We start from the raw sequence: 115,343 nt of genomic DNA, 5'->3' as shown, positions 1-115,343 counted from the left end.
GCGCCACCAGCAACAACGGGCTCTGTTCGGAGGCCAGCGTGTACACCCCGCCCGGCGGCAGCACCGACACAGAGGAGAACATCGTGTCGAGTTCGCGGGTGGCCTGATCGATGCGTCGCTGGGCGTGCAGGTCGGCGAGCGTGTCGTTGTCGGCCCTGCGGTCGGACAGGCTCAGCGCGCGCAGCAGGTCCTCGCGCGCCGGGGTCAGGAACGCGAGCGGGGTGAGCTCGGACTCGGGCAGTTCGACCAGTGCGCGCATCAGTTCGGTCACCCGGGCGCCTTGGGCGTGCACCGGTCCGATGAACTGTTCCGGCGCGGCGTCCTGGGCGGCGCGCGGCAGGTACTCCAGCGCGAACGGGCGCGGATCGGGCGCCTGGGCGACGAGGTCGGTGAAGCTGCGCGGACTCGCGAGGTTGTTGCGGGTGAGCAGCTCGACCTGCTTGAGCAGCGCCACGCCCTCCTCCCGGCTGGCGCCCCACTGCTGCGGCGGCATCAGCAGCTGCGAACGCGGCCGATCCGGCGCCGGATTGAGCGCGCTCCACGCCATCGCGCCGAGCGCGTCCTGCAATCGGGCCGCGCGCGAGTCGTTGGTGACGTCGAAACGCACCTTCGACGGCGTGAACGACGGTGTCGGAGGATTCGAACCCACCGCGGCCAGCGCGGTCGCCGACCAGATATCGAAGGTGGTCACGCGCAGCGCGGGATCGGTCCCCGCGGCGGAACCGGCGGGCGGGTCGACGCTCACATCCGGCACCCGGACCACATCGGGCGCGGGCTGTTCCCCACCGACCACGACATCGGGCGTGAGCGTGGTCGGCGCGGTGGTGAGCGCGTTGTCGGTATCTGCGGGCGACCCGTCACCCGAGACCGCCGAACCGGCCAGCACCGCCGTTCCGTATCCGTGCTCGCGCAACAACCGTCCGGCGGGATCGTCGATGCTGCCTGCATCGGGCAGGCTCACTCCGCGCAACGACTGCGTGCCGAGGATCGAGTCCACCACATCGGCGGGCGCGAGCAGAGCCCGCGCGGACAGTCCCGGATCGTTCACCGCGGCCAGCGCCGACAGGTCGACCTGCGCGAACGGCAACGCCACCGTGCACATCGAGCCGGCCAGCGAGCGCAACCGGTCGAGCCAGGCCAGCGCGCTCGTCGCCCCGGTCCCCTCCCTGGTCGCCCCGCTGGGATCCGACGGACTCGCCAGCACCCGATAGCCGCGCGTCATGGTCTGCACGGTCGAGACCAGGTCCGGATCGATGCCGATACACACCGATCCGGCCACGCCTTTGTCTTTGCCCGGCGCGGGCACCACCGATTCCAGCGCCGCGACGAGCTGTTCGAGGCGCCCGCCCTTGCTCACCGAGGCCGCCAGTTCGTCATCGAGCAGTTCGACCTGGCCGTTCACCGCGCCCGGCTTGCCCGCGACCATGCGCGGCCGGTCGGCCAGCGGCCAGATCATCGTGGTCGCGACAGGCGTGGCCTCCGGCGGCGTCGACACCGGTGGGTTGGTGTCGTCGGTGCCGGGCAGCCCGAGCACGGGCAGCAGGAAACGCGCGTCGTCGAGCCTGGCCTGGGTGCCGTAGGCGGGTTCGCCGTTGACATTGAGCAGCAGCGGATACACCCCGGGCTCGGTCAGTCCGAGCGAGGCCTCCGAGCCCGCGCGCAACGCGATGCTCACGGAGAACTGTTTGCGCTGACCGGGACTCAACTGCGGCGCCACATCCTGGAACGGGCCGGTCACCTCGTAGTTCACCTGATCCAGGCGCAGCGAACTGCGCAGCCCGCTCGGCGAATCCACCGCGGCCGCGCGCTGGATTCGCACGCTCACGTCGTCGACGACCCGGTCGCCGATATTGGTGACCGTGCCCGACACGGTCAGCTTCGGATCGCTGCCGGTGGTCACCGTGCCCGGCGCCACCGCGTCCAGGGTGAGCTTGAGAAACTTCGGCGTTCCCGACCCGTCGGTTTGAGCGTGCGCGTGCGCGGGCAGCAGCGTCATCGAACCCAAGATGGTCAGGACCGCCGTGATCAGCCGGATCAGTCCACCCGTCATCGCTTGCCGGTCTCCATCCGGTCGATCAATCGATTCGCCACTTCGGCCAGCCGCCGCTCGTCGGCGTAGGCCAATCGGGAATCCAACTCGCTCAACGGAACCCACGCAACCTGGGTGACTTCGACGTCGGCGTCGGACAGCTCACCGCCGAGACATCGCAGCAGGAAATGGTGCACGGTCTTGTGTACCCGTCTGCCCTCGGTCACGAACCAGTAATCGATACTGCCGAGTTCGGCGACCACTTCGCCGTCGATCCCGGTTTCCTCGGCGACTTCGCGGATCGCGGTCTGCTCGGAGGTCTCGCCCGCTTCGATATGGCCCTTGGGCAGCGACCACAGGAGACGGCCTCTTCTGTCGGTCCGTCCGATCAACGCGGCGGTGCGCTGCTCCTTCGGACCGTCGAGACCTTCTACGACCAGGCCGCCCGCGGAGGTTTCCCGGACGGTGCGCATGCGCGGTTTACCGGCAGTGTTCGCCGAACCGCGCCGCCGCGGCTGGCGGCGTCGACTGTTCGCGCGATCGGCCGGAGGAGACACTCGCCCAGCTTAGCTGTGCAGATTGAGTGCGGGCGCGAGTGAGGGGGCGAGGGCAGCAATTGTTGTTCGGTAGTCCGGGGAGGTTTGAGGATGTGTTTGCTGGAGCGCTGGCGCGCTCGAGTCGCGGCCCCCAGGGGCCGCGGACCGGCCACTTCGTAGCCGCCGCTCCCTAGGGGTCGGGGGGCTGTTGGTGCGGGTTATGGCGGGTTCGGGCGGGGTGTCGGGAGGCGGTGGTGGACTGGGGGGAATGGATTCGACGGGGTCGGTAAAGTGCCTATGTGGTTTCTCCCGATGTTGTCCCTGATGCTGTGGCGGATCGTCGTGCTCGCCTGCTGGCGGGGGCGGCGGTGACGTTGGGGCAGCTCAATGATGTTTTGGCGCCGTTGGGGGCGATGTTCGCCGAGCGGGGGCACACCCTCTATCTGGTCGGCGGCAGCGTGCGGGACGCGGTGCTCGGTCGGCTCGGCAACGACCTGGATTTCACCACCGATGCGCGGCCGGAGGTTGTGCAGGAGCTGATGCGGGGGTGGGCCGACCATCTGTGGGATACCGGCGGCCTCGCGTTCGGCACGGTCAGTGCGGCCAAGGACGATCAGCAGCTCGAGATCACCACGTTCCGCGCTGATACCTACGACCGGGTCTCGCGCAATCCCGAGGTCACCTTCGGCGACACCCTCGAGGGCGACCTGGTGCGCCGCGACTTCACGGTGAACGCGATGGCGGTCAAGATCGCCGCCGACGGGTCGCTGGAATTCGTCGATCCGCTCGACGGCATCGACGCGCTGCTCGACGGCGTACTGGACACTCCTGCGGCGCCGCAGGATTCGTTCGACGACGATCCGCTGCGGATGCTGCGGGCGGCGCGCTTCGTCGCCCAACTGGGATTCCAGGTGGCGCCGCGGGTGCGGTCGGCGATCGTCGAGATGGCCGATCAGATCGACCGGATCACCGCCGAGCGGGTGCGCGCCGAACTCGACAAGCTGATCGGCGCCGACCACCCGATCGACGGCATCAATCTCATGTGCGACACCGGTTTGGCGCAGCGGGTGCTGCCCGAGGTGCCCGCGATGAAGCTCGAGATCGACGAGCACCACCAGCACAAGGACGTGTACCAGCATTCGCTGACCGTGCTGCAGCAGGCGATCGACCAGGAGGAAGGCGACCCCGACCTGGTGTTGCGCTGGGCGGCGCTGCTGCACGACATCGGCAAGCCCGACACCAAGCGCAACGAGCCGGCGGGCGGCGTGAGCTTCCACCATCACGAGGTGGTCGGCGCGAAGATGGTGCGCAAGCGGATGCGGGCGCTGAAGTACCCGAAGGCGTTCACCGAAGAGGTTGCGCGCCTGGTGTTCCTGCACCTGCGCTTCCACGGCTACGGCAAGGGGCAATGGACGGATTCGGCGGTGCGCCGGTACGTCACCGACGCCGACGACCTGCTCGATCGGCTGCACAAGCTCGTGCGCGCCGACTGCACCACCCGTAACAAGCGCCGCGCCGCCGCGCTGAGCTCGACCTATGACGAGCTGGAAGAGCGGATCGCGGCCCTGCGGGAGCAGGAGGACCTGGCCCGGGTGCGACCCGACCTGGACGGCAACGCGATCATGGAACTGCTCGGGCTGCCGCCGGGTCCGCAGGTGGGCAAAGCCTGGAAGTACCTGAAGGATCTGCGCCTCGACCGCGGTCCGATGACGCGGGAAGAGGCCGAAGCGGCGCTGCGCGAGTGGTGGGCCCAGCAGAACTGAGCCCAGCAGAACTGATCAGAAGACGATCAGCGTCGTGCCCGCGATGATGGCGTCGCGGATCTGGGTCAGGTCGAACGAGCCGGTGATCTCCGGCAATTCGAGCCGGAACTTCACCACGTCGCCGCGACGGTGCGCATAGGAAATGCTCGCCCGGTTGGGTAGGTCGTCGAGCAACAGCGCGGGAGCGGGGATCACCCGTTTGGGCAGCCGGATCCCGTACCAACTGGCCCTGCGGATGTCGAGGGTGAGCAGGTTGTCGTAGACCTGCCCGTCGACGACCGCCCGCATCTTGCGCGTGCGATGCGTCGCGACGATGTGCCCGCGTTCGTCGAGCCGCACCCGCCAGTCCAGGTTCTGGGCGTCCACCCATTCGGCCATCGCGCCGATCCCGATGGTGCCCTCGATGTCGAGCTGCTGAACCCGAACCTTGGTCGGCACACCGGGAATCAGCCGCACGCCGTGCGCGACCACGGTGACCGTGTCGAAGGGGTGCGAGTCCCACACCAGGTTCGACAGCACCGTCTTGCTCTGGAAGTGAGCGCCGCGTCTGCGCAACTTGAACGAGTCGAGGGTGGCGGTGAGGTCGTGCTCGAGCAGCGTGGCGCTGATCTCCTGACCGCCGAAACGGCTGAAGATGCCCTCGCTGAGCACGGTCATCAACACATCGGGCATGAGCGCGGTGACGGTGCCGGAGCCGAGGTCGGCGACGGGATCGGCCCAGGACGTGGTGAAGCCGAGCCACTGGTCGATCCAAGACGGGTCGAGCAGGCGTTTGCCCATATCGACAGCGCCCGCCAGTGACCAGGACTTCGGATCGAAATACGTGGCCATGATGGCTATGAGCGTACTTGGCCGGATCGTCGGTGGCCATGAAGTGTGACCAGGCGGCCGCGCGTATGCCTGCCGAACCGCGCCCTCGGTGATAACGGTATGAATCTGTGCGTTCATGCTCGAAGTACCGGGGTACATACCCGGCGAGCGACCCGCGAAGACCGGAGGGCAGCACATGCCGCTGGACCTGAACAGTGATCTGGGCGAAGGCTTCGGCCCGTGGCGGATGGGTGACGACGCCGCCATGCTCGACATCGTGACCAGCGCGAACATCGCGTGTGGATTCCACGCCGGCGACCCGACGATCATGCGCCGCACATGCGAACTGGCGGTGGCCAAGGGCGTGCGGATCGGCGCGCATGTCGGCTATCGCGATCTGGTCGGTTTCGGCCGCCGCGATATCGCCATCGCCCCGGCCGATCTGCGCGATGAGGTGCTCTATCAAATCGGCGCCCTCGCCGCCTTCGCGCGGGCCGCGGGCGATCGGGTGCGCTATGTGAAACCGCATGGCGCCCTTTATCACGCGGCCGCGCGCGATCGTCTGCTCGCCGAGGCGCTGGTCGCCGCGGTGGCCGAGGCGGAACCGGGCCTCACGCTGCTCGGTCCGGCGGGCACCGAGCTGGAACGTGCCGCGCAGCGCGTGCGTTTCGTCGGTGAGGGATTCGCCGACCGGGCCTACACTGCAACAGGTTCGCTGGCCCCGCGCGGAGTTGCCGGGGCGGTGCTGTCGCCCGACGACGCCGTGGCGCAGGCGACAACTCTTGCGCTGTCGGGGACCGCGCGTACCGTAGACGGTCCCGGTACGGTCGCCGTGTCCGTGGCCAGCGTGTGCGTCCACGGCGACTCTCCGGCGGCCGTCGAGATGGCTCGCCGGATTCGGGGAGCGCTCGACGAAGCCGGAATACCGGTGGAGCCGTTCAGCTGAGGGGTGGGAGGCACGATGGACATCGATTGGAACGCGCGGATCCGACCCGCGGGTGACCGCGCCGTGCTCATCACCCTCGACGACCCGCGCCCGGTGCAGCGCCTTGCCTCGGCGCTGCGCGTGCACGCGATCGCCGGCGTCGAGGATGTGCTGCCCGCGGCGGAAACCGTGCTGGTCACCATGCATTCGGTGAGCTACGGCGTGCAGGTCCGCCGAGAACTCGTCGCGCTGCTCGACCGGCTCGATCACGAGCCACCGCAAACGGATTCGCCGGATGTTTCCCGTGGAACAGTGCCCGATACCGAGTCGGTCGTGGAGATTCCCGTTCGCTACGACGGCGCGGATCTGCCCGAGGTGGCCCGGCTGCTCGACCTGTCGATCCCGGCGGTGATCGCGGCGCACACCGGCACCGTCTGGCGGTGCGCGTTCGTGGGCTTCGCACCGGGTTTCGGCTACCTCACCTCGGCCGACGGCAGGCTCACGGTGCCGCGTCGCGTCAGTGCCCGTACGGCCATCCCGGCGGGCGCGGTGGCACTCGCGGGCGGATATTCGGCGGTGTATCCGCGCGGCACACCGGGCGGATGGCAATTGATCGGCACCACCGATCTGCGAATGTGGGCGGTGGACCGTGATCCACCCGCGCTGGTGCGGGCGGGTTCGGCGGTCAGGTTCGTCGCTTCCGAGGAATAGCTGCTTCGGCGGAAAATCAATGGCTGCTCAACGGTGCGCCGCCTCGACAGCGAATCGGGGAGAGATCGCATGCTGATCTTCATCGAGCGGGTGGGGCCGCTCGCGACGGTGCAGGACCTGGGCAGACAGGGCTGGTTCGATTCCGGCGTCGGTCAGGCGGGCGCGGCCGATCGCGGGTCGCTGCGGCTGGCGAACCGGCTGGTCGGCAATCCGGAGGGTTTCGCCGCTATCGAAGTGTTGCTCGGCGGCCTCGCCCTGCGCGCCGACGGTCACCTCACCGTCGCGGTCACCGGTGCGCCCGCCCCCGCCTTCGTCGACGGCACTCCGGTCGGACATGCCAGCGTGCTCGAACTCGACGAGGGCCAGGTGCTGCGATTGGGCTCGGCGAGCACCGGTCTGCGCAGCTATGTGGCGGTGCGCGGCGGCATCGATGTGGCCAAAGTGCTCGGCTCGCGTAGCCGCGACACGTTGTCCGGCATCGGCCCCGAACCGCTGGCGATCGGCACGCAGTTACCGGTCGGGCCCCCGCCGCGGACCTTCCCGACCGTGGAGTTCGCGCCGGTTGCGCTGCGCCCGGAACTACTCACGATCCGGGCGTGTCCGGGGCCGCGCGCCGACTGGTTCACCGATCCCGACCAGCTGTTTCGTGGTTCCTGGATCGTTTCCGCCGACACCGACCGGGTCGGCGCGCGCCTGGATCGCCTCGCCGGACCGCCGCTGGTGCGGTCGGTCACGCGCGAATTGCCCTCGGAGGGTGTCGCGTTGGGATCGGTGCAGGTGCCGCCGAGCGGTCAGCCTGTCGTGTTCCTGGCCGACCACCCGATCACGGGCGGCTACCCGGTGATCGCCGTCGTCCTCGATGCCGATGTCGACCGTGTCGCGCAGGCTCGCCCGGGCGAAAAACTGGTGTTCGTGGCGGCACCGGCGATCAGCGTGGCGGATTCAACCGTGCGTGCATGAGATACACGTTGTAGCTGTCCCACGCCGACATCGTGAAGTACAGATCCTGCGCGGTCGACCACGGATGGATGAAACCGCCGTACGCCTTCGGATACATCTCGGTGGACACCAGCGGCACCGTCGATGTCCACGCGCCCTGCGGCTGGCCCGCGGTCCGCAGCACGATCTGGCCCGCGACCGAATCGAGATAGACCATCTGCCACTGTCGGCTCTCCTCGTCGAACCGCACCGACAGCTCACTGGCGGTGCCCTGCACGAGCGCTGTCGCCGAGTTCTCGGCCGCCGGAGCCCAATTACCGTCTACCCAGTACTGATAGGCCGTCTTGTTGAGCACGTCGGCCTTGCGCACCCTGGCCAGGCCGATCGTCCCGATCCGGCCGTTGGGCGTGCCGAACATGTAGACGTACTCTCCGTGCGGCACCATCGCCGCCACCTGGAACTTCCCGAGCCCGAACATGTTCTCCCAGCGGGCATGCTGATCTTTGGTCCAGGTCGAGCCGCCGTCGTCGGAGTAGGCCAGTCCGCCGTAGTTCGTCATCCACATGCCGGGGATCTTCGACCAGTGGTTCACCGACATGTAGCTCATGAACTGCCGTTTGCCGAGCGCGAACCCCGAGGTCGGGATGGTGGTGGTCTCCCAGTTCCTGATCTTGCGGCTGCCGAGGAGTTCGGCGGCGTGACAGGGGCTGTCCTGCACCATCGAGTCGATGGTGATCCCGTCGCTCAGGTCCTTGTCGGTGCTGTAGGCGAGCACATTCGACCGCCAGTCGGCGGTGTCGGAGCCCGCGCCGCCGTAGGCCCAGCCCTCGCCGAAGGTGTCACCGAAAACCATGGCCACCTTGCCCGGTTCGGTCTCCCAGAACAGCCCGAGGTCGGTGCCGTCGACCTGCCAGCGCATATCGGTCCGGTTGGCCGAGCCGTGCCCGGTGACCTGGTCGACGAGCCGCACGGACTCCACCTTGGCCGGCAAGACCGGTGCTCCCAGCGGGCCCTTCTCGACCGGCCGGACCACCGGCGCGGGCGCTTCCTGGGCGGGCTCGCCCTCGCCACCGGGAACCGGGATCGGGATGGGCTCGATCTCCGGATTGATCCTGATCCGCGGCAAGGCAACGGCCGAACCGGTCGAGGTCGTCTCGTCTGTACTTTCCGGTTCGGGTTCCGGCGTGTCCCGTACCTCCGGGCACGGATTACGACACGGATCCGAAGGCAGCGGAACCTGCGCCACGCGCGTGTTGTCGTGCGGCGGGTCGGGAATCGGGACCGGCGTCAGCTGCGGCACCCAGATCGGGATATCGATGCTCGGTGGCAGGATCGGCGCGGGCGGCGCGGCCGGGTCGGGCAGCCGGTTGACGGGGTCGAATCCCGTTTCCCCGCAGACATTCACCGGCGGCGGCAGCCAGGGCAACGGTCCCGCCTGCGCGGGAACAGCGAGGATTGCGGACAGTGCCACACCTACGGCGGCAGTTCCGTGCGATACCGGTCTTGCGCGCATCTGGCTCCCTGGAATCGGTGTCGGCGAGGAACACCAGTGATCTTGTGAGAACTTACCGGAACCGATCGCTGTTGCCGTGCGTCCAAGCAGATGTGAGCGAAATCGAGTACGTCTTCGGAACCGGCGACGCGGTCGTGCACCACTGGTCGAGCCACGACGAACTGGCCGACACCAGCGTCGTCGACGCGCTATGGGTCGACTACGACTCCGGCATCGACCACGACGCTTTCCTCCCCGACATCCCGCTGTCCACCGTCGACCACCGCACGGTCCTCGCGCAGGAACCCGCGGGCGCCCTCGGCAACGGCGACGATGGCGTACTGCCCTAGGCGTGTTCGGCTATCCCCGGAGTTCAGCTGGGCCCACCGTGGCTCTACGGGAATTGAGCGCGATGGCCGCGATGCCCAGCACGTAGACCCCGGCGCCTGCCAGCACCACCCCGATGGAGCGTCCGTCGGCCGGAATCACCAGCGCGGTCACCGCGATCGCCAAGACGAAGCAGACGTTGAAAACCGTGTCCTGCAAGGCGAATACCTGCCCGCGCTGATCGTCGACGATGTCGATCTGCATGCTCGCGTCGCCGGTCAGCTTGATCGTCTGACCGGCGAGGCCGAGCCCGAACGCGCCGATCAGCAGCAGCCGGTGCGCATCGTCGACGGCCGGGCCGGTGGCCAGCGCGATCGGTGTCACCAGCGTGAGCTGCACGATCACCGCCGTGGTGAGCCCGAGCAGCACGGTGCGCGGTCGGCCGAGGCGTGGGATCAGGATCGGCGCGCCGATCGCGGCCACCAGCATGCCCGCCGCCGCGAAGCCGATCGCCACGCCGAAGCCGACCAACCCGCCGCTCATCTCGTCGTCGTCGGTCGGCTGGCGCAGTACCAGGACCATGATCAGCGTGTTCATCCCGAACACGATGCGATGCGCGCCGATTCCGATCATCGCCGTCGTCACCTGCGCCGAATGCCACACCGCCCGCGCGCCGGTGCGCAGACCGGTCGCGATGGCGTGCACGGCGGTCTCGGTCGCGGCCGAACCGCGATCCGGTCCGAGCACATGCAGGCGGAATCCGAAGGCCAGCACCACGCCGACCAGCGAGCCGATCCCACTGAGTGCCACCGCCGCCGCCGAGGCCGCGTCACCCGCGCCGATCAGCGCGATCACCGACACCGATGTCGCCGCGCCGACGCCGGCGCATACCGAGGCCACCGTCGCCAGCACCGAGTTCATCGGGACCAGGCAGCGCTGTTCGAGCACTCGCGGCAGCGCCGCCGACACACCGGCCAACACGAACCTGCTGATGCCCACCGTCGCCAAAGCCAGCACCAGCAGCGGCGTCTCCCCCACCCCGACGAACAAGGTGATCGCGGCAAAGGCGATCAACAGCGCCCGCGCCGCGCTCGCGACCAGCAGCACATTGCGCCGATCCCACCGATCCAGTAGGGCGCCCGCGTACGGCCCGAGCACCGAATACGGCAGCAGCAGCACCGCGAAACCCGCGGCGATGGCCAGCGGGTCGGTCTCGCGTTCCGGGTTGAACAGGATCGCGCCGGACAGGGCAGCCTGGAACATCCCGTCACCGAACTGCGCGGCCAGCCGCAACAGGGCCAGGCGCGGCATTCGCGGGTTACGACGGATCACCTCGCGGGTGTCGCGAAGCAGATGTCTCATCGAGATCGGCTGCTCATCCGCCGTATTCGAGCCGTCAGAGGGATGAGTCGACACGGCCATGACCCTAGTGCCATGGCAAACGGCCCGCGGACCACGCACACCGTGAGCGGTACATCGCCACGATTGGTGCCAGAATTGAACTGTGACGCCCCCATCGACGACACCCCCTCGGTTAGAACTACACCGCGGTGGCGACCGGATGAAGACGCGGATCCCGTGGCTCGACTCCAAGCATTCGTTCTCGTTCGGCGAGCACTACGACCCGGACAACACCCATCACGGGCTGTTGCTGGTGAACAACGAGGACGTGGTGCTGCCCGGCGAGGGCTTCGACACGCATCCGCATCGGGACATGGAAATCGTCACCTGGGTGCTCGGCGGCAGCCTGGTGCATCAGGATTCGCTCGGGCACAACGGCGTCATCTATCCGGGTCTGGCTCAGCGCATGAGCGCGGGCACCGGCATCCAACACTCCGAGAAGAACGATTCGTGGCGCCTCGACGGCAGATCCCACGACGAGCCGGTGCATTTCGTGCAGATGTGGGTGGTCCCCGACGAGCCCGGCGTCGACCCCGGCTACCAGCAGCTCGAGATCGATGACGAACTCGCGCGCGGCGACCTGGTGACGGTCGCGTCGGGCCTACCCCGCTATCGCGACCGCACCGCCATCGCGATCAATTCCTCGCATGCCGCCATGCACGTAGCGAGGATGAGCGCCGACAGCCCCGGAGTGACCCTCCCCGATGCGCCCTACCTGCATGTCTTCGTCGCGCGCGGCGAGATCGACGTCGAGGGACTCGGTGTTCTGTCCCAGGGCGACGCGATTCGGCTGACCCGCTCCGGCGGCCAGTCGATTCGTCCGCACGGCGATGCCGAGGTGCTCGTCTGGGAGATGCACGCGCGCCTCGGCGGCCAGTGAACTCAGGCCGAACCCGGCTGGCGCGCCAAGGTCGCCGACTTGGCGTTGCTCCGGGTCACGGCGACGATCTCCGCGAATTCCGGTCGGAAATCACCGTCGGGCGCCTGCATCCAGGTGCGATATCCGCTGCGCTCGTCGGCCGGCGACGGCAGCACGATGTCGCTGCCGGGTAGGGCGACCGAGGCGCACACCCGGAACAACTCGGCGAACAGCACGGTGTCGAGGTAGGAGTTGTCGACCGGCCCGGTGAGGAAGGTCCAGCGACCGGAGCGTGGGTGGGCGATGATCGGCCCGCAGCGCAGGCCACGCGTGACGAGCAACCCGCGGACCCGTTCGCCCAGCGTGGACGGCATCACCACCGCGCCGACCGCGCCGATCTCGAGCACGATCCGCCCCAGCGCGGCGTCGACGACGCCGTAGAGGCCATGGTGCTTGCGGTAGTGGCGACAGCGCGCCAAAGCGTCCTGGGTGGCCGAGTACTCCTCGGCCGCCGTATACCCGCCCTTGTCCTCATCAGTGTGCAACGTGCTCATCACGACCTCGTCTCTGTCGACGGTGGCTCGATGTAGCTGGGAGTTCGCTCGCTTCGAGCGAATCTCGGTAAGGGATGGACCATTGCGGCCCGGTGGCGCGGGAAACTTTTTCATAACGGCAGGACATGAGAGAAAAAGACCGTTCCGGACAGCCTATAGCCGCACAACCGCGCTGACAATAGTCAGTAGCTAGCGTGTCGATAAGCGTACGATATTCGCCCATGGCTCCCGTTTCGCCGACTGTCGCACGGTGGGAACTCGTTCTGCGCCTGCGCGAATTGCGCGAGCAGCGCGGGTTCGATTCGGCCGGATTCGCTCGCCGCGTCGGGTTCACTCCCGCCAATTGGTCCCATGTCGAGAAGGGCAGGCGGGTGCTCACCCGCACCACGATCGAGCCGGTCCTCGACGTCCTCGACGTCACGCCCGACGAACGCCGTGAACTGCTCGCCCTACTCGGGGCGAGCAAGCAACGCGGGTGGTGGGCGACGGCCTCCTCGGCCCTGATCGGTCCCGAGCTGCAGCGGCTGTACGGGATGGAGGCGGGCGCGGAGAGTATCCGCAGCTACGACAGCATGATCGTGCCGGGGCTGTTGCAGACCGAGGCTTACGCGCGGGCCCTGATCAGCGCCGATGTGATGATCCGGCCGGTACAAGTGGACCAATTAGTCGCCATACGACTACGTCGTCAGCGGCGGCTGCGCGAACCCGATCCGCTCGAACTCACCGCCGTGCTGGGCGAGGCCACGCTGCGTCAGCAGACCGGCGGTAGTGAGGTGTTGCGTGCGCAGTTGCGTCACCTGGTCGCGCTGGTGCGTGAGCTCGACACCGTCGACGTGCGCGTCATCCCGTTCAGCGCGCCCGAAGGGGCCGTGCTCGGCGGTTCCAGCTTCCATCTGCTCGACTTCGCAAGCGACCAGCTACCGACTTTCGCATGGGCCGAGAGCGCGGTGTTCGGTGGTCATGTCGACGATGCCGAACAGGTCCGCGATCTCGGCTTCGCCTACGTGCGTGCCCGCGAGCAATCGCTTTCTCGCACCGAATCTCTCGCCCTGATCAGGGAGTATGCAAGCGTGTAAGATTCGAGGTATGTCCACCACCGCTCGTCGCCGCCCGGCCGAACACGGCTGGTTCAGCTCGTCGCACTCCAATAACGGCAACCAATGTGTCGAGGTTCGTTTCGATGGAAACGCTGTCCAGGTACGAGACAGCAAATTCCGCCGCAACCCGATGAACACCGGCTCGGACGAGCCCATCATCACCGTCGACGCCCCCCTGTGGACAGCCTTCCTGCACTGCCTCCGGACCGCGCGCCGCCACCCCGACCTCGTCGCCCACACCTCCCCCGACGGCTCGGCCACCCTCCGCCACGAAGACGTCCTCCTCCATTTCACCGCCCCCGAATGGGAAGCCTTCGTAGCCGGCGTCCGCGACGACGAGTTCGCCTGCGTCTAGACGCCGGACGCCGGATCCGAGTCGAGTCGCCGTAGTCGCTGCGGCGCACTGGGTGTGGAGAGCCTCATGAAGCCACCCGCGGCCGCTCGGCTGCGGGCGCCGAGGTTGATCGTCATCTCGGTCAGCTCGCGACCCAGTACTTCCGTCATCCGGCGGTCGAGGTGATAAATCGTTCGTCGGCCGTAGACACAATGCGCCACGAGAATTCCGGTGAGACCGGTAATCAGGGCCAGGCCGGCCCAGTGCCAGCGCGTCATCCCAGGGAGGAGGTCCAGCCTCTCGACCAACTCGAGTGCTGCATACGGAACCACGACCATGACCACCACGGTGAGCAACAACCGGTACCGACCCGCCCACTGCAAGTCGAGGCTCACAATCGCTTCGGCGAGCGCGCCCTCTCGCTCGGGCTGTGAGAGCGAATCGAACCTCGGCCCGATGGTGACCATCGGCGGCTGTTGCGTCCTGAACCGCGGCTCCACACCATCGAGGCACCACTCCGATACCTTCCCGGCCTCGACACCCGGAGCGGTGACACCGAACCGTGTCGCGAGCTGCTCGACGTCGGTCCTGATTCGATCCATATCCACTCGTGGATCATCGTCCACTTCGCGAGGTATCGCCTGCGCAGAGATGATTTCCGGGCTGGGTATCCACGGTGCGGGCCGTCGAAGAGGCGATTTCGGCATACTGGGGAGCGTGACTTCTGATCTGAGCGCTCCCTCCGGTATCGATCTGTCCTTCCGCGATGAGGATGTGCGGGTGCAGGACGATCTGTTCACACATGTCAACGGGCAGTGGTTGGCCGGGTACGTGATTCCGGCCGATCGGGCTGTCGACGGTGCGTTCCGCACGCTCTACGACCAGGCCGAGCTCGATGTGCAGGCGATCATCACCGACAGCGCCTCCGGTGCCGCCGACGATGCCGATGCCCGCAAGATCGGGGATCTGTTCTCGAGCTTCATGGCCACCGATGTGGTCGCGGCGGCCGGGTTCTCCCCGATCGCCGACGAGCTGCGCGCGATCGCCGAGGTCGCCGACCCGAGCGCGTTCGCCGCGCTGCTCGGTCGTTTGCAGCGCACGGGAGTCCGTGGCGCGCTCGCCTACTACGTCGACACCGACGACAAGAACTCCACCCGGTACCTGGTGCACGCGACCCAGTCGGGCATCGGGCTGCCCGACGAGTCCTACTACCGCTCCGAGGAGTTCGCGCCGATCCGCGACGCCTACCTCGCGCACATCACCAAGATGTTCACCATCGCCGCCGCCGACGCGTCCTTGGACGGCCTGCTCCCGACGGACCCGGCCGATGCCGCCCGTCGCGTGATCGAGCTGGAACGCACACTCGCCGCGGGCCATTGGGACGTGGTGCGCCGCCGCGATGCCGAAAAGAGCTACAACCTCACGACCTTCGCCGACCTGGTCGCCGAGCACCCGGAATTCGACTGGGCCGCTTGGGTGGAAGGCGTCGCCACCGGTCTCGACCGTGACGGCGAGGACCTGTTCGCCGAGCTCGTCGTCCGTCAGCCCGACTACCTGGGCGCCTTCGCCACCGCGTGGGCCGAGGTGCCGCGAGCGGATTGGCAGGCGTGGGCGGCGTGGCAGGTGCTGCACGCGCGCGCCGGATTCCTCACTGACGAGATCGTCGAGGAGTACTTCGACTTCTACGGCCGCACCCTCACCGGCGCCGAGGAGAACCGCGAGCGCTGGAAGCGCGGCGTGTCGCTGGTGCAGGAACTGCTCGGCGAGGCGGTCGGCAAACTGTATGTGGCCCGGCACTTTCCGCCGCAGGCCAAGGCCCGCATGGTCGAGCTGGTGGCCAACCTCCAGGAGGCCTACCGGCGCAATATCGCCGACCTCGAGTGGATGGGCCCCGATACCCGCGCCGCCGCGCTCACCAAGCTGGAGAAGTTCACCCCCAAGATCGGCTACCCCGACACCTGGCGTGACTACTCGGCGGTCGAGATCGACGCAGGAGACCTCGTCGGCAACTACCGCCGTGGCCACGCCGCCGACCACGATCGCGACCTGGGCAAACTGGGTGGCGAGGTCGATCGCGGCGAGTGGTTCATGACCCCGCAGACGGTGAACGCCTACTACAACCCCGGCATGAACGAGATCGTGTTCCCCGCGGCGATCCTGCAGCCGCCGTTCTTCGACATGAACGCCGACGACGCCGCCAACTACGGCGGGATCGGCGCGGTGATCGGCCACGAGATCGGCCACGGTTTCGACGACCAAGGCGCCAAGTACGACGGCGACGGCAACATGCAGGACTGGTGGACCGACGAGGATCGCGCCGAGTTCGGCAAGCGCACAAAGGCTTTGATCGACCAGTACAACGTGCTCTCCCCCGCCGAACTCGACGACGAGCACACCGTGAACGGCGAGTTCACCATCGGCGAGAACATCGGCGACCTGGGCGGGCTGTCCATTGCCCTCGCCGCCTACAAGATCTCGCTCGACGGCAAGGAACCCCCGGTCATCGACGGCCTCACCGGGCTGCAGCGCGTCTTCTACGGCTGGGCGCAGGTCTGGCGCACCAAGGCTCGCACCGAGGAAGCCATCCGCCGTCTCGCCGTCGACCCGCACTCCCCGCCGGAGTTCCGCTGCAATGCGGTGATCCGCAATATCGACAGCTTCTACGAGGCCTTCGACGTGACCCCCGACGACAAGCTGTTCCTGAAGCCCGAGGAGCGCGTGACAATCTGGTGACGTAATCCATTGCTGTGGAGAGGGACCCATGCGTCACCAGCAGGTAGCCGACAATATCTTCACCATCGCGGGCACCCATGTGAACATGGTCCTGCTCCGCGACGGCCGCGATCTGACGCTCATCGACGCGGGCTGGCACGGCGACGCCGCCACCATCGAGAAGTCGATCCGAGCGCTGGGCCACCGCCCCGAAGACATCGAGGCGATCCTGCTGACCCATGCCCACCTGGACCATGTCGGCGCACTGAACCACCTGCACCGCCACTACGGGATCCCGGTCTACACCAGCGAAATCGAGGTCGCGCACGCCCGTGGCGAGGTCCACGAATCCGCCACTCCGCTCGATGTGATCAAACGCCTCACCGACCTCGACACGATCGGCTGGGCCGCCCGCATCACCGCCGCGGGCGGCCTTCGCAAGAACCCGGTCCCCCACATCCAGCCCTTCCCGGCCGAGGGCGCCCTCGACTTCCCCGGCAACCCGATCCCGATCCCCTCGCCTGGCCACACCTCCGGGCATAGCGCCTTCTATCTGCCGAACGCCGGCGCGGTAGCCACCGGCGACACGCTGGTTACCGCCCATCCCACGTCGAAAATCGAAGGCCCCCAACTACTCCCCGACTTCTTCAACCATTCGACCCCGGAAACCCTGGTAGCCCTCGAGGCCCTCGAATCGCTCGCCGCCGACCTGGTCCTCCCCGGGCACGGCGCGCCCTTCACCGAGGGCATCGGACAAGCCGTCAGCCGAGCCAGGACTCACGCGGCGACGGATCTCACCTGACGACACAAGCAGCGACTAGTCAGTTCGCTACTGTCGTTCCCTCCGAAAAACGCGAGTAGCTGACAAGTCAGTGGCGTTTTCGATAGCGAAAGTATAGTAAAAGCACATGAGTTGGCCGGCCCACCGTACGGAGCAGCGTCCCTGGACGGCGCGGGACGGACGCGGGCCACGGGTCGGTCCGATGCCGGAGCGCGTCGCGGTGTCGATCCCCCCGCGCATCGCCGAACTCGACTTCGCCTCCAGGCGAACAACATCGGCCAGCGAAGCCGCGGTGATCGCGGTGACGCATCTCGAAGCAGGACAGGGTCAGTACTCGCCACCGCTGCGCGAATTCCTGCTCCGCAGTGAGGCGGTGGCGTCCTCGCGAATCGAGCACATCGATGCGGGCTGGCGAGCATTCAGCAAAGCCTTCGGCGGCGCGACGACCCGCGCCGAGGCGGAGTCACAGGTCGGCGCGGTGCGATCACTCACGGGCCTGGTCGACACGGCGGCGACCGGCAGGATCACCGAAGCGAGTCTGCTCAGCGCCCACCGCGTGCTGATCGCCCCGGAGTGGGAGAAGGCCGGGCGTTTTCGCACAGTCCAAACCTGGATCGGCGGCAGCGATTACACGCCACTGCACGCCCTGTATGTACCGCCGCCCCCAGAACTCGTGCCCGAATTGATGGCCGACTTGCTGGCCTTCGTCGCGCGCGGCGATCTGCCGATCCTCGTCCAAGCCGCGATCGCGCACGCTCAGTTCGTGTCCATCCACCCCTTCGTCAGCGGCAACGGCCGGATCGGCCGGGCCCTGGTGAGCGCCATTCTGCGCAGACGCGGGCTGACCGACAGGGTGACCGTGCCCTTGGCGTCGGTCATGCTCGCCGACACCTCGCGCTACTTCGCCCAACTGGCGGCCTACCGAGCCGGCGCCGCCGACGAGTTCGTTCTCTACCTTTCGCTCGCGGCGGTGTATGCCAGCGAGGCGGCCATCGACTCGGCCCGCACCCTCACCGCGCTCCCCCAGCGATGGCGCGACCGCGCCCGCCCACGCGGCGGTTCGGCCGACGAGGCGCTACTGGCGAACCTGCTCGAGCACCCCATCCTCACCATCGCCGGCGCGAACGCCATCACGGCGACGACCGACTCGGCCACCTACCGAGCCCTCGAACGACTCGTCGACGTAGGCATTCTCGAAGTCGTCTCCGATTCCAAACGCAACCGGATCTGGGCCGCCACCGACATCCTCGCCGAACTCGACGCCCTCAACGCCGCGATCGGTCGCCGCACCGCGGCGGGCCTGTCCTGACACCCAGGTATCAGCGCAGGCGCAGTTCGGTGTCCGCGTCGAAGAAGAACACCTCTTCGGGCTTCGGCCGTAGGTGCAGAGTTTCGCCGAGGGTGGTCCGAAACCGCCGGTCCACCCGGACGACGATCTTGCCGGAGCGGGTGGACCAGTCGGTGCCCGCGCCGTGGGTGTAGACGAACGATTCGGCGCCCAGCTCCTCGAGTAGTTCTGCGACGACGGTGATTCCGGCGGGATCGGTGGTGACCTCCCAGGACTCGGGACGGATGCCGAGCACCATGCGAGCGCCGGAAACGCTGCGCGGCGTCGGGATTCGCAGTCCGTCGAGCACGGCTTCGCCGTCGACTACGGGTGCTTCGAGCAGGTTCATGCCGGGTGAACCGATGAATCCGGCGACGAAGGTGTTCACCGGATTGTCGTAGAGCTCGCGGGGCGAGGCGATCTGCTGCAACGTGCCCGCGCGGAGCACCGCCACACGGTGGCCCATCGTCATCGCCTCGACCTGGTCGTGCGTGACGTAGACCGTGGTGGTGCCGAGACGCTGCTGCAACGCGGCGATCTGGGAACGGGTGCTCACCCGCAACTTCGCGTCCAGGTTGGACAGCGGCTCGTCCATGCAGAACACCTGCGGGCGGCGCACGATGGCGCGGCCCATGGCGACGCGCTGTCGCTGGCCGCCCGAGAGCTTGGCCGGTTTGCGGTCGAGCAGCGGCTCGAGTTCGAGCATCGCCGCGGCCTCCTTCACCCGAACCAACGTGTCGGACTTCGACATTCCCGCATTGCGCAGCGCGAAGCCCATGTTCTGCGCGACGGTCATATTCGGGTAGAGCGCGTAGCTCTGGAACACCATCGCCACATCGCGGGCGCGCGGCGGCAGGTCGGTGACATCGCGTTCACCGATCCGAATCGTGCCCGCCTCCACGGATTCCAGTCCGGCCAGCATGCGCAGACTCGTCGACTTGCCGCAGCCGGAAGGACCGACCAGCACGAGGAACTCACCATCGGCGATGTCGATGTCGAGTGCGTCGACGGCGGGAGCGTCGGCGCCGGGATAGCGATGGGTCACACCGTCGAACTGCACTGTCGCCATGGCGAATTCTCCTAGCGGGGAAAGCGAGACGGGCCGGTGGTCACCAGGGACCACCGGCCCGCGGGGAACTACTTGGGCAGCTTGGGCGTGATCTGCCGGTCGATGATCGCCTGCACGTCGGCGGCCACCTTCGCGAGAACCGTTGCCGGATCGGCGTTCTGGAGGCCGATCTGCTCGTAGCCGGTGCCGATGATCTGGTCGGCGCCGGGCACGAACACGCGGGCGTAGTCCTGCGACTTCGCGACCGAGAGCTGGTCGATGGCGACCTTGGAGTTCGGGTTCTTCGCCAGGAAGTCGATCTCGCTCGGGTCGGTCACGGCCGACTTGCGCACCGGCATGTAGCCCGTGTTCTGCGTGAAGTACGCCGTGTTGGCCGCATTGGTGATGAACTCGATGAACTTGAGCGCGTTGAGCTTTCGCGCCTCCGAGATCCGCGACGGAATCGCCAGACCGGCGCCGCCGGTGGTGACGCCGGGACCGTTCGGATGCGGCAGGAACGCGGTGCCGACCTCGAACTTGCCGTCGGCGTTCTTCTTGATGCCCTTCAGATCGCCGGTGGAGGCGATGGTCGAGGCGGCCACGCCGGTGCCGAAGTCGACCGCGATCTGCGGACGGATCGCGGCGTACTTCTTGACGTTGATCGAGTCGCGCAGGTAGGTGGCCGCGGCGATCGAGCCCGGATCGGTGAACTTCAGCTTCCACTGATCGGAGTAGGCGCCGCCGAAGGTCCAGTTCGGGCCCTGGAAGGTCCAGCCCAGGTAGTTCTTGGCGTCACCCCAGGCATGCGCGAACTTGTCGGCGCCGACGAGCGACTGCAGCTTGGGGCCCCACTCGTCGAATTCCTGCCAGGAGTTCGGGCCGCGGTCGGGCAGTCCGGCCTTCGCCCAGACGTCCTTGTTGTAGTAGAACAGCGGCGTCGAACGGGCGTAGGGCAGCGCGTAGTGCTTGCCGTCGAACAGGTAGTCGGCGGCGAGTGAGTCGACGTAGTCGCCCAGTTGCACGCCCGCGGCGCCGAAGAGTCCGTCGAGCGGCTCGATGGCCTTGCTCAGCGCGTAGTTGAACCACCAGACATCCGACAGCACGACAACATCGGGCAGTTCACCGCCGGTGAGCGCGGCGTTGAACTTCTGCGCCACCTCCTCGTAGTTCTTGCCCGCGTCGACCAGGTTCACCTTCAGGTCGGGGTGCGCGGTCTGGAACCGGTTGATCAGCTCCAGCTCCAGCTCCTTGGAGGTGCCGGGGTGGTTGGACCAGAAGGTGATGGTGCCGGCGTCACCGGAATCGCCGGAGCCGCCGCCGGTGCCCGCGCACGCGGACAGCGCCGCGGCAGCGGCGACGCCGCCGGTCAGGCCGAGGAAGCCACGGCGACTCAACGCCGGGAATCGTGAGTTGGACACTGGCGAACTCCTGTTCGAGATCTATCCCTTGACCGCACCGGAGGTGAGGCCCTTGATCATGTGACGTTGCAGGGCGAGGAAGACGATGAGGATCGGCAACATGGTGAGCACGGTGCCCGCCATCACCGGCCCCCAGTTGGTGACGCTCGGGTTCTCGGTGTTCTGCAGCAGGGTCAGGCCCACCGGCAGCGTCGCGACCTCGGCGGAATCGGCCATCAGGAACGGCCAGAGGTACTCGTTCCACTCGTTGACCAGCGTCACCACCGCGAACGCCACCATCGTCGGCCCCGACATGGGCAGCACCACGCGGGTGAGCAGCCGCCACCAGTTCGCCCCGTCCATCCGCGCTGCTTCGATCACCTCGGCGGGCAGCGACAGGAAGTGGTTGCGCATCAGGAAGGTGCCGAAGGCGACGCCGCAGAGCGGAACGATGATGCCCTGGAAGGTGTTTCGCCAGCCCAGCTGCGCGATGAAGGCGTAGTTGGAGATGACGGTGATCTGGTTGGGCACCATCAGCGCCGCGATGATCACCAGGAACACGATGTTCTTACCGGGGAAGCGCAGGAACACCAGGCCGTAGGCGCTGAACACCCCGAGCGCGAACTTCACCACCGACACCACGCCGGTGACGATCAGGGAGTTCCGCAGGAACGTCCAGAACGGCACCGTGGTGGTGGCGTGGCTGTAGTTCTCCGGGTGCCAGCTGTGCGGCCAGTAGACCGCGGGCTGGGTGTAGATGTCGGAGCGGTCCTTGAGCGAGGTGATCAGGATCCAGAACAGCGGGACCCCGACGATGATCAACACGCACACCATGGCCGCGTAGCCGAGCAGGGTGACGGCGCGTTCGCGGCGTCGGTACGAAAGCGTTTGCGGACCCACATGTTTCATCGTTCGCCTCGGTCCATCACGCGCACTTGGATCAACGTGACCACCAGCAGCACCACGAACATGATCGTGGCCACGGTGGCGCCGTAGCCGGCCCGGAAATTGCGGAACGACTCCTCGTACACCTGGAACACCATCGTGGTCGTGCCGTTGCCGAGCGGTCCGCCGCGCGTCATCACATTGATGATGTCGAACACTTGGAGCGAGTTCAGCAATACGGTGATCGACAGGAAGAAGGTTGTCGGGCGTAGTTGTGGCAGAAGGACTTTCGTGAATCGAGTCCAGCTGTTCGCGCCATCCATTTCGGCAGCTTCGAGTAATTCGGCGCGCACGCCTTGCAGCGCGGCCAGATAGATCACGAAGGCGTAGCCGAGATTCTTCCAGATGTAGGTGAGCGTCACCATGAACAGAGCCCATTCCGGGTCCTGATAGAAATCCGGTACATTTTCCACGCCGAGTCGGTGCAGTACGTCTTGTACCAGACCGAAACTCGGATCGAAGATGAATTGAAAAGCTACCCCGATCGCCGCGCCCGAAATCACGAACGGGGCGAAAATGGCGGAGCGGACTACATTGCGCCCGAACAGTTTTCGATCGAGCAGCATCGCGAGCGCGAGACCGAGCGCCATACTCACCACGACGGCCGCCACGGTGAAGATCACCGTATTGCTGACGACCTTCCATGAGTCGTCGCGCTGCCACCATTCGATGTAGTTGTCGAACCCGACCGAATTCGCCACCGGATCAGCGATGTTCCAGTCGGTGAACGACAGCCGGATGTTGTCCGCAAGCGGCCGGTAAACGAACAGGGTGAGCAGCGCCAGGTTCGGCACCACGAGTACCGCGAAGAGCGCGTAGTCCTGCCACGGACGGTTTCTCCCGGGGAGCACCCGCTCCGGACTCTGTCGCACCGCGGCAGCTTTACGGCGCATGGCGAACCGTTGGTTAACCCTGCCCGCCGATTTCCTGAACATCGGGCACACAAGACTGATTACAGCAAAGGGCCGAACAACACGACCCGTTTGATCGTATTGTTCGGCCCTTCTTCAGCGAGTACATGGGTAACTCACCGGGAACCGGCTGACTCCGCACTCACCTGACTGTCGGCCGCGTAGCCGACGACCAACCCGCTCGAGTCTGGCTGGATTACGCGGAGAGGCGGATGAGCTCAGAACATCAGTTCCAGTCGCCGAGACCGTCTCCCGCACTGAGGGTTCCGCCCTGGGTGCCGGTGATGATCACGGCGTCACCGCGGCGCGAGTTCTCCAGGAACCACTTCGCGTCCGCTGTGCTCACATTGAGGCAGCCGTGGCTGGCGTTGGAATAGCCCTGCTGTGCGACCGACCACGGTGCGGCGTGGACGAAGATGCCGCTGTTGGAGATGCGGGTGGCGTATTCGACCTCGAGCTTGTAGCCCTCGGGATCGGTGACGGGCACGCCGTAGGTGGACGAGTCCATCGTCATCTTCTCGAGCCGCTCACCCACGATGTAGGTGCCGTTGGGGGTCTCGTGACCGGTCTTGCCGAGCGAGGTCGGCATCTCGCGCACGACCTCACCGTTGATCGTCACGACGATCATCTTGGTGGCGTCGTCGACGGTGGCGACGAACGCGTCACCGATGTGGAAAGCGCTGGTGGTGCCACCCGCGGCCACGGTCACGTTGGTGTTGGCGGGCCAGAACTCGGCGGGCTTCCAGCGAACCTGCTTGCTGGAGGTCCAGTAGAAGTAGCCCGGCGCGTTGGTGCTCGAGGTGACCTTGATGGCCCGCTCGGCGGCCGCGCGGTCTTCGACCGGCTCCTGGAAGGTGATGATGATCGGCTGCGCGACGCCGACGGTCTCGCCGTCGGCGATGTTGATGTTCGGCGGCGCGAACGGCGCCGGCTGCGCGGGCTCGTTCACCGCGGGCTGGCTCGAACCGGCGCCGAAGCCCGGCAGAGTCGGCTGAGCCTGCGCGGGCACGGCGATCAGCGCGCCGGTCGCCGCGATCGCTGCCGACAGCAGCAGACCCCGGCGAAGCCAGTGCGACTGCCGCATATTTGCCTCGTAGTGCATAGGTTTCTCGTCCATTCCATCTCTCGTTCCGCGTGCGGCGGCCCGAGATCTACTCATTGACGCTTTTTCTCATTGACGCAGAGCCCGCAACGGGTCTCTACCGGGTAACGACGTCCCCGACCCAGACCCTCCATTACTACCCGCACCAGGTGACCGGGTGCCAGCCACGTCGAGCGGTGATAACAGGGCGGCAACTATGTGCTGTGCGTCACATAACGTCCTGTTATTCATCGGCTTTCGTCAAACGCCGCGCTCACAGCGGCGAGTCGATGGCAGTGCGCGCGAACAGCCGGGAAGTACAGGGGTGTGAGTCTCAAACGTCACGTGAGGCAGATCACCCGGCGCGTGTGAAGTGGATCGCTCGATCCGGCGCGGTCGCGAGATTGCGGGGCACCGTGCGTGGCCGCCCGCCGAGCGCCAGCGACGGTTCGAGGGTCAACCTGACCTCGGTCAGCAGCGTCGCCAGCACGATCCGCAACTCGTAGTCGGCCAGCGTCGCGCCGATGCAACGCCGGTGGCCGCCGCCGAACGGCGCGAACTCGAACGGGGTCACCGCGCGGTCGAGGAATCGGTCGGGGTGGAACAGGTGCGGTGCCGGCCAGGTGGACGGCTGACTGTGCAGTACGCCGACGGCAAGGCCGATGGTGGCGCCCGCGGCGACGTCGACTCCGCGCCAGCGCAACGGCTCCTTCACCGTGCGCAGCACGATCGGTACCGGCGGGTGCAGGCGCAGGGTTTCCTGGCAGACGGCGTCGAGCAGCGGTAGTCGGGCGAGTTCGGCGGGGTCGTCGCCCGCGACCGGAAGCTCGGCGAGCACGCGATCGAGCAGACCGGGTTCGCGGTGCAGGTGGTAGAGCGCCCAGGTGAGCGTGGTCGCGGTGGTTTCGTGGCCCGCGACGAGCAGGGTGCGTAGCTGGTCGCACAGTTCGGAGTCGGTGGGCGCGGCGCCGTCGTCGTAGCGCAGGGCGAGGAGCAGATCGAGCAGGTCACCGTCGGACGGGCCGGTGCGGCGACGGTGGGTGATGTCGGCCGTGATCAGCTCGTCCAGTCGCTCCCGAGCCGCGGTGAACCGCTCCCACGGGCCGAAACCACCCATGCCGCGGCGCAATACGGGCGCCACCATCAGCGGGGTGGTGAACGCGGCGAGGAAATCGTTGACCGGCGGGCCGTATTCGGCCGCGCGATCGGAGTCGGAGCCGAACACCGCGGCGAGGATGACGCGCAGGGTGATGGCGCGCGCGGCCGTGAGCGCATCGATCCGAGTGCCGATTTGCCAGGGACCGCCTGCACCACACTGGATTTCGTGCAGCGCGGCATCTCGGATCACCTTCCCCAGCGACCGCATCCGAGCGCCGTGCAACGCCGGCGCCAACAGCGCGCGATCCGTGCGATGTCGTGTCCCGGAACTGAGAATCAGCGACGCGGCCCCGACCATCGGCTCGATCGGATTGGGTCGAGGAGGTTCGAGCAGTGCGACGGGCGCGCGGAACAATTCGCGCGCGCCCTCGGCCGTTCCGGTGAACAGCACCGGCGGAAACCCGGGAAACCCGACCGCGAACGGATCACTGCGCGCCCCGCGTCGTCGCAGGTAGCCCTCGAAATCCCGCCCCGCGGCAACGCCGTGCAGCAGCGAAAGGCGCGGCGCGGCGGGCGCGGGGCTCAGCGAACTCATGTCCTTTACTACGGGGGACTCCTCCCGGCGGTTCGATCAGCTACGTGCCGCGCGTACTGTCCCCTGCGCGATCGCCGCCAGCTTGGCCAGCCGCGAGTCACCGAGCGCCGTGACGGCCCCACCCAGCCGGTTGGTGACGAACGCGATCGACATCCCGAGATCAGGATCGGCGTAGGCCCCCGACCCGCCGACCCCGTAGTGGCCGAAGGCATTTCGCGGCTGATGTTTGGTCATCAGCACCGGTCGGTGGTAGCCGAGGGTGAACCGCAGCGGTAGTCCCAGGACATAGTCGCGGCTGCTGGTCTGCTGGGTCCGGTTGATCGTCTCGATCGTCTCCGGCCGCAGGAACCGCACGTCGCCCACCTGGCCGCCATTGGCGAGCGCCCCGTACATCCTGGCCAGCGCTCGTGCCGAGAACACACCGTTCCAGCCGGGCATCACCGCGTCGTGCACCCGCGGATCGCGGACGAGTTCGTCGAAACTCTCCGGCATGCCCGCCTCGGCCAGCCCGCGTGCGGGCCGCACCCACGACAGCACCGACGACGCGGTGTTCCAGCGGATCCCCGGCGGCGCCAGGTGCGGAAAGATCTTCGCGATCCGGTGCCGCTCGCCCGGCGGTACCTGGAACCAGAACTCGTCGATTCCCAACGGCTGGGCTACTTCTCGACGCAAGACCTCGGTGAAGGGATCACCGGTCACCCGCTGCACGATCTCGGCGACCAACCAGCCGAAGGTGATCGCGTGATAGCCCGAGGTGCGGATGCGGCGCGGGTCGGCCGGGCTCTCGGCGAGGGCGGTCACCACCGCGTCGTAGTCGAGAATGCCCTCGCGACCGGGGACCAGGCCGCGTACCCGATGCAGGCCAGCGCGATGGGACAGCACGTCACGCACGGTGATGTCGTCCTTGCCGTGTGCCCCGAACTCCGGCCAGTAGGTGGCCACCGGCTCCTCGTAGTCGATGAGCCCGCGCTCGGCCACCCGATGCAGCACGGTGGCGGCGACGCCCTTGCCGGTGGAGAAGGTGAGTGCGATGTTCTCGCCGGTCCAACGCAGATCCTTGGCCGCCCAGCCCGCCCAGATATCGACCACCGGGCGCCCGTCCAGATAGATGGCCAGCTCACCGCCACCACGACTGGGCTGGGAGAACATCCCGAAGAAATGATCGGCGAGGCGGATGAAGCGCGGATCGATCACCATCTGCCGTGGGGCTGCGAAATCCCCGACCGGCGCCGGGTTGCTACTCACGATGTGCGTGGACTGCTCGGACGACCTCGCCTCGGAAACACCATGGCTACCTCCTGATACGCGATCGGGGGCCCCGCGCCGCACTCGGCGACCGGAATCCCAAGGGTATCGCAGGCAGGACCCGCCGGGTTGGAGTCGACGGGGGTAGCTCCGGTGGTGTATTCACAGTAGGTGTTTGCAGATTTGCCAATCGGCCGGCTCGTCGGCGCGATCGCCATCACCGTGACCGCCTTCGTCTCGACCGGTTGCGGAGGCACCATCGACGGCCACGCACAGCCGGCGATCGACGTCGTCCCCGCGACGAGCAGTGCGACTCCGACCACCAAGCCGGGCAAGACCACCGGCAAACCCACCGCGAGCAAGCCGGCGCCCACGTCGAGCAAGGGCGGCAAGACCGACTTCCAGGCCAATATCGGCGATTGCGTGTCGCTCGGCGGCACCGTCAACGACGCGACCATCGAGAAGGCCGCGTGCGGTAGCCGCTCGTCGAACTACAAGGTGATCGGCAAGGCCAAGAACAGCAACGGCTGCGTCGGCGACCGCGACAACTTCTACGCCGAGACGCTCAACGGCATCGAGACCGGCGCGCTGTGCCTCGACATCGACTGGGTCATCGGCGGCTGCATCGACGTGGGCGGCGACGAACCCAAGCGCATCGACTGCAACGCGGGCGGGACCGAACCGGTCAAGGTGATCACGATCAACAAGAACTCCGACAGCGTCGACGATTGCCCCGACGCCGCCGATTCGGGCTTCAAGTACGCCGAGCGCCGCGTCGTGGTCTGCGTGGAGAGCCTGTAGTCCGACGAACAGCGTGCGTGGCGGCTAGTTTGGAGTCGTGCCACAGACGGTTCGGCTGAACTCGGCATCGGGTCGGTGGATTCTGCTCGCCACCATCCTCGGCTCGTCGATGGCGTCGCTGGACGCCACCGTGGTCTCCGTGGCGCTGCCACGCATCGGCGAATCGCTGGATACCGATGTCGCCGGGTTGCAGTGGACCGTCAACGGATACACCCTCACCCTCGCCTCGTTCATCCTGCTCGGCGGTTCGCTCGGTGACCGGCTCGGTCGCCGTCGCGTCTTCGTCTGGGGGATCGTCGGATTCGCGATCACCTCGCTGTTGTGTGCCGCCGCGGTGAATATCGAGATGCTCGTGGGCGCGCGGTTGCTGCAGGGCGTGGCGGGCGCGCTGCTCACTCCGGGCAGTCTGGCGCTGATCTCGGCGTCGATCGATCGGCGCGATCAGGGCAGCGCGATCGGACTGTGGTCCGGGCTCGGCGGGGTGGCCGGTGCGTTCGGGCCGCTGCTCGGTGGTGGATTGATCGATCTCGTCGGCTGGCGGGCGATCTTTCTGCTCAATGTGCCGCTCGCGCTGGTGGTCGCCGTCGTCACGCTCAAATACGTGCCGGAGAGTCGCGATCCACAGGCGTCCGCGCGGACCGACGTACCGGGAGCGGTGATCGTCGCGCTCGCGCTCGGTGCTCTCACTCTCGGACTCATCGATTCCCGGTTCGTGTTGATGGCGGTCGGGGTGGTCGCGTTGGCGTGTTTCGTGCTGGTGGAACTGCGCAGCCCGAATCCGCTGGTACCGCCGTCGCTGTTCCGTTCGCGGATGTTCACGGTGGCGAATCTGGTGACATTGCTCGTGTACGCCGCGCTCGGCGGCGTCTTCTTCCTGCTGGTCCTGCAATTGCAGCTGGTCGCCGGCTACTCGCCGATGGCGTCGGGCGCCGCGGGATTGCCTGTCACGCTGCTGATGCTGGTGCTCTCGGCGCCCGCGGGACGGTGGGCGCAGCGCCACGGGGCGCGGATTCCGATGACGATCGGTCCGCTGCTGGCCGCGGGCGGGGTGTTCGCGCTGCAACGGATCGGACCCGGCGCGGACTACGTCACCGACGTGCTGCCCGGCGTGTTCGTCTTCGGTCTGGGGCTTTCGGTGCTGGTGGCGCCGTTGACGGGCGCGGTGCTCGCGGCGGTGCGCGAGGGCGAGGCGGGTATCGCGTCCGGGGTGAACAACGCCGTCGCGCGCACGGCACAGCTGCTCGCCGTGGCGGCGTTGCCCGGTCTGGCCGGGTTGGCCGGTGCGTTCGACGACCCCGTCGCCTTCGCCGCGGGCTTCGACACCGCGATGCGCTGGTGCGCCCTGCTGCTGCTGATCGGCGCGGGCATCTCGGCGGTGCTGCTCCGGGTGCCGCGTCAGCCGCCGCAGCCCGAACGCGTCGACTGCCTGCCGCACTGCGCGGGCGCCGACGGCCCCGCGCTCGCACCGAAATCGCTTGCCGTACACGACGTATAGAAAAGGAGCGGGTCGCGTGGGCAACCACGCGACCCGCTCGACATCCGGGGAGTACAGGCGAGGGACTAGATCGGGCGGTAACCCGAACCCACGCCGCCGCGGGCGTTCATGTCGTCCATGATCGAGTTCATATTGGTGCCGACCTCGGGTCCGACGCAGGCCAGGGCCAGATAGGCGTTGACCATGCCGACCAGGGTCGAGCCGACGACGACCGGAGCGCCGGAATCGCCCTCGACCACGCACATCTGCGACCAGGTCTCGGTATTGGTCGCGAAGACGTCGCCCCAGGTGATGCCGCAGGTATTGCCGGTGGTCCGGCCTTCCTTACAGACGATCGTGGGGAACTGCGCGGGTCCGCCGACGCCGGTGATGGTGACGTTGCCGATCCGGTTGACCGGGGTGATCCGGCCCGGCGTGAACTGGATGACCGCGTAGTCGAGTTCGGAGTTGCTGTACACGAAACGGCCGATCTCGCCGTAGCCTCGATCCGCCTCGGCGCTGACCGTCGCGCCCGCGTCGCCGCAATGGCCCGCGGTCAGGCCGACCAGCCTGCCCGCGCCGTCGTAGCCGACCGTGGTGACTGTGCACTCGAACGCGTTGTCGATCACGATGCCGGAGCCGCCGCCGATCACCGGGGGGCCTGCTTGCGCGTTGGCCGCGCCGGTGCCGAGTAGTGCTGCACCGAGGGCAAGGGCGAAGGCGGTGTTGGCCACCTTGGCGAGTTTGCTGAACATGTCCCTCCAGATGTCGGAAGCTCGCACGATATCAATACGGTCTGTCTATCGTGCCTGTATTCGATCCCGGGCGCGCCCCCGGACCGGTGTGTTTGCCGCCGAGTCGGCCAAGCCTTCCCAAGTGGTTGTCATAGCGATTCCCTATTGGAATCGTGTCGCAGCGCGTCGTTCGTGTTTCTCGCGTGATGTGTTCGGATAATTCGGCGTGTAGTTCGTTATGAATGACAAACTTCCGCAATATTTCTTTACCGCGACCGCCGGTACTGGGAAACCATGTTGGAAAAGACCTCCGAGCGTAATCTCTGGAGCCCTGGAATTATGGGCTGTAGGGTCCGGCATGGCAGGTCTCATAGCCGTTTCGGACAGTGACCTCTATCTATGACAGCGCTCACATGTCGGTGATGTGTTCTGCGCTACTCCGTAGTAAGGTGCGTCAAGCAAACAAGTCGCCGGAGCGTTGAGGGTCCGGCGTCGAGAGGGGTTATGCAGTGCAGTCGACCGAGAGTCCGCCCACACGTTCACGAGTCAGCGAGGCTGTCGACTGGACGAAGGGCCTTTGGGACGACCACCCGAAGAAGTCGCTGGAAACCTTCGGTCGACAGATCACGATGGGTATCGAAGCGATCACGGAGTTGTTCGTCGCGATCTTCCGTCGGCGTTTTCCTTTCGATGAGTTCGTCCGGCAGTCCGCGTTCATGGCCAGCGTCGCCGCGGCGCCGACGCTGCTGGTGGCCATCCCCATCGCGGTGATCGTCTCGATCCAGGTCGGCGCGGTCGCGGGTCAGGTCGGTGCCACCTCGTTCATCGGTGCGGCCAACGGCCTCGGCATCATCCAGCAGGGCGCCCCACTGGTCACCGCGCTGATGATCGCGGGCGCCGTCGGTTCGGCCATCTGCGCCGACCTCGGCTCACGCACCATCCGTGAAGAGATCGACGCGATGAAGGTCATGGGCGTCGACCCGCTCCGTCGCCTGGTGGCTCCCCGCCTCGGCAGCGCGATGCTGGTCAGCTTCCTGCTCTGCGGCTTCGTCGTCTTCGTCGGCTTCCTCACCGGCTACATGTTCAACATCTTCGCCCAGGGTGGTACGCCCGGCTCCTACATGAGCACCTTCGCCTCGTTCGCGGTGACCCGCGACCTCGCGGTGGCGCTGTTGAAGTCGGTCCTGTTCGGTCTGATCGCCTCGATCATCGCCTGCGACTGCGGCCTCAATGCTCGCGGCGGCCCCGGTGGCGTCGCCAACGCGGTGAACTCCGCGGTGGTCAGCTCCACCGTCATGCTGCTCGGTGTCAACGTGGCGATCACCCAGATCTATGCCGCCGTCTTCCCCCCACAGGTGGTCTGAGCCATGTCATCTACATACGTACCTCCGCTGCTGCGGCCGATCCGGTCGCTACAGAAGGCCAGCAAGGCGCCCGGCGACCTGCTCGCCCGTCTCGGCCATCAGGTCTTCTTCTTCCTACGTTCGGTCGGTTCCATCCCGCTGGCCTTCAAGCAGTACCCGAAAGAGGTCTGGCGTCTGCTCTCCGACGTCACCTGGGGTAACGGCAATATCGTCGTCGGTGGCGGCACCATCGGCGTCATCCTGATCATCAGTGCCTTCGGCGGTATGACGGTGGCCATTCAGGGCCACACCTCGCTGAACCTGCTCGGGTTGAGCCCCATCACCGGCGCGATCTCGGCCTTCGCCACCACCCGCGAGCTCGGCCCGCTGCTGGCGGCATTGGCCTTCGCCGCCCAGGCGGGCTGTCGATTCACCGCACAGCTGGGCGCGATGCGCATCTCCGAAGAGATCGACGCACTCGAGTCGATCGCCATCCGCCCGCTGCCCTACCTGGTCAGTACCAGGATGATGGCCGCGGTGATGGCGATCGTGCCGCTGTACGCGGTCGGTCTGACGACGGCGTACCTGGCCTGTTCGGTCACCGTGCAGTTGATCGGAGGTACCGCGGCAGGCACCTACTCGCACTACTTCTTCCAATTCCTGGTGCCGACGGACGTGCTCTACTCGCTGCTCAAGGTGATCATCTTCGTCATGATCACGACGTTCATCCAGTGCTACTACGGCTTCTTCGCCTCGGGCGGTCCCGAAGGCGTAGGCGTCGCGGCCGGCCGCGCGATCAAGATGTGCATCATCCTGGTCGTGTTCGCCGACCTCGTCATGACATTGGCGATCTGGGGCATCAACCCCGGCATCAGGATCTCGGGGTAAGGGCGCGATGATCATCGATCCGAGTGGGCGCGGGCCCACCATGAAGCAGTTGTACGTGGCAGGTACCGCCGGTTTGATCGTCTTCGTGATCATCCTGGGGTTCCTCACCGCCAGGTACCAGGGCTACTTCGTACCCAAGGTCAACGTGGTCGCGAACCTGTCGACCACCGGCGACGGCTTGCCGTCGGACGCCGACGTGAAGTTCCGCGGCGTGCTCGTGGGCGTGGTGAAGAACGTCGACATCGGCGAGAGCGCCGAGCAGAAGGTGAACATCGAGCTCAAGCCCGAGTTCGCCGAGGGCATTCCGAACACCGTCACCGCACGCGTCGTGCCCTCCAACCTGTTCGCGGTCACCTCCGTGGAACTGGTCTACAACGGTGCGAACAGCCAGCACCTGAAGGAGGGGTCGCAGATTCCCGAGGACCGCAGCCAGGGCACGATCGCGCTGCAGGACACGCTCACCACGGTGCGCGACATCCTCGACGAGGTCGACCCGGTCCAGCTCGGTCGCGTGCTCGGCACGCTCACCCAGGCCCTCGACGGCAGCGGCCGGGTTCCCGGCTCGACCATCCAGCGCCTCGACCACTGGCTGACCACGGTCGCCGACGCGGGCCCGAACCTGGGCGGCATGCTGGACAACTTCTCCGACTCCGCGCACGCGCTGAACCAGTCGGCGCCGGAACTGCTCGATGTGCTCGGCTCCTCGGTGCAGACCGCGAACACCATCGCCACCAAGCGTGAACAGCTGATCGCGCTGCTGGCCGGTGCGAGCGCCACCACCGATCGGGTGAACGACCTGTTCGCGTCGAATCCCGACGTGGGCAAGGAAGTCACGGTCGGCATGAACGCCACCCTCGGTGCGCTGGCCGCCGACCCCGCGTCGATCACCAGGACCTTCCAGGTCTTCGGTCCCTCGCTGGCCCAGCTCAACACCACCTTCCACGGTGGCCCGAGCGGCAAGCAGATGGTGTGGAACGCCGGCATCACGCTGACGCCGTACCAGCCCAACACCGTCGCCGATTGCCCGCGCTACGGCGACCTGCTCGGACCGAGCTGCTTCACCGCACCGGCCGAGGTCTCCCTGCCGCCGATTCCGGACAACCTGCGTCCGCGCAGGCTCGACTCGGCCGCCGGCCTCCCGCCGTTGGTGTCGATCCCGGGCATGCCCGACATCCCGGGTCTGACCAGTCCCGGCGTCTCGCCGATGCACACGGCCAACGGCACCGAGATCAAGCCGTTCCAGGGCACGCCGCTCGAGGGACTCGTCCCGTCGATCCAGGTTCCGGGTCTGCCCGGTCTGCTCGGTGGTACGCCCGCTCCCGCGGCCGCTCCGGCCTCGGCGCCCGCTCCGGCGACGGTGCCTGCCGCCACACCGATCTCCTACTCCGGTGACGCGGCGATGACTCAGCTGCTCGGTCGCAAGCCGAACGCGTCCGAATATCTGCTGCTCGGTCCGATTTTGAAGGGCGGAACCCTGCAAGTGTCCGAAAACGGGGGTGGCGCATGAGTATCCGCAAGCCACTGATCGGGTTCAGTATCTTCGCGATCGTCTCACTGCTCGTCACCGTGGTCGTGTGGAACACACTGGCCCGCACGGTCGACGGTGACACCCGCAAGTACACCGCGATCTTCACCGATGTCCTCGGGCTGCGGCCCGGCGACGATGTCCGTATGGCCGGCGTGCGCGTCGGCAAGGTCGAGGCCATCGAGCTCGACGGCAAGAACGACGCGAAGGTGTCGTTCATCGTGCAGAGCGACCAGACACTGTTCAACGACACCAAGGCGCTGGTCAGGTACCAGAACCTGATCGGTCAGCGCTACGTGGCGCTGACCCCGGGCGCGACGCCGAGTCCGGAGCCGCTCAAGAGCGGTTCCACGATTCCGCTCGATCGCACCGAGCCCTCGTTCGATATCTCGGCCCTGCTCAACGGTTTCCAGCCGCTGTTCCAGGCGCTCGAGCCCGCCGAGGTCAACGCGATGTCGGAGACCCTGATCCAGGCGCTGCAGGGCGATGGTGTTTCGCTGTCGGCCTTCATCATCCAGGCTGCCCAGCTGGCCACCGATTTCCAGCGTCGTGACGCGATCCTGTCGGACGTGATCACCAACCTGTCCGGTGTGATGGCCGGGTTGGCAAAGCGAGGGGACGAATTGGAGACCCTGATTACCCAGACCAGGGCGCTGATCGGTGGGCTCTACGACCAGGGACAGTCGCTGCAGGCTTCCACGGTCACCCTCGCCGATTCGACGACCGCGCTGGTCGGGATGATGACCAAGATCCAGCCCAAGCTGGCCGCGACCCAGAACTCGACCACCGCGGCGCTGAATCTGTTGCTCGCCAACGGCGCCAAGCTCGACCGGGTCGCGATCGACATGCCTTCGATGCTCGCCGACCTCGGCCGGATGGCGTCGGAAGGCACTCACGCCAACGCCTACCTGTGTGGCCTGGACGTTTCGCTGTACGGGGTCCTCTTCCCGCGCGGTCTGTTCAGCCAGATCGGTGGCAACAGCCATTCCGAGGTGTGCAGATGAGCAAGATCAGGTCAGCCTTCGCCGGCAACCGCAACTTCTGGCTGGGTGTGATCGGTGCGCTGTGCATCGTGTTGCTGCTGGTCGGTTCGACCATCTACCAGTTCATCGGGCTCGGAAAGCAGTCCATCGACGCGGAGTTCGTGCAGGCCGCGGGCATCAAGACCGGCGACAAGGTCGCGGTCTCCGGTGTGCAGGTCGGCACGGTCTCCGGCGCCAAGATCGAGGGCGATCACGTGGTGGTAACCCTCGACGTGGACAGCTCGCTCAAGCTCGGTCCCGACGCGCACGCCGCGATCAAGATGGCGACCCTGCTCGGCGCGCGCTACGTCGACCTTCAGCCCGGCGACGGATCGGGTCTGAAGGACAAGACGATCCCGCGCAGCAACACCGACGTGCCGTACAACATCGCCGATGTGGTGCAGGTCGGTACGCCGAAGTTCGAGGCGCTCGACACCAAGAAGCTCGCCGCCTCGCTCAACACCATCAACTCCCAGCTCGGTGATTCGCCGGAGCTGGTGGCCCAGGCGCTCGACAGCGTCGGCGCGGTCGCCAAGGTGGTGGACCAGCGCAAGGGCGAGGTCGACAGCCTGATCAAGGACCTCAACCGGGTCACGCAGCTGCTCGCCGACAACCGCAACTCGATCCTGCTCGTCATCACCCAGGGTGAGGCCATCGCCAACCGGGTGATGGAGCGGCAGAGTCTGCTGCGCCAGCTGCTCGACAATGTCGCCACGCTGACCCGTCAGCTGGAGGAGATCGGCGCGCAGAACGGTGACCAGTTCGGCGGCACCATCGGCCAGCTCAACACCATGGCCGAGGGCCTGCAGAAGAACAAGGACAATCTCGACAAGCTGCTGCAGATCGGACAGCCGACGGCGCGTTACTTCAACAACGCCCTCGGCAACGGCAACTACGGCTCGGTCGGCCTGCCGTGGTTGTTCCCCGACAACTGGCTGTGCTTCGTTCAGGTGATCCAGGGGTGCCAAGGATGAAACTGACCAACAAACTCCGCATCGCGCGGACGATGATGATCGCCACCACCGCGCTGGCCCTCGGTAGCTGCTCGCTGCTGCCGAGCCAGTTCGACGACGCGCTCGGCCGCTCGACCAAGATCACCGCCGACTTCGAGAACATCGCGGGCATGTACGAGGGCAACGAGATCATGGTCCTCGGCCTCGCGGTGGGCAAGGTCGACAAGATCGTGCCCAAGGGCACCTACGTCGAGGTCCACATGACCATCGACTCGGGCGTCAAGATCCCGAAAGACGCGATCGCGGCGATCATCTCGCCCTCGATCGTCACCGACCGCCACATCGAGGTGAGCCCGCCCTTCACCGGCGGTGAGACCTTGAAGTCCGGCGATCACCTGCCCAAGGCGCGGACCAGGACGCCGGTCGAGCTGGACACGATGATCAAGACCATCGACCAGTTCGCCGCGGCCCTCAAGCCCGAACCCGGCCAGGAAGGTCTCGGCCCGCTGTCGGGCCGGGTGCTCTACCCGGTGCTCAACGGCAACGGCCAGAAGATCAGGGAAACCCTCGACGCGCTCTCGGGTGCGTTGAAGGTCGGCGTCGACAACAAGGACGCCATCTCCAACATCATCATCAAGCTCAACGAGCTCACGACGATGCTGGCCGACAACGATCAGTCGGTGCGCGACTTCAGCGACCGGGTGACCGCCATGTCGGGACTGCTCGCCGACCAGGCCCCCGGTCTGCAGGCCACCCTCGACCAGCTCAACCAGTTCCTGAGCAACACCTCGACGACCTTCGCCGGGCATCAGGAAGAACTGGCCGCCTCGCTGACGGGCCTGACCACGGTCACCAACCAGCTGCGTGCCAACTCCGGCGCGATGGTCGAGATCGTCGACGTGGTGCCGCTGCTCATGCAGAACATCGACGGCGCCATCAACAAGGAAAAGGGCTTCGTCCGCTTGCAAGGCCTGATCGGTACCGCGCTGTCGGGTGAGATCGTCAGCGTGTTCTGTGAGCGGATCCAGATGCGGGCCGATGGTTGCCGCACCGGAAACGTCCAGGACTTCGGCCCCGACTACGGGCTCACCGCCGCACTGCTCGGACTGACGAAATGAACCGACGAATGACGATGAAGGCCCGCCGCGCGCTGCTCTCCGCAGCCGCATTGGCCACGGTCGCGATCACGACCGGCTGTGGCTTCACCGTGGAGGATCTGCCGTTGCCCAAGCCGGGCACCGGCGGCGAGACCTACACGCTGCACGCGAAGTTCGAGAACGCCCTGAACCTGCCCGATCAGGCCAAGGTGAAGGTCGGTGGTTCCGATGTCGGCGTCGTGTCGTCGATCACGACCAAGAACTTCGAGGCCATGGTCGACATGGAGATCAACGTCGATTACAAGCTGCCGAAGGGCAGTACCGCGGAGTTGCGCCAGGCCACTCCCCTCGGTGACGTCTTCATCGCGCTGAGCAGCCCGAAGAACGCCACCGCGGGCGCGCCCGACATGGCCGCGGGTGACACCTTCACCCTGGAAGCCACGTCGGCGGGCGCCACGGTGGAAGAGCTGCTGGTCTCGGTGTCGATGCTGTTCAACGGCGGCGGCGTCGCCAGCCTGAGCAGGCTCGGAACCGAACTCGGCTCCATCCTGAACGGGCACGGCGGTGAACTCGGCCATCTGATCTACGAGATGACCGGCGTCATCGGCGAGTTGAACAACAACAGCACCAAGGTCGACTCGGTGCTGACGGAGTTCAACACCCTCGCCAACACCATCGAGGCCAACAAGGGTCAGCTCGGCCAGGTGGCCGACACCCTGCCCCAGGCCATCGGTGCGATCGCCGAGAACAACAAGGCGATCGGTGACCTGCTCACCAAGCTGGCCACGGCCACCGCCGCCATCGGCGACTACTCCAACACCACCGGTGATCAGCTCTCCGACCTGCTGACCAATCTCGACAACCTGATGAACGCGCTGGCCGCGACCGGCAACGACTTCGGCTATGTGATGGATCAGTTGATAGCGATCCGCCCCGGCGTCAACCAGACGTTCAAGGGTAAGGGCCTGGCGCCGTACGCGACGCTGACCAACCTCGATGTGGGCGCGCTGACCGACCCGGCGAACAGCAAGCTCTGGGACTTGAAAGATGTGAACGATTTCGTCGGCAGCTTCATCCAGGTGCTGCAGATCGTTCAGGGCCGAGTGGGAGGCCACCGATGAGCAGGCTGAAGAAGTTCGCCGGCAGCAAGATTCTGCTGGCCAACAGCGCGCTCGTACTCGTGCTGTTGATCGGCGGGACGTACCTGCTGGTCAACGTGATGCGAGTCAATCCGCTGCGATCCGAGTACGACGTCACCGTGAACCTGGATCGCTCCGGTGGTCTGCAGCCGGGCAACGACGTGACCATGCGTGGTTTCCGGATCGGCAAGGTCACCTCGATCGAACTGATCAACGACGGCGAGGCGATCGCCGCCAAGACGCAGATCGACAAGGATTTCAAGATCCCGGTCGACACCATGATCCAGGTGGCGGCGCTGTCGGCGGCGGGCGAGCAGTACATCGACTTCCGTCCGAAGAGCGATGTCGGCCCGTTCCTCGGTGACGGTGCGGTGATCAAGTACAGCCCGGAGCAGATCCAGACGCCGGTTCCGGTGTGGGCCGTGCTCGACGATACGAGCGCGCTGATCGCCCAGGTGAATCCGAAGCAGTTCGACGTGATCCTCGACGAGCTCGACATCGCGCTCGGTGCCGGTCCCGACCAGCTGCGCGGCCTGATCAACGGCGTCAGCCTGGTGGTCGCCGGTCTGGACAACCTGCTTCCGCAGACGGTGAACCTCATCGCCAACCTGCGGGTGATCGCCGAGACCACCTCGAACGCCCAGCCGGATCTGCAGACGCTCACCAGTAATTCGGGCGCTTTGCTCACCCAGTTCAACAACGCCAACGCCGAGCTGCAGGGAGTGCTCGACAACGCGCCCGCTCAGTTCGAATCCCTCGGCGCGGTGCTGGACGCGACGGCCGATCCGATCAGCTCGCTGGCGGCCAACTTCGTGGCCATCACCAAGGCGGCGCAGTTGCGTCAGCCCGCCCTGCGACTGCTGTTCCCGTCGCTGGCACTGGGCCTCGGGTCGATCGGCGCCCCGGCCCACGAAGGCGAATTCCACACCATCCTCGATATCTGGCCACGTCCGACGTGTTACTACGAGACCGAGTACCGGCGCAACGAAGAGGTTCAGGACGGCAGCATTCCGAAGTGGAATTACTGCACCAACCCGACCTCTGACCTGCAGATCCGTGGTTCGGCCAACGCCCCGCGCCCGAACGTGCCCAACAACGGCGCGCAGATGCCGCCCGGTGTCGACCCGAAGGAGCGGACACCTATTCCCGCCAAGTGAGATGGTGCCCGGCCAGGCTGTTCACAGCTTGACCGGGCATACTCGCGGGGAAGACGTGTGGCCCGGCTCACGGACCACAATCGGAAATCGGTGCGATCATGTGCGCCGGGAAAGAGCAGGATTGATTCGATGACCAGCGACGATGCCCAGAGCAAGTCCGATGCCGCCGCGGCAGACAAGCCCGATCTGGCGAAGACCGACGACACCGTGAAGGGTGCGGCGGCGACTCCCGAGGTCGATCAGCCGACTGTCAAGGCGCAGACCGTGAGCGAGGCGTCGGCTCCGGCCGCTGCCCCGAGCGCGACATCGAGCTCGACGGGCTGGATCGCCGCTGGTGTGGCCGGTGTGGTCGCGGTCGGCGCGATCACCGCGGGTGTGGTGTTCTTTCTGCAGAACAACAACAAGGCCGAAAAGCTCGACGCAATCGCCGAGTCCACCAAGGCAGCCTGCGATTACGGCGCCATCCTGGCCAACTACGACTACTCCAAGGATCTCGACGGCTATATCGCGTCGATGAAGGCGGGCGCCACCGGCGACTACCTCAAGGAGTTCAGCGATGCCAGCGAGGCGCTCAAGGGCGCCATGGTGCAGGCCCAGGTCAAGTCGACCGGCGAAGACGTGCAGTGCGCGTACATGTCGGGCAGCACCGACGACGTCAAGGCCATGGTCACCATGACCCAGTACCGCACCAACTTCACCCAGACCCAGCCCGATCGGATGATGTTCGCGATCGAGATGAGCCTCGAGCGCTCCGGCGACAAGTGGCTGGTCAGCAAGCTGGACTCGCCGCTGCTCAAGAACGGCGGCGGCGCCGCGGCCGGTGGCGGCACGGCTCCCGGTCAGGCAGTTCCGGCTCCGGCCCCCGCGCCGGCGCCCGCCCCGACACCCGGGAACTGAGCACGTCAGAGAACTGAGCCAACCGAAACGCCGCGGGCAGATTCATTGCCCGCGGCGTTTCGGTGTCCGGTCCCACTCCGGTCGCACCGCACCTAGAACAGGGTGAGAGTCCCTGCCACCGGCGCGTCAGCTGCGACCGACTTCCCTGTGGAGACCGTGTTCGTGGGGGCGGGCACCGTGGGTTCTCGGCGCCGAAGCCTCGGTTGTTCTCGCTCGACGGGCGCGGCCTCGCGTCCGAGAGCCGGGTTGTCGCGGACTGCCCGTGCGGCCTCGCCTGCCAGCTTGTCGGCCTGTTCGTTGAAGTAGTTGCCCACGTGCCCGCGCACCCAGCGGAAACGCACCGGCCCTTCGCGGCCGGTGATGGCCCGGTCGATCTGCTTGATGATCTCTACGTTCTTCACCGCGCCGCCGGTGGAGGTGCGCCAGCCGTTGCGTCGCCAGCTGGTGATCCACTCCGAGGCGCACTTGATGGCGTACTGGGAGTCGCTCTCGATGAGCATCGGTTCGGCGCCGGGGTGGGCGAGGATGGCTTCCAGCACGCCGCGGAGTTCGGCGATCTGGTTGGTGCCGCTGGCGGCACCGCCGCTGTTCGCGGGTCCGGAATGATTCACCCATGCCCAGCCGATGGCACCACCGGGATTGCGCAGGCAGGACCCGTCGGTGCTCACGATGATCATGACCGCCACCCTAGGCGATGCGGCCGACAAGATCGGTACCGTGGAATGCCTCTATCTCCCTTCGCAACCGCGATTCCGTTCGGCGCAGTGCCGATTTCGCGGCCGCGTCGACGAGGCCGTGGCACAGGCGGCCGAACATGCCGCGTGGTGGTGGATAGTCGGCTTCGGAGGTCAGTACGGACCGTTCGTAGCCGAGTGGATCGAAGCGTAGGGTAACGGTTCCGTATACCCGCCCACGCAGGGTATACCCGATGACGGCATTGCGCCGATATTCGGTGATCTCCACCGATGTTCGCAGTGGAATCACGCCGAACAACCGGACTTTTACCGTGAAAGCGGCACCGAGTCCCTGATCCGGTTCGCCGAGCGGCGTCACCTCGGTGACGCCGAACATCCACTGCTGCCCGTGGCGGAAATCCTCGGTATAGGCGAAGGCGGCGTCTACCGTCGCGCCGACGTCACTCGCAAACCTGATGTGGCCCATCGGCCCTCCCTGATCCGGATGGGTTTCCTCGCCCACGCGTACAGGAGCCAAAAGTACTACAAATCTCCGGTTTATTTAGCGGAATAGAGTTGTTCGACCAGGTATCGCGCGATCGGCATCGCCGACGTGGCGGCCGGGGAGGGCGCGTTGAGTACGTGGATCGAGCGGGGCGTGCGTTCGATGAGGAAGTCGTGCACCAGCGTTCCGTCGCGCAGCACCGCCTGGGCCCTGATGCCCGCGCGGTGCGGGAGCAGATCGTCGGTGGTGAGTTCGGGGCAGTACTTGCGGCATTCGGCGAGGTAGCCGCGCTTGAACACCGAATTGCGGAGCTCGCGCACCCCGGTGGCGAGATGGTCGCGGGCCACCCGGCGCACGCCGGCGAAGCTCAGCACGTCGAGGGCGTCGCGTCGGTTCACGCTGCCCTTGCGGTAGCCCTCCCGCGACAGGCCGAGAACCGCGTTCGGGCCGACGGTGAGTTCGCCGTCGATGGTGGGACTCAGGTGTACGCCGAGGAACGGCAGCGCGGGGTCGGGCACCGGATAGATCAGTGTGCGCACCAGATCAGCGCGCTCGGCGGGGAGTCGGTAGTACTCGCCGCGGAACGGCACGATCCGAAAATCGGTGTCAATCCCGGCCTTTCGCGCCATCCGGTCGGCTTGCAAGCCCGCGCAGACGATCAGCGTGCCCGCGGTGACCGAGCCACTCGGGCCCGAAATCGTGACAGCCGAGACGTTCTCGGTGATCGCGTCGACAGCGGTACCGAGCCGGATCTCCCCGCCCATCGCCTCGACCTCGGCGGCGAGCGCGGCGGTGATCTCGGTGTAGTCGATGATGCCGGTGGCCGGCACGAACAGCGCGCCGACACCGCTGATCCGTGGTTCGCGCCGCCTCAGCTCGGCCGCATCGATCGCCTCGACCTCCACACCGTTGGCGATCGAGCGCTCGTAGAGCGCGAGCATCCGCTCGTGTTCGGCGAAATCGGTGGCTACCAGCAACTTTCCGCATTCACGGAACGGAATGTCGTGGGCCGCGGCGAATTCCTTCGTCCACCGCGCACCGGCCCGGCACAGCCGTGCCTTCAAACTGTCCGGGGGGTAATAGATCCCGGAGTGGATGACGCCGCTGTTGTGCCCGGTCTGATGCGCGCCGAGTGAGGCTTCCTTCTCGATCAGGACCAGGCTCGCGTCGGGATACTCGGTCAGCAGCCGGTGCGCGGTGGCCACGCCGACGATGCCGCCGCCGATCACGCAGAAGTCGTACGCACCGCTCGAGGTGCCGTGAGGAGTCACACGCCGACGGTAGCCGGGGTGTCCTCGGTCGAGGACCGGGGTGCCTCGGCGTCGTTGTCGTCGTCGGCCGATTCCGTGGCAGTGCTGGTGGTCTCGGCCGGTTCGGTGCCGGTTCCCTCGACCCGCAGCGTGTGGCTGCCGAGGCCGGGGTCCGACAGCACGAACACCAATTCGCCACGGCGTGCGTCGAATTCGGTGTACAACGCGGTCACCGCGGCCGGATCGACGGTCAAGCCGAGGTATTTCGCCGCCACCGTCACGAGATTCGTGTCCACGGTGAACGACACGCTGTCGCTGCGCGGCGGTGCCACCTGCGCGCCGACATAGGTGCCGCCGATCCCCACCCGTCCGGTCAGCGGCGAATTGTCCGGTCGCGCACCGACTCCGGACTGCTGGGCAGTGATCGGAGTGCGCGTGGCGGCGGGTTCCGAGCGCTCGGTGGTCAGCGTCGGCGCCCGGAAGGACATGGCCAACTCGACGCCGGCGCGTGGTGCGGAGTCCTCGACCGAGAAGGGTCGAGGATGGCCGGGGTTCGGCGTCACGGCCGGTTCCGCCTGATCGTGCGCGGGTGCCGGGCCGAGTTCGGGCATGTGATTGACGATGTAGGCGCCCGCGGCGAAGGTGAGGCAGAGGCTGGCTGCGCCGGAGATCACGATCGCGGACAGGCGCACGATCTGAGCAGGCCGATGTGCGGTCACGATGCGGTTCCCTCCTGTGGCTGTGGGTATACCCGAGCTGAACGGGCCCGCATCGTTGAAAGCCACGTGCTGATTCCACGTTACGTGCTGGGTCGCACAGTAACCGCCCCGCCGCAGTGAGATCAGAGCCACATCCGAAACGTAGGCGTATCACTCCTAGTGGGGGCGGGTTTTCGTCTGGGCAAGTGTTTCTCACACCGCGTAGCGGGTATCTGATGGAAGCAGGCGAGCGTCATTCACGACTGCCACGGTGGTCACCCCCGGCCAATGAAGTCCGGGGCAGTCGGCACGAATGGCGCTCAGGGACTGGCGCTCGCCTGTGTTTATTGGCGCGCTGGCGCGCGCGGGTCCGCGGCCCCGAGGGGCCGCCGGTTAGACGCCGTTGCTTGCTCCTTCGTCGCGTACGCAACGGCGTCTAACCGGCGACCCGGCCGCGGACCGGCCACTTCGTGGCCGCCGCTCCCCAGGGGTCGCGGGTGGGGGCTGGGAGTGCGGTCATGGCGGTCTGGGGTGGACGGTGTTGTGGGTGGGTGTCGGCGCGGCGGTTGTTGGGGTGTGCGGTGTGGTTTGGGGTGTCAGGCGAACTGGCCTGCTTCGCGGCCTGGGCCGGGGGGGCCTGCGAAGGCTTGGGCGATGCCTAGCCAGTGGTCGGCGTCGGGGCCTTCGGTGATCAGGGCGGTGTCTTCGCGGTGGCGGCGTTGGGTTGCCACCAGGCAGAAGTCGAGGGCGGGGCCGGTGACGCGTTGGGGGGCGTCTTCGGGGCCCCAGGTCCAGGGGGTGCCGTCGGGGGCGGTGAGTTCTACGCGAAATTCTTCGGCGGGGCCGGATTCGCCGTTGACCAGGTAGGCGTAGTTCCTGGCGCGCACGCTGATGTGGGCGACGGTGCGCAGGCGGGCCGTGGGGACTCGGGTTACCTCGAGGGCGTCGGCGACGTCCTGGCCGTGGGCCCAGGTTTCCATGATGCGGGCCGAGATCATCGACGCGGCGCTCATCGGCGGGCCGAACCACGGCAGTTTGGTGCCGGGGGGCACGGCGGCCAGTGCGGCGACGAGTTGCTCGCGGCCCGCGCGCCAGCGGACCAACAGCTCGGCGGGTGGGGTCTGCGCGATTTCCTCGGCGCCTTCGTCGACGAGGGTGAATGCTCGCGACGCGGCCTCGGTGAGGAACGCGGTGAAGGCCTCGGCGTCGGTCGCGGCGAGTACCGACACCTCGTCGGTCCAGGTCAGATGGGCGATCTGGGTGGCGATGTCCCAGCGTGGCGCCGGCGTCGGCGTCTTCCACTGCTCGGGGGTCAGTGGTGCGACCAGGTTTTCCAGATCCGCGCATTCGGCGGCGAAATCGTCGAGCAGCGCTGCGAGGTCAGCCATGGAGTTCCCTTGCCGATCATGGCGCGACCCGGTAGCGGTGCGCCGTCGTCACCAAGAGTCGCAGCGACCGTCAAAAAATGCAAGCACGCGTGCTTGTTATTGGAACTACCAACCGAAGGTCACGAGGTGGAGGGCGCCGACACCGATGCCGAGCGCCCCACCGTGCAGATACAGCAACCACGCGTCCTGTTCGACCGACGCGTAGAACATCTCCATGAACTCGCCGGGCGTCAGAGTCCGCAGCTTGCGCGCCGCGAAGTCGTCGATCTTCTTCGCCTGTTCCAGCACGAACTGTTCGTCCTCGATCATCGTGCGCGCCGAGAGCACCCCGGCACCGGCGCCGGAGATCGCCAGATTCTCGAACTGCTTCTTACCGAGCGCGGCGCGCACCACGAACGCGGTCGCCCCGAGCTGCCGGTGGATCTCCTCCGAGACCACCCGTTCGATGAGCTGGCGGGTCTTGTCCCCGTTCGGCCCTTCCAAGAGCTCGACCGACAGGTTCTCCACGGTCAGCACCTGGTAGGCCAGGATGTGCGCGAGGTCGGTGGCGGCCTGGGGCTGGCGCTTGGCCAGCAGCGCCTGACGCCACAGGTACTTGTAGCGCGGCTGCGGATCGCCGGGTTCGAACACCATCTTGATCGCGATCACGTTCACCGTCACGCCGATCATGGCCGAGGCGAACAGCACGATCGCCCAGGCCGGGATCGCGCCGAAGTAGGGGATCTTCGAGTGCACGTGCAGGTACAGCGCCAGGATCAGGCCGAACGGCGCTCCGAGCAGACCGATCCGCGCCATGAACTTGAGCTCGGGCGCGGCGATGGTGGTGGTCAGGTCCTTGAGGATGGCCGGGTTCTTCTCCAGATACCGGATCACGAAGTTCTTCACGTCGAGCAGCTGGTCGATGTTGTCGCCGAGAGTCTCGAACGCGCGTCGGCACAGCGCGGGCAACTGGCGGTCGATCCGCTGGTAGATGGCCTGTTTCACCGGTCGTGGCAACGATCGCCACAGGTCGGGGTTCTCCCGGTTCATGATCTCGTCGACGATCGGCTGCACCTGATCGCGCGCCCGTTCGGCGAGATAGTCGCCGATCCCGTCGAGGTCGAGTTCGTGGATGAAGTCGCGCGGGCTACCGATCCGCAACAGCGCCGAGTCCACGCAGATGCTCGCCATCTTCTCCGCGCGTGCCGGGATGAAGCCCTGGAAGCCGAGCTGGCGCCCGTCACCGGAGAACGTGGGCAACACCTGCACGCGCCGGGGTAGGTAGGGATAGAGCACGTGCAGCAGCGGGACCCGGAAGCCTTTGAAGTACAGCGGCCAGAACAGCATCAGCACGCCGGTCCAGTTGGTGAGCCAGCCCGCGAGCGCGCTGAAGATCGGAAAACTGATCAGCTCGACGACGAACTTCGACTGCCCCGTCAGCTCTTCCCAATCGATGAACAGTCCGGAGGCCAGTGTGGTCATCGAAGAGCCCCCTAGTGCTGACGCGCGAAATACGTGAAGAACGTGAGGATAAGGCAACCACATTCTGCCCGGTGGCGACGGGGTGTCACGCAAGCGGGTGCGTCTGTCAGCCTGGTGATCGGCCGTCGGCGCTAGGCTGGCAAGGCTGTCGTATGCGTCACCGAGTTCATCCCCGTCGCCTGTGCAAAGGGAGTCGCTGTGAGCATTGTTCCGAAGAATCATTTCGCGCGTCCGGTCGCTGTGATCGGCGGTGGCACGCTGGGTAGACGGATCGCCCTGATGTTCGCCACCAGGGGCGGCGAGGTCCGCATCATCGATCCCGACGGCGAGGTCGGCAACGCGGCCGTGGCCTTCGTGGAGAAGCAGCTGCCCGAGGTGGCCGCCACCGTGCCCGACGGCAAGCCGGGCACCGCCGAGTACGTGCCGGATCAGGCCATCGGCGTGAAGGGCGCGTGGCTGGTGGTCGAGGCCGTGCCGGAGAACCTCGATCTGAAGAAGAAGGTCTTCGCCCAGCTCGACACCGATGCCGATGCCGATGCGATCGTCGCCTCGAACTCGTCGTCGTACGCGAGCCGGCTGTTCACCGAGGGCTTGAAGACCAACGACCGCATGCTCAACACCCACTTCTACATGCCGCCGCAGTCGACGGTGCTCGACGTGATGTCGGACGGAAAGACGTCCGAGGACATTCTCGACTTCGTCCTGGAGACCTTTCCGGAATACGGCGTGCACCCGTTCCTGGTGCACAAGGAGTCGACCGGCTTCATCTTCAACCGGATCTGGGCCGCCATCAAGCGCGAGTCGCTCGAGGTGGTCTACGAGGGTGTCTCGACGCCGCACGACGTCGACGAGATGTTCTCGCGCAACTTCGGCACGAAGGCGGGTCCGTTCCGGATGATGGACCAGGTGGGTCTGGATGTGGTGCTCGATATCGAGCAGCACTACGAGCAGGAGAATCCGAATCTGCCGAAGGGGCCGGTCGAGCTGCTGAAGAAATATGTCGACGCGGGCAAACTCGGCGTGAAAACCGGTGCGGGTTTCTACGACGATTACCCGAAGCCGAAGCAGAGCTGAGTCGATGACCGAAATAGTGGCGTTGGATCTCAAAGCCGGGGCGATGCACGCTATTTCGCTCGACGGTAAACAGGTGCGCACCGTGGTCGACGGCCTCGATCGGTTTCCTGACGGTGTTGTCGTCGACAAACTGCGTGGGCATATCTATTGGACCAATATGGGTACACCGGACGCGCGACCCGAGCGCGGTGTCGAGCCGGAGTTCTTCTCCCGCAACGGTTCCATCGAGCGGGTCGACCTCGACGGCGGCAACCGCACCACGATCGTTCCGATCGGCGCCTTCACCACCGGCAAGCAACTCACCGCCGATTTCGAAGCGGGACGGCTGTATTGGTGTGATCGCGAAGGGATGCAGGTCCTCACCTGCGACCTGCACGGTGACGACCTGCACGCCCTCGTGATCACCGGCAAGGGCGAGGTCGACGCCGACATCGCCCGCAACTGGTGCGTCGGCATCTGTCTCGACCTCGACCGCCGCCTGCTCTACTGGACCCAGAAGGGCGCGGCCAAAGCCGGCGACGGCCGGATCTTCCGCGCTCCCCTCGACCTGCCGCCCGGCGTGGATCCCGCCGCCCGCACCGATATCGAACTGCTCTGGGAGAACCTGCCGGAGCCGATCGATGTCGAACTCCACGGTGTCGGCGATCTCGTCTGGACCGACCGCGGCGCCGCACCCCACGGCAACGCGCTCTACACGGCCGAGGTCCAGCCCGAGGTGGGGACCCCGACGATCATCTCCACCGGCTACCACGAAGCGATCGGCGTGACCGGTTTCGATTCCCGCTTCTATGTGAGCGATCTCGCCGGCACGATCCGCCTGGTAGACCTCGGCGCCGGCGTCGATACCGACCTGGTCCGCATCGGCAGCCCGCTCACGGGCATCACGCTGGCCGACCTGTAGCGCAGGACGGTTTGCACGGCCAGGCCCACACACCGGCCGACCGGCATCCGGGCACCCAGCACGATCAGGTTCATGACATCGCCCCCTCGGCGTAGATGGCGGCGCGGTCGCGATGGGTGAGCACCGGGCAGATCTCCACCCGGTCGGGGCCGGGCAGCAAAGCGGGGTCCTCCCCCGGCAGCAGTTCGGTGGCCAGGATCGCCTCGCGCACCGCGTGCAGCGCCTGCTCGGTCTCGGCGACGCCGATCACCAGGCCGGAACCGTCGGCGCGGCGCAGTTCGTAGAAGTCGAGCAGGCCCGGCACGGTGGCGACGGCAGGCTCGATGCGGTGGGCATTGGCGAAGTCGACGGCGGCCAGTTCGGCGGCAGTGCGTGGCTGGTCGAACCAAATGAGGTGTGCGTACATGATTTCAGCTCCTGACCTGGTGAATCGGACACATCTAGCCTCGCGCCGATCGGCGGCGCGCGGATCAGTGCCGGTACGTATTCGCAGTACTGAACTCGTGCCGGCGCGCGATACTTAGGCGTGCAGACTCCGGCCGTCGGACGGCATGAGGAGATCGCCCGCCTGCGCGCCGCGGTGGTGGCCGCGGCCTCGGGTGCGGGCCGGTTCGTGCTGGTGAGCGGACCGGCGGGGATCGGCAAATCCTGGTTGGCCGAGTGTGTCGCCACGCTGGCGGTCGAGGCGGGCTTGCGGGTCGTGCGCGGCAACGCCCTCGACGACGCGGGGATGCCGCCGCTGTGGCCGTGGCGTCGCGCGGCCCGCGAACTCCCCGAACTGGCGGCCGCCCTCGACACCGTCACCGAACCGGGCGGTGGGCCCGCCGCCCAGCGGTTCCGCATGTTCACCGAGGTCGCCGATGTTCTCATCGCGGCCGCCGCGCCGTCGGGGCTGCTGCTGGTCCTCGAGGATCTGCACTGGTCCGACCCCACCTCGCTCGCCCTGCTCACCCACGTGGCCACGGAAACTCCGCGCACCAAGGTGCTCATCGTGGGCACCGCTCGCGAACCGATGGGCGAGACCCTGCTCGCCGACCAGCCCGATTGGCTGCGCCTGCCCCACTTCCAATCCCTGCCGGTACCAGGACTTTCCGAACACGAGGTCCGCTACTGGCTCGAACAACGCGGCCGCACGCCCGATCTCGCACAGCGTGTGCACGAGCGCACCGACGGCACTCCCCTGCTGGTTCGCCTCGTCATCGAATCCGGCACCGATATCGGAGACGACCCCTTGCTCTCGGTCCCCGGAATCCGCCGCCTGATCCTCGCGCGGCTCGACCGCATCGACCCCGCCGAGGTCGAGATCCTCGGTGCGGCCAGTGTTCTCGGCGAGCGCATCGATTCCGAGCTACTGGCGCAGGTCTACACCTCGGTGGAGCACGCCCCGAGCAGTGATGATCAGGTGTCGAAGGCGCTCGACACGGCGACCACGGCCGGCATTGTTCGGCGCTTCGCCGACGAGACAACGGGTTTCACGCATGCCTTGGTGCGCGATGCCGTGTACGCCGATCTCGTCCCCTCGCGGCGAGCCGCCTACCACCGCGCGGCGGCCGAGGCATTGGCCGCGCGCGGTGGGCCGGATTCGGCAGTGGCAGGCGCGATCGCGACCCACTGGCGCCACGCCTGCGCCCGCACCGACTCGCCGCAGGCCCGCCACTGGTCACGTCGAGCGGCGCGGTCGGCTCGTGCGAGCGCCGCCTATGCCGAGGCAATCCGTTTCGGCCAGTGGGCAATAGATGCCGCGGGTGCCGCCACGCCCGATGCCGAACGCGCGCAGTTGCTGATCGAACTGGCCCGCGACGAGTTCGCCGCGGGCTGGGTCGCCACCAGCCTCGACCACTGTGTCGAGGCGGGCGCCCTCGCCGAACAGGCCGATCGCCCTGACCTGCTCGCCGAAGCGGGACTCGTCGTCCAGGGCGTCACCACTCCGGCGGTGATGACGCAATTGGACCTGCTCTGCGGCAAGGCATTACGCCTGCTCGACCCCGACGAGTATCCCGACTCGATCGCCCGGATTCTCGCTCAGCGTGCCCTGTCCGCCGCCGACCGAGGCGCGGGCGCCCGGGCACGAGAACTCTCCGACCAGGCCATGCGTGCCGCCGAACGGTCCACCGACCCCGATGTCGTCCTCGACGCGATCCACGCCCGCCACCTCTCCCTCGCCGCCATCGAGTTCCTCGACGAGCGCAGGGAACTCGCGGCAAGAGCGATCGAGATCGCGGTCGACGCCGAACAGCCGCTCGCGCAACTCTGGGGATACGTGTGGACAACTGACGCGTCCCTGCAACGCGGCGACCTGTCCGCCTTCGACGGCGCCCTCGACCACATCGAGGTTCTCGCCGATCGCCGCCGCCTGCCGATCGCCCGCTGGCACCTGCTGCGCCTTCGCGCCACGCGCGCGGCGCTGATCGGCGACTTCCCCGCCGCCCTCGACTTCGACACCGCCGCCTACGAGCTGGCAGTCGGCATCGGTGACTACTCCCTCGCGGGTCTGCACCATGCCTTCCGCGGCATGCACGCCGTGATCGTCGGACACATCGACCGCGACGAGCTCACCGCGGCGCTGGCTTCGCTGGCCTTCGCCCCGAAGATCACGATCGCCCAGCTGTTCGCCCCGATGATGCACGCCTTGGCGGGCGATCTCGAGGAGGCGAGCGCGCTGTTTGCGCCGTTCCGCCTGCTGCCCGACACTCTCGAGATCGGCCCGCGCTGGTCCGGCACCCTGTATTCGGTGGGCATCGTGGCCGAACTCCTCGACGACGCGGAGACGGCCGACCGCGTCTACCGCGCCTTCGACGGCCGCGAACACCACTACGCCGCCGACGGCACCGGCGCTCTGTTCTGCGTCGGCTCGATCGCCCGCATCCGCGCCGACAGTGCCCGCGTGGCAGGCCACCTCGGGGCCGCGGTCGACCTCTACCGCCAGGGCCTGGCCATGGACACCGAGATCGGCGCCCGCCCCGCGATCGCCCTCGGCCACCTCGGTCTGGCCCGCACCCTCCTCGTCCGCGGCGATCTCGGCGCCGCCCGCGCCGCCGCCGAACAAGCCGCCACCGTCTTCCGCCGCCTCGACATGCCCTACCGCCTGCGATCCGCCGACGCCCTGCTCGCCGAAATCGCCACGGCCACCCGCACCGCCGACCCGCTCACCCGCCGCGAACGCGAAGTACACGACCTCGTCGCCACCGGCCTGACCAACCGAGAAATAGCGACTCAGCTGGTCCTATCCGAACGCACGGTGGAAACCCACGTCCGCAACATCCTCGCCAAACTCGCCATCACCAACCGCACCGAGATCACTCGAGGCCCCCGCTGACCCGAACCCCGTCGCTGTCTTTGCGCTGATCCTGATCAGCAGTCTCCGTGTTCTCGGCGCGCCTCCGCCGATGGACTGACCGAAGGGTGCGACGAAGGAGTACCCGTAGGGAGGGAAGAGGTGGAGTCAAGCGCCGAGAACCGCGGCGCCAGCCGCAAACAGACACAGAGAACTGCGGCGCCAGCCGCCGCAGATCCAGTTACAGTGACCCAGCAGAAGGTCAGCGTTGTGGGAGGGAACCCCGGTGGAGCAGGTATTTCAGGTCGACTTGCGGGGCATCGTCGACCTGCTCAGTCATCACCTGTACGGCAGTCCACGGGTCTACGTCCGCGAGTTGCTGCAGAACGCGGTCGACGCCATCACCGCCCGCCGCGCCATCGACCCGCACGCTCGCGCGCAGGTCAGGATCGAGACGCCCGCGAGTACCGGTGACGGCACCATCCGCGTCCACGACAGTGGCGTCGGCCTGACCGAGGCCGAGGTGCACACCTTCCTCGCCACGATCGGCCGCAGCGGCAAGCGTGACGACCTCGGCTTCGCCCGGCACGAGTTCCTCGGCCAGTTCGGCATCGGTCTGCTGTCGTGCTTCCTCGTCGCCGACGAGGCCCAGGTGCTCACCCGGTCGGCCCGCGGCGGCCAGACCGTGCGCTGGACCGGTTTCGCCGACGGCCGCTACCGCGTCGAGCCCGCCGCGCAGGAACGCGACGAACCGGGCACCACGGTGATCCTCGCGCCCCGCCGCGGCGCCGAGCAGTGGCTCACCCCGTCGACCGTGGTGGAGCTGGCCCGGCTGTTCGGTAGCTTGCTGCCCGTCGAGGTCACCGTCGACGGGCAGTCGATCACTGAGCCCGAAGTACCGTGGCGCGCCACCTATCCCACCCCCGCCGACCGCGCGAACGCGCTCGCCGCCTACGCCGAGGACACCTTCGGGTTCACCCCGTTCGCCACCTTCGATCTCGCCGCCGCCGAATCCGGCGTCACCGGTGTGGCTTTCGTGCTCCCGCAACCGGTGAACCCGGCGGCCAAGGCCGGCCATCGCGTGTATCTGAAGCGAATGCTGCTGGCGGAGAGCGTCACCGGGCTGTTGCCGGACTGGGCCTTCTTCGTCCGCTGTGTCGTCGACACCACCGAACTGCGCCCGACCGCGAGCCGCGAAACCCTCTACGAGGACGACCTGCTGGAGAGCACAAGAGAAGCGCTCGGCGCCCGGATCAGGGACTGGCTGGTGGAACTGTCCACCTCCGATCCCGCCGCGCTGCACCGCTTCCTGCGCATTCACGACCTCGGCGTGAAGGCGCTGGCCCTGCACGACGACGACATGTTGCGCCTGGTGGACCGCTGGTTGCCGGTGGAGACCAACGCCGGCCAGATCCCGCTGGCCGAATTCCGCCGCCGCTTCGGCGTCGTCCGCTACACACCGTCGGTGGAGGAGTTCCGTCAGCTCGCCGCGGTGGCGAGTGCCGCGGGCATCGGCCTGGTGAACGGCGGCTATTCCTATATCACCGATATTCTCGAGCGCCTGCCCGCGATCGATCCCGAAATCCGGGTGCTCCGTTTGGATCCCGCCGAGCTGGCCACCCATTTCGACCTCGTCGATCCGGCCACCGAACTCGCGCTCCGTCCCTTCCTCACCACCGCCCAGCGCGTGCTCGACCGCCTCGAATGCGAAGTCGTGCTGCGCACTTTCGACCCACCGTCGCTGGCCGCGCTGTATCTGCTCGACCGCGATGCCCAGCACCGCGCCGAACTGCGCGCCACCCGTGAGGTGGCCGACGAACTGTGGGCCGATGTTCTCGGCGCCTTCGATACCGACCAGGCGGGCGACCGTCCACAGTTGGTCCTCAACTACCGCAACCCGTTGGTACGCCGTATCACCGGGCTTGCCGACGCTCGCTTGGTGACGACGGCGGTCGAGGCGCTCTACAGCCAGGCGCTGCTGCTCGGCCAGCATCCGATGCGCCCGGTCGACACCGCGCTGCTGAACAAGTCATTCGTCGGGTTGCTCGACTGGGCGGTTCACGATCCCCGGGGAGAACTCTGATGTCGGAAGCCGCCAACACCCCCGACGACCTGCAACGGCTGCTGTTCCAGGCCTACGACCTGCCCTACGGCGACGCCAAGGACGCACTGCTGGAACAGGTCCTGCGCCATGCGGAGGCAGGCGGGCACACCGAGCTCGCGTTCCATGTTCGGATGGCGATGATCGACGCGTACGGCCACGGGATGAGCCCGGCCAAGTTGTTCGTCCCGTTCGCCCGCTGCCTGGCCGAATACGATCGCGACCCCGGCGCCCACGAGTCGTGGGTGGCGCCGTCGCTGCGGTGGAAATTCAAGACCGCGGTGGGCGCGATGACGAGATTCCCCGAGGTGCCCAAGGATCGGGCGCTGGCGGCGCTCGATCAGATGGAACGGCGCTACCGGGTCGAGGGTCAGAGTTTGAACGCGGTCTACGGTCGCAGGCACCGGGTGGCCGAACACATCGGCGATCTCGCCGCGGCCGCCGAATGGTACGAAAGATGGTGCACCACACCACGCGACGAGAATTCCGACTGTGAGGGCTGCGATCCGACCAACCGTGTCGCCTGGCTCGCGAGCCAGGGCCGCGACGCCGAAGCCGTGGAGCTGGCAGCCCCGGTCCTCGGCGGTGAACTCGGCTGTTCCGAGCAACCGCAGCTGATCCTCACCGAACTGCTGCTGCCCTACCTGCGCACCGGCCAACTCGACGAGGCGCGCAGCGCGCATCGTCGCTCCTACCGGCTGCTGCGCACCAAACCCCAGGATCTCGCCGCGATCGGCGACCACCTCGAGTTCTGCGCCCTGTCCGGCAATCAGGTGCGTGGTCTGGAACTGCTCGACCGCCACTTCTCCTGGCTCGATCGCGCGCCGAGCCCGAAAGACGCGCTCACCTTCCTCTCCTCCGCGGCACTGCTCCTGCGCACCCTCGTCGACAAGGGGCACGGTGACACCGAGCTGCGCCGCCCCGCCAACGCCGACCGTCCCGCCGTCGAATCGACCGCGCGGGCAATGCAAGTGGAGCTGACCGACGAGGCGCTCGCCATCGCCGCCCGCTTCGACCTTCGCAACGGCACCGACCACCAGACCGTGTTGGTTCACGCGAAGCTGGCGAGTACACCGATTGTCGACTACCTGCCGTTGTCCGCGGCCACCGCGCACCGGGTGCCGGTCGAGCCGGGTACGACAGCAGCGGCGGTCGAGATCCCCCAGCTCACCACCGTCGAACTGATCGAACGTGCCGAGCAGGCGAATAAGCAACACGCCCTCGCTGAATTGCGGGCGTTGGCACAGCGGTTGGCAGACGAGCCAGAGCCGACCGAGCCGAGCCTGGCAGGCAGACGCCTCTCCGCGATGGCAGGTGGTTGTTTACAGACGACCGATCGGGTCGGCGCCGAGTCGCTATTGCGCCGGGCGGCAGAGCATTTCGCCGCAGCAGGTGAGGAAGATCGTCGCCAGACCGATCTCGGCCGCCTCGGCCTCTTGCTCAGTAGGCACGGCGACGCGACGGAAGCTGTTGGGCTGCTGCGAGATTCGCTGGCTCACCTGGCGGGTTCGCCCGAACCGCTCGTCAGAGCCACTGCGACGCTGCGGCTTTCCGGCGGCCTGCTCGCCCTGTTCGATCGAGGCGAGTTGTCGACCGAGGATGCCGCCGAGCTCCCGAGCTTGCTCGACCGGGCCGAGGCCGACGCCGCCGAGGAAGCCGACGACAGCTTGCTCGGCGATGTGGCCAGGCACCGAATGTATCTGCACCAGAACAACGCTGAACCCGCCGAGGCCGCGACGGCCGGACAGGCGGCGGTCGCGGCGTATCGCCGGGCCGGTCGGTCGTGGCGGGTGGCCGATGCGGCCCAGTACCTTTCCGGAATTCTCAGCGACGCGGGCGATGCGGCCGGGGCGCTGGCGATGATCGATGAGGCGGTGAGTCTGGTCGACGCCGACCTTCCCGACAGCTTGCGCCTTGTCGTACACGCGCGGCGCGGCGCCCTGCTCATCCACCTGGGCAGGCACGAGGAGGCGGTCAGCGAGTTGCTGACCGCGATCGCGATCGGCACCGCGGCGGGGAGTGCGCAAGTGCCCTACGCGCAGTGGGATCTGGCCGTCGCCTACCGCGCCATCGGTCAATTCCTCGACGCCGCCGACCAGGCCGAAGACGCCATCGCCGGGCTGGAGCGCGCGGGGGCCGACGAGCAAGCCAGGAACTGCCGCTTTCTGCTGGTCGGTCTGCATCGCGAGCTGGACGAGGACGAAGCAGCACTCACCGTCCTCGACGAGATCATCGAATTCGACCGCGCCACCGGCAATCTCGTCGGCGAGTCCTATTCGCTCGTGGAGACCGCCGATCTGCTCGACTCGCTCGATCGTGACGCCGAGGCCGCCGAGCGCTACGCGCTGGCCGCCGAGACCGCCGAACGACACGGCGACCCGATCCGCGTCGCCTACTCCCGCTACAGCGCCGCGCTGTCACTGCACTGGACCGGCGACTCCGCCGCCGCGGTCGCGGCCATCGGGGCCGCCGACGCGGCGATCACGCAGCTCGCAGTCGCCCACCCCGACACCGAACTGCTCACCTGGCACACGGCCCGGCACAACCACAATGCCGCTCGAATCCTGCGTCGCGCCGAACTCCCCGCCGACGCCCTCCCCCGCGCCGAGGCCGCTGCCGTCGGCTTCCGTGCCATCGATGCCACCGACCAAGCCACCCGCGCCGACTACGAGCGCGCCGTGCTCCTGATCGACCTGAACCGTCCCACCGAAGCCGAGAAGATCCTCACCGAGGCCGTCGCCGCACTGGCCGACGATCACGCGGCCAGACCGATGTTGTCGGAGCTACTGGCCGAAACCCGAGCCCAGCTCACCTGATTCGAAGGAACCACCCGCGATGCAACCGCTCGACCCGAACGATCCTCGGCGGATCGGCGACTACCGACTGCTGGGCGTGCTCGGTGCCGGGGGCATGGGCAAGGTGTATCTGGGCCGGAATCCGGGTGGGCGCACCGTCGCGGTGAAGGTGATCCGACCGGACCTGATCGATCAGGAGTTCCGCGCGAGGTTCCGTCGGGAGGTCGCGGCCGCCCAGCGCGTCGGCGGCGCTTTCACCGCACCGGTTCTCGACGCCGATGTCGACGCCGAGGCGCCGTGGCTGGCCACCGGCTACGTCGCCGGGATCTCGTTGACGGATGCGGTCACCCAGTTCGGGCCGTTCGCCGAGCCCGCGTTGCTGGCGCTGGCGCACGGGCTCGCCGAAGCGCTCGTCGCGGTGCACGCGGCGGGCATCGTGCACCGCGACCTGAAACCGTCGAACGTGATGCTCGCGATCGACGGACCCAAGGTGATCGATTTCGGTATCGCCAGGGTGATCGCGGATTCGGCCCTCACCACGACCGGAAAGTTCCTCGGCTCACCGGGTTTCATGTGCCCGGAGCAGGTGAGCGGCGAAACCCTCAGTCCCGCGTGCGATGTCTTCGCGCTCGGCGGCGTCCTCACCTTCGCCGCCGCGGGCCACGGCCCCTTCGGCACCGCCGAGGTGATGCAGATGCTGTGGCGGATCGTCTACGAGGAACCCCGCATCGAGGCCCTACCTCCGGCCCTGCGACCGCTCGTCTCGTCCTGTCTGGCCAAGGATCCCGCCGCCAGACCGACACCGGAACAGGTCCTTTCGGAGCTGGCCCGCATCGGCACTCCCGAACGCGCCGGTTGGCTACCGTCACAAGTAGTCGCGCATATCAGTACGGCCGCTGTTCGGCTTCTCGACCTGGATCACGGCCCCGCCGATCCGCCCGGCGCACCACATTCCGAAGCCGGCGCGACCTCCTCACCGAGTTGGTCGGGGGCTACCTCGACCCCGAACCTGCCGACAGCGAGCCCGACCCAGACCTCTCCGACCGGCTCCTCGGGACCGTACGGGCGAATCGCCACCGGCGGACCGGCGCCGACTCCCTATCCCCGGTCCGGCGGATACGCCCCGGGTCACAACGAGGCGTCCCGGCAATCTGCCGCGCACTCGGGACCGCATGCCGCGCCGATGGGCAGCGCATTCACGCCGCCGCCCTATGTGGCCGCGCACAAGTCCGCCGACACGTTCACCGGCCGCCCACCGCCCGCGCCACCCCGCGCTACCGCGTCGCGACGAACCCGGACTCTGCTGATCGCCGCCTCCGCGGCAGTCGCGGCGGCGGTCGCGGTCGGCGCCTATCTGATCGGCACCCAACTGAACGCTCAGCCCACCGGCGGCACCGGAACCAGCACCGCGCTCGCCGAGACCCCCACCGGCGTCGACCCGACCACCGCTCCACCCGGTTCGACCGCCACCGAATCGGGCACGACCACCGTCCCGACCGAATTCGTCGGCACCTGGAAGGGCCGCGCCGCCGACGGCCCTGTCCAGTTCGACATCGAACTCACCATCGGCGCGGGCGCCGTCGGTGCGGAACTGGCCACCTCCGCCAATACCGGCACGCTCTCCCACGACCGCTGCGCCCGCGCGGAAACCCTCACCGAGGCCACCGCCGACCGGCTCACCTTCCGCGCCAGGCTCACCGCGGGGAGCGGCTGCATGGACCAGGGCGCCATCTCGACGGTCACCCTGCAATCCGACGGCACGCTCGCCTACCGAACACCCGGCTACCTCGGCGGCACCATCGCCGGCTCCCTCCGCAAAGGCTGACGATGCACCCCCACCGAACTGGAACAGGTTGCCGCTGGATTGCCCACGGCCGCCACCGCACGGACGCAGCCGGTCATTTGTCCAGGAGTAATCGCTCGCGCCGGGCCGTACACGGGGTGCTGAGCGATGGCTGCCGTCATCGCATCGCCCCAGGTGACACCGGTCTCAGAAATTCTGGCATTGCGATCTGGGTCACTAATATGTCAAACTCTCGCCCACACTGTGAAGCCAGTCGGTCTCACAATGTCTGGAAAGGGAGTCGATTGAGCAGGCGGCAGGTGAGCGAAGTTGCCACCGTCCCGACGGCTGCCCTGATGTCAGTCGAAGGTGACCAGTGCCAGGGCCGCGCCGGTGAGCAAATCGACCAGCTCGTCGACGGGCGGGCGCGTCTCGCGCAGCAACCACTCGTGCGCCACGCCCGTGACCGCCCCGGTGATCAGCGCGGTGGTCAGCTCGGCATCGCCACGCAATCGCACGCCGACCTGGACCAGCGCCCCCTCGATCAGTGCCGACCAGGCGTGTCTGCGGGTCCGGCGATGGGTCTCCATCCGATCGCTCACCCCGACCACCTCGATCACCGCCACCTGCGCGCGATACGGGTCGGAGCCGAGCGACTCCAGGTACGCGCCGAAACCGGCCCGCAGCGCGAGCTTCGGATCGGTGGAACCGAGCGCGACCAGCGCGGCGCCCACCGCGGCCGCCGCGTCGTCCTGGATCCGGTCGTAGGCCGCCACCAGGACGTCTTCGCGGGTCTCGAACTCCTCGTAGAACTGCCGCTTGGACAGCCCGGCCGCCGCGCACACCTCGGCGAGCGAGCACGTGGCGTACCCGCGTTCCGCGAAAATTCGCGTCGCTGCTTCCAGGAATCGCAGTCGTCGTTCGGCTTTACGCGCGACGACCGTACGACCCCCATACCGCCTGTCCGCTGTAGTCACCTCTCCAAAGTATCTGAAACCCGGAATAACACTGACCTTTCCGGGTCGCTTCATCTATCCACCGAACAAAGGACGGCCGACCAGTGCTGAGCACCCGAGCATCGCGGACCGCATTGTCCGCCCTCGTACTAGCGGCGGGTGCGGCACTCGTGGCACCCACGCCGACGATGGCTGCCCCGCAGTCCGCCGCGACACAGCCCAGCGTCCCTGCCATCGCGGAGAACGTCCCCTCCGAGACTCTCGCCGCGCTGGCACCGACGATCGTAGGCGCGATCTCCGCCCCCGGCCCCATCGCCGACGGCGGGCAGGCCGCGATTCTGGCCCAGGCCCGCGTGCTGTTGGCCACGCCCGGCATCCCCGCGCAGGTCAAGGCCACTCTCGAAAGAGTCATCACCTTCCTCGACGGTAGCGGCGGCGGCGGTCCCGAACTGCCGCCTTCGGACGGTCCGCGCATCGCGCAGTTCCTCTACCCCACCATCGGCAAGGGCTGCATCGGCCCGACGTCGGATTCCGTCGGCACCGCGCTGGCCGTCCCCGGTCCCGCCGAGCTGCCGCCGCCCGGACCGGCCGCGGGCCAGACCGGCTTCGTCTTCACCGCGCTCGGCACCAAGACCGCCACGGTCGTGCAGAATCCGCCGATGACGGTGCAGTGGGTCAACCTCGACAACCGTCGCACCGGCACCCAGCCGCTCACCACCGAGGCCGGCATCAACGCCGACGGCCCGGCCACTCTCACCGCTATCGCCGACACCGGTCCCGGCCGGGTGGCGGCAGTGATCACCGGATCGCTCACCACGGCCACCGCCGATGGTGACCGCACCTGCTCGTTCGCCCCGACCCTCGGTTTCTTCTCCGTCGGCTGAGTCTCGCACCACGCAATTGGAGTTCGATTTATGAAGTTTGTCGTCCCCGGCCTGGTCAGCGGCCTGGCCGGCGCGGTCATCGGGGTGATTGCCGTTCTCGGCATCACCGCGGGCGCGCAACAGAATTCGATCCCGGCGCCCGAGGAGTCCGGTGATCCGGGCTCGTCGCTGCTCGGCAACGTGCAGTACGGCTCGCGATGAGCAACGTACGCAGGCTCATCGCCTGCATCCTCGTCGGTCTCGGCGCGCTGCTGCTCGCGGCCGCCGTCATGATCCCCACCTACACGGTCGACAAGGTCGCCAAGACCCCGCTCGATCTGCGCATCACCACGGTCGCCAAGAGCGTGCCCGGCGAGGAAAGCCTCGTGCTGGACTCGAAGTCGCTCACCGCGACCGAGGGCGCGGCCACGGTGAACACCAACGTGCCGCTCGTCTCGCAGCGCTTCCTGACCGTCGAGGAGCCCTCGGACGCCGACGAGATGACCGTCCAGGCCGGTCAGACCCTGCGTCGTGACGACCGGGACCCCAAGGAAGGCCTGCTCACCGCCTCGGTCGACCGCGTCACCCTCGACCGCGTCACCGGCGCGCCGATCGACGCCTCGCCCAACGGTTCGATCGCCGTCGCCGCCGACCCCAAGTCGGGCGCCGCGATCCCCGTCGAGCAGCAGCGCCGCGGCCTGCAGTACCGCTTCCCGATCGGCACCGAGAAGAAGTCGTACCCGTACTTCGACCTCAACGCCCGCGCCACCTACGACATCGACTTCATCGAGGAGTCGGAGATCAACGGCGTGCCGGTCTACCACTTCCGCCAGGACATCCCGGTCACGAACATGTGGGATGTCGTCAAGCACCCCTCCCACCAGCTCGCCTTGCCCGCCGCCAAGTGGGGCCTCGAGGGCACCGAGCCGGTCACCATGACCCGCTTCTACACCAACACCCGCGACGTGTGGGTGGAGCCGAGGACCGGCGCGGTCCTCAAGGGTGGCGAGAAGATCCACATGTACTACGGCCGTAGCGCCGGCCAGGTCGACGTCTCGGTGCTGAAGTCGCACCTCGTCTTCGACGAGGAGACCATCGAGGCCCAGATGGCCGTCACCCAGGAGAGCCTCGACAAGCTCGACCTGTTCGGCAAGACCCTGCCGATCATCCTGGGCATCGTCGGCGCCATCGCCCTGATCGCGGGAGCTGTCCTCGGCTTCCTCAGCAGCGGCGGCTCCAACTCCCGCCGCACGATCGACCCGCCGACCGAGCGGATTCGTCCCTCGAACCTCTAGACCGCCTGTCCCAACGCCCTCGGCCTCCCCGGTCCTCAACCCGGGGAGGCCGAGGTCGTTTGCTGGGGGCTCACACCCCTTTGACGGCGGATCGGTCCATGAACCCGAACAGATATCCGGCCACCCGCCGCATCTGGATCTCCTCCGCACCCTCGGTGATCCGATAGCGCCGATGGTGCCGATAGATGTGCTCGAACGGCTTGTGCCGCGAGTAGCCGAGACCACCGTGCACCTGCATGGCCCGGTCGGCGGCTTCACAGCACAGCCGGTTGGCCCAGTAGTTGCACATCGAAACCTGTTCGGAGGCAGCGAAAGTGCCGTAGGTGTCCATCGACCAGGCGGTCTTGTGGATGAGCGCGCGCAGCATCTCGCACTGGGTGTGCAGTTCCACCAGTGGGAATTGGATGGCCTGGTTGACCGCCAGCGGCTTGCCGAAAGGCTTGCGCTCCTTGGCGTAGGCGACGGACTGGTCGATGCAGTACTGCGCCGCACCGAGACTGGAGGCCGCTTGGCGGATCCGGTTCTCGTTGAAGAAGTGCTGGACGACGCCGAGCCCGAGACCCTCCTGCCCGAAGATCGCCGAACTCGGGACCCGCACCTCGGTCAGCGAGACGCGCGCGTGGTCGGTGGGCATGTTGAAGGTCCAGAGGTACTCCTCGACCCGGAAGCCGGGCGCGTCTGTCGGCACCAGGAATGCGGTGATGCCGTGTCCGTCGCCGGGTCGGCCCGCAGTGCGGGCGAAGATCAGATCGGCGTCGGCGATGTGGACCCCGGTGTTCCAGGTCTTGGCCCCGTTGATGATCCAGTCGTCGCCCGCCCGGACAGCGGTGGTCGCCATGTGGGTGGCGTCGGAACCGTGATCGGGCTCGGTGATGCCGAAGGCGAAGAACATGGTGCCCGCGGCCAGCCCGTCCACCCACTGGGCTCGCTGGGCCGGGCTGCCGTACTCGAGCATCAGCAGCAGGCCCACGTTGTTGGCGACGATGGCGTGCTCGTTCTGCAGGTCGCAATGCAGACCGAGCCCTCGCCCGGCCAGGTGCTCGCGAATCACGGCCATGCCGAGATTGGTGCCGTCGCGCCCGCCGAACTCGCGCGGAAAGGCATAGCGGTAGTGGCCCGCGGCATCGGCGCGACGACGCGCTTCGGCCAGCAATTGCTCCCACTCGGCGGTCGGCAGGCCGCCACGGTCCCAGTCGGTGCGGGCGTCCTCACGGCGGTGGTCGAAGAAACGAATATTGTCGGCCTGCTGCTCGAGCGGGATGATCTCGGCCTCGATGAAAGCATCCAGCTCGGTCAGATATTCGGCCAGCTCTTCGGGCAGTTCGAAATCCACTGTCTCTCCTAAACTTTCGCCTCGGGGCGAATCTGCATGAGCAGGTCCCACTCGATTTCCGAAACACGACGTCCGCTGGCGGCCATGACGATGTCGCGCACGCTGCCGTCGACATGCGCGGCGGCCTGGGCGGCCAGGCCGACGCCCCAGGCCAGCGTGCCCATCACCTTCCACCAGCGGAATCTGTCGAGATCGAAGTCACCGCCCGCGGCCTGATAGCCGCGCAGGAAGCTCGCGCGGTCGGCGAAACCGCCGAATTCCCGTCCGTCCGCACCGAAGCGCCACATCCGCAACGCGGGCCAGGCCACGTCACGCATCGGGTCGCCGAAACGCTGAGCGCCCTCCCAGTCCAGCACGGCCCGCAAACCGTCCGCGGCGACGACGATATTGCCGTTGCGCAGGTCGGTATGCAGCAGCGCGGTGCGCGGCGGCGGGCCGGGGAGTCGCCGTTCGAGCCAGCGCAGCGCCAGCGTGAACACCGGCCGGTCGCCGAGCAGCGCACGCACGTCCGCCTCGGCCGCGGCGAAGAGGGCGGCGGCCGGATCGGCGCCCGCGGCGGGCACGGTGCGCGGAGCGGCGGCCGGATCGATGGCGTGCAGCCTGCCCATCGCCTCGCCCCACTCACGGGCCACCGTCTCGGCGTTGTCCGCGGCGGCGATGAGGCGCAAGACCCTGCGCGGGACGGTCTCCCCGGCCACGTGGTCGCTGACGACGAACGGCTCGCCCACCACGGCCGGATCCGCGCATACCGCCACCACCGCGGGCCCCGCCACTCCGTGCGTGCGCGCCAGCTCGCGCACCGCCGCCTCGTCCTCGACCGGCATGATCTGCACGGCCGCAGGCACGAGCGTGGCGACCAGCTTGCGAGCGCGCTCCCCCTCGACGTGCGCGGTGAAGCCGACGTTGCGTCGGCGCGCGCCTGCCGAGAGGTACTCCAGCTCGTCTACTCGAGTGGGCGCGGCCCAGGTCCGGGTCAGGAACTCGGCCAGCCCTGCGGCGAGATCGGTGCTCATTCCCCCTCCCAGCTGTCGTAACCGGGTTTGGCGATCGCCAGATCGGCGCGCACCACCTCGACGAGTGCCTGCCACAAGGCGCGCTCGTCGTCGGCCGCGCCCAGTAGTTCGTGTTCGTGTCGCGTCGCCGCCGGCGCGAGATCGATCTCGCGCCGCACGATCCTGGCCAGATTCGCCCCCACCCGCGCACGGTGCTGCAGAGCGGGTGGCAAGGCCGGCAGCAATGTGCTCTCGAGTAGTTCGGCCAGGGACTCCAGCAGCTCGGCTGCGGGTGGTTGATTCTGCACAGTGACACCTCTGGCGCTGTCGCCATCGTGAGAGAACTTCGAAGAAATCAGCGTATTGACTCGAGGGGGAAGCTACGGCAGATCATGCGACGAGACAATAAGAGAATCAAAGCCCATGTATCTCACGCCTCGGCGTGTTAGACATATCGCCAACGGCAAGGAGGCGGTTGTGACACGTCCGTATCGGCTGATCATCTGGGGCCCCGGCGACATGGGTGGGCGGGCACTGCGCACAGCGCTGGCCTCCCCCGACTTCGAGGTCGTCGGGGTCAAGGTGTTCAGCCCGCACAAGCACGGCAAGGACATCGGCGAGCTGGCCGGGCTGGCGCCGGTGGGCATCAAGGCGACTACGTCCAAGGCGGAAATCCTTGCGCTGAAAGCGGATTGCGTCGTGCACACGCCGACGACACCTGCCCTGGTGCAGGGCGCCGACGCCGATGTGCTCGACCTGCTCGAGTCCGGCAAGAACGTGGTGTCCGCGGCGTCCTATCACAATCCCGCCATGCCCACCTGGCTGTCCGAATCGCGTTCGCCGCTGGAGGTATTGCGCACTGTCGCGCAGATGCGGGTGACCGGAGGCGCCTTCGGCCCGCAGTTGCCCAAGGCCCTGTCGGCGCTGAAAACACTGATGCGCGTGGCGGATTCGGCCCCGCTCCGATTCACCGGACCGGTCCTGGAGCGGCTGGCCGCGCCGGTGGTGGACCGGGCGATCCCCCGCCGGGCCACCGGCGAGCGACTTCAGGCCGCCTGCCTGCGGGGCGGGGTATCGCTGCACGGCACGGGCCTGCACCCCGGACTCATGGTGGAACAACTGCTGCTACGCCTGGCCGGGCTGCTCGACGAGGTGCGCGAGGTGAAATTCCTGGAGGTCGGCGATCTTTCGGCCGCGCCGGACGGCATGTGGGGCGGGCTGGCCAGCCTCGGTTTCGGGATGCCGCTGAGCGCGGTCGACTCCAACCACGCCATCGCGCTCATGCAGCATTTCTACTTCGACGCGGTGCTCGCCAACGTCGCGCACACGCTGTTCGGCGCCCGCGCCGAGGACGTGCGGGTGGAACGGCATGTCTATCCGGTGCCGGCGCGGACCCGGGTGCGGGCAGGTGGCAGTGTGATCGAGCCGGGCACGGTCGGCGCCATCCACATGAGCTACCGCGGCTACCTCGGCGACCGGTTGTTCATGACCAATGCCGAATGCTGGCACGTCGGTCCGGGCAACGCCCACCTCGGGCCGGATCATCCGCACAGCCTGGCCGGCGGGCATGTGATCACGCTGGACGGCAGCCCCGCCCGGATCGAGATGCGCAACGAACTCGACGACGAGTCGTACGAGGGCGATTGGTCCGCGGTCACCGACATCTCGGTCAAGGCGATGCTCGACGTCATCCCGGAACTGTGCGCGGCGCCCGCTGGTGTCGCGACGCCCGATCTGAGCCCTCGATACCGTCTGGAGACAGCATGACCTCCCCGCTTCCGGTCGCGGTGCTCGGCGACGGGCCGCTCGCCGACCGGATCGCCGCACACCCCGATATCGCTGTCGCGCCGCCGTCCTCGGCCGCGGTGGTTGTCCACCTGACCGCCGACGTCGACGCGGTAGTCGCCCACCTCGGCGCGGGCCGCGACGTGGTGACCGCGCTGCCCCTCGAAGCACTCCCCCTGGACGAGGTGCGGGATGCCTGCCGCACCGGATCGTCCACGCTGCACGCCACCGGCGGCTTCCAGTCGGCGGTCGCGGCCCGGCTCACCCGCTCGCTCGCCGCGGCGACGCGGGAGATCACCAGCATCGAACTGATCGAGGAGCTCGAGCTACCCGACGACGGCGTGTATCCGTGGAACACGGTGCCGGACGAGATGGTGCCCGGTTACTACTTCTCCGGTCTGCGCGTACTGGAAGACGCCGCCTTCACCGGCGCACGCGCCGATACTCCCGAACAAGACGGTGCGGTCTACACCTTGGGTGACCGGATCACCTACCGATCGATCCGCACCCGAGGCACCGGCGCCGTGCCGCTGCGCTATCGCCTCGTCACCACCACCGCAGCGGGAACTGCCACGGCCACAGTCGATTTCCATCCCACCGACGGCGTCCACCCGGCCGATCATCTGACGTCGGTGGATCTGGTGAAGGCGATCGGTCCGGTGCACGCGAGCGAGCCCGGCATCGTCCTGCGTGATCTCGGCATCACCTATTTGGTCGCGGACGATCGGCTGCCGCGGTCCACTTAGCGTTGGATCTCGGTCTGATGGTCGGCTACCCGACGGGTTCTCAGGACAGCAGCTGCCGAACCCGGGCGGCCTCGCGGGTGAGGTGATCGCGCTCGGGCACGGTGGTCGCGGCGTGTGCGGCCTCGGAATACAGGGTGGCGGCCTGCGCGAGGTCGCCCGCCCGTTCGAGCAGGTAGGCGCGGGATGCGTTGTAGCGCGGCAGTTCCGGGTCGAGGTCGGCCAGTGCGGCCAGGCCCGCTCGGGGTCCGTCGGCCTCGCCGAGCGCGACCGCGCGGTTCAGGCGCACCACCGGGCTGTCGGTGAGGAGGAGCAGTTCGTCGTACCACTCCACGATCTGTACCCAGTCGGTTTCGGCGGTGCTGGGGGCATCGGCGTGCAGGGCGGCGATCGCGGCTTGGGCCTGGTATTCGCCCAGCCGGTCACGGGCCAAGGCGGCCTGCAGAATGGTCACCCCTTCGGCGATAAATCTTGTGTCCCAGCGTGTTCGGTCCTGCTCCGCGAGCGGCACCAGGCGGGAGCCTTCGGTGCGTGACGCCCGGCGAGCGTGGTGCAGCAGCATCAGTGCGAGCAGTCCCGAGACCTCGGGTTCGTCGGTCGAGGCGGCGAGCTGGCGGGTGAGCCGGATGGCTTCGGCCGCCAGATCGACGTCGCCGCTGTAGCCCTCGTTGAAGACGAGGTAGAGCACGCGCAGCACGGTCGCCGGATCGCTGGGACGGTCGAGCGGTAGGCCGGCAATCCGCTTCTTAGCCCGGCTGATCCGTTGCGCCATAGTGGATTCCGGTACGAGATAGGCCGTCGCGATCTGTCGAGTCGTCAGGCCGCCGACCGCGCGCAAGGTCAACGCGACGGCCGAGCCGGGAGACAGCGAAGGGTGCGCGCACAGGAAATACAGCCACAACGTGTCGTCCGTGGCGGGCACGGGTCCGGCTTCCGGCTCGGCATCGACGGCGAATTCCCGCCCCCGCCGCGATGTTTCGGCTCGTGTCGCATCGATGAACTTTCGCCAGGCGACGGCGACGAGCCAGCCTTTCGGATCGCGCGGTGGATCGTCGGGCCAGGCTTCCAGCGCCCGGATCAGCGCCTCCTGTACCGCGTCCTCGGCAGCGGCGAACTCGGCCCCGCGGCGGACGAGGATCCCGATCACCGCGGGGACGAGTTCGCGCACCAGCGCTTCGTTCATTCGGTCACCGTGGGCAATTCCGCGTAGAACGGCCGCAGTTCGAGCCACTCCTGGACCGGCTTCCCGCCCGCGCCCGGCGCAGCCGACAGCTCACCGGCCAGTTCGAGGGCCCGGTCATAGGTGTCGACGTCGATGATCATCCAGCCCGCGATCAGGTCCTTGGTCTCCGCGAACGGCCCGTCGGTGACCGGTGGGCGCCCCTCACCGTCGGAACGGACGAAGGTGCCCTGCGTGGTCAGCGCCTGACTGTCGACGTATTCGCCGGTCGATCGCAGCCGTGCGGCGAAATCCTCCATGTACCGGACATGAGCGGTCACCTCCTCCGGCGTCCACCGATCCATCGGCACGTCGTTCACCGGTGCGGGAGCGCCGCGGTAGTGCTTGAGCAGCAGGTACTTGGCCATGGTGTTCTCCTCGATTCGTTTCGGCCCATTCTGGCCGGGACAGGTCGGTTTCAGGCGTTCTGCCGTTCGGCCCGCTGCCCGATGAGTTCCTCGACCGCGGACGGCAGCGTGGTCTCGAAGTCGATGAGCTTGACCCAGGTCGGCGTGATGACGATCCGGACCATGCCCTCGTAGAGCGAATGGACCTCGGCCTCCCACTCGACGCGCTGCTCGGCGGTCATCTCGTAGCTGCCGTTCATCTCCAGGTATTCCGCCGGGATCCCGTCCACCACGTCCAGCTCCGCCTGCCCGCGGATCAGCAGCATCTTCGGCGGGTGCACCTCGGTGTCGATCGTCAGCGCGACCGCGGGGTTGTGTCGCAGCGAAGGCAGCTTCGGTGCGTTCGTCGACGTGCAGACGACGATCTCCGCGCCGTTCCAGGCGAAACCGACCGGCACATTGCGCGGCGTGCCGTCCTTGGCCACGTAGGCCATCCGGAGCAGGTCGCGGGCCAGCAGTTCCCGGCTGTACGGGCGGTTCAGGATCTCGGTGATCTCGTGCTGTTCCATGGCGGTCGCTCCTTCGATGTCGTCGAGGCCCGTTCGGCTGCTCGTACCCCTGGGACGGAGCCGCCCGCGCGTTCTCGACATCCCCGGCGAAAGAATTTCGGAGAACTTTTTCGCCGTGAGTGAACGGCGCCACCTGCAGGAACAAACCACCGGGGGGTCATGTTGAGTCAGCAAAGCTCAACTTTGGAAGGGTCGACATGACTTCAGCTCAGAACCTGCCGGTGCTGTTCCTGACCGATCCGATCGTGCTGCCGGGCATGGTCGTGCCCATCGAACTGGACGAATCCGCGCAGGCCGCCATCGATGCGGCGCAGGCCGCCAAAACCGGCTCGGTGCTGGTCGCACCGCGTCTGGACGAGGGGTACGCGTCCTACGGCGTCGTCGCCACCATCGAACAGGTCGGCCGGATGCGCGGCGGCGCGCCCGCGGCCGTGTTGAAGGCCGAGCGCAGGGCGCGGATCGGGCACGGGGTCACCGGGCCGGGTGCCGCACTGTGGGTGGAGGCCGAACTCGTCGAGGCGGCCGAGCCCGACGAACACACCACCGCGCTCGCCGCCGAGTACAAGAAGCTGGTCGTCGCCGTGCTCCAGCGGCGTGAGGCCTGGCAGATCATCGACATCGTCAACCAGCTCGACGATGCCGACGCCATCGCCGACACCGCGGGCTACGCGCCGTACCTGTCCGATGACCAGAAGCGCGAGTTGCTCGAGACGCCCGATGTCACGGTGCGGCTGACCAAGCAGATCGACTGGATCAAAGACCACATCGCCGAGGTCGAGGTCACCGACAAGATCTCCGAGGACGTCCGCGACGGCATGGAGAAGAGTCAGCGCGAGTTCCTGCTGCGCCAGCAGCTCAACGCCATCCGCAAGGAACTCGGCGAGGACGAACCCGACGGCGCCGACGACTACCGCACTCGCGTCGAGAACGCCGACCTGCCCGAGAACGTGCGCGCCGAGGCGCTGCGCGAGGTCGGCCGGTTGGAGCGCGCCAGCGACCAGAGCCCGGAATCGGGCTGGATCCGCACCTGGCTCGACACCGTGCTCGAACTGCCGTGGACGGTGAAAACCGAGGACAGCACCGATGTTTCGGCCGCCCGCGCGGTGCTCGACGCCGATCACCACGGCCTCGAAGAGGTCAAGGACCGCATGGTCGAGTACCTGGCGGTGCGTTCGCGGCGCGCCGCTCGTGGTCTCGAGGTGGTCGGTGGACGTGGTTCCGGCGCGGTGCTCGTGCTGGTCGGTCCGCCCGGTGTCGGTAAGACCTCGCTGGGCGAGTCGGTCGCGAAGGCCCTGGGCCGCAAGTTCGTTCGCGTCGCCCTCGGCGGTGTGCGCGACGAAGCCGAGATCCGTGGTCACCGTCGCACCTACGTCGGCGCGCTGCCCGGCCGGATCGTGCGGGCGGTGAAGGAGGCGGGTTCGATGAATCCCGTTGTCCTGCTGGACGAGATCGACAAGGTCGGCTCCGACTTCCGTGGTGATCCGGCGGCGGCTCTGCTCGAGGTCCTCGACCCCGCGCAGAACCACACCTTCCGCGATCACTACCTGGACCTGGACCTCGACCTGTCGAACATCCTGTTCATCGCGACCGCCAATGTCATGGACACCATCCCCGGTCCCCTGCTGGACCGCATGGAGCTCATCACCGTCGACGGTTACACCGAGGCCGACAAGGTGGCCATCGCCCGCGACTTCCTGGTCCCCCGCCAGCTGGAACGCAATGCGCTGACCGCGCAGGAAGTGTTGATCACCGACGCGGCGCTGCGCGAGATCGCGGCGAACTACACCCGCGAGGCCGGGGTGCGTCAGATGGAGCGGTTGGTGGCAAAAGCCCTGCGCAAGGCGGCAACTCGCCTCGTCACCGGTGACGCGGCCGGTCGCGCGCTCGGCTACGACCCGACGCTCGGCTACGACAATGTCATCGACCTCGAATCCGGTGCGCAGCCCGCTGGAGCGGTGACGTCCCTGGTCGTCGACATCGACAACCTGACCGACTACCTCGGCCGCCCCCGCTTCACCCCGGATTCGATGGAACGCACCTCGGTCCCTGGTGTGGCGACGGGCCTCGCGGTGACCGGGGCCGGCGGCGATGTGCTCTACATCGAGGCCAACGGCGCCGAGGGCGAACGCTCCCTCACTCTCACCGGCCAACTCGGCGATGTCATGAAGGAGTCCGCCCAGATCGCCCTCACCTACGTGCGCTCGCACCTGGAGGAAATCGGCATCGAACCCAAGGTCCTCGATCGCAATATCCACATCCACTTCCCCGCGGGCGCTGTCCCCAAGGACGGCCCGTCGGCGGGCGTCACCATGGTCACCGCCCTGGTGTCGCTGGCCCTCGGCCGCCCGGTCCGCGGCGATGTGGGCATGACCGGCGAGGTCACCCTCAACGGCAGCGTCCTGCCCATCGGCGGCGTGAAGCAGAAGCTCCTCGCCGCCCAGCGAGCCGGCTTGAAGACCGTCTTCATCCCCGCCCGCAACGAACCGGACCTCGACGAGGTCCCGGCCGAGGTGCTCGCCGCACTGGACGTCCGCCCCGTCGCCGACGTGGCAGACATCCTGGCCTACGCCATCGAACCCATCGCCGAACCCGCCGCCGACGGCAAGACCTTCGCCGTCAGCGCCTGATCCGAACCGTCGACGGGCCGTGCGCAGTCATCTGCGCACGGCCCGTTCGCCGTGTTCGCCCCCCGCTAGCGGCTGACGGTCGGCGGCAATACCGGGCCGTCGACGATGACCACTGCCAGCTGGTCGGTGTCGTAGTTGTCCTGGTCGTCGTCGAACTCGACATCGTCGTCGAATTCGTCGTCGTCGTCCTCCTCGGCGGAGGGGGCGAGGTCCTTTTCGACGCGGCGGGTGGTGCCCTGGGCGACCGCGCAGAGGATGGGTTCCTCGCCCTCGGTTTCGGCGTACACGTCGCAGTGGGTCACGGCCTGGCGGCGGGTGGCGCCGAGGACGGTGGCGTGTACCCGCAGCCGTTCGCCCTGGGCGGGTCGCAGGTAGGTGATGGTGAAGCCGCCGGTGAGGACGTTGGGGCCGAGGACGGTGCCCGCGGCGAAGGTGAGGGCGTTGTCGGCGGCGTAGGCGAGCACGCCGCCGTGCACGAAGCCGAACTGCTGACCGTGTTCGGGCTGGATATCGATGACGAGAGTGGCCGCGCCATCACCGAATTCGGTGAGCTCGGTGCCGACCAGACGGGCGAAAGGCTGCGCGGCGAGCACCTGGCGCGCCAGGTCGAGGTCGAGGGTGGTGGCTTCGGTCGGCATCGGGTGTTCCGTTCTTCGAGCTCAGTCGTGATCGGTTGGCGCGCTACGGATATTGCCACGCCCGGTTACGCCGGATTGTCGGTGCCATGGGGTATGACAGAACCGTGCCCCGGTGGCTCCTGCATGTCGATCTCGACCAATTCCAGGCGGCGGTGGAATTCCGGCGTCGCCCTGAGTTGCGCGGTCAGCCCGTCATCGTCGGTGGTGAGGGCGATCCGGATCAGCCCCGCAAGGTCGTGACCTGCGCTTCCTATCCCGCGAGGGCCTTCGGCGTGCGTGCTGGGATGGCGCTGAAGATGGCGCAGCGCAAGTGCCCAGAGGGCGTTTTCCTGCCGGTCGACATGGCCGCCTACGAGGTGGCCTCCGAGGAGATCATGGCGACACTCGGCCGGGTGGCCGGTGCCGTCGAGGTCTGGGGCATGGACGAAGCCTTCGTCGCCACCGATGCCGATCCATGGCAGCTCGCCGCCGAAATCCGCACCGCCGTCGTAGAACTCGGGCTCACCTGCGCGGTCGGCATCGGCGACAACAAGCTCACCGCGAAACTCGCCACCGGCTTCGCCAAATCCACCGGCAAGACCTCGGCCGAACCCGAACACGACGAGGGCGCCGCCGCGGGCATCTTCGAACTGACCGCCGCCAACTGGACCGAACTCATGGGCCACCGCCCCACCGACGCTCTCTGGGGCGTCGGCGCCCGCATCGCCAAACGCATGGCCGAGCTCGACATCACCACGGTCGCCGACCTCATGTCCGCCGACCGCGCCCGCCTGGCCGCCGAATTCGGCCCGAGCACCGGCCCCTACCTCTGGGTCCTCGGCCACGGCAAAGGCGACACCGAACTCTCGACGACCCCACGCATCCCGGTAGGCCGCAGCAAATCCGAAACCTTCCCCCACGACCTCACCGACCCCGAGGAAATCCACCGCGAGGTAGCCCGCCTGGCCACCGAAGTCGCCGAGGAAATGCGCGAACACCACCGAACGAGCACCCGAGTCTCGGTCACCGTCCGCACCAAAACCTTCTACACCCGCAGCAAACAACAAAAACTCCCCACCCCCACCGACGACATCCCCACCATCGTCGACACCGCCCTGGCCATCATCGCCCGCTTCGACCTGGACCGCCCCGTCCGCCTCCTCGGCGTCCGCTTGGAACTACTCCCACCCTGACCTTCGTCTCGGTCTCTCCATATCGGGGCTGCGAACTCGTATGCTCGGGCGATGGAGTTCTCAGCGATGGTTGCCCGTGAATCCGACGGTGGGATCGTGCTCGCCCGCGAAACGGTGGGGGACGACTTCCTCGGCGTCGGCGACGTGACGATCAAGGTCCATTACTCGAGCGCGAATTACAAGGATCTGCTGGCGATCACGCCGCGTGGCGGGGTGGTTCGCAACTATCCGATCGTGCCGGGCATCGACCTCACCGGCGAGGTGGTCTCCTCGGACACCGAGGACTTCGCCCCCGGCGACCAGGTCATCGCGCACGGCTACGAACTGGGTGTTTCCCGCAACGGCGGGTTCGCCGAATACACCAGGGTGCCTGCCGAGTGGGTGGTGAAGCTCGAGGGCCTCGACACCCGTGACGCCGCCACCATCGGCACTGCGGGCTTCACCGCCGCCATGAGCGTGCAGGCCCTGCTCGACCACGGGCTCACCCCCGACGACGGCGCCGTCCTGGTCACCGGTGCGACCGGCGGTGTCGGCACCGTCGCCGTCGACATCCTCTCCGGCCTCGGCTTCGAGGTCATCGCCTCCACCGGCAAGACCGACGCGAGCGACCTGCTCGCCGAACTCGGCGCCAACGAGGTGATCGGCCGACTCCCCCTCGACCCCGATGCCAAGCCGCGCCCGCTCAACAAGGCCAACTGGGCGTCGGCCGTCGACAGCGTCGGCGGCGCCTCGCTCGCCCATGTGCTCAGCGCCATCGGCTACGGCGGCGCGGTCGCGGCGAGCGGTCTCACCGGCGGCGCCGAACTTCCCACCACCGTGCTCCCGTTCATCCTGCGCGGTGTCAGTCTGCTCGGCATCGACTCGGTCCAGCTGCCCATCGAGAAGCGCCGCGCCCTGTGGACCGCGCTGGGCAAACAGCTTCGCCCGCAGCACCTCTCGACGATCGAGTCCTTCACCCCGATCACCGAAGTCGGCACCGCCCTGCAGTCGATCAAGGACGGTACCCACTCCGGCCGCACCGTCATCGGCGTAGCCAACGAGTTCTGAGATTCCGGACCAGCCGCGCGCTCAGACGACGGCCGGAGCCACCGGGTCGTCGGCGAACTGGGTTCGGTAGAGCTCGGCGTAGCGGCCGTCGGCGTTGAGCAGGGTGGCGTGAGTGCCTCGTTCGACGATGCGGCCGTCTTCGAGGACCAGGATCTGGTCGGCCGCGCGGATCGTGGAGAGACGGTGCGCGATGACCAAGGCGGTGCGGCCGATCAGGGCCTCGGTGAGGGCCTCCTGAACGGCTGCCTCGGAGGTGGAGTCGAGGGAGGCGGTCGCCTCGTCGAGGATCACCACCCGTGGTTGCTTGAGCAGCAGGCGGGCGATGGTGAGGCGTTGGCGTTCGCCGCCGGAGAGGCGGTAACCGCGCTCGCCGACCACGGTGTCCAGACCGTCGGAGAGCGAGTCGACCAGGTCGCGCAGGCGGGCGCGATCGAGGGCGTCCCACAGTTGTTCCTCGGTGGCTTCCGGCCGGGCGAGCAGGAGGTTCGCGCGGATGGTGTCGTGGAAGAGGTGGCCGTCCTGGGTGACCAGGCCGACGGTGCGCTGGATGGATTCGGTGGTCAGGTCGCGCACGTCGGAGCCGTTGAGCCGGACCGCGCCGGAGTCGACGTCGTAGAGACGTGACACCAGCTGGGCGATCGTGGATTTGCCCGCGCCGGAGGAGCCGACCAGGGCGATGAGCTGGCCGGGTTCGGCGCGCAGCGACACCTCGTGCAGCACTTCGACGCCGCCGCGGCTGTCCAAGGTCGCGACGTCTTCCAGTGAAGCGAGCGAGACCTTGTCGGCCGAGGGGTAACCGAAGTTCACCGCGTCCAGTTCCACCGCGACCGGGCCGTCGGGCACCGGGGCGGCGTGCGGGGCGTCCTCGATCAGCGGCTTCAGGTCGAGCACCTCGAAGACGCGCTCGAAACTCACCAGCGCCGACATGATCTCCAGACGGGCGCTGGCCAGCGCGGTGAGCGGGGTGTAGAGGCGGGTGAGCAGCAGCGAGAGCGCGACGACCGAGCCCGCGTCGAGACTGCCCGTCAGCGCGTACCAGCCGCCGAGGCCGTAGACCAGAGCGAGCGCGAGCGCGGAGACCAGCGTGAGCGAGGTGACGAAGGTGGTCTGCAGCATGGCGGTGCGCACACCGATGTCGCGCACCCGGGTGGCGCGCTCCGCGAACTCCGACGACTCCTGCGTCGGCCTGCCGAACAGCTTCACCAGGGTGGCGCCGGGTGCGGAGAAACGCTCGGTCATCTGGGTGCTCATGGCGGCGTTGAGCTGGGCGGCTTCACGCTGCATGCCGGCGAGCTTGTCGCCGGCGCGCCGGGCCGGGATGACGAACACGGGCAGCAGCACGAGCGCGAGCAGCGTGATCTGCCAGGAGATGCTGAGCATGACGGCGAGGGTGAGCACCAGGGTGACCAGGTTGGTGACAACGCCGGAGAGGGTGTCGCTGAAGGCCCGCTGCGCGCCGATCACATCGCTGTTGAGCCTGCTCACCAGCGCGCCGGTACGGGTCCGGGTGAAGAACGCGACGGGCATCTTCTGCACGTGATCGAACACCGCCGTACGCAGATCCAGGATCAGACCCTCGCCGATCCGGGCCGACAGCCAACGGATAGCGATACCGAGCCCCGCGTCGAGGATCGCCAACCCCGCGATAGCGAGCGCGAGCAGCACCACCGTGCGTGGCGCCGAACCGTCGACGATCCCGTTGACAACGTGCCCCGCCAGCACCGGGGTGGCCACTCCGAGCACCGCAGCGACCACGCTGAGCAGCAGGAACCCGCTGATCCGACGCCGATGATGTTCAGCGAACCGCACGATCCGCCGCGCCGTCACCATGCTGAACGGGCGCTTTTCCTCCGGCGCGTTCACGCGTCGGTACATCTGGCTGTAGGCCACTGATTCGATACTCACTGCCACTCTCCTCGAGGCTCCCCACCCATTGAACTCCTGCCCTCTGACACTAAAACCTCAACAAAGGTTGACAGCAAATACTTTCCGTCGGCAGCGGATTGCGCGCAGAGCGAAACCGGTCACCGTAGCGCGCCTCGGCCATCTGGAACCGGCCTGCCGCGCCCACGACGGCCGAGCCCGGAACCGTGGCCCGGCGACCCGAATAGGCTGGTCGGGTGGACGACGACCGGAGCGCGGAAATGCTGGCCGATGCCCTGCGCACGCGAGTCGACTGCACGGTCGACGCGTCGGTGCGCAGGCGCGTCGAGTACTCGTCCGACGCCTCCAACTACCGCGTCCGCCCCGTCATGGTGGTGTTCGCGCGCGCCGAGGACGATGTCGCCGCCACGGTGGACTTCGCACGCGAGAACGGGCTCTCGGTCACCGCTCGCGGCGCGGGCACCTCGGTCGCGGGCAATGCCATCGGCCCCGGCATCGTGCTGGATTTCAGCAGGCACATGAACGCGGTGCGCGCGGTCGACGTCGAGGCGCGCACGGCGAGAGTGCAGCCGGGGGTGGTGCTGTCGGATCTGCAACGGCGGCTGCGGCGGCACGGGTTGCGGTTCGGGCCGGATCCGTCCACGCAGGACCGCTGCACCCTCGGCGGAATGATCGGCAACAATGCCTGCGGACCGCACGCGCTGGCCTGGGGGCGCACCTCCGATACCGTGCGCGAGCTGCGCGTTCTCGATGGCGCGGGGGCGCGACGAACGCTCGGCGCCGACTTGACGGCGGTGCCCGGCTTGGCGGAGTTCACCACCGCCAATCTGGCTGTGCTGCGCACCGAACTGGGACGGTTCGATCGTCAGGCATCGGGCTACGGCCTGGAACATCTGCTGCCGGAACGCGGTTCGTCGGCGGCGAAGGCGTTCGTCGGCTCCGAAGGAACCTGTGGACTGCTCCTGGAAGCGGAGGTCGCGCTCACGCCGGTGCCCGCCGCGACCGTGCTCACCGTGCTCGGCTATCCCGATATCGCCTCGGCCGCAGACGATATCGCCGCGGTGACCGGGTGCGCGCCGATCGCGGTGGAGGGTATCGATGCCGGACTCGTCGATGTGGTCCGCGCGCATCGCGGGACGGTGCCCGAGTTGCCGCGAGGTCGCGGATGGCTGTTCGTCGAAACCGCGGGAGCGAGCCCGGCGGAGGCGTTGGCTACGGCCCGGCGACTGTGCGCGGTGAGCAATGCCGATGACCACCGGATCGTCACCGATCCCGCTGCCGCGGCGGCACTCTGGCGTATCCGTGCCGACGGGGCCGGTCTGGCAGGGAGAACACCCGAGGGGAACCCGGCGTGGCCCGGATGGGAAGACGCGGCTGTCCCGCCGGAGAATCTGGGGGCATATCTGCGTGAATTCGCAACGCTCACCGCCGAATACGACGTGAGCGGCCTGATGTACGGGCATATCGGCGACGGCTGCATCCACGTCCGTCTCGACTTCCCGATCGCCGACGCCCCCCGGCGATTCCGGACCTTCCTCTTCGATGCCGCCGAACTCGTGGTGCGGCACGGCGGATCGCTGTCGGGCGAGCACGGCGACGGCCGCGCCAGATCCGAACTGCTCGAGGTCATGTACTCACCGGCCGCCCGTGCCGCCTTCGCGGGCTTCAAGTCCCTGTTCGACCCCGACGACATCCTCAACCCCGGTGTCCTCGTCGCCCCGAGCCCCGTCGACGCCGACCTGCGAGTAGCCGCGCTCGCACCGGTTCCAGCACGCGGTTTCGCCCTGTCCACCGACTCCGGCGATTTATCCACAGCTGTGCACAGATGTGTAGGAATCGGCAAGTGCCGCGCGGACACTCGGGGTTCCGGCGGCTTCATGTGCCCCTCGTATCTGGCCACCGCCGACGAGAAGGACACCACGCGGGCACGGGCCAGAGTTCTCCAGGAGGTGGTCCGAGGCGAACTCGACTGGCGCGCACCGGCAGTCGAGGAATCCCTCGACCTGTGCCTGTCCTGTAAGGCCTGCGCCTCCGACTGCCCCGCGGGCGTCGACATGGCCACCTACAAATCCGAGGCTCTGTACCGCCGCTACCGAGGACGCCTACGCCCCCTGGATCACTATGTCCTCGGCCGACTCCCACGCTGGCTCGTCATCGCCCAACGCCTCCCGCGCCTGGCCAATGCCGTCGCCGCCCGCCCCCGCCTCCGCCGGGCGGGCATGCGACTGGCCGGCATCGATCCCCGGCGAGAAGCCCCACGACTGGCTTCGAAGTCATTGCGTCGCCGATGGTCCGACGACAAGGGTCCCACGGGTGCCGACGAGCCGGCGACTACTGAAGTGATGCTGTGGATCGACACCTTCACCGACAGTTTCGACCCCGAGAACGCGCTGGCCGCCAGACAACTGATCGAACAACTCGGCTACCGCGTCCGCATCCCGGAAGCGCGCGTCTGCTGCGGCCTCACCTGGATCAGCACCGGCCAACTCGACGGGGCCCGCACCCGATTGCGCGCCACCCTCGACGCACTGGCCGACCACGCGGCGGCGGGCGGTCTGATCATCGGCCTCGAACCCTCCTGCACCGCGACCCTGCGCGCCGACCTCCCCGAACTACTCCCCGACGATCCCCGAGCGCACCAGGTCGCCGCCGCCGTCCGAACCCTTGCCGAATTCCTCCTCGCGCACCCCGACTGGCGACCACCCCGGCGGCCGCAGGACACCGTCGTGGTCCAGCCGCACTGTCATCAGCACGCGGTCGGTGGCTTCGGCGCCGAACGCCGAATCCTCGCCGTGATGGGCGTCACCGTCCAGGAGTTGGCCGGGTGCTGCGGCCTGGCGGGCAATTTCGGCATGCAGAACGGCCATTACGACGTCTCGGTGGCGGTGGCCGAGAACTCCTTGCTGCCGGCGCTGCGAAACGCGCCGTCGGATGCCGTCTTCCTGGCCGACGGCTTCTCGTGCCGAACCCAAGCCGACCAACTCGCGCACACCCCCGGCCTGCATCTGGCCAGGTATCTGCTCGATCGCTCCACTGGACCGGCTATCGATTGACCCCGATCACAGGCGCACAATGGTCGAATGCGTGATCAGACCCTGGACCAGGACCTGGCCTCGGCCGGGCTGTCCAGGACCGTCCGGTCGAGCAGGCCCTTCGACGTCGGCATCACCGTGTCACCATTGCGCCGCGGCGGCGGCGACCCCTGTCACCACGTCGGCGCCGACGGCTCCCACTGGCACGCCTCACGACTGCCCACCGGCGTGGTCACCTACCGCCTGACCCAGGACGGCCGCGACGGCGCCACCGCCCGCGCCTGGGGCCCCGGCGCCGAGGAATTCCTGGCCGGCCTCGACCGCATGCTCTGCCTCGAGGAAAACCTCGACGACTTCATCCCGGAACACCCCAAGCTGGTCGAGGCCCATCGCACGGTTCCGGGCCTGCGCATGCTGAAGACCGGCCTGGTGCTGGAGTCGCTGATCCCGGCCGTCCTCGAACAGAAGGTGCACACGAAGTCCTCGTTCGCCTCGTGGCGCACCCTGGTCCGCGAGTTCGGGACGAAGGCCCCCGGCCCGGCGCCGACCGGTCTGATGGTGGCGCCGGACGCCGACACCTGGCGGCTGATCCCGTCGTGGCGGTACCACCGGGCCAATGTCGGCCCGCAGCGCGCCCAGACCATCGTGCGCGCCGCCAGAGTCGCCGACTCGATCGAACGCACCGCCACCCTCGACCCGGTCGAGGCCGCGCGACGGTTGCGCAGCCTGCCCGGCATCGGGGTATGGACGGTCGCCGAGACCGCGCAACGCGCCTTCGGCGACGCCGATGCCCTCTCGGTCGGTGACTACCACCTCGCCGCCGTCGTCGGCTGGAGCCTGCTCGGCCACCCGATCGACGACGACGCGATGGTCGAATACCTACGACCGCTACAACCGCACCGCTACCGCGCGGTGCGACTGCTCGGACTGAGCGGGCAGGCGCGCAAACCGAAGTTCGGCCCGCGCGACCCGCTCACCGACCATCGACACCACTGAGTTGGGACACCGCTGAGTGGTGTCGACACTGAGCCGGGCCACCCCTGATGCGGGCCACCACTAGCGCGTAGCGCGCGCGTCCAGTACGCAGCGGCCCGCTTCGACGAGGGTATTGCGCGCCCGCCTGCGCACTCGACACTCTTCGACGGTGCAGTCGAGGTGCAATTGCATTGCGGCATGGGCTTGTTCGGGCTCCATCGGACCCGGATCGGTGGAGCAACTCAGCAGTGCTGTGGCGACGCGCATGTTCACTTCGCTCAATTGCATGGACCAAGCACAGCACGCAAATACGCGGCTAACGGTGAGTACACGCCCGATCGGCTAGATTTAGCACGAATTCCCAGCACAAGATCCAAGGGGGAGTGCAGGATTCCCCACAGTGGACGAATTCCACCGTCACACCGCGGGGCTCGGAGCGGATGGCGGCGTGCGACACAGAAGGAGTGGGGCTGTGGCATCGAACGGAACAGACGGGCAGGCGGGCGTCTCCTCGACCCTGCCGCGTCGCCAACTCGGTCGCTACCTGCGTGATTGGCGCACCCAGGCCGGGCTCACCATCGCCGAGGCCGCCCGGTTGATGGAGTGGGGCGCCAGCACCCTGCAGCGGCTGGAAAAGGGGCAGGCCGACCGGATCCGCACCATCGATGTCCACGAACTGTGCCGGATCTACGGCATTCCCGACCATCTCGCGAGCGGTCTCACCGGTCTCGCGCAGCAGGCCGCCGTCAAGAGTTGGTGGCACGCCTACGGGGATCTGATTCCCGAGAATTTCGATATCTATGTGGGTCTGGAGGCATCGGCGCACCGGTTGCGCGCCTATCAGTCCGAGCTGGTTCCCGGTCTGCTACAGACGGCGGAATACGCGCGGGCGCTGAATCATCTGGGCTTCCCCAAGGATTCGATCGACGAGCTCGATCGCCGGGTCGCGCTGCGGATGCAACGGCAGGCGTTGATCACTCGCAAGCATTCGCCTGCCGAGATCGATGTGGTACTGCACGAATCGGTATTGCGTAGCATCGTCGGTGATGCGAAGGTGATGGCTGCGCAGTTGCGACACCTCGCCGACGCGAGTTCCCGAAGTAATGTCGCATTGCGCATCCTGCCGTTTGCCGCCGGAGTTCCGCTCGGAGTCTCTACGGGACCTTTCACGGTTCTCGAGTTCGGTACCGACAGCAAGGGGCAACCGGTCGAACCGCCGGTGGTGTACGCCGAAGGCTTTACCGGCGACCTCTACCTGGAACGACGCGCGGATGTTCGAAGGTACGACCGGGCTCACGAATGCCTCCAGCGTCATGCGCTGGATATCCCACCGAGTAGAGACCTGCTCCGTCAGGTCGCGAAGGAGTATGTGGCATGAGTTTCGATCTTGTTGACGCACACTGGTTCAAGAGCACTCGCAGTGGTGCAGGCAAGGATTGCGTCGAAGTAGCTTTCCTGTTCGGCGGGCACGTCGGGGTGCGCGACAGCAAGAATCCCGCGGGTCCCGCCCTGGTGTTCGACGGCCCGAGCTGGGACGACTTCACCCGCGGCATCGACACCGGTGTGTTCGCGTGAACACCAAGCGCGACATCGACACCACCGGCGCCACGTGGTTGCGGGCAGGCACCGGCGACGGGAGCGTGGAGGTCGCCATGCTGGCCGAGGGGCACGTGGCCCTGCGCGACAGCAAGAATCCCGAGGGTCCGATGCTGATCTTCACCCCGAGTGAATGGACCGCCTTCACCGCGGGCGTACACGACGGTGAGTTCGATCGTCCTTGATCACGCTAGATCACAGAACGATAGATATTCGGCATAGGCCGAGGTTTGATGCGATGCGCGATCGGGTAACCCGTGTATATGGACCGAGGGTTGAAGAAAATGCCACCCCGGTACCGGAGGCTAGCGCCTGAGGACGGGGTGGAACGCCTGATCGTGATCCTGCTGTTCGCGGTATCGGCGATCGGAATCTACGTTCTCACCAGCTCGTTGCTGTCGGCGTTGTTCATCGGATTACTGGTCGGATTAGTCGCTGTAGGGACTGTCGCTGTCTTGTAGGCAGCCGTCGCTGCGGGGCTTCGCACCCCGCAGCGGCAACAGTGCCTACCGTCTGAACAATTTATTGCCGAGCCAGACAATCGGGTCGAATTGTCGATCCACAACCCGTTCTTTCAGCGGAATCAACGCGTTGTCGGTGATTTTGATGTGCTCGGGGCACACGTCGGTGCAGCACTTGGTGATATTGCAATAGCCCAAACCTGCTTCCTCCTGGGCCATTTCGCGTCGATCGCGGGTATCGAGCGGGTGCATCTCCAACTCCGCGATGCGCATCAGGTAGCGCGGGCCCGCGAAGGCGGGCTTGTTCTCCTCGTGATCACGCACCACATGGCAGGTGTCCTGGCACAGGAAGCACTCGATGCACTTGCGGAACTCCTGGGAGCGTTCCACATCGACCTGCTTCATCCGGTAGTCACCCGCCGCGAGACCGGGCGGCGGAGTGAACGAGGGGATCTCCCGTGCCTTCTCGTAGTTGAACGAGACATCGGTGACCAGGTCCTTGATGATCGGGAAGGTGCGCATCGGCGTGACGGTGATGACCTCGTCCTGGGTGAACGTCGACATGCGCGTCATGCACAGCAGACGCGGACGCCCGTTCACCTCCGCCGAACACGAACCGCACTTGCCCGCTTTGCAATTCCAGCGCACCGCGAGGTCGGGGGTCTGAGTGGCCTGGAGGCGATGGATGATGTCGAGCACGACTTCGCCCTCGTTCACCGCCACCGTGTAGTCCTCGAGGCTGCCGCCCTCGATATCGCCGCGCCAGACCCGGAACCGGGCGTCGTATCCCATGGTTACGCCTTTCCCTCGGCTGCCGGGTGCTCAGCCAGTTCTTGCTCGGTGTAGTACTTTTCGAGCTCGCTCAGTTCGAACAGGGCGAGTAGGTCTTCGCGCATCGGCGTCTGATCGGCCCGGGTGACGGTGACGTCGGGGATCTGGGCTTCCGAGGACGGATCGACCGCGCAGACCAGCAATGTGTTGCGCCAGTCCGGGTTCATGCCGGGGTGGTCGTCGCGGGTGTGGCCGCCACGACTCTCGGTGCGCAACAGCGCTGCCTGCGCGACACATTCGCTGACGATCAGCATGTTGGCCAGGTCGAGGGCCAGATGCCAGCCGGGATTGAACGGCCGCTTGCCCTGCACCGCCACGTTGGCGTAGCGGGCGCGCAACTCGGCCAGTTTGTCGATCGCCGCGCGCACCTCGTGTTCCTTGCGGATGATGCCGACCAGGTCGTTCATCGTCTGCTGGAGTTCGGAGTGCAGGGTGTACGGGTTCTCGCCCGAGCCGTCCGCGCGCGCATCGAACGGCGCCAGTGCGGTGTTCGCCGCCGCTTCGATATCGGCTTCGGTGGGCGTCGGCCTGTCGGTGAGCTGCTGCACGTAGGCCGACGCGCCGAGCCCAGCCCTGCGGCCGAACACCAGCAGGTCCGACAGCGAGTTGCCGCCGAGCCGGTTCGAGCCGTGCATGCCACCGGAACACTCACCGGCGGCGAACAATCCGGGGACGAGCGCCGCACCGGAATCGGGGTTCACCTCGATCCCGCCCATCACGTAGTGGCAGGTGGGGCCGACTTCCATCGGCTCGGCCGTGATGTCGACATCGGCCAGTTCCTTGAACTGATGGTGCATCGACGGCAGCCTGCGCACGATCTCGTCGGCGGGCATGCGGGAGGCGATGTCGAGGTAGACGCCGCCGTGTTCGGTGCCGCGGCCCGCCTTCACCTCCTCGTTGATCGCCCTGGCGACCTCGTCGCGGGGGAGTAGGTCGGGAGTACGGCGCGCGGAATCGTTGTCGCGCAACCACTGATCGGCTTCTTCCTCGGTTTCGGCGTACTGACCCTTGAAGACCGGCGGGATGTAGTCGAACATGAACCGCTTGCCGTCGGAGTTCTTCAGCACGCCGCCGTCGCCGCGCACACCCTCGGTGACGAGGATGCCCTTCACGCTCGGCGGCCAGACCATGCCGGTGGGGTGGAACTGGAGGAACTCCATATTGATCAGCGTCGCGCCCGAGCGCAGCGCCAGCGCGTGGCCGTCGCCGGTGTACTCCCATGAGTTCGATGTCACGGTGTAGGACTTGCCGATTCCGCCGGTGGCCAGCACGACCGCGGGCGCGTTGAACAGCACGAAGCCGCCCGATTCACGCCAGTAGCCGAACGCGCCTGCGATCGCCCCGGCGTCGGTGAGCAATTCGGTGATCGTGCATTCGGCGAAGACCTTGATCCTGGCCTCGTAGTCGCCGGTCGCCGCGAAGTCCTCCTGCTGCAGCGAGACGATCTTCTGCTGCATCGTGCGGATCAGTTCGAGGCCGGTCCGGTCGCCGACATGGGCGAGGCGGGGATAGGTGTGGCCGCCGAAGTTGCGCTGGCTGATCCGCCCGTCGGCCGTGCGATCGAACAGCGCCCCATAGGTTTCCAGCTCCCACACCCGGTCGGGCGCCTCCTGCGCGTGCAGTTCGGCCATGCGCCAGTTGTTGAGGAACTTGCCGCCGCGCATGGTGTCTTTGAAGTGCGTCTGCCAGTTGTCCTTCTCATTGGCGTTGCCCATCGACGCCGCGCAACCGCCCTCGGCCATCACGGTATGCGCCTTGCCGAACAACGACTTACACACCACCGCCACCGAAAGACCCTGTTCGCGTGCCTCGATCACGGCTCGCAGACCCGCGCCGCCCGCCCCGATCACCACGACGTCGTAGTCGTGCCGTTCCACGTCTGGCATTGAAATACAAGCTCCTCGCGTTGTCGCGGCTCAGTTGACGAACCGCAGATCCGAAATGGTCTGGCTCGCAACCAACATCACGTAGAAGTCGGCGAGCACGAGGGTGCCGAGGGTGGTCCAGGCCAGCGCCATGTGGCGGGTGTTGAGCTTGGAGATCTGGGTCCAGTACCAGTACCGCACCGGATGGGCGGAGAAGTTCTTGAGCCGCCCGCCCACGATGTGCCTGCACGAATGGCACGACAGGGTGTAGGCCCACAGCAGGATCACGTTGACCAGCAAGACGATATTGCCGAGGCCGAAACCGAAACCGCCGCTGCTGCCGTGGAACGCGGTGATCGCGTCGTAGGTATTGATCAGCGAGACCACCAGCGCCACGTAGAAGAAGTAGCGGTGCGCGTTCTGGATGAGCAACGGCAGCCGCGACTCGCCGGTGTAGCGCGCGTGCGGCTCGGCCACCGCGCAGGCGGGCGGCGAGAACCACACCGAGCGGTAGTAGGCCTTGCGGTAGTAGTAGCAGGTGAGCCGGAAGCCGAGCAGGAACGGCAGCACCACGAAACCCAGCGGGATCCACATCGGCAGCTCGGGGAACGGGGTACCGAAATGCGCCGATCCCGGTGCGCACGAGTCGCTCAGGCACGGTGAGTAGAACGGCGTCAGATAGTGGAACTCGGGCACCCAATAGGCCGTCCGCACAAAGGATCTGATCGTCGCGTAGGTGACGAACGCGGCGAGTCCGAGCGCGGTGAACAGCGGCGGTAGCCACCAGCGGTCGGTGCGGAGGGTGCGCGCGGAAATGCGGGCGCGCGTTCTGCTGAAGACGCCGGTGCCCGCGGAGTGTGAAGCGGGAGAAGCGGTCGGTGCGGCACTCACGGTGGATGCCTCGCTGATCTTCGGGTCTGCGGCAGTGATCATTACCCACCGCGATGGATTGTGATGTGGAGCACCATACGCCTGTGTTCGTGCCGCTCGCGGTGGGTCTCACGCACTCGGTCGCCACACATGGCGGTGATCTCGATCACAGGCGTGACGATCGTGACGACCCGTCATGCCCGTGCAACAAACCTGTGGTGCCCTGTGACAGGTATTCCCCCGTGCCGGGGAGAGGAGCGTGACGCGCAATGAGAAGAGCCGCGATCGTGGCGCCCGTCCGCACGCCCAGTGGCGTGGAGGGCGGTGCGTTGTCGGGTATGCCCGCCGAGTGGCTGGCGACCACGGTGTTGTCCGCTGTGATCGACCGCTCGGGAATCGACCCGCTACGCATCGACGATGTGGCCATGGCCTGTATCGATGGTGGCCTCTCCGGAGTGCCCGCGGTCGGTGCGCTCGCCGCTCGCGGTGCCGGATTACCTTTCGCAGTACCCGGTTTCGTCACCGACAAACACGGCGGTAGCGGTCTGCAGGCGGTGATCACCGCGGCGATGATGGTCCAGACCGGCGCCGCGGATGTAGTGGTCGCGGGCGGGGTGGAATGCGCGACGACCCATTCGGGGCTACCCGGAGGGACCGCGGGACTGCACAACGCCGAGCGGCTGGCGCACTACTACGGGATCGACCGCAACGCCGCCGACGAGTTCGCGGTGGCCAGTCATCGCAAGGCGGCTCGTGCGTGGCGGCAGGGCGCGTTCGCGGCCGAGGTCGTCGGGGTGGCCGCCGGGTTCGGCGATCACCAGATCACCCGGGACGAGGGCGTGCGCGACGACCTGTCGACCCACACGCTGGCCGGTTTGCGCCCGCTGCTGCGCGAGGGCGTGGTGACTGTCGGAAACATGAGTTCGCATCGGCTCGGGGCGTCGGCGTGCCTGGTCGTGGCCGAGGACCGACTCGGTGAGCTGGGGCTGACGCCGATGGCGTTTCTCGCGGGGTGGGCCGCGGCCGGCTGCGACGACACCGGGCCCGGGCTGGGGGCGGCCCCCGCGGTATCCAAGCTGCTCGGACGTACGGGGTGCGCGCTGGGCGAGATCGATCTGCTCGAAATCAACGAGGGCTACGCGGTGGAGGTGCTCGCACTGGCCACCGAATGGGAACTCGACCCACTCGACCGGCTCAACGTGAACGGCTCCGACATCGCGCTCGGGCACCCGGTCGGGGCCACGGGCCTGCGGATCATGACCACGATGCTGCACGAACTCGGCCGCACCGGCGGTCGCTACGGCCTGGAGGCCATCGCGCTCGGTCACGATCACGGGATCGCGGCCCTGTTCGAATCCGCCGAGGCCGACGAACCGACCGAAGCCCCACGAGGCGCCCGCTTCCACGGCTCCCGAACCCGCAAACTGGGCCGACACCGAGCCGGGTAGTCAGCCGGGCCCCGCTCGAGCGCACCAGCGCTCCAGGAACAAAGGTCGGCGCGACGACCCTGTTGGCAGGGCCGTCGCGCCGGTGATCAGGTTTTACTTCGTTCTGGGGCGGGAGTGGAAGCCGAGGCCTTCGTCCTGGGCGCCCATCCATGCTGCTTCGTCGGACTTGCTGTCGGGGACGTAGATCGGCTCCGACCTGCGTGGGACGGCGAGTTCCGGCGGTGGTGCCTGCTCGAAGTCCTCGGCGTCGATGACGAGCCGCTCGAGGTCGTTCTCCAGACGACGGATGGTGGCCGCGTCGCCGTAGTTGGAGCGCAGTGCGCCGATCGATTGCCGGAGTTGGCCGACCGCGTAGCGCAGTTCCGCGATATCGCTGCGTGTCATCGTTACCTCCTGTGTATATGGCGGGCATACCGACTCGCCGGATCACGGGTACGCCCGAAAAGTCCCGGGCCGCACTGCACCGAGCCGTGTGACTCACCACACAACGTGATCTCCACCACAATAACGGATCTTTTCGGTTTACGCCCGATGTTGTGGGAGAACACAGGATTGCCGTCCGGTAACTGTTGCGCTCACCCAGCGACGGCGTAGCGAGTGCGTACGCCGGCCCTCGCCCGGTCGACCAGTGCGGTGATCGAGTGGGCGACGTCCTCGGCGCGGTCGAGGATCACGCTGTGGCCGGCGCCTTCGATCCGCACCAGCTCGGCCCCCGCCAGCTGCGAGGCCAGCACCACCGAGTGGGTGAACGGCACCATGAGATCGGCCGAGCCGGCCAGGACGAGAGCGGGCAGATCGCCGAGGCGGGCGAGGGTGTTCGCCTCGTCGAAGTCGAGCAGCGAGCTCAGGAAGCCGGACATGGTCAGCAGCGCGGTCTCGTTGAGCACCGCGGTGGCGATGGCCGCGACGCGTGGGCTCAGACGTCGGGTGCCCGTGCTCGCCTCGCGGATCAGCGGTCCGAAGATCCAGCGGGAGAAGCGCTTCGACGCCTGCATCACTCTGGGTGCGGCCACGACCGCGCGCTGCAGCGATACCACCGCGTGCCGGTTGAGGAGTCTGCCGAGGCCGACCTCGGTGATGCCGCCCGCGGCTCCCGCGATCAGGCCGATCCCGGCGACCCGGTGACCGATGGCCGCCGGGTAGAGGCGGGCGTAGGCCAGCACCACCATCGCGCCCATCGAATGTCCGACGAGCACGACCGGCCCCTTCGGTACGACCGCGCGCAGCACCGCGTCGAGATCGGTGGCGAGCTGGTCGATGGTGTAGGTGGCGTGGTGGGCGTGCCCGGATTCGCCGTGGCCGCGGTGGTCGTAGAAGAGCATGCGGGCGTCGGCGGCCCAATCCCGCAGCAGATGGTCGCGCAGGAACGACCAGGATTCGGTGTGCAGGCAGTGACCGTGGACGAAAACGACGGTCAGGGCGGCGTCGGTGGGGCCGAAGCTGCGGACGGCGATCGGCACGCCGTCATCGGCGACGACGGTGCAGCGGCGACCGCCGGTGCCGGTGTTAGGGAAGGTCTTCGACATCGCGGCCTCCTCCGTCTGCGGCGGGACGCCTTGGAGAAACGCGTTCCTGCCTGGTGTTTCGGAGAAGGTTTCCAGCGCGTTAGCCGGTCAACCCTCGCGTTATCCACTCGATGCGCAAACGATTCCGGGTGGGCGCGCACCGTTACTCAGGAAAATCTTCATATATCTAGATTTTTCACTAGAAATTTGTAGACGGATGTCGAGACATAGCTCTACAGCGAATTCTTCGTATCTCTAGTTGATTCACTAGAGAAGTGAAGATGCTTATACGCTTCGGAGATAGCGGCCGAAGTGGGGGACGGTGAAGCCGATCGTGCCGCGTTCGGCCGAGTAGATGAGGCCCTTCTTGATCAGGCCGTCACGCGCGGGGGAGACCGAGGCCGGCTTGCGGCCGAGCTCGGCGGCCACCGCCGACGTGGCGACCGGGGCATCGTCGCCCGCCAAGTCGGCCATGGCGCGCATGTACTCGCGTTCGGCGGGGGTCGCGCGTTCGTAGCGGGAGCCGAAGAAGCCGACCGCCAATTCCTCTTCGGCCGCGGGCGAGGCCACTGCGACGTCTTCGGCGGTGATCGGGCTCTCGGGTGCCTGATCCCAGGCGGCCTTGCCGTAGGCCTGGACGAAATACGGGTAGCCGTCGGCTCTTTGGTAGAGCGAATCGAGCGCGGTCTCGGTGAACTTCACCTCCTCGCGTTCGGCGGGCGCGATGAGCGCGAGATCGGCCGACTGGCGGTCGAGGCGGTCGATGCGGTGGTAGCTGAAAAGTCGCTCCGAGTAGCTTTTCGAGGCCGAGAGCACCGCGGGCAGATGGGGAAGGCCCGCGCCGACCACGATCAACGGGGCGCCGTCCTGGCTCAGCTCGTGGCAGGCGCCGCAGATCGCGGACACGTCGGCGGGGCCGAGATCTTGCATTTCGTCGATGAAAATGCCGATGCCGACCCCGATATCGGCGGCGAGGGCGGCGGCCTCCTTGAACAGTTCGATCAGATCGATCTCGATATCGCCCGAGTCGGCGCGGCCGGTCACGGCGGGCACATCGATACCGGGCTGCCAGCGTTCGCGCATGCCCTTGTCCGCGGTGGCGCGCAACGCGAAGGCCTTGAGGATGCCGAGGAAATCGTCGACGCGCTCGGGATTGCGGTGCGACATCGCGATCGCGCGCACCGCCATGTGCAAGGCCGACGACAGTGGCCTGCGCAGATCCTGGTCGGGGCGTGCCTCGATCTTGCCGGTGCCCCAGCCGCGCGAGACGGCGGCGGAGCGAAGTTGATTGAGCAGCACGGTCTTCCCGACGCCGCGCAGACCCGTGAGCATCACGCTGCGTTCCGGTCGGCCGCGGGCGATGCGCTCGAGCACGATGTCGAACGCCGCGAGTTGTTTGTCGCGCCCGGCCAATTCGGGCGGACGCTGGCCGGCGCCGGGTGCATACGGATTGCGCACGGGGTCCATGCCGGATAACCGTAGCGCGTGGGCACAGGAGAATCTCGGTAACTCTCGCATGTGTCCTAGATACTGCTAGCGAAACCGAGAACTGCCGTCGAAACCGGAATGGAGCCCGATGTCCTCCGAACCTCAGACCACCGCGGAGATCGTGGCGAGCTGGCCGCTGCCGCAGGGCGCGCACCTGGTCGACACGATCCGGCGCGGCCTGCTGGCAACGATCGGCGCGGGCTACGACGACCCGGACCCGCAGGTGGTGGCCGACCTGGCGATCGGGCCACTGATGATCATGTTGGGCAGGCTGGAGGTCGACCTGGCCGATGCCAGGACGCGCATCGACGAACTCGAGCGCGCGCTACGCGATCGGTAACGCGCCGCGCGGCGGTGACGATGAAATCGTTACTCGCGCCGACACGCCGGTGGCGTAGCCCTTGTTCTGGGCTTTTCCGGTCGGAGGAAAACAACTTGCGTGCTTCGCTGGACAGCGCTCATCACAGGCCGTAATCTTCTCGTGACTTAGTGGAGTCTGTCGGTTCGTCAGAGAAGCGGCGCCACTGGGTCACCGCCGAATAGTCATGATCGCCAAGCGATTCGCGACGCAGCGGCGGGAGAGTAGCAAGATCGGAGACTCGTCTCGGTGGGTAAACACAGCTTGCAGCGGGATTCTCGACTGCCGAATTCCGTCAAGGGCGCCCTCGTCATGGGCGCGGTGGCCGCTACAACCGGTGCGATGCCCGCGATTTCGCAGGCCGCCACGATCAACATCCCCGGTCTGGGTAACTTCGATCTGCCGCCAGAGCTCGAGCAGCCGGCACAGCAGGTCGAGAAGCAGCTGCAGGCGATGGTCGCCCCTCAGGGCCAGGCCGCACCGCAGCTCCCGAGCGTGAACTTCGAGAACCCGTTCTCCCAGCCGCAGCAGCAGACCGCGGGCAACATCGCCCTCGACGCCGCGCGCGGCAAGCTGGGCGCCCAGTACAACTGGGGCGCCGCGGGCCCGCAGAGCTTCGACTGCTCCGGCCTCGTGCAGTGGGCATACCGCCAGGCCGGTGTCGAACTGCCGCGCACCAGCTTCGAGCAGTCGCACGTCGGTGCTCCCGTCTCGTTCGACAACCTGCAGGCCGGTGACATCGTCATCACCAACGGTGGTGGCCACGTCGGTATCTACGCGGGTAACGGTCAGCTCCTCAACGCCGTGCAGTCGGGCACCCCGGTGTCCTACACCCACCTCAGCGCGGACGACGTCGTCACGGCTCGCCGTATCGTCTAAGGGGTGACCCCCCAGCACTCCGACACCCAGGCCCGCGTCGACGCGTGGACCTGGGCAGTGCGCCTGTTCAAAACACGCTCGGCCGCGGCAGAAGCTTGCCGCGCCGGGCATGTGCGCGTTAATGGGGTCACGGCGAAACCGGCGCTGACCGTCCGCCCGGGTGACGAGATCAGGGTCCGTCATGCCGGCCTCGAGCGCATCGTCGTCGTCGAGCGGATCATCCACAAGCGCGTCGGTCCGCCTGTCGCCGCCCAGTGCCTGATCGATCGCAGCCCGCCGCCGCCCCCGAAGGAAGTCCTCGCCACCCTGCCGCAGCGCGAGCGTGGAGCGGGTCGGCCCACGAAACGTGAACGGCGCGAAACAGATCGGTTGATGGGCCGCACCGACTAGACGCCGAATGTTATCGGGCGTTGGCCGCTGACAGCAGCGGCTCGACCTGGCCCGGTGGTCGGGGTGTGGGCGATCGCCTACGGTGGCACATATGGGTGAGCGCACGACGATGTTATCGACTGTTCTCGCTTGCTGGGTCGCTGTCGTCACCACGGGTCCACGGCTGCTCTGGCCGCGCGGCGCCGATACCGCATTTCTCGACGGGCTGGAGTGCGTTCCCGTACCTCCCGCGCACAACACCGTAGGTCTGACCGCGCTCGTGCAGGCGGAGCTGTCCGCGCCGACGACGATCATCGCCGAGGGTGTGCGGACCCTGCGCTCCACGCAGCTGACCATGTCGACGTTCCTGATCCGCCACCCGGAGGCCACCTTCCTGGTCGACCCGGCCATCTGCGCGGGCGTGCACCAGCGAGTGCTGCCCGAGCTGCCCTTCCCGGTGCCGCTGCTGGTCGCCCCCGACAGTCCGGTGCACGGGCTGAGCGAGGTGCTGGCCGCCCACGACCTCACCGGCAACGACATCGACTTCGTGCTGCCGACACATCTGCACTGGGACCACGTCGCGGGGCTGTACGAACTGCCCGGCCTGGTCCCGATCCGCGTGCCCGATATCGAGTACCGGTGGGCCATGGCCGGTGCGCAGGTGCCGCTCGGCGTCGCCCGGGGGCCGCTGCGCGGCCGTGCCTTCGACCTCTACGAACTCGACGGGCCGCCGGTTCTCACCTTCCCCCGCAGTCACGACCTGTTCGGTGACGGCTCCGTCCTGATCGTCGACCTGGCAGGCCACACCCCCGGCAGTGTCGGCATCCTGCTCGCCGTGGACGACGGCTCCCGCGTCCTGCTCGCGGGCGACGCGGTGTGGAGCACCCTGCAGATCGACCTCATCCGGGAGAAGGCTCCGCTCCTGGGCGAACTACTCGACGCCAACCGCGACCGGGCCTTCGAAACCGTTCACCGACTGCACGCCCTCCCGGCCGACATCGAAGTGATCCCCGGCCACGACCGCGCCGCTGTCGTGGCGAGGGCGCCGCACTGACCTGCGAGGCGCATCCGGAAGCGGTGGATCGAACCCGTCAGGCGGCGAGACCGGCGGAAACGCTGGAATACCGAGGGCTCCAACCCAATTCGTCGTCGGCCAACCGGCTGGAGATCCGCATCGAAGTATCCGACATGAGCGCGCCGAGATAGGGCACCGCCAGTCGGATCATCCACGCGGGCAGGCGGATCGGGCGGGGAGTCCCGGTGGCTGCGGGCGACCTCCGCGAAGAACTCCTGCCAGGTGATCGGGTTGTCGTCGGCGATGTTGTAGGCGCGGCCGGGTACACCGCGTTCGAGTGCGGCGACGGTGGCGGCGGCCGCGTCCTCGACATGGACCCAGGTATTGACGCCACCGGAGCCCAACGGCCCGACCGGCGCGTGCTTGCGCATCAGGTCCGCGAACAGATCACTGAACGCTCCCGGACCGTAGAAGAGCCCGTACCGCAACGCGATTCCGTCGACACCGGGCGCGTCGAAGACCTGGCGCTCGCCGGAAACGCACGCGTGAACCACCTCGTCGGCCACCCCGCCGTCGTATACCCCGAATCGGTCGCGCTCGGTGACGAGCCGGTCCCCGTGATCGTGGTACCCGTAGCCGAGGATCAGCGACTGGGTGACGAACCGCCCGGCGCCCACCACCGACGCGGCCTCGAGCAGGGTGGCCGTGCCGACCGTCCGCAGCAGCCCGGTCGGATCGTCGGCCGGAATCCGGCGCTGCACCTTCACCTCACGCAAGGCGGTGGCCTGATGGATCACGGCGTCGGCGCGCAGGCCGTCGACAGCGCGCAGGAGTGCCTCGCGGTCGAGCACATCGGCGGTGACCGGGGTGGCGCCGAGTTCGCGCACGAGCGGGTGCGCGTTCGGATTGCGGACGAGCGCGAAGACCGTGTGTCCGTTCGCGGTCAACGCGCGGATCAGGGGGCGGCCGATGGCGCCGGTGGCGCCTGCGAGCAGAACCTGCATGATCGTTCCTTCCGGCTGAGTGGAGGTTTTCCTACTTCCTGGACGGGGTACCGCCAGTGTTTGTGACGGCCTGTGATCGGCTTCACGGCGCGCGGGAACGACCGTGCTGGTTGGGTGATGTCCCGGCGGGTCTGCGGCGTGTCGGTGTGTATCGTGCGGCTCATGCGAGTCGACGGTCGGGAGATCCCGGTCACGGGGAAACTCCTGCAACCGCTGATCCGGCGTACCAGTGACATCGTCCGGGTGGTGCTGGCGGGGCTAGGCGTAGCCGTGGTGGTCGCGGGCTCGCTGATCACGCGGCCGGAGTGGCTGGCGCTGGAACGCTCGGTCGCCAAGATCGTGGACTTCCTCAGCCAGGACCAGGCGACCATGGTCTACCTGATCTACGGAATGCTCATCCTGGCCCTGCCGTTCGCCATCTTCATCGAACTCGTGTTGCGCAGGCAGTGGAAGCTGCTGGCCGGGTACGGGGCGGCGGGACTGCTCGCGGTGCTCGCCCTGTCGATCACCGGCGCGGGCATCTCCACGCCGAAATGGCACATGCCGGTCCCGGACCGCTTCGACACCTTCCTGTCCCAGTTCCTCGACGATCCACGCTGGATCGCGATGCTCGCGGCCATGCTCACCGTGTCGAGCCCGTGGCTGCCGGTGCGGCCGCGGCGCTGGATGTGGTTTCTGCTGTTGATGTTCGCGCCGATCCACCTGGTGGTCAGTTCGGTGGTGCCCGCGCGGGCGATGCTCGGCCTGGCGGTCGGCTGGTTGGTCGGCGCGGTGATCGTCTGGCTGGTCGGCACGCCCGCGCTCGAGGTCCCCCTCGACGCCGCGGTCCGGGTGCTCGCCGGGCGGGGGTACACCGTGAAAGCCTTCCGGGTGGACCGGCCTGCCGGGCGCGGACCGTTGCTGCTCGCCACCGAGGTCGACGGGCCCGAAGACGAGATCGTCGTCGAGCTGTACGGCAAGAACCAGCGCAGCTTCGGCGCGATCCGGCAAGTGTGGCGCTGGATCACCTTCCGCTCCAGCGAGACCGCACCGCTGCACGGATCCATGCACCGGGCGGTGGAACATCGGGCGCTGCTCGGCATCGCGATCGGTGACCTCGGGATGGCCGACAGTCATCAGGTCGTGGTGGCGGGACTGAGTCGCGGCTGGATGCTGTACGCGCACACCATGCCTCGCGGGACGCCGATCGCGACCTTGTCGGCGCAGGTGCTGCCCGGGGTGTGGCGTTCGCTGCTCCGCCTGCACGACAATCAGATCAGCCTCGGCGATCTGCAACCCGACTTCGTGCGAGTCAGCCAGGGCGACACCCTGTTCGGCGGTTTCGCCGCCGCCGAATTCGGTTCGTCCGAGTCGCAACGGCAGACCGACATCGCCCAGTTGCTGGTGACCACCACCTCGCTCTACGGCAAACACGAGGCGGTCTCGGCGGCGATCGAGGCGCTCGGCGAGGACAAGGTCGCCTTCGCGGCCCGTCGCCTGACGAAATCGGCCATGTCGATCGGCATCCGAAAGTCGGTGCCGCAGTGGACCAAGGTGATGTCCACCGCCCGCGAGGAGGTGCGCAGGCAAACCGGTCACGACCGCATCCAGTCCGAACAGATCACCCGCTTCTCTCGCAATCAGCTCATCCAGCTCGTCCTGCTGGTGGCGCTGGTCTATGTGGCGTATCCGTTCTTCAGCCAGGTGCCGACGTTCTTCAGTCAGCTGCGCACGCTCAACTGGTGGTGGGCGCTCGCGGGTCTCGCCGTGTCGGGGTTGACCTACGTCGGCGCCGCCGCCGCGCTCGGCGCCTGCGCGGACGGCCTGATCAAGATGCGCTATCTGCTCGTGGAGCAGCTGGCCAACACCTTCGTGGCGACGACGACCCCCGCCGGTGTCGGCGGGCTGGCGCTGAGCGTGCGGTTCCTGCAGAAGGCGGGCATGTCCACGCTGCGGGCCACGGCCGCGGTGGCGATGCAGCAGTCGATGCAGGTGCTCACCCACCTGGTGCTGCTCGTGGTGTTCAGTGTGGTGGCCGGAACGTCGAGCAACCTGGCCCACATCGTGCCCGACGCGACGGTGCTGTACCTGGCCGCGGGCGTGGGCGTGGGGCTGATCGGCGCGTTCATGTTCGTGCCGACGCTGCGTCGCTGGGTGAATCATTCAGTGCGCCCGCAGGTCAAGGAAGTGTTCGGCGAACTCGTCGACCTCGCCAAGGACCCGAAGCGATTCGTGGTCATCGTCGGCGGCTGCGGCGTGATCACCCTCGGGCAGGCGCTGGCGCTGTGGACCAGCGTCGAAGCCTTCGGCGGCGGCACGGATTTCGTGGCCGTCACCATCGTCACCATGATCGGCGGCACGCTGGCCTCGGCCGCGCCGACACCCGGTGGCGTCGGCGCGGTCGAGGCGGCGCTGATCGGTGGTCTCGCGGCCTTCGGCGTCCCGGCCGAGATCGCGGTCCCCGCCGTGCTGCTCTACCGCGTGCTGACCTGCTGGATCCCCGTCGGTCTCGGCTGGTTCGTCATGCGCTGGCTGGACAAGAAGGACATGATCTGAATTGTTGGAGCGCTGGCGCGCTCGAGTCGCGGCCCTTCGGGCCCCGATTCTTCCCTCCCTACGGGCACTCCTTCGTCGCACCCTTCGGTCAGTCCAGAATCGGGCGGGCCGCGATGACGAAACTTCCAGGGTCAGGTTGCTCTGAGGGCGATCACGAGGCCGTCCTTCGAACACACCTGCGGGATCTGGGTATCGGGCTGGGAATTGCACTGCCAGCCGTCGATGACGACCGAATTCGACGGGGCGATCGTGGTGACGTAGCTGGTGGCCACGGTGATCGCCTCGGTGCAACCGACACGGCCGTCGGCGGTGCCGATCGCGATCACGGTGCGGGTGGCGCCGCCCGCGTCGGTGACCGGTCCGCAGTTCACGTCGTCGACGACGGGCGCCGGGGCGGGCGGGACGCTGCTGGTGGTCGTCACCGGGGGCATGGTCGGGTCGACCGTGCGGACCGGGCTCGGGGCGGGCGGCGGTGGACTTGCCGGTGCCGCGTTGCCGCGCAGGCCGATGGTCAGGCCCTGATTGACGCAGATATGCGGCACCGTGGCGTCGGGCTGCGGTTCGCAGGTCCAGCCGTCGACGGCCGCGGCGTCACCGGTGCGCGGTACCCCGAGGTAATCGGAGACGACATTGATCGCCTCGGTACAGCCGGCCCGGCCCGCGTCGGAGGCGAACACGATGACCTCGGCGGTGGCGCCGTTTCCACCGGTGACCTGGCCGCAGTTCACGTCCTGGAGGGCGGGTTGCGGTGGATGCGTCGGACTCGGCGGTGGCAGCGGGGCGGCCGAACTCCCGGTCAGCTTCGTCGCGGTGGTGGCCGCGGCGGACGTCGTCGGCATCGCGGTGGTGCTCGACGCGTGCGCTGAGTGATCCTCCTCGTCATTGCCGCAGCCGGACAAGCCTGCGATCACGGCGAGTGCGGCAACCGCGCTCGCGGCGAGCCGAGTTGTTCTCACGATTCCTCCCGAGATGTTTAGCTGCCCTGTTGCCTGCGTATTCAATCACGGTGTCGCACAGTGCTGTCTGATCCAGATGTGCGCGTTGCCCGGCGAACGAACTGCGGTTCGGGTTGTGCGTACCTCGGTGTCGGCCTGGTTGCCCACCACTTGCCGAACAAGCTGTTCGGTCGGTTCCAAGCAGTGAACAGCGGTGTGACGTGAACCGCCCCACAGCGCAGGCAGGTGGGTGCGGGGTCGGGTTCCAGCGCCTAAACTGTCTGGGACGTAGCCGGATGATGACCGAAAGGTGTTTCGATGGGATCCCGGACGGTGGTCGCCGACGTTGCCGATGAGTTGGCGCGCCGGGTAGCCACCGGCGAGTACCGACCCGGCCAGCTGATGCCATCGGTGCGTCAGGTCGCCGACGAGTTCGGGATGAACCGCGCCACCGCCCAGCTCATCCTCGGCAGGCTCGAGTCCTACGGATTCGTCGAGGCCAGGCGCGGCAAGGGATTCACCATCCGCGATGTGCGGGTGGAGGGCGGCATGGACGTCTACCGGCACCTGTTCCGGTTCTCGATCACCGCGCCCGCGGTGGCCGCCGAGATGTTCACCGACATCGTCGAGGTGGAGCGCGGGATCATCGGCGAGGCACTGCTCGCCTATACCGCGGGGGAGAAGGTGCTCGATCCGGCCGAGCTCGCCGCCGCCGTCGACGAGCTGGAAGCGATGGCGCGCCATGCCGTGCCCGACCACGCGGCCATCATCGCCGCCGAGATCGCGTTGGTGCGCAAGCTCCTCGGCGTGCTCGAGATGAGTATGCAACGCGCGGTGCTGAATTCGATCGCCGATATGGTCGTGGAGGTGCCGGAGGCGATCGCCGCCTACTTCGCCGTCGCCCCCGATCTGCACGTGCTCGTCTGGCGGGCGCTGCTCGCGGTGTGGGACGCCGACTCCGCGCCGAGCGAGGCGCAACTCGCGCTGTTCGGGGACCTGTTCGCGCTGTACCACGAGAAGGTGATCGCCCGCTTCGGCCAGCTCGTCGGCGAGACGCCGATCCACACGGTGCCACTGAGCTCGGCCGTCTGACTGAACGCTAGCTGTCTGAGTCGGGTTTCTTCGTCGTGCCCGAGGTGTGCACCCAGGGCAGATGGTGTGGCACCACCGTGTCGATGATGGTGCTGACGCGCGGAGCGTGCGCGGTGGCCAGACCCGAGCCGACCATCACGCCGAGCGCGATCGACATCACCGAGAGCAGCGCCGACACCAGCACCTCGAGCCCGCCGCTCGACACCCCCGACAGGGAATGCGTGACCAGGTCGGAGATCCCGGTGTAGCTGATCCCGCCCGGCACCAGCATCCAGAACGCGGGCAGGAACGCCACCTGGGTCGGCGGCGCGTGCTTGCGGCTCTGGATCAGATACGCGGCGTTCACGGCGACGAGCCCGCCGAGGAACGTGCCGGTCAGCGGACCGGACACGTGCTTGCCGAGGACCTGGGCCGCGTAGGTGACATAGAGGACCAGTAGCAGCCACCCCACCGTGTTCTGCGGCGCGCTCGACCGCCACGAATGCCCGTAGCCGATCAGCAGCACCCCGAGCAGCGGTGCCCACCAACCCAATTGGGCAGTGCTCACCGGCGGATCCGATAGTGGTCCGAGCAGGCTGATTCCCACGTAGGAACCCAGCGCCAGCAGGAACAGCATGTTGATGCCGTAGACCACCCGGCTGGCGCCGGCCACCATCGATCCGGTGGCCAACTCGATCGTGCCGTTGGTGAGCATCGCGCCGGGTAGCAGCGTCGCGACCGCGGGAATCAGCAACTGCTGCGGTTGCCCACCGGCGAGCGCGCCGGGAAAGCCGTACGCGAGGGCCGCGACCACCGCCGAAGCGACCACCGGCAACGCCATCGACAGCAGCCGCACCTTGTCGGCGAGCTGGGTCAGCGCGCCGACGACGAGGCCGAGCACCACATAGCCGACCAGCGCCCGCGCGCCCGGGTTGAGCATCATGCCGATACCGACGGTCAGTACCACCTGCCCGAGCAGGATCAGCCACGGCGGACTGCCGGGCTTCTGGGTGAGGATCTTGTCCAGATCCGTCGACGCCTGGCTCGGCGACGGCGCGTCCTGCTCGATCCGGTCGATGAGCCGGTAGAGGCCGTCGATCTGGTCGAGCGGCAGGGTGCCGACGCGAGCGTCGAGCATGTCGATCGCGGAGCTTTCGTCGGTGCGCACCCGGACGAACACCGCGGTGGGCAACACCATGAAATGGATGTTGTCGGTGCCGTAGCGTCGCGACAACTTGTCGAGGATGACCTGCACCCGGGCGGAGGTCTCGCCCGCGCCGACCAGTGCGACGCCGATGCGGCACAGCAGATTCAGCAGATCGGCGGGTACGGGCGGGTCGACGGGGTCGTGCTCGGTGGGCCGTGGCGCTGCCTTGGCGTATTCCTCGCGAATCTTGGCGATGGCGTGGGTGACTCGGGCCCTGGCCACCTTCCACGTCTTGCTCGCGTACTCCTCCGAAGCCATGTCACCGCCGTCCGCAACCGTTGGGCAATGGCGCGGGGCGGTGTGCTGAACACCGCCCCGCAGGTCAGATACGCCGAGTGTAGTGGTAGCCCGCACAGTGAGCGGTCTCAGCAACCGATGGATCGCACCGGTTCCCGAGATCTCGCAAGCACATGGGTAACTCATCGGGTACGGGCTGACTGGCTCGGCTCCGAAGCTTGCCGCGTCGCCGGCTTTCCCCGCACCTGAGTCTGGCTGAAATTCGCGGGGAGGCGGAAGAGCTCAGCCGTTGAGTCGGGTGAGGCGGTCGTAGGCGGTGACGTACTCCTCCACGAGGCGGTTGACCACGTCGGCGCTGCGTTCGACCTTGTTCATCATGCCGACGACCTGCCCGACCGGATTGAAGTTCACGTCCTTGGCGGCCTCGGGGTAGCGGTGTCCGCGTTTGACGCCGTCGAGGGCGACCATCATCTGCAGCGGCATGGGCAGCGGGTCGGGGGTCTCGGTGGATTCCCAGGCATCGGTCCAGTCGTTGCGCAGCATGCGGCACGGCTTGCCGGTCCAGGAACGCGAGCGGATGGTGTCGTGGCTGGTTGCCTCGAGGTAGGTGTCCATCTGGGCGGGCGGCACATTGGCCTCTTCGACGGTGAGCCACAGCGACCCGGTCCACGCGCCCGCCGCGCCCATCGCCAGCGCCGCCGCGACCTGCGCGCCGTTGCCGATGCCACCGGCGGCCAGCACCGGCACATCGCCGATCGCGTCGATCACCTGCGGCCACAGCACCAGCGAGGACACCTCGCCGCAGTGTCCGCCGCCTTCGGTGCCCTGGCACACGACGAAGTCGAGGCCGGCCGCCTTGTGGTTCATCGCGTGCTTGACCGAGCCGCACAGCGCGCCGATCACCCGGCCGGAATCCTGGATGCGCTTGACGACGTCGTCGGGCGGGGTGCCGAGCGCGTTGGCCACGAGCTTGGCCTTGGGGTGGTTCAGGATGACGTCGACCTGCGGACCCGCGGTGGTCGCGGTCCAGCCGAGCAACTCGTTGTGGTGCTCACCGTCGGGCAGCGCGGGCACGTTGTGGTCGGTGAGGATCTGCTGGGCGAAGTCGCGATGGCCCTGCGGAACCATCTGCGCCAGCTGCTTCTCCAGCTGCTCGGGGGTGAGCCCGTCGACGCCCTTGCCCTCGTATTTCGACGGGATCACCAGATCGACGCCGTAGATGCCGGTGACGTGTTCGTCGAGCCAGGCCAGCTCCACCTCGAGCTGTTCAGCGGTGAAGCCGACCGCGCCGAGTACCCCCAACCCGCCCGCGTTGCTCACCGCCGCTACGACGTCGCGGCAGTGGGTGAAGGCGAAGATGGGGAACTCGATGCCGAGCTGTTCGCAGAATTCGGTACGCATACCGAACTGTAACACGTTCTATTTTAGTCGAGAATGGTTAATTTCTAGAGCGCGGCATCCTCCAGCGCCACCAGCGAATCCTCGAGGTGATCGAGCAGTCGATGCAGGTCGGGCAGTGTGCGGCGGCAGCCGACGAGGCCGAAATCGAGGTTGTTGCCGCTGGAGGTGAGGGTGATGTTCACGGCCTGACCGTCGAGCGGGATCGACAGTGGATACGTGGCGTCCAGGCGCGAGCCGTTCCAATACAGCGGCTCGGTCGAACCGGGCACATTGGAGATGACGATGTTGAACGGCGGCGTCGCCACCGAGGCGAATCCGGGCAACAGCATCGCCGCCAGCGGACTCAACATCACCCCGGCCATCGCCAACGTCTGCATCGGCGTGAGCGAGCGGTACACCTCTTTGTTGCGACGCGTCGATTCGCTCACCACCCGAAGACGTTCCAGCGGATCCGCGATATCGGTACCCAGGTTGCACAGCAGCGCCGCGACCTTCACGCCTTGGGTGTCGACATCGTCGTCCTCGCGCAACGACATCGGCACCAGCGCGATCATCGGCTTGTCCGGGAGCGCGTCGCGCTCCAGCAGGTAGGCCCGCAACGCACCCGCCGACATCGTCAGCACCACGTCGTTGAGCGTGGCGCCGGTGGCCTTCTTCACCTGCTTGACCCGATCCATCGACCAGCTGCGCACCGCGCACTTGCGGGCGCCGCCGATCGGCACGTTGAACAGCGTGCGCGGCGCCTCGAACGGCAGGGTGAGCTGCTGCTGCAGCAGGCCGGTGCGGGTCGCCTTCATCAACGCGGTGGTCGACGAGCGCGCCGAGGTGACGGTGTCGATCAGCCCGCCGAGCCGCGACTTACCGGGGCGTGCCGGACCGATCTTGCGCGGCAGGTTCCACGGCCGCATGAGCTCGGTCGCGAACGGATCGGTGCTCAACGTGCGGCGCATCAGGCGCTGGGCCGAAACCCCGTCCACCAGTGCGTGATGCATCTTCCAGTAGAGCGCGAAACGTCCGTCGGCCAGGCCCTCGACGAAATGCACCTCCCACATCGGCCGGTGCCGGTCGAGCAGGCCGCTGTGCAAGGTCGACGCGTGGTCGAGCAGCTGGTCGATCTTGCCCGGTCCGGGCAGGGCGCTGCGCTGTACGTGATATTCCAGGTCGACGTCGTCGTCCTGGGTCCACGCCATCTGCGGTGCGCCCAGCCAGGTGGCGGGCCGCTTACTGAAAGTGGGCCGAACGTTCTTGTCGGCCAACAAGGTGTCGCGGAACTCGCGCAGATAGTCGGGACCGGCGTCTTCCGGCGGTTCGAACAACTGCAGTGATCCGACGTGCATCGGGTGCTCACGAGATTCCGCGAGCAAGAACAGCGCATCCAACGGCGCGATGAAATCCATGAGAGATCGCCCCCTGACGAGAGTGGTTCGGTGAGAAGTCTTCAGACGATCGACCACGCTGTCGGGTATGGCACCCCTGCGTGCCATATATCCACGCTACCCGGCCGTATGGTGTCGCGTCAGCTGAACGCGCAGACCATCACGAACTCTATGCTGTTCGCCGGATGTTCATTCGGCGGAACACTACTGGATGCTCGAGCTGTTCGAAAACGAGCTGTCCGAGCCGCTACAGCGATGAGCATCCGGCCGGGTCGGCTTACATTCGTCGAGGTCAGACCTTGACGGTCTGCGCTTCGCGCGGGTCGACGGCGTCGCGCGGATCATCTTGCCGCGCCGCCTCGTTCGCGTGCTCCGGCTCGACCGACTGCTGTGGCTCGACGGCCTGCTCCGGCTCGACGGGCGGCTCCGGCTCGGCCGCTCGCTCCGGCTCGGTGGGCCGTTCCTCGGTGACTTCCTCGACGGCGACTTCTTCCGAACGGGTTTCGGTGGTCGTCGGCTGAGGCGCCGGAACAGGCTCTACCCCCGTGCCTTTCGACGCGATCTCGATGCCGAGTTCGATGCGGGTCGTCTCGACCAGCGCCCGCTCCTGCTCGGCCGCGTGGCGCATCGCCTTCTGCCACAGCGAGGCCATCTCCTCGAGCTCCTCGACGGTCGCCTCCACGTCGATGTGCAGTTTCAGCCGCTGCATCGTGATGTGCTGGGCGGCGGTGAGGGTGCGTAGCAGGTCCTCGCACTTGTTGGGAATCCGGCGATGCGCCACCACCCGCAGGCGAGTCAGCATGCTGCCGGGGCGATCCCAGATCACCTTGTGAATCTGCGCGCCGACGCCGTCGATCTCGTCGGCCGTGACCAGATCCCACTCGCCGCAGGTGGTCAGATCGGAGCGCACCGAGGCCGAGGTCTCCAGGATCGAGGCGACCGCGGCGAGCACCGCCTCGCGGCGCCACGCCTCGTGATCGCGCTGGTCGCCCACCATATTCGACAGCTCGACATTGCGCTGGGCGGCGTCGAGCGCCTGCCTGCCGCGCTCATCGGCGGCCGCGATTCCTTCGCGGTGGGTTCGGTTGTTGGCGATGACGCCGACCAGAACTGCGCCGGCGACCGGGAGCGAGCCGAGGAGTGGAAGCCACTGAGTCACCAAGCGATCATTGCACCGGTACCCGCAACAGTCACCATGATCGGCGCGTTGGCATCGATGTCGCGTGTCAGCTCGGTGCCGGAATCCTGTGCGGAAAACCGATGAGGGGGGCCATTTCCGGGATCTGCTCGGCTCGGCGAGTGCGGTTTCGAGTGCTCGATCGTGGGTCGGTTTCGCCTTCTCGTAGACGGCCCGGCCGGTTTCGGTGAGTTCCCTCCGGTCGCCGAACCTGTGCCGGGCCTGCAGACGAAAATCCCCGGTGCGCAGCGGTTATCGCTGCCCACCGGGGATCTCGTGGTTGGTGACTAGTTGGCTGAAGGTGTGGTTGTCGGAGTCTCCGTGGTGGTCGGCGCGACAGTCGTGGTGGGAGCCAGCGTCGTGGTCGGCGCCACCGTCGTGGTGGGAGCCACGGTCGTGGTCGGGGCGGGTGCGGCGGCCTGGTTCGTCGCCGGTTCCGGTGTGGTGGTCGACGGGGTGGTGGTCGGGGCCGCTGTCGTGGACGGCGCCGTGGTGCTGGTGTCCGTCTTCGACGTGGTGGTCGACTTGGGGCTGGTCGTCGTCGACTTCGTGGTGGTCGACTTCGACGTGGTGGTCGGCGCGGTGGTGGTCGTCGCCGGCTTCGTCGGAGCTGCCAGCGCGGCTGTCACCGAGGAGTCGTCCGGTGCGGCCTTGGTGTTCACCGTCTCGCCCGCCTGTGCCTGCTTGGCCAGGTGCGTGAGCCACGCCGCGGCGTACTCCGCCGAGGTCAGCGGCTTGCCGTTCGCGGAGTCGGAATCACGCCAGTAGTCGAAGTGGTGACCGGTGCCGTTCGGGCCGAGGGTGAGCTGGTACGGATCGCTCATCGCCACCGGGATCGTGTTCTGGTTCGTCACGATCAGCCCGACGATCTCGTTGAAGATCTTCTGCGGCAGGTACGCCAGCGGCGAGAGCTGCTCACCGGCGATCACGTCGGCCTTCGCCGGGGTGGTGGTGGTCTGACCCGGCTTGTAATCCGGGTCGGAGACCTTCAGCAGCACGTCGAGGAAGGTTTCGTCGCTGGCCATCCAGTTCGGGTTCGAACCGATGTCGGAGAACGCGGCCATCGCGATGCGGCCCAGCGTGAAGGCCATGTCCTGGCCGGTGGCCGGAGTGAGCCCGTCGCGCTGCAGGTCGTCGATATTGATCTGGCGACCCACATTGGCGGCCAGCTGCAGCAGCGAGATGTTCTCCGGCGCCGCGCAGGTGAGGTCGCCCTCGGAGCAGAACGAGGCGATCTTGCCGTTGAGCGCGCCGAAGTCGTTGCCCGTGGTCACGCCCTGGCCCGAGATCGGCTTGGTGCCGTTCTGGTACTTCTGGTCGAAGTTGTCCGGGTTGGCGAACGGGTCCTCGGCGCCGAGGAACGTGCCGTCCCCGGCCTTGCGACCGGGATCGGCGAACATCACCACACCGAGCACGTCGTCCGGATTCACGGTCGCGTACCCGTCCGCGGGGTCGTCGTTGCCGATGCCCTCGGCCACGCGGCGCACCACGTCGGCGCCCTCGCTGTAGCCGACGATGGAGAACTTGGTGTCCGGGCAGGCCGCGGAGATCTCGCGCATCACCTGCTGGGTGTTGGCGACACCCGCGTTGACCGCGTCCTCATAGGTCGACATATCGGCCGGGTAGGCGATGTACACCGCCGCGTACTCGCCCTCGGCCAGATCGTCGCGCGGTGCGTTCACCACCGGATCCACCCACACGCTGCTGTGGTCGCCCGACAGTGCGGCGGGCAGCGGGTTTCCGTTGGCGTCGAGCAGCATCGCCGTGGTGCCCTCGACCGGGGTGTCGTTGCGACCGGCCACCGAGATGGTCACCATCTCGCGGCACTCGGTCACCGACGTGGTCAGCTCGTAGCTCGGTGAAGCAGGCTGCGACGTGACCGCGAACGAAGCGGCCACGATCGCCGCGACCCCCAACGCCGCAGGCGCGGCAACAGCTGAAGCAAGGCGATGTTTCGCAAGAAACTCACGCAGATTCATATGTGATCCCGTTCGAATGACCTACAGGTGGGCAGGCCCCCCGACGGGCCGCATGTCACGAACATTGTCGTGACCACCAGCAAGATCGTTACTGACGCGTACGGGAATTGATCGGGCTCACAGGTCGACGGCGGGAGCGGACGCCCTCGCCGCGAGCCGCCCGGCCGCTATCGCCGCCACCACGATGGTGCACAGCGTCGCCAACATGATCGCCGAGCCCTCACCCGGCACGAGCACCCCCAACTGGCTACCGACGGTCACCGCCGCGACCGGCACCCCGATCTGGGCCGCGGCCAGCGCGCCGTAGGCCACCGGCTGGCCGAGCAGTCGCGCTGCGCAGTGCACGGCGACCGCGCCGAAGCCGAGAGCGAGGCCGAGCAGGATGAACTGCGGATGCTCCCCGAGCTCCCGCAGATCGAGCCGAGCGCCGAGCCAGACGAAGAACAGGGGAGCGAGCAGGCCGTCGCTGATCGCGAACACCTGCTTGGCCACCCGCCGTGGTTCGCCGACCCCGGCCACCGCCAGGCCCGCCGCGAACCCGCCGAGCATGATCGAGACGTGCATCGCGCTCGCCACCCCGCACAGCGCGAACACCAGAACCAGACTCACCCGCAGTTCGAGCGTGAACTTCCGGTCCTCGGACACCTCGTGCACCTGCCGCTGCGCACCCGTCTTCTGCAGGTAGCGCAGGACGAAGAACATCACCACCGCGCAGAGCGCGACGGCCACCGCGCCGATCGCGGCTCTGAGGGCGTTCGCCGGATCGATCACCAGCGGCAGCGCGACGATGCACGCGGTATCGGCGATGGCCACCTGTGCGGTGAGCGACAGGACCGGCGGCCCGCTCAACCGCATCGAATCGATGATCGGCAATGCCATCGCCGCCGACGACGACGCCATCAGTACCGCGTAGACGGCCGCGTGCCCGATGTCGAACGTCTGCGCCACCGCCCAGCCCGCGACCGCCGCGACCACGCCGACCAGCACGGCCCGCGCGGCACCGCTGCCGAGCGCGGTGCGCACCTGCGGATCACGCACGGGCACGTGGGTCCCCGCGGCGAACATCACCAGCGCGAAACCCATATCGGCGAGGAAGACGAAAATCGGATCGGTGGGGTCGAGGATGCCGAAACCAGTGGTGCCGAAGATGATCCCCGCGACCATCTCGCCGAGCAGCACCGGCAGGTACAGCTGCTTGGGCAAAGCCAGCAGCGGCCCGATCAACCCGAGCGCGACCACCAGCGCCAGGGTCGCGAAGGTCATGGCATCGCGGCGATCTTGGCCGGTACCTCGATGTTCTCGTCGGCCCAGTACAGCGCGCACACCCGGTGGTAGCCGTCGGCGATCAGCATCGGCACGTTCAGGCGACAGTTGCCGCGCACCAGCAGGATCGGCGAGAGCCTCTTGCCCTCGGTCACCTTGAGCAGGTCCCTGCGCACATGCGGGTTGTCCGGGGTGAGGGCATGGAGCTGGGAGGCCCGCAGAATGTCCTTCACCTTCTTGACGACCACCGGCGCGGCCCTGAGCTCGGCCACGACCGCGTCGACCAGTGCCTGGTCGCCGAGTAGCTCGAGATAGTCGGCGGCGGCCGGATAGTCGTGGTCTTCCGGGGCGGACTTCCACTTCACCTGCAGGATCGCTTCGGTCATCGACTCATCATCCGCCCCCTCCGACCGGTTTGCCGAGAGGTCGCCACATGTTGTAGATCGGTTGCGCGATCGGTATCGGGCCGTGGTCGGTGGAGCCTGGATCAGCCCCTGGCCATATCCACGAACCGGCTGAGGTGCAGCTGATGGGCGACGGTGATCGTGGCGGTGGGGCCGTTACGGTGTTTGCCGACGATGAGGTCGGCCTCGCCGCCACGGGGGTCGTCGCGTTCGATGGCGTCGGGTCGGTGCAGCAGGATGACCATATCCGCGTCCTGCTCGAGCGAGCCGGACTCGCGAAGGTCGGAGACCATGGGCCGCTTGTCGGTTCGCTGTTCCGGACCACGGTTCAGCTGCGAGATCGCGATCACCGGAACTTCGAGTTCCTTGGCGAGCAGCTTGAGGTGTCGCGAGAATTCCGAGACTTCCTGCTGACGCGATTCGACCTTCTTACCCGAGCTCATCAGCTGCAGGTAGTCCACCACAACGAGTTTGAGATCATGCCGCTGTTTGAGCCGTCGAGCTTTCGCCCGAATCTCCATCATGGTCAAGTTCGGCGAATCATCGACGAACAACGGCGCCTCACTGATCTCACTCATCCGGCGAGCCAGCTTGGTCCAGTCGTCATCGCTCATCCGCCCGGACCGCATATCACCGAGCTTGATCTTCGCCTCGGCCGAAAGCAGACGCATCACGATCTCGGTACGGCTCATTTCGAGAGAGAAAATGACGCTCGCCATACCGTGCTTGATCGAGCAGCTGCGCATGAAATCCATGCCGAGAGTCGAGTTGTGCGTCGGCACCATCGAGCGACCGGCCAGGTAGAGATGGTCGGCATTGTCCACTTCGACGCAGCGCACAGGTACTGACTCGACGTGCCGCACGTCGACGATGTAGCGGGCGTTGGAGCGAGCCGTGCTCCCGGTGGCGCGACGTTCCTTGTGCAGCAGTGCCTTCCGGTAAAGGCCGAAGACCTCGTCGTCCGTGGCGAACGTGAGTGTGTAGCACGTCGAGGACTCCTCGGAACGGCCGCGCACGCGCTTCGTCGAGACGCCACAGCGATATCCGAGGCTGACGACGAGTTCCTGTACGTCGCGAAACAATCGCTCGCCGGTCACCGCGAACTGCACGGACCCACCGTGCGTGACCGTTCCGTCGGTGTCGAGCAGACCGGCCAGCAGTGCCCGCCGCTGAGCTTCGGACGAGCGCAGGTAGGCAATCGGAATGTGCTTGTCCCCGAGTACGCCGAGCGTGCGGAGCCGGGCCTGCACGCTGCCGACCGTATTCCGGCACGACTGGCACAGACGCAATCCGATCGACGGACCACCGCACTGTGCGCAGGTCGGCGCCGGAACGGGCTCGGAGACGAATCGCGCCTTACCGCCGCAGGAACGGCCGCATGTACGGACCTCGCTGGTGAACGGAGTGAATTCGGTGCCGCACACCACGCAGGTGCGGGCCGCGACGGGCTCATCTGCGGGCAGCGTCAGTTGGAATCGCCATTGCGCCGATCGTGAAGGAACCGCCACGATGCCTTCGGCTTCGATACGCGCGACGATTTCCGGATCGACACTGGTGATCTGAGCTGCGGCAGAGGTGCCATCGCCCAACCAGGCGCCCAATGTGTAGGGCGGGACGAGGAGCTCGCACGCAGGTAGTTGCAATGGCTCCGCGTTGGTGACGGAGTGGTTGATCCGCTTGTCCGCGGTATCGCAGCGCACGGTCTCGGCAATCTGGGCTGTGGTGCGGACCTCGGCGAACTGTCGCCGACCTCGTCCCGACTTCGACTGCTGCGCGGAACGGCGTGACGCGCGCGTCTCGGTCAACCACTGGTGTTGCTCGTCCGCGACGAGCACTGTCCCATCAGAGAATTCGACCTCGTAGCATGGCCGGTCGACCATGACCTCGGTCGCCGCGACGACGCGCGTCGGGCGGCCCTGCGCATCGAGCAGCTCCTCACCGACACGAACCTCGCCCATGGTGGTCCAACCACGAGGCGTCGGCAGGGGAGTGTCGAGCGCCAGCGCCTTACCCACACCGGGTCGGGCCGCCACGATGATCATCTGCCCGGGATGCAACCCGTTGGTGAGTTCGTCGAGTTCGGTGAAGCCGGTGGGGACGCCGAGGGAGATGCCGCCTCGGGAGGCGATGGAGTCGATCTCGTCCATGGTGGGCTGGAGCAGTTCTTCCAGCGGGGTGAAGTCCTCGGTGGTGCGGCGTTCGGTGACTTCGTAGATTTCGGCCTGGGCCCGGTCGACCACCTCGGCGACGTCCTGGCCGTCGGCGCCCGCGTAGCCGAACTGGACGATGCGGGTGCCCGCTTCGACGAGGCGGCGCAGGATGGCCTTCTCGGCGACGATCTCGGCGTAGAAGCCGGCGTTGGCCGCGGTGGGGACGGTCTGGGTGAGGGTGACCAGGTAGGGCGGGCCGCCGATGCGCTTGAGTTCGCCGCGGCGGTCGAGGCCCGCGGAGACGGTGACGGGGTCGGCGGGTTCGCCGCGGCCGTAGAGGTCGAGGATGGTGTCGTAGACGGCCTGGTGCGCGGGGCGGTAGAAATCTCCGGGGCGCAGCACCTCCACCACATCGGCGATGGCGTCCTTGCTCAGCAGCATGCCGCCGAGGACAGACTGCTCAGCGGCCATGTCGTGCGGAGGCTGACGGCCGAAGTCCTCGCCGGGCGGCTCAGGCGTGAACTCGGTTTGCGCGCGGTCACCGGTGGTTGTCACCAGGGGAGTCCTCTCTGCCCGCAGAACCGGGGGTTACACATCGATGTACTCGTTGTACTCCCGGACACCGACACGGATGTCAGCAATCGGTTGCCTGCGTGATTCCGGGGGCCGCAAGCAGGGCAATGCGACGAACCTAGGCGACGTTTTCGGGACTCGCCAACCCGACATGTGCACACAACTGTGGATAACTTGGGGGTAGTTCACCCGTTGTTGTGCAGCGCCTGTGGAAAACATGGGGAAAACCCAGGTCAATACGGCAAAACGCCCTGCTAGGCCCCGGTTTGTCCAACCTGGGCCCTGTGGATGAAAGAAGTTCCGGCGTGTCGGTAAAGGTGAACAGCCGGGCGTGTTGGGTAAACAGCGATGGTGCAGGCTATGACGGGAATCACAAATCTGCCGGTCGGTTTCCGCAGTCATCCACAGGGTGAATAACTGGAGGTCACGCGATTACCGACCGTGAGCCGCGCAACATGGCCCGCATCGGCCGCAACATCGGCTACTGATCAGTTATCGCAGAAACGGCCTGAAAATGGCAAGCAGAAACCACCCCTATGCACGCACAGGGGTGGTTTCCAGCGAACTCAGTTCGCAGCAACCTCGAGGTTGAACTTAGCAACCACATCGGGGTGCAGGTGCACCACGATGCCGTGCTTACCGGTCGCCTTGATGTGCGACTTCGGCAGCTCGATGCTGCGCTTGTCGACCACGGGGCCACCAGCGGCCTTGATGGCCGAAGCCACGTCGGTGGTGGTGACCGAACCGAACAGCTTGCCGCTGTCGGCGGTCTTCACGGACAGCGAAACCGCGGCGAGGCCCTCGATGGCCTGCTTCAGCTCGTTGGCGTGATCCAGGTCGCGCACCTTGCGGGCGTCCTGGGCGCGACGGATTCCGTCGACCTGCTTCTGGGCGCCACGGGTGGCCTGGATGGCCAGACCGCGGGGCAGCAGGAAGTTGCGGCCGTAGCCGTCCTTGACCTCGACAAGGTCGCCGGGGGCGCCGAGGTTGTCGACATCAGCGGTGAGGATGAGCTTCATCTGTGTGACTCCCTTTCTCAGCGAGCGGTCGACACGTAAGGAAGCAGAGCCACCTCACGCGAGTTCTTGACGGCGACAGCGATGTCACGCTGGTGCTGCACGCAGTTGCCGGTGACGCGGCGAGCGCGGATCTTGCCGCGATCGCTGACGTACTTACGCAGCAGCGTGGTGTCCTTGTAATCGATATTGACGATTCCGGACTTTGCTTCCTTGCAGAAAGCACAGGCCTTCTTCTTCAGTACCTTTTCGCGCGCGGGCGCTTTAGGCATGGTTTTCTCTCCGTACTATGAGTGCCGTTCGAATCAGAACGGCGGTTCGTCATCCATGCGGCCGCCGCCCCCGAAGGAGCCGGCCGCGGGCGCGCTACCCCACGGATCGTCTTCGCCACCGGCATTGCTGCCGCCGGCCGGACGTCCGCCGCCATTGTTGGCGTTGTAGCCGCCTGCGCTAGATCCACCACCGGCATTGCCGGAACCACCACCGCTGAAGCCGCCACCGCCGCCTCCGCCACCGCGACCGGCCTTGGAGACCTTCGCAGTCGCGTAACGCAGCGAGGGACCGACTTCGTCGACCTCGAGCTCGACCACAGTGCGCTTCTCACCCTCGCGGGTTTCGTAGGAGCGCTGCTTGAGCCGACCGCTCACGATGACGCGAGCGCCTCGGGTCAGACTTTCGGCGACGTTCTCCGCTGCTTCACGCCAGATGTTGCAGCGCAGGAACAGAGCCTCGCCGTCTTTCCATTCGTTCGAATTGCGATCGAACACACGGGGAGTCGACGCGACGGTGAAATTTGCCACCGCCGCACCTGCGGGCGTGAAACGAAGCTCCGGGTCTGCCGTCAAGTTTCCGATGACGGTAATGACCGTGTCGCCTGCCATGGGGTTCCTCCTGCTCGGGGTGCAGTCCGCATCTCGGGGATTTGCGCTCGAGCCTAAAGCTAGGCTCTGACATCAAATTCGAGAAGGGTGCGGACTACTTGTCGTTGCGCAGAACCTTGGTGCGCAGCACCGTCTCGTTCAGGCCCAGCTGGCGGTCGAGTTCGCTCACGGTGGCCGGGGTCGCGGTCAGGTTGACGATCGCGTAAATGCCTTCGGCCTGCTTGGCGATTTCGTAGGCGAGCCGGCGGCGGCCCCAGATGTCGACCTTGTCGACGTTGCCGCCCTCGGTCTTGACGACCGTGAGCAGGGTATCCAGGGACTGCCCGACGATGCGCTCGTCCAGGCTCGGGTCGAGGATGACCATTACTTCATATTGACGCACGGACCAATCACCTCCTGTGGACTAGGAAACGGCCATGGACTCTCCATGGCAGGAGGGTTCGTTGCGTCAGCAACCCGCCAAGGCTACATGAGCGGGTAGTGACCAGCGAAATCGATGCCTGCCGCGGGTGTACCCCGGTGATCGCGGCGCCGCCGCATAATGTGGTCGCATGACCACAGTCGGCCCGCGGCAGCGCACAGCACGGCGCGGCGCGACGTGGACCGCTGCCTTGAGCATCGTGGTGATGCTGCTGTGTGGGCTCACCCTCGCGCTGGCCTACGCCAACAAAGCCCGGTGTGCGGGCGGCGCGATCGATGAATCCGGTCGCAGTCTGGTATTCGAGGAGCGCAAGGATTCGGATGTCTGCTATTCCGATATCCAATTCCTGTGGCTCGGCCGCGATATCGACAATCACGTCTTCCCTTACGTCGATGGCGCGATCACCGACGACGGTGCGCTGACCGGCGGCGCGGTGGAATACCCGGTGCTCAGCGGCGTGCTGATGTGGGCGGGCGCCATCGGGGTGGACAACGACGCCGACTTCCTGTGGCAGTCGGCGCTGTTGCTCGCCCCGTTCGCTCTGCTCACGGCCTGGATGCTGGCCAGAATCGCCGGCCCGGCGGCGCTGCTGTGGGCGATCGGCCCGCCGCTGGTGTTCTACGCCTTCCACAACTGGGAACTGCCGGTGGTGTGCACGGCGGTGGCGGCGGTCTACGTGATGACGATGCTGACCGGGCTGTCCGTGCGCACCCGCGGAATCATCGCCGCGGTACTGCTCGCGCTGGGTTTCTGTCTCAAGCTCTATCCGGGAATCTTCGTGCTCCCGCTCGCGGTGTTCGTGCTCACCGAGGGCGCCCCGCGTGATCGACGCCGGATCGGCGAGCTCGATGTGGCGGGGGCCGCGCAAACCCTGCTGGCGGCGATGGGCACCGTCGTGGCGGTGAATCTGCCGTTCGTGCTGGCGGGGGTGGAGGGCTGGCGCGCCTCGATCACCTTCCAGCAGTTGCGCCAGGCCGACATCACCACCAACTCGATCTGGTACTGGGGTCACCAGCTCCTGTTCGGCCGCGCGGCGGAGACGACGCAGACCTGGCACGACGCCGTGGCGATCGCCTCGCCCACCTTGATCTTCGGCGGGTTCGCGCTGGCCATGTGGCTCGGCTGGCGGCGCTGGACCCCGAGTTCGGCGTACCCGTGGGTGGGTGTGAGCGCGGCGATGCTGGCCGCCTTCATGCTTTTCCACAAGGTGCATTCACCCCAGTACACCCTGTGGATAATTCCGTTCCTGGTGCTGCTCGAGGTGCCGTGGTCGCTGGTCGCGGCCTATCTGGTGGCCGACGCGGCGGTGGGTGTCGGGGTGTTCCGGTACTTCGCCGCGCTGGGTGAGGGCGAGAGCGTCGAACTGATGGAGGGAATCGTCCAGTTCGGCGTGTGGTTGCGCACCGCCCTGTTGATCACCCTGTTCTTCCTCTTTCTGCGGGCAAGGGCGCGCGGCCGGCGCCTCGAATCGAGCACGGCGCCGGGCCGCCAACTGCAACCCGCGTGAACGACAACGGCGGCGAATCCCGGAAGGGACTCGCCGCCGCTGTGGCTCTTCGGCCGTGGATCAGCTGACCGGAGTGGACTCCTTGGCGTCTTCCACAGCGTCCGGCTCGGACTTGCGGTTGCGCAAGATGCTGGAGATGAGCGCCGCGCCGATGAACGCCACGCCGACCAGACCCGTGATGAGCTCATTGACGTGCACGCCGATCGAGATCAGCAGGATCGCCGCCAGCGCGCCGATCGCCCAGTGCGCGCCGTGCTCGAGATACACGTAGTCCGACAGCGTGCCCTGGCGAACCAGGTACACCGTGATCGACCGGACGAACATCGCACCGATCAGGCCGAGGCCGAGCGCGATGATGATCGGGTCGGAGGTGATGGCGAACGCGCCGATGACGCCGTCGAAGGAGAACGACGCGTCGAGCACCTCGAGGTACAGGAACAGGAAGAACGCGGCCTTACCGGTCGCCTTCACCAGCGTGGAGGGGCCACCGGCTGTGCCCTCCTCGAATTCCTCCACGTGGAACATCGAACCGAGTCCGTCGACCAGGATGTAGACGATCATGCCGAGCAGACCGGCGACAAGCACGGTCGAGCGATCGTCGGCGTCGGCGAGGAACTCGGCGACCAGCACCAGGCCGGTACCCGAGACGACCACCGACAGCATGTCGAGCTTGCCCGCCTTCGCGAGGGGCTTCTCCAGCCAGCTGAGCCAGGTGATCTCGCGGTCCTCGAAGATGAAGTTCAGGAACAGCAGTGCGAGGAACATGCCACCGAACGCCGCGATCTGCGGATGCGCGTCGGTGAGCAGCGTTTCGTAGCTGGGGCTGCCGTCAGGGAAGGTAGCCGCGTCGTTCTCGGGCGGGTTCAGCGCCAGATCGAACGCCTGGACCGGGTTCAGTCCCGCGGTGACCCAGACGATGGCCAGGGGGAAGACCAGGCGCATACCGAACACGGCGATCAGTACGCCGATGGTCAGGAAGATCTTCTGCCAGAATTCGCTCATCCGTTCCAGGACGGTGGCGTTGATGACAGCGTTGTCGAATGACAGCGACACCTCGAGAATGCCGAGGATCGCGCACAGTGCGAGTGCGGTCAGGCCACCGTAGAGGTAAGCCACGACCAGTGAGACCACCGTGAGGGCGATGGACAGGCCGAAGATGCGCGTTATCACGCGGAGGGACCTTTCTGTTTCGCACAAACAGGGGGCCCGATGTGCCGAGCCCCCTGTTCGCGAGGGTGACTAGACGTTGACGCCGTAGTCGCGAGCGATGCCGGACAGGCCGGAGGCGTAGCCCTGACCGACGGCGCGGAACTTCCATTCCGCACCGTTGCGGTACAGCTCGCCGAAGACCATAGCGGTCTCGGTCGAGGCGTCCTCGGACAGGTCGTATCGGGCGAGCTCGGTGCCGTTGGCCTTGTTGACCACGCGGATGTAGGCGTTGCGTACCTGACCGAACGACTGCGAGCGAGTCTCGGCATCGTAGATCGATACCGGGAAGAAGATGCTCTCGATGGTCGGCGGGGTGTTGGCGAGGTCGACGTCGATGACCTCGTCGTCGCCTTCGCCCTCACCCGTGGTGTTGTCGCCCTTGTGCTCGATGGCGCCCTCGGGGGACTTGAGGTTGTTGAAGAAAACGAAGTGCTTGTCGGAGACGACCTTCTTGTCGGCGCCGGTCGCGATTGCGCTCGCGTCGAGGTCGAAGTCGGTGCCGGTGGTAGTGCGCACGTCCCAGCCGAGGCCGACCGAGACCGCGGTCAAACCCGGAGCCTCTTTGCTCAGCGAAACGTTGCCGCCCTTGGACAGACTGACACCCATGCGGGAATCCCTTCGATTAGTCCGGTGTGTCGTTTCCCAGCATGTCCGAATCGCCGGGTACCGCTACGACAGTAATAGGTTTCGCAGATCTTGCGTAGGAACCGTCTGCAGCCCAGGTTAACGGGGGGAATCTCCTACCATCGACGGCAGTGAGCGGGCGGCCCGCATGCGTGGTTCGGAAAGGGGATGTGCCGGTGACACCTCGCAGACGCGGATGGTTCAGATCGGGGGCCGATCATGAGTGGATCAGCGGGGCGCGGGCCGCGACGTCGGCCGCCTTTCTGGATATGGATCGCAGGCAGACGGCGGCGGAGGCGGGCGTGGTGGCCAGTGAGCAGGTGTTCCCCGACCGCCGGATCGGCGCGGTCTGGGAGCCGG

Annotated in this window: 104 protein-coding genes and 1 pseudogene (2 of these 105 cut by a window edge); 51 read left to right on the top strand and 54 right to left on the bottom strand. The window is 67.3% G+C overall.

What is annotated here, in order from left to right; genetic code table 11:
• Together QX204_RS32160 and QX204_RS32155 are read right to left on the bottom strand one after the other, a co-directional pair.
• Positions 1 to 2,050: the 5' portion of a DUF6049 family protein gene (locus tag QX204_RS32160; RefSeq protein WP_301904212.1), read on the bottom strand. 410 nt of this gene lie to the left of the window's left edge; the window shows 2,050 of its 2,460 coding nt (coding positions 1–2,050); it begins with the start codon at positions 2,048 to 2,050; its stop codon lies off the left edge, out of view.
• Complete coding sequence (locus tag QX204_RS32155) at positions 2,047 to 2,502, bottom strand: NUDIX hydrolase (RefSeq protein WP_056822633.1); 456 nt, start codon at positions 2,500 to 2,502, stop codon at positions 2,047 to 2,049. The genes QX204_RS32160 and QX204_RS32155 overlap by 4 nt, the downstream gene beginning before the upstream one ends.
• A 362-nt stretch (positions 2,503 to 2,864) precedes the next feature.
• On the opposite strand from QX204_RS32155, the gene QX204_RS32150 reads away from it, so the two are divergent.
• Positions 2,865 to 4,328: a CCA tRNA nucleotidyltransferase gene (locus tag QX204_RS32150; protein WP_301904211.1), complete on the top strand. Its 1,464-nt coding sequence runs from the start codon at positions 2,865 to 2,867 to the stop codon at positions 4,326 to 4,328.
• A gap of 15 nt (positions 4,329 to 4,343) precedes the next feature.
• Here QX204_RS32150 and QX204_RS32145 read toward each other — a convergent pair whose 3' ends face one another.
• A complete protein-coding gene (locus QX204_RS32145) occupies positions 4,344 to 5,159 on the bottom strand; it encodes a hypothetical protein (protein WP_301904210.1) in 816 nt (271 codons plus the stop codon).
• Between the two features lie 175 nt (positions 5,160 to 5,334).
• Here QX204_RS32145 and QX204_RS32140 point away from each other — a divergent pair, with 175 nt between their 5' ends.
• From QX204_RS32140 to QX204_RS32130, 3 genes are all read left to right on the top strand, one after another.
• Entirely contained in the window at positions 5,335 to 6,084 is a 750-nt protein-coding gene (locus tag QX204_RS32140; RefSeq protein WP_194825260.1) for a LamB/YcsF family protein, read from the top strand.
• 15 nt (positions 6,085 to 6,099) lie between these two features.
• Entirely contained in the window at positions 6,100 to 6,774 is a 675-nt protein-coding gene (locus QX204_RS32135) for a 5-oxoprolinase subunit B family protein (RefSeq protein ID WP_301904209.1), read from the top strand.
• Positions 6,775 to 6,843: 69 nt separating this feature from the next.
• On the top strand, positions 6,844 to 7,734 hold the full coding sequence (locus tag QX204_RS32130) for a 5-oxoprolinase subunit C family protein (protein WP_301904208.1): 891 nt from the start codon (positions 6,844 to 6,846) through the stop codon (positions 7,732 to 7,734).
• Here QX204_RS32130 and QX204_RS32125 read toward each other — a convergent pair.
• Positions 7,703 to 9,226: a DUF4185 domain-containing protein gene (locus QX204_RS32125; protein WP_301904206.1), complete on the bottom strand. Its 1,524-nt coding sequence runs from the start codon at positions 9,224 to 9,226 to the stop codon at positions 7,703 to 7,705. The two genes, QX204_RS32130 and QX204_RS32125, sit on opposite strands and share 32 nt — an antisense overlap.
• A gap of 92 nt (positions 9,227 to 9,318) precedes the next feature.
• Between QX204_RS32125 and QX204_RS32120 the strand changes: the two genes are divergently transcribed.
• A complete protein-coding gene (locus QX204_RS32120) occupies positions 9,319 to 9,555 on the top strand; it encodes a hypothetical protein (protein ID WP_301904205.1) in 237 nt (78 codons plus the stop codon).
• A 10-nt stretch (positions 9,556 to 9,565) separates the two neighbouring features.
• On the opposite strand, the gene QX204_RS32115 is transcribed toward QX204_RS32120, so the two are convergent.
• Positions 9,566 to 10,894: an MFS transporter gene (locus tag QX204_RS32115; RefSeq protein WP_301904204.1), complete on the bottom strand. Its 1,329-nt coding sequence runs from the start codon at positions 10,892 to 10,894 to the stop codon at positions 9,566 to 9,568.
• Positions 10,895 to 11,093: 199 nt separating this feature from the next.
• On the opposite strand from QX204_RS32115, the gene QX204_RS32110 reads away from it, so the two are divergent.
• Complete coding sequence (locus QX204_RS32110) at positions 11,094 to 11,813, top strand: pirin family protein (RefSeq protein WP_301904203.1); 720 nt, start codon at positions 11,094 to 11,096, stop codon at positions 11,811 to 11,813.
• 2 nt (positions 11,814 to 11,815) lie between these two features.
• On the opposite strand, the gene QX204_RS32105 is transcribed toward QX204_RS32110, so the two are convergent.
• The gene (locus QX204_RS32105; protein WP_301904202.1) at positions 11,816 to 12,346 is read right to left on the bottom strand and encodes a hypothetical protein; all 531 of its coding nucleotides are present in this window, start codon (positions 12,344 to 12,346) and stop codon (positions 11,816 to 11,818) included.
• 221 nt (positions 12,347 to 12,567) lie between these two features.
• Between QX204_RS32105 and QX204_RS32100 the strand changes: the two genes are divergently transcribed.
• Together QX204_RS32100 and QX204_RS32095 are read left to right on the top strand one after the other, a co-directional pair.
• Entirely contained in the window at positions 12,568 to 13,422 is an 855-nt protein-coding gene (locus tag QX204_RS32100; RefSeq protein WP_301904201.1) for a helix-turn-helix domain-containing protein, read from the top strand.
• Between the two features lie 10 nt (positions 13,423 to 13,432).
• Complete coding sequence (locus tag QX204_RS32095) at positions 13,433 to 13,798, top strand: DUF397 domain-containing protein (protein WP_301904200.1); 366 nt, start codon at positions 13,433 to 13,435, stop codon at positions 13,796 to 13,798.
• Here the strand turns inward: QX204_RS32095 and QX204_RS32090 are convergent.
• Positions 13,795 to 14,379, bottom strand: a complete 585-nt coding sequence (locus QX204_RS32090; protein WP_301904199.1) for a hypothetical protein — start codon at positions 14,377 to 14,379, stop codon at positions 13,795 to 13,797. The genes QX204_RS32095 and QX204_RS32090 overlap by 4 nt on opposite strands.
• Positions 14,380 to 14,494: 115 nt before the next feature.
• Here QX204_RS32090 and QX204_RS32085 point away from each other — a divergent pair, with 115 nt between their 5' ends.
• The 3 genes from QX204_RS32085 (at position 14,495) to QX204_RS32075 (ending at position 18,579) form a co-directional block, all read left to right on the top strand.
• On the top strand, positions 14,495 to 16,510 hold the full coding sequence (locus tag QX204_RS32085) for a M13 family metallopeptidase (protein ID WP_301904197.1): 2,016 nt from the start codon (positions 14,495 to 14,497) through the stop codon (positions 16,508 to 16,510).
• A gap of 28 nt (positions 16,511 to 16,538) precedes the next feature.
• Entirely contained in the window at positions 16,539 to 17,291 is a 753-nt protein-coding gene (locus QX204_RS32080) for an MBL fold metallo-hydrolase (RefSeq protein WP_301904196.1), read from the top strand.
• Positions 17,292 to 17,397: 106 nt separating this feature from the next.
• Positions 17,398 to 18,579: a Fic family protein gene (locus QX204_RS32075; RefSeq protein WP_301904194.1), complete on the top strand. Its 1,182-nt coding sequence runs from the start codon at positions 17,398 to 17,400 to the stop codon at positions 18,577 to 18,579.
• 10 nt (positions 18,580 to 18,589) lie between these two features.
• On the opposite strand, the gene QX204_RS32070 is transcribed toward QX204_RS32075, so the two are convergent.
• The 7 genes from QX204_RS32070 to QX204_RS32040 all read right to left on the bottom strand — a co-directional run bounded on the left by QX204_RS32070 (position 18,590) and on the right by QX204_RS32040 (position 26,869).
• Entirely contained in the window at positions 18,590 to 19,666 is a 1,077-nt protein-coding gene (locus QX204_RS32070; RefSeq protein ID WP_301904193.1) for an ABC transporter ATP-binding protein, read from the bottom strand.
• A 68-nt stretch (positions 19,667 to 19,734) separates the two neighbouring features.
• On the bottom strand, positions 19,735 to 21,063 hold the full coding sequence (locus QX204_RS32065; protein ID WP_301904192.1) for an ABC transporter substrate-binding protein: 1,329 nt from the start codon (positions 21,061 to 21,063) through the stop codon (positions 19,735 to 19,737).
• Between the two features lie 21 nt (positions 21,064 to 21,084).
• Entirely contained in the window at positions 21,085 to 21,951 is an 867-nt protein-coding gene (locus tag QX204_RS32060) for a carbohydrate ABC transporter permease (RefSeq protein WP_301904191.1), read from the bottom strand.
• Entirely contained in the window at positions 21,948 to 22,880 is a 933-nt protein-coding gene (locus QX204_RS32055; RefSeq protein WP_301904190.1) for a carbohydrate ABC transporter permease, read from the bottom strand. The genes QX204_RS32060 and QX204_RS32055 overlap by 4 nt, the downstream gene beginning before the upstream one ends.
• A 244-nt stretch (positions 22,881 to 23,124) precedes the next feature.
• Positions 23,125 to 24,015 (bottom strand): L,D-transpeptidase, encoded by an 891-nt coding sequence (locus tag QX204_RS32050; protein ID WP_301904189.1) that lies wholly within the window; start codon positions 24,013 to 24,015, stop codon positions 23,125 to 23,127.
• Positions 24,016 to 24,334: 319 nt separating this feature from the next.
• On the bottom strand, positions 24,335 to 25,672 hold the full coding sequence (locus QX204_RS32045) for a cytochrome P450 (RefSeq protein WP_301904188.1): 1,338 nt from the start codon (positions 25,670 to 25,672) through the stop codon (positions 24,335 to 24,337).
• A gap of 36 nt (positions 25,673 to 25,708) precedes the next feature.
• Positions 25,709 to 26,869 (bottom strand): serine hydrolase domain-containing protein, encoded by a 1,161-nt coding sequence (locus QX204_RS32040; RefSeq protein WP_301908185.1) that lies wholly within the window; start codon positions 26,867 to 26,869, stop codon positions 25,709 to 25,711.
• A 231-nt stretch (positions 26,870 to 27,100) separates the two neighbouring features.
• On the opposite strand from QX204_RS32040, the gene QX204_RS32035 reads away from it, so the two are divergent.
• A complete protein-coding gene (locus QX204_RS32035) occupies positions 27,101 to 27,718 on the top strand; it encodes an LppU family putative lipoprotein (protein ID WP_301904187.1) in 618 nt (205 codons plus the stop codon).
• Between the two features lie 37 nt (positions 27,719 to 27,755).
• Entirely contained in the window at positions 27,756 to 29,213 is a 1,458-nt protein-coding gene (locus QX204_RS32030; protein ID WP_301904185.1) for an MFS transporter, read from the top strand.
• A 65-nt stretch (positions 29,214 to 29,278) separates the two neighbouring features.
• On the opposite strand, the gene QX204_RS32025 is transcribed toward QX204_RS32030, so the two are convergent.
• Complete coding sequence (locus tag QX204_RS32025; RefSeq protein ID WP_301904184.1) at positions 29,279 to 29,947, bottom strand: S1 family peptidase; 669 nt, start codon at positions 29,945 to 29,947, stop codon at positions 29,279 to 29,281.
• Between the two features lie 488 nt (positions 29,948 to 30,435).
• Here QX204_RS32025 and QX204_RS32020 point away from each other — a divergent pair, with 488 nt between their 5' ends.
• The 9 genes from QX204_RS32020 to QX204_RS31980 all read left to right on the top strand — a co-directional run bounded on the left by QX204_RS32020 (position 30,436) and on the right by QX204_RS31980 (position 39,947).
• A complete protein-coding gene (locus QX204_RS32020; RefSeq protein ID WP_056822844.1) occupies positions 30,436 to 31,290 on the top strand; it encodes an MlaE family ABC transporter permease in 855 nt (284 codons plus the stop codon).
• Between the two features lie 3 nt (positions 31,291 to 31,293).
• The gene (locus QX204_RS32015; RefSeq protein ID WP_301904182.1) at positions 31,294 to 32,157 is read left to right on the top strand and encodes an MlaE family ABC transporter permease; all 864 of its coding nucleotides are present in this window, start codon (positions 31,294 to 31,296) and stop codon (positions 32,155 to 32,157) included.
• A gap of 7 nt (positions 32,158 to 32,164) precedes the next feature.
• Positions 32,165 to 33,664: an MlaD family protein gene (locus QX204_RS32010; protein ID WP_301904181.1), complete on the top strand. Its 1,500-nt coding sequence runs from the start codon at positions 32,165 to 32,167 to the stop codon at positions 33,662 to 33,664.
• The gene (locus QX204_RS32005) at positions 33,661 to 34,686 is read left to right on the top strand and encodes an MCE family protein (protein ID WP_301904180.1); all 1,026 of its coding nucleotides are present in this window, start codon (positions 33,661 to 33,663) and stop codon (positions 34,684 to 34,686) included. The genes QX204_RS32010 and QX204_RS32005 overlap by 4 nt, the downstream gene beginning before the upstream one ends.
• Positions 34,683 to 35,678, top strand: a complete 996-nt coding sequence (locus QX204_RS32000) for an MCE family protein (RefSeq protein WP_301904179.1) — start codon at positions 34,683 to 34,685, stop codon at positions 35,676 to 35,678. Before QX204_RS32005 ends, QX204_RS32000 begins: the two co-directional genes overlap by 4 nt.
• Positions 35,675 to 36,775 (top strand): MCE family protein, encoded by a 1,101-nt coding sequence (locus QX204_RS31995; protein ID WP_301904178.1) that lies wholly within the window; start codon positions 35,675 to 35,677, stop codon positions 36,773 to 36,775. The genes QX204_RS32000 and QX204_RS31995 overlap by 4 nt, the downstream gene beginning before the upstream one ends.
• Positions 36,776 to 36,783: 8 nt before the next feature.
• Positions 36,784 to 37,875: an MCE family protein gene (locus QX204_RS31990; protein ID WP_301904177.1), complete on the top strand. Its 1,092-nt coding sequence runs from the start codon at positions 36,784 to 36,786 to the stop codon at positions 37,873 to 37,875.
• On the top strand, positions 37,872 to 39,050 hold the full coding sequence (locus QX204_RS31985; RefSeq protein WP_301904176.1) for an MlaD family protein: 1,179 nt from the start codon (positions 37,872 to 37,874) through the stop codon (positions 39,048 to 39,050). Before QX204_RS31990 ends, QX204_RS31985 begins: the two co-directional genes overlap by 4 nt.
• 129 nt (positions 39,051 to 39,179) lie before the next feature.
• Entirely contained in the window at positions 39,180 to 39,947 is a 768-nt protein-coding gene (locus tag QX204_RS31980; protein ID WP_301904174.1) for a hypothetical protein, read from the top strand.
• A 92-nt stretch (positions 39,948 to 40,039) separates the two neighbouring features.
• Here QX204_RS31980 and QX204_RS31975 read toward each other — a convergent pair whose 3' ends face one another.
• The 6 genes from QX204_RS31975 to QX204_RS31950 all read right to left on the bottom strand — a co-directional run bounded on the left by QX204_RS31975 (position 40,040) and on the right by QX204_RS31950 (position 45,923).
• On the bottom strand, positions 40,040 to 40,624 hold the full coding sequence (locus QX204_RS31975; protein ID WP_301904173.1) for a ribonuclease H family protein: 585 nt from the start codon (positions 40,622 to 40,624) through the stop codon (positions 40,040 to 40,042).
• A 10-nt stretch (positions 40,625 to 40,634) separates the two neighbouring features.
• Complete coding sequence (locus QX204_RS31970; RefSeq protein ID WP_301904172.1) at positions 40,635 to 41,108, bottom strand: SRPBCC family protein; 474 nt, start codon at positions 41,106 to 41,108, stop codon at positions 40,635 to 40,637.
• A gap of 71 nt (positions 41,109 to 41,179) precedes the next feature.
• Positions 41,180 to 42,397, bottom strand: a complete 1,218-nt coding sequence (gene lhgO / locus QX204_RS31965) for an L-2-hydroxyglutarate dehydrogenase (protein WP_301904171.1) — start codon at positions 42,395 to 42,397, stop codon at positions 41,180 to 41,182.
• Positions 42,394 to 43,095, bottom strand: a complete 702-nt coding sequence (locus tag QX204_RS31960) for a hypothetical protein (RefSeq protein WP_301904170.1) — start codon at positions 43,093 to 43,095, stop codon at positions 42,394 to 42,396. The genes lhgO and QX204_RS31960 overlap by 4 nt, the downstream gene beginning before the upstream one ends.
• A 575-nt stretch (positions 43,096 to 43,670) precedes the next feature.
• Positions 43,671 to 44,462, bottom strand: coding sequence for a TIGR03084 family metal-binding protein (locus QX204_RS31955; RefSeq protein WP_301904169.1), 792 nt, complete (start codon positions 44,460 to 44,462; stop codon positions 43,671 to 43,673).
• Positions 44,463 to 44,567: 105 nt separating this feature from the next.
• A complete protein-coding gene (locus QX204_RS31950; RefSeq protein WP_301904168.1) occupies positions 44,568 to 45,923 on the bottom strand; it encodes a DUF445 domain-containing protein in 1,356 nt (451 codons plus the stop codon).
• 198 nt (positions 45,924 to 46,121) lie between these two features.
• Between QX204_RS31950 and QX204_RS31945 the strand changes: the two genes are divergently transcribed.
• Entirely contained in the window at positions 46,122 to 46,997 is an 876-nt protein-coding gene (locus QX204_RS31945; RefSeq protein ID WP_357219022.1) for a 3-hydroxyacyl-CoA dehydrogenase family protein, read from the top strand.
• Positions 46,998 to 47,001: 4 nt separating this feature from the next.
• Positions 47,002 to 47,898, top strand: a complete 897-nt coding sequence (locus tag QX204_RS31940) for a hypothetical protein (RefSeq protein WP_301904167.1) — start codon at positions 47,002 to 47,004, stop codon at positions 47,896 to 47,898.
• A 70-nt stretch (positions 47,899 to 47,968) separates the two neighbouring features.
• Here the strand turns inward: QX204_RS31940 and QX204_RS31935 are convergent, their stop codons facing one another.
• Positions 47,969 to 48,304, bottom strand: a complete 336-nt coding sequence (locus QX204_RS31935; protein WP_301904166.1) for a hypothetical protein — start codon at positions 48,302 to 48,304, stop codon at positions 47,969 to 47,971.
• Positions 48,305 to 48,424: 120 nt separating this feature from the next.
• Here QX204_RS31935 and QX204_RS31930 point away from each other — a divergent pair, with 120 nt between their 5' ends.
• The 4 genes from QX204_RS31930 to QX204_RS31915 all read left to right on the top strand — a co-directional run bounded on the left by QX204_RS31930 (position 48,425) and on the right by QX204_RS31915 (position 57,893).
• Complete coding sequence (locus QX204_RS31930; protein ID WP_301904165.1) at positions 48,425 to 51,214, top strand: ATP-binding protein; 2,790 nt, start codon at positions 48,425 to 48,427, stop codon at positions 51,212 to 51,214.
• 244 nt (positions 51,215 to 51,458) lie between these two features.
• Complete coding sequence (locus tag QX204_RS31925; RefSeq protein WP_301904164.1) at positions 51,459 to 53,255, top strand: HSP90 family protein; 1,797 nt, start codon at positions 51,459 to 51,461, stop codon at positions 53,253 to 53,255.
• Entirely contained in the window at positions 53,255 to 56,089 is a 2,835-nt protein-coding gene (locus tag QX204_RS31920) for a hypothetical protein (protein WP_301904163.1), read from the top strand. Before QX204_RS31925 ends, QX204_RS31920 begins: the two co-directional genes overlap by 1 nt.
• Before the next feature lie 19 nt (positions 56,090 to 56,108).
• On the top strand, positions 56,109 to 57,893 hold the full coding sequence (locus QX204_RS31915) for a serine/threonine-protein kinase (RefSeq protein ID WP_301904162.1): 1,785 nt from the start codon (positions 56,109 to 56,111) through the stop codon (positions 57,891 to 57,893).
• A gap of 317 nt (positions 57,894 to 58,210) precedes the next feature.
• On the opposite strand, the gene QX204_RS31910 is transcribed toward QX204_RS31915, so the two are convergent.
• Positions 58,211 to 58,828 (bottom strand): TetR/AcrR family transcriptional regulator, encoded by a 618-nt coding sequence (locus QX204_RS31910; protein WP_301904161.1) that lies wholly within the window; start codon positions 58,826 to 58,828, stop codon positions 58,211 to 58,213.
• A 167-nt stretch (positions 58,829 to 58,995) separates the two neighbouring features.
• On the opposite strand from QX204_RS31910, the gene QX204_RS31905 reads away from it, so the two are divergent.
• From QX204_RS31905 to QX204_RS31895, 3 genes are read left to right on the top strand one after another with little or no spacing between them, the layout of a single operon-like run.
• A complete protein-coding gene (locus QX204_RS31905; protein ID WP_301904159.1) occupies positions 58,996 to 59,691 on the top strand; it encodes an Rv1157c family protein in 696 nt (231 codons plus the stop codon).
• Between the two features lie 30 nt (positions 59,692 to 59,721).
• Positions 59,722 to 59,892 carry a DUF2613 domain-containing protein gene (locus tag QX204_RS31900; protein ID WP_082844323.1) on the top strand — a complete coding sequence of 57 codons (171 nt, stop codon included), beginning with the start codon at positions 59,722 to 59,724 and terminating at the stop codon, positions 59,890 to 59,892.
• Entirely contained in the window at positions 59,889 to 60,965 is a 1,077-nt protein-coding gene (locus tag QX204_RS31895) for a cell envelope lipid trafficking protein PgfA (RefSeq protein WP_301904158.1), read from the top strand. Before QX204_RS31900 ends, QX204_RS31895 begins: the two co-directional genes overlap by 4 nt.
• A 70-nt stretch (positions 60,966 to 61,035) precedes the next feature.
• On the opposite strand, the gene QX204_RS31890 is transcribed toward QX204_RS31895, so the two are convergent.
• The 3 genes from QX204_RS31890 to QX204_RS31880 are packed head-to-tail and all read right to left on the bottom strand — an operon-like array spanning position 61,036 to position 63,598.
• Complete coding sequence (locus tag QX204_RS31890) at positions 61,036 to 62,298, bottom strand: acyl-CoA dehydrogenase family protein (RefSeq protein WP_301904157.1); 1,263 nt, start codon at positions 62,296 to 62,298, stop codon at positions 61,036 to 61,038.
• A gap of 8 nt (positions 62,299 to 62,306) precedes the next feature.
• Entirely contained in the window at positions 62,307 to 63,311 is a 1,005-nt protein-coding gene (locus QX204_RS31885) for a phosphotransferase family protein (RefSeq protein ID WP_301904156.1), read from the bottom strand.
• On the bottom strand, positions 63,308 to 63,598 hold the full coding sequence (locus QX204_RS31880; RefSeq protein ID WP_301904155.1) for a DUF6285 domain-containing protein: 291 nt from the start codon (positions 63,596 to 63,598) through the stop codon (positions 63,308 to 63,310). The genes QX204_RS31885 and QX204_RS31880 overlap by 4 nt, the downstream gene beginning before the upstream one ends.
• A 169-nt stretch (positions 63,599 to 63,767) precedes the next feature.
• Between QX204_RS31880 and QX204_RS31875 the strand changes: the two genes are divergently transcribed.
• Together QX204_RS31875 and QX204_RS31870 are read left to right on the top strand one after the other, a co-directional pair.
• Positions 63,768 to 65,057: a hypothetical protein gene (locus QX204_RS31875; protein ID WP_301904154.1), complete on the top strand. Its 1,290-nt coding sequence runs from the start codon at positions 63,768 to 63,770 to the stop codon at positions 65,055 to 65,057.
• On the top strand, positions 65,054 to 65,821 hold the full coding sequence (locus QX204_RS31870) for a hypothetical protein (protein ID WP_301904152.1): 768 nt from the start codon (positions 65,054 to 65,056) through the stop codon (positions 65,819 to 65,821). The genes QX204_RS31875 and QX204_RS31870 overlap by 4 nt, the downstream gene beginning before the upstream one ends.
• Positions 65,822 to 65,861: 40 nt before the next feature.
• On the opposite strand, the gene QX204_RS31865 is transcribed toward QX204_RS31870, so the two are convergent.
• From QX204_RS31865 to QX204_RS31855, 3 genes are read right to left on the bottom strand one after another with little or no spacing between them, the layout of a single operon-like run.
• Complete coding sequence (locus QX204_RS31865) at positions 65,862 to 67,001, bottom strand: RNA polymerase sigma factor (protein ID WP_301904150.1); 1,140 nt, start codon at positions 66,999 to 67,001, stop codon at positions 65,862 to 65,864.
• On the bottom strand, positions 66,998 to 67,405 hold the full coding sequence (locus QX204_RS31860) for a YciI family protein (RefSeq protein ID WP_301904149.1): 408 nt from the start codon (positions 67,403 to 67,405) through the stop codon (positions 66,998 to 67,000). The genes QX204_RS31865 and QX204_RS31860 overlap by 4 nt, the downstream gene beginning before the upstream one ends.
• A gap of 50 nt (positions 67,406 to 67,455) precedes the next feature.
• On the bottom strand, positions 67,456 to 67,953 hold the full coding sequence (locus QX204_RS31855; protein ID WP_301904148.1) for a pyridoxamine 5'-phosphate oxidase family protein: 498 nt from the start codon (positions 67,951 to 67,953) through the stop codon (positions 67,456 to 67,458).
• A 197-nt stretch (positions 67,954 to 68,150) separates the two neighbouring features.
• On the opposite strand from QX204_RS31855, the gene lon reads away from it, so the two are divergent.
• Complete coding sequence (gene lon / locus QX204_RS31850; RefSeq protein WP_301904147.1) at positions 68,151 to 70,580, top strand: endopeptidase La; 2,430 nt, start codon at positions 68,151 to 68,153, stop codon at positions 70,578 to 70,580.
• Positions 70,581 to 70,810: 230 nt separating this feature from the next.
• On the opposite strand, the pseudogene QX204_RS31845 reads toward lon, so the two are convergent.
• Positions 70,811 to 71,218 (bottom strand): annotated as a pseudogene (locus QX204_RS31845) (PaaI family thioesterase); the annotation flags it as partial.
• 104 nt (positions 71,219 to 71,322) lie between these two features.
• On the opposite strand from QX204_RS31845, the gene QX204_RS31840 reads away from it, so the two are divergent.
• On the top strand, positions 71,323 to 72,390 hold the full coding sequence (locus QX204_RS31840; protein ID WP_301908183.1) for a DNA polymerase IV: 1,068 nt from the start codon (positions 71,323 to 71,325) through the stop codon (positions 72,388 to 72,390).
• A gap of 51 nt (positions 72,391 to 72,441) precedes the next feature.
• Positions 72,442 to 73,437: an acrylyl-CoA reductase family protein gene (locus QX204_RS31835; protein WP_301904146.1), complete on the top strand. Its 996-nt coding sequence runs from the start codon at positions 72,442 to 72,444 to the stop codon at positions 73,435 to 73,437.
• Between the two features lie 21 nt (positions 73,438 to 73,458).
• On the opposite strand, the gene QX204_RS31830 is transcribed toward QX204_RS31835, so the two are convergent.
• Entirely contained in the window at positions 73,459 to 75,342 is a 1,884-nt protein-coding gene (locus QX204_RS31830) for an ABC transporter ATP-binding protein (protein WP_301904145.1), read from the bottom strand.
• A 239-nt stretch (positions 75,343 to 75,581) separates the two neighbouring features.
• Here QX204_RS31830 and QX204_RS31825 point away from each other — a divergent pair, with 239 nt between their 5' ends.
• Together QX204_RS31825 and QX204_RS31820 are read left to right on the top strand one after the other, a co-directional pair.
• On the top strand, positions 75,582 to 78,374 hold the full coding sequence (locus QX204_RS31825; RefSeq protein ID WP_301908182.1) for an FAD-binding and (Fe-S)-binding domain-containing protein: 2,793 nt from the start codon (positions 75,582 to 75,584) through the stop codon (positions 78,372 to 78,374).
• 27 nt (positions 78,375 to 78,401) lie between these two features.
• Positions 78,402 to 79,349, top strand: coding sequence for a DNA-3-methyladenine glycosylase family protein (locus QX204_RS31820; RefSeq protein ID WP_301904143.1), 948 nt, complete (start codon positions 78,402 to 78,404; stop codon positions 79,347 to 79,349).
• Positions 79,350 to 79,409: 60 nt separating this feature from the next.
• Here the strand turns inward: QX204_RS31820 and QX204_RS31815 are convergent, their stop codons facing one another.
• Positions 79,410 to 79,616: a hypothetical protein gene (locus QX204_RS31815; RefSeq protein WP_056824023.1), complete on the bottom strand. Its 207-nt coding sequence runs from the start codon at positions 79,614 to 79,616 to the stop codon at positions 79,410 to 79,412.
• Positions 79,617 to 79,800: 184 nt separating this feature from the next.
• On the opposite strand from QX204_RS31815, the gene QX204_RS31810 reads away from it, so the two are divergent.
• The 4 genes from QX204_RS31810 (at position 79,801) to QX204_RS31795 (ending at position 81,385) form a co-directional block, all read left to right on the top strand.
• Positions 79,801 to 80,706 (top strand): helix-turn-helix domain-containing protein, encoded by a 906-nt coding sequence (locus QX204_RS31810; protein ID WP_301904141.1) that lies wholly within the window; start codon positions 79,801 to 79,803, stop codon positions 80,704 to 80,706.
• A complete protein-coding gene (locus QX204_RS31805) occupies positions 80,703 to 80,903 on the top strand; it encodes a DUF397 domain-containing protein (protein ID WP_301904140.1) in 201 nt (66 codons plus the stop codon). The genes QX204_RS31810 and QX204_RS31805 overlap by 4 nt, the downstream gene beginning before the upstream one ends.
• The gene (locus tag QX204_RS31800; protein ID WP_301904139.1) at positions 80,900 to 81,109 is read left to right on the top strand and encodes a DUF397 domain-containing protein; all 210 of its coding nucleotides are present in this window, start codon (positions 80,900 to 80,902) and stop codon (positions 81,107 to 81,109) included. The genes QX204_RS31805 and QX204_RS31800 overlap by 4 nt, the downstream gene beginning before the upstream one ends.
• A 138-nt stretch (positions 81,110 to 81,247) precedes the next feature.
• A complete protein-coding gene (locus QX204_RS31795) occupies positions 81,248 to 81,385 on the top strand; it encodes a hypothetical protein (RefSeq protein WP_240505140.1) in 138 nt (45 codons plus the stop codon).
• A 45-nt stretch (positions 81,386 to 81,430) separates the two neighbouring features.
• On the opposite strand, the gene QX204_RS31790 is transcribed toward QX204_RS31795, so the two are convergent.
• From QX204_RS31790 to QX204_RS31780, 3 genes are read right to left on the bottom strand one after another with little or no spacing between them, the layout of a single operon-like run.
• Positions 81,431 to 82,177: a succinate dehydrogenase/fumarate reductase iron-sulfur subunit gene (locus tag QX204_RS31790; protein ID WP_056824009.1), complete on the bottom strand. Its 747-nt coding sequence runs from the start codon at positions 82,175 to 82,177 to the stop codon at positions 81,431 to 81,433.
• Between the two features lie 2 nt (positions 82,178 to 82,179).
• Complete coding sequence (locus QX204_RS31785) at positions 82,180 to 84,102, bottom strand: fumarate reductase/succinate dehydrogenase flavoprotein subunit (RefSeq protein ID WP_301904137.1); 1,923 nt, start codon at positions 84,100 to 84,102, stop codon at positions 82,180 to 82,182.
• A gap of 30 nt (positions 84,103 to 84,132) precedes the next feature.
• Complete coding sequence (locus QX204_RS31780) at positions 84,133 to 85,014, bottom strand: succinate dehydrogenase subunit SdhC (RefSeq protein WP_301904136.1); 882 nt, start codon at positions 85,012 to 85,014, stop codon at positions 84,133 to 84,135.
• A 206-nt stretch (positions 85,015 to 85,220) separates the two neighbouring features.
• Here QX204_RS31780 and QX204_RS31775 point away from each other — a divergent pair, with 206 nt between their 5' ends.
• Positions 85,221 to 86,399, top strand: coding sequence for a thiolase family protein (locus QX204_RS31775; protein ID WP_301904135.1), 1,179 nt, complete (start codon positions 85,221 to 85,223; stop codon positions 86,397 to 86,399).
• Positions 86,400 to 86,492: 93 nt separating this feature from the next.
• Here the strand turns inward: QX204_RS31775 and QX204_RS31770 are convergent, their stop codons facing one another.
• From QX204_RS31770 to QX204_RS31760, 3 genes are all read right to left on the bottom strand, one after another.
• The gene (locus QX204_RS31770; protein WP_056824003.1) at positions 86,493 to 86,783 is read right to left on the bottom strand and encodes an Rv0250c family protein; all 291 of its coding nucleotides are present in this window, start codon (positions 86,781 to 86,783) and stop codon (positions 86,493 to 86,495) included.
• Between the two features lie 191 nt (positions 86,784 to 86,974).
• Complete coding sequence (locus QX204_RS31765; protein ID WP_301904134.1) at positions 86,975 to 87,925, bottom strand: alpha/beta fold hydrolase; 951 nt, start codon at positions 87,923 to 87,925, stop codon at positions 86,975 to 86,977.
• 264 nt (positions 87,926 to 88,189) lie between these two features.
• Complete coding sequence (locus QX204_RS31760; protein ID WP_301904133.1) at positions 88,190 to 89,371, bottom strand: ATP-binding protein; 1,182 nt, start codon at positions 89,369 to 89,371, stop codon at positions 88,190 to 88,192.
• A 109-nt stretch (positions 89,372 to 89,480) separates the two neighbouring features.
• On the opposite strand from QX204_RS31760, the gene QX204_RS31755 reads away from it, so the two are divergent.
• From QX204_RS31755 to QX204_RS31740, 4 genes are all read left to right on the top strand, one after another.
• Positions 89,481 to 89,732 (top strand): hypothetical protein, encoded by a 252-nt coding sequence (locus tag QX204_RS31755; protein WP_056823993.1) that lies wholly within the window; start codon positions 89,481 to 89,483, stop codon positions 89,730 to 89,732.
• A gap of 330 nt (positions 89,733 to 90,062) precedes the next feature.
• Entirely contained in the window at positions 90,063 to 90,629 is a 567-nt protein-coding gene (locus tag QX204_RS31750; RefSeq protein ID WP_301908181.1) for a C40 family peptidase, read from the top strand.
• Positions 90,630 to 90,632: 3 nt separating this feature from the next.
• Positions 90,633 to 91,019 (top strand): Hsp15 family ribosome-associated heat shock protein, encoded by a 387-nt coding sequence (locus QX204_RS31745; protein WP_056823987.1) that lies wholly within the window; start codon positions 90,633 to 90,635, stop codon positions 91,017 to 91,019.
• A gap of 91 nt (positions 91,020 to 91,110) precedes the next feature.
• Positions 91,111 to 92,052, top strand: coding sequence for an MBL fold metallo-hydrolase (locus QX204_RS31740; RefSeq protein ID WP_301904132.1), 942 nt, complete (start codon positions 91,111 to 91,113; stop codon positions 92,050 to 92,052).
• Here QX204_RS31740 and QX204_RS31735 read toward each other — a convergent pair.
• A complete protein-coding gene (locus QX204_RS31735) occupies positions 91,968 to 93,017 on the bottom strand; it encodes an NAD-dependent epimerase/dehydratase family protein (RefSeq protein WP_301904131.1) in 1,050 nt (349 codons plus the stop codon). The two genes, QX204_RS31740 and QX204_RS31735, sit on opposite strands and share 85 nt — an antisense overlap.
• Before the next feature lie 162 nt (positions 93,018 to 93,179).
• Here QX204_RS31735 and QX204_RS31730 point away from each other — a divergent pair, with 162 nt between their 5' ends.
• Positions 93,180 to 95,552, top strand: coding sequence for a lysylphosphatidylglycerol synthase transmembrane domain-containing protein (locus tag QX204_RS31730; protein WP_301904130.1), 2,373 nt, complete (start codon positions 93,180 to 93,182; stop codon positions 95,550 to 95,552).
• A gap of 131 nt (positions 95,553 to 95,683) precedes the next feature.
• Here the strand turns inward: QX204_RS31730 and QX204_RS31725 are convergent, their stop codons facing one another.
• Positions 95,684 to 96,508 carry a hypothetical protein gene (locus QX204_RS31725; RefSeq protein ID WP_301904129.1) on the bottom strand — a complete coding sequence of 275 codons (825 nt, stop codon included), beginning with the start codon at positions 96,506 to 96,508 and terminating at the stop codon, positions 95,684 to 95,686.
• Between the two features lie 297 nt (positions 96,509 to 96,805).
• Here QX204_RS31725 and QX204_RS31720 point away from each other — a divergent pair, with 297 nt between their 5' ends.
• On the top strand, positions 96,806 to 97,579 hold the full coding sequence (locus QX204_RS31720; protein ID WP_301904128.1) for a GntR family transcriptional regulator: 774 nt from the start codon (positions 96,806 to 96,808) through the stop codon (positions 97,577 to 97,579).
• A 7-nt stretch (positions 97,580 to 97,586) separates the two neighbouring features.
• Here QX204_RS31720 and QX204_RS31715 read toward each other — a convergent pair whose 3' ends face one another.
• From QX204_RS31715 to rpsF, 12 genes are all read right to left on the bottom strand, one after another.
• Positions 97,587 to 99,023 carry a threonine/serine exporter family protein gene (locus QX204_RS31715; RefSeq protein ID WP_301904127.1) on the bottom strand — a complete coding sequence of 479 codons (1,437 nt, stop codon included), beginning with the start codon at positions 99,021 to 99,023 and terminating at the stop codon, positions 97,587 to 97,589.
• 261 nt (positions 99,024 to 99,284) lie between these two features.
• Positions 99,285 to 100,403, bottom strand: coding sequence for an NAD(P)H-dependent flavin oxidoreductase (locus QX204_RS31710; protein ID WP_301904126.1), 1,119 nt, complete (start codon positions 100,401 to 100,403; stop codon positions 99,285 to 99,287).
• Between the two features lie 44 nt (positions 100,404 to 100,447).
• On the bottom strand, positions 100,448 to 101,800 hold the full coding sequence (locus QX204_RS31705; protein WP_301904125.1) for a WS/DGAT/MGAT family O-acyltransferase: 1,353 nt from the start codon (positions 101,798 to 101,800) through the stop codon (positions 100,448 to 100,450).
• 271 nt (positions 101,801 to 102,071) lie between these two features.
• Complete coding sequence (locus QX204_RS31700; RefSeq protein ID WP_301904124.1) at positions 102,072 to 102,938, bottom strand: hypothetical protein; 867 nt, start codon at positions 102,936 to 102,938, stop codon at positions 102,072 to 102,074.
• Positions 102,939 to 103,243: 305 nt separating this feature from the next.
• Entirely contained in the window at positions 103,244 to 104,935 is a 1,692-nt protein-coding gene (locus QX204_RS31695) for a cutinase family protein (RefSeq protein ID WP_301904123.1), read from the bottom strand.
• 117 nt (positions 104,936 to 105,052) lie between these two features.
• Positions 105,053 to 106,198: a cation:proton antiporter gene (locus QX204_RS31690; protein ID WP_301904122.1), complete on the bottom strand. Its 1,146-nt coding sequence runs from the start codon at positions 106,196 to 106,198 to the stop codon at positions 105,053 to 105,055.
• Entirely contained in the window at positions 106,195 to 106,572 is a 378-nt protein-coding gene (locus QX204_RS31685) for a hypothetical protein (protein WP_301908180.1), read from the bottom strand. Before QX204_RS31685 ends, QX204_RS31690 begins: the two co-directional genes overlap by 4 nt.
• Positions 106,573 to 106,685: 113 nt before the next feature.
• Positions 106,686 to 109,223: a replicative DNA helicase gene (gene dnaB, locus QX204_RS31680; RefSeq protein ID WP_301908179.1), complete on the bottom strand. Its 2,538-nt coding sequence runs from the start codon at positions 109,221 to 109,223 to the stop codon at positions 106,686 to 106,688.
• Between the two features lie 668 nt (positions 109,224 to 109,891).
• On the bottom strand, positions 109,892 to 110,344 hold the full coding sequence (rplI, locus tag QX204_RS31675) for a 50S ribosomal protein L9 (RefSeq protein ID WP_301904120.1): 453 nt from the start codon (positions 110,342 to 110,344) through the stop codon (positions 109,892 to 109,894).
• 17 nt (positions 110,345 to 110,361) lie between these two features.
• Complete coding sequence (rpsR, locus tag QX204_RS31670; protein ID WP_056823934.1) at positions 110,362 to 110,613, bottom strand: 30S ribosomal protein S18; 252 nt, start codon at positions 110,611 to 110,613, stop codon at positions 110,362 to 110,364.
• A 33-nt stretch (positions 110,614 to 110,646) separates the two neighbouring features.
• A complete protein-coding gene (locus QX204_RS31665; protein ID WP_056823931.1) occupies positions 110,647 to 111,222 on the bottom strand; it encodes a single-stranded DNA-binding protein in 576 nt (191 codons plus the stop codon).
• A gap of 94 nt (positions 111,223 to 111,316) precedes the next feature.
• On the bottom strand, positions 111,317 to 111,604 hold the full coding sequence (gene rpsF, locus QX204_RS31660; protein ID WP_056823926.1) for a 30S ribosomal protein S6: 288 nt from the start codon (positions 111,602 to 111,604) through the stop codon (positions 111,317 to 111,319).
• A 169-nt stretch (positions 111,605 to 111,773) separates the two neighbouring features.
• On the opposite strand from rpsF, the gene QX204_RS31655 reads away from it, so the two are divergent.
• Positions 111,774 to 113,150 carry a glycosyltransferase family protein gene (locus QX204_RS31655; RefSeq protein WP_301904119.1) on the top strand — a complete coding sequence of 459 codons (1,377 nt, stop codon included), beginning with the start codon at positions 111,774 to 111,776 and terminating at the stop codon, positions 113,148 to 113,150.
• A 60-nt stretch (positions 113,151 to 113,210) separates the two neighbouring features.
• On the opposite strand, the gene QX204_RS31650 is transcribed toward QX204_RS31655, so the two are convergent.
• The gene (locus tag QX204_RS31650) at positions 113,211 to 114,320 is read right to left on the bottom strand and encodes a DUF475 domain-containing protein (RefSeq protein ID WP_301904118.1); all 1,110 of its coding nucleotides are present in this window, start codon (positions 114,318 to 114,320) and stop codon (positions 113,211 to 113,213) included.
• Positions 114,321 to 114,389: 69 nt separating this feature from the next.
• Positions 114,390 to 114,965 carry a TerD family protein gene (locus tag QX204_RS31645; RefSeq protein WP_062990541.1) on the bottom strand — a complete coding sequence of 192 codons (576 nt, stop codon included), beginning with the start codon at positions 114,963 to 114,965 and terminating at the stop codon, positions 114,390 to 114,392.
• Between the two features lie 194 nt (positions 114,966 to 115,159).
• On the opposite strand from QX204_RS31645, the gene QX204_RS31640 reads away from it, so the two are divergent.
• Positions 115,160 to 115,343: the beginning of a hypothetical protein gene (locus QX204_RS31640; protein ID WP_301904117.1), read on the top strand. The gene runs 1,028 nt beyond the window's last position; only the first 184 of its 1,212 coding nucleotides appear in the window; its start codon is at positions 115,160 to 115,162; the stop codon falls past the right edge of the window.

Source organism: Nocardia sp. PE-7, from assembly GCF_030486425.1.
Taxonomy (GTDB): domain Bacteria; phylum Actinomycetota; class Actinomycetes; order Mycobacteriales; family Mycobacteriaceae; genus Nocardia; species Nocardia salmonicida_A.
Note: the sequence above shows the minus strand (reverse complement) of the source record. Positions and strands in the feature narration are given on the sequence as shown.

Coding starts and splice junctions, on each gene's coding strand:
- QX204_RS32025 (WP_301904184.1), bottom strand. CDS start 29,947: ATGTTCAGCAAACTCGCCAAGGTGGCCAACACCGCCTTCGCCCTTGCC.
- QX204_RS31765 (WP_301904134.1), bottom strand. CDS start 87,925: ATGTCGAAGACCTTCCCTAACACCGGCACCGGCGGTCGCCGCTGCACC.
- QX204_RS31885 (WP_301904156.1), bottom strand. CDS start 63,311: ATGAGCACCGATCTCGCCGCAGGGCTGGCCGAGTTCCTGACCCGGACC.
- QX204_RS31785 (WP_301904137.1), bottom strand. CDS start 84,102: ATGCCAGACGTGGAACGGCACGACTACGACGTCGTGGTGATCGGGGCG.
- QX204_RS32110 (WP_301904203.1), top strand. CDS start 11,094: ATGAAGACGCGGATCCCGTGGCTCGACTCCAAGCATTCGTTCTCGTTC.
- QX204_RS31915 (WP_301904162.1), top strand. CDS start 56,109: ATGCAACCGCTCGACCCGAACGATCCTCGGCGGATCGGCGACTACCGA.
- rplI (WP_301904120.1), bottom strand. CDS start 110,344: ATGAAGCTCATCCTCACCGCTGATGTCGACAACCTCGGCGCCCCCGGC.
- QX204_RS31980 (WP_301904174.1), top strand. CDS start 39,180: ATGACCAGCGACGATGCCCAGAGCAAGTCCGATGCCGCCGCGGCAGAC.
- QX204_RS32045 (WP_301904188.1), bottom strand. CDS start 25,672: ATGAGTTCGCTGAGCCCCGCGCCCGCCGCGCCGCGCCTTTCGCTGCTG.
- QX204_RS32010 (WP_301904181.1), top strand. CDS start 32,165: ATGATCATCGATCCGAGTGGGCGCGGGCCCACCATGAAGCAGTTGTAC.
- QX204_RS32115 (WP_301904204.1), bottom strand. CDS start 10,894: ATGAGACATCTGCTTCGCGACACCCGCGAGGTGATCCGTCGTAACCCG.
- QX204_RS31990 (WP_301904177.1), top strand. CDS start 36,784: ATGACGATGAAGGCCCGCCGCGCGCTGCTCTCCGCAGCCGCATTGGCC.
- QX204_RS31780 (WP_301904136.1), bottom strand. CDS start 85,014: ATGATCACTGCCGCAGACCCGAAGATCAGCGAGGCATCCACCGTGAGT.
- QX204_RS31935 (WP_301904166.1), bottom strand. CDS start 48,304: ATGTACGCACACCTCATTTGGTTCGACCAGCCACGCACTGCCGCCGAA.
- QX204_RS31735 (WP_301904131.1), bottom strand. CDS start 93,017: ATGCAGGTTCTGCTCGCAGGCGCCACCGGCGCCATCGGCCGCCCCCTG.
- QX204_RS31865 (WP_301904150.1), bottom strand. CDS start 67,001: ATGAACGAAGCGCTGGTGCGCGAACTCGTCCCCGCGGTGATCGGGATC.
- QX204_RS31715 (WP_301904127.1), bottom strand. CDS start 99,023: ATGGCTTCGGAGGAGTACGCGAGCAAGACGTGGAAGGTGGCCAGGGCC.
- QX204_RS32090 (WP_301904199.1), bottom strand. CDS start 14,379: ATGGATCGAATCAGGACCGACGTCGAGCAGCTCGCGACACGGTTCGGT.
- QX204_RS32040 (WP_301908185.1), bottom strand. CDS start 26,869: ATGGTGATCGATCCGCGCTTCATCCGCCTCGCCGATCATTTCTTCGGG.
- QX204_RS32050 (WP_301904189.1), bottom strand. CDS start 24,015: ATGGACGAGAAACCTATGCACTACGAGGCAAATATGCGGCAGTCGCAC.
- QX204_RS31775 (WP_301904135.1), top strand. CDS start 85,221: ATGAGAAGAGCCGCGATCGTGGCGCCCGTCCGCACGCCCAGTGGCGTG.
- lon (WP_301904147.1), top strand. CDS start 68,151: ATGACTTCAGCTCAGAACCTGCCGGTGCTGTTCCTGACCGATCCGATC.
- QX204_RS32125 (WP_301904206.1), bottom strand. CDS start 9,226: ATGCGCGCAAGACCGGTATCGCACGGAACTGCCGCCGTAGGTGTGGCA.
- QX204_RS31665 (WP_056823931.1), bottom strand. CDS start 111,222: ATGGCAGGCGACACGGTCATTACCGTCATCGGAAACTTGACGGCAGAC.
- QX204_RS32075 (WP_301904194.1), top strand. CDS start 17,398: ATGAGTTGGCCGGCCCACCGTACGGAGCAGCGTCCCTGGACGGCGCGG.
- QX204_RS31920 (WP_301904163.1), top strand. CDS start 53,255: ATGTCGGAAGCCGCCAACACCCCCGACGACCTGCAACGGCTGCTGTTC.
- QX204_RS31950 (WP_301904168.1), bottom strand. CDS start 45,923: ATGACCACACTGGCCTCCGGACTGTTCATCGATTGGGAAGAGCTGACG.
- QX204_RS32015 (WP_301904182.1), top strand. CDS start 31,294: ATGTCATCTACATACGTACCTCCGCTGCTGCGGCCGATCCGGTCGCTA.
- QX204_RS31995 (WP_301904178.1), top strand. CDS start 35,675: ATGAAACTGACCAACAAACTCCGCATCGCGCGGACGATGATGATCGCC.
- QX204_RS31970 (WP_301904172.1), bottom strand. CDS start 41,108: ATGGGCCACATCAGGTTTGCGAGTGACGTCGGCGCGACGGTAGACGCC.
- QX204_RS31870 (WP_301904152.1), top strand. CDS start 65,054: ATGACCTCCCCGCTTCCGGTCGCGGTGCTCGGCGACGGGCCGCTCGCC.
- QX204_RS31705 (WP_301904125.1), bottom strand. CDS start 101,800: ATGGATTTCATCGCGCCGTTGGATGCGCTGTTCTTGCTCGCGGAATCT.
- QX204_RS31985 (WP_301904176.1), top strand. CDS start 37,872: ATGAGCAGGCTGAAGAAGTTCGCCGGCAGCAAGATTCTGCTGGCCAAC.
- QX204_RS31710 (WP_301904126.1), bottom strand. CDS start 100,403: ATGCGTACCGAATTCTGCGAACAGCTCGGCATCGAGTTCCCCATCTTC.
- QX204_RS31900 (WP_082844323.1), top strand. CDS start 59,722: ATGAAGTTTGTCGTCCCCGGCCTGGTCAGCGGCCTGGCCGGCGCGGTC.
- QX204_RS32145 (WP_301904210.1), bottom strand. CDS start 5,159: ATGGCCACGTATTTCGATCCGAAGTCCTGGTCACTGGCGGGCGCTGTC.
- QX204_RS32130 (WP_301904208.1), top strand. CDS start 6,844: ATGCTGATCTTCATCGAGCGGGTGGGGCCGCTCGCGACGGTGCAGGAC.
- QX204_RS31855 (WP_301904148.1), bottom strand. CDS start 67,953: ATGGAACAGCACGAGATCACCGAGATCCTGAACCGCCCGTACAGCCGG.
- QX204_RS31690 (WP_301904122.1), bottom strand. CDS start 106,198: ATGACCTTCGCGACCCTGGCGCTGGTGGTCGCGCTCGGGTTGATCGGG.
- QX204_RS31815 (WP_056824023.1), bottom strand. CDS start 79,616: ATGCAATTGAGCGAAGTGAACATGCGCGTCGCCACAGCACTGCTGAGT.
- QX204_RS31720 (WP_301904128.1), top strand. CDS start 96,806: ATGGGATCCCGGACGGTGGTCGCCGACGTTGCCGATGAGTTGGCGCGC.
- QX204_RS31695 (WP_301904123.1), bottom strand. CDS start 104,935: ATGAATCTGCGTGAGTTTCTTGCGAAACATCGCCTTGCTTCAGCTGTT.
- QX204_RS32135 (WP_301904209.1), top strand. CDS start 6,100: ATGGACATCGATTGGAACGCGCGGATCCGACCCGCGGGTGACCGCGCC.
- QX204_RS31655 (WP_301904119.1), top strand. CDS start 111,774: ATGACCACAGTCGGCCCGCGGCAGCGCACAGCACGGCGCGGCGCGACG.
- QX204_RS32070 (WP_301904193.1), bottom strand. CDS start 19,666: ATGGCGACAGTGCAGTTCGACGGTGTGACCCATCGCTATCCCGGCGCC.
- QX204_RS31645 (WP_062990541.1), bottom strand. CDS start 114,965: ATGGGTGTCAGTCTGTCCAAGGGCGGCAACGTTTCGCTGAGCAAAGAG.
- QX204_RS31975 (WP_301904173.1), bottom strand. CDS start 40,624: ATGATCATCGTGAGCACCGACGGGTCCTGCCTGCGCAATCCCGGTGGT.
- QX204_RS32060 (WP_301904191.1), bottom strand. CDS start 21,951: ATGAAACATGTGGGTCCGCAAACGCTTTCGTACCGACGCCGCGAACGC.
- QX204_RS31895 (WP_301904158.1), top strand. CDS start 59,889: ATGAGCAACGTACGCAGGCTCATCGCCTGCATCCTCGTCGGTCTCGGC.
- QX204_RS32155 (WP_056822633.1), bottom strand. CDS start 2,502: ATGCGCACCGTCCGGGAAACCTCCGCGGGCGGCCTGGTCGTAGAAGGT.
- QX204_RS31905 (WP_301904159.1), top strand. CDS start 58,996: ATGGCTGCCCCGCAGTCCGCCGCGACACAGCCCAGCGTCCCTGCCATC.
- QX204_RS31805 (WP_301904140.1), top strand. CDS start 80,703: ATGAGTTTCGATCTTGTTGACGCACACTGGTTCAAGAGCACTCGCAGT.
- QX204_RS31730 (WP_301904130.1), top strand. CDS start 93,180: ATGCGAGTCGACGGTCGGGAGATCCCGGTCACGGGGAAACTCCTGCAA.
- QX204_RS32000 (WP_301904179.1), top strand. CDS start 34,683: ATGAGCAAGATCAGGTCAGCCTTCGCCGGCAACCGCAACTTCTGGCTG.
- QX204_RS31940 (WP_301904167.1), top strand. CDS start 47,002: ATGACCGAAATAGTGGCGTTGGATCTCAAAGCCGGGGCGATGCACGCT.
- QX204_RS31760 (WP_301904133.1), bottom strand. CDS start 89,371: ATGGACCCCGTGCGCAATCCGTATGCACCCGGCGCCGGCCAGCGTCCG.
- QX204_RS31740 (WP_301904132.1), top strand. CDS start 91,111: ATGGGTGAGCGCACGACGATGTTATCGACTGTTCTCGCTTGCTGGGTC.
- QX204_RS31820 (WP_301904143.1), top strand. CDS start 78,402: ATGCGTGATCAGACCCTGGACCAGGACCTGGCCTCGGCCGGGCTGTCC.
- QX204_RS31790 (WP_056824009.1), bottom strand. CDS start 82,177: ATGGGATACGACGCCCGGTTCCGGGTCTGGCGCGGCGATATCGAGGGC.
- QX204_RS31825 (WP_301908182.1), top strand. CDS start 75,582: ATGCTGGCCGATGCCCTGCGCACGCGAGTCGACTGCACGGTCGACGCG.
- QX204_RS32080 (WP_301904196.1), top strand. CDS start 16,539: ATGCGTCACCAGCAGGTAGCCGACAATATCTTCACCATCGCGGGCACC.
- QX204_RS32105 (WP_301904202.1), bottom strand. CDS start 12,346: ATGAGCACGTTGCACACTGATGAGGACAAGGGCGGGTATACGGCGGCC.
- QX204_RS31860 (WP_301904149.1), bottom strand. CDS start 67,405: ATGGCCAAGTACCTGCTGCTCAAGCACTACCGCGGCGCTCCCGCACCG.
- QX204_RS32100 (WP_301904201.1), top strand. CDS start 12,568: ATGGCTCCCGTTTCGCCGACTGTCGCACGGTGGGAACTCGTTCTGCGC.
- rpsR (WP_056823934.1), bottom strand. CDS start 110,613: ATGCCTAAAGCGCCCGCGCGCGAAAAGGTACTGAAGAAGAAGGCCTGT.
- QX204_RS32095 (WP_301904200.1), top strand. CDS start 13,433: ATGTCCACCACCGCTCGTCGCCGCCCGGCCGAACACGGCTGGTTCAGC.
- QX204_RS31755 (WP_056823993.1), top strand. CDS start 89,481: ATGTCCTCCGAACCTCAGACCACCGCGGAGATCGTGGCGAGCTGGCCG.
- QX204_RS32140 (WP_194825260.1), top strand. CDS start 5,335: ATGCCGCTGGACCTGAACAGTGATCTGGGCGAAGGCTTCGGCCCGTGG.
- dnaB (WP_301908179.1), bottom strand. CDS start 109,223: ATGGCCGCTGAGCAGTCTGTCCTCGGCGGCATGCTGCTGAGCAAGGAC.
- QX204_RS32055 (WP_301904190.1), bottom strand. CDS start 22,880: ATGCGCCGTAAAGCTGCCGCGGTGCGACAGAGTCCGGAGCGGGTGCTC.
- QX204_RS32005 (WP_301904180.1), top strand. CDS start 33,661: ATGAGTATCCGCAAGCCACTGATCGGGTTCAGTATCTTCGCGATCGTC.
- QX204_RS31750 (WP_301908181.1), top strand. CDS start 90,063: ATGGGCGCGGTGGCCGCTACAACCGGTGCGATGCCCGCGATTTCGCAG.
- QX204_RS31955 (WP_301904169.1), bottom strand. CDS start 44,462: ATGGCTGACCTCGCAGCGCTGCTCGACGATTTCGCCGCCGAATGCGCG.
- QX204_RS31835 (WP_301904146.1), top strand. CDS start 72,442: ATGGAGTTCTCAGCGATGGTTGCCCGTGAATCCGACGGTGGGATCGTG.
- QX204_RS31770 (WP_056824003.1), bottom strand. CDS start 86,783: ATGACACGCAGCGATATCGCGGAACTGCGCTACGCGGTCGGCCAACTC.